The sequence below is a fragment of the Paeniglutamicibacter terrestris genome (assembly GCF_012271785.1).
Classification (GTDB): domain Bacteria; phylum Actinomycetota; class Actinomycetes; order Actinomycetales; family Micrococcaceae; genus Paeniglutamicibacter; species Paeniglutamicibacter terrestris.
In genome coordinates this window covers 226,101-338,794 of the sequence record NZ_JAAWVT010000004.1, presented here as the reverse complement: position 1 = coordinate 338,794, position 112,694 = coordinate 226,101, and the positions used below count along the sequence as shown (strand labels likewise).

The 112,694-nt window shown below is 60.6% G+C and carries 111 protein-coding genes, 4 tRNA genes and 2 pseudogenes (1 of these 117 only partly in view); 76 read left to right on the top strand and 41 right to left on the bottom strand.

Translation table 11 applies throughout. The annotated features are described in order from the left end of the window. Window positions 1-422 precede the first annotated feature (422 nt). Entirely contained in the window at window positions 423-2,426 is a 2,004-nt protein-coding gene (locus HED64_RS11400) for a M13 family metallopeptidase (protein ID WP_168152104.1), read from the top strand. Between the two features lie 61 nt (window positions 2,427-2,487). Here the strand turns inward: HED64_RS11400 and HED64_RS11395 are convergent, their stop codons facing one another. Then, a complete protein-coding gene (locus HED64_RS11395; protein ID WP_168152103.1) occupies window positions 2,488-3,366 on the bottom strand; it encodes an alpha/beta fold hydrolase in 879 nt (292 codons plus the stop codon). 23 nt (window positions 3,367-3,389) lie between these two features. Between HED64_RS11395 and lysS the strand changes: the two genes are divergently transcribed. From lysS to HED64_RS11375, 4 genes are all read left to right on the top strand, one after another. Continuing rightward, entirely contained in the window at window positions 3,390-4,979 is a 1,590-nt protein-coding gene (lysS, locus tag HED64_RS11390) for a lysine--tRNA ligase (RefSeq protein WP_168152102.1), read from the top strand. A gap of 311 nt (window positions 4,980-5,290) precedes the next feature. After that, complete coding sequence (locus tag HED64_RS11385) at window positions 5,291-5,611, top strand: histone-like nucleoid-structuring protein Lsr2 (RefSeq protein WP_132364040.1); 321 nt, start codon at window positions 5,291-5,293, stop codon at window positions 5,609-5,611. Window positions 5,612-5,838: 227 nt separating this feature from the next. Continuing rightward, entirely contained in the window at window positions 5,839-8,352 is a 2,514-nt protein-coding gene (locus tag HED64_RS11380; protein ID WP_132364042.1) for an ATP-dependent Clp protease ATP-binding subunit, read from the top strand. A gap of 133 nt (window positions 8,353-8,485) precedes the next feature. Continuing rightward, window positions 8,486-8,992 (top strand): amino-acid N-acetyltransferase, encoded by a 507-nt coding sequence (locus HED64_RS11375; RefSeq protein ID WP_168152101.1) that lies wholly within the window; start codon window positions 8,486-8,488, stop codon window positions 8,990-8,992. 84 nt (window positions 8,993-9,076) lie between these two features. On the opposite strand, the gene HED64_RS11370 is transcribed toward HED64_RS11375, so the two are convergent. After that, on the bottom strand, window positions 9,077-10,006 hold the full coding sequence (locus HED64_RS11370; RefSeq protein ID WP_168152100.1) for a LysR family transcriptional regulator: 930 nt from the start codon (window positions 10,004-10,006) through the stop codon (window positions 9,077-9,079). Window positions 10,007-10,077: 71 nt separating this feature from the next. Between HED64_RS11370 and HED64_RS11365 the strand changes: the two genes are divergently transcribed. Then, a complete protein-coding gene (locus HED64_RS11365; protein WP_168152099.1) occupies window positions 10,078-11,151 on the top strand; it encodes a YeiH family protein in 1,074 nt (357 codons plus the stop codon). A 377-nt stretch (window positions 11,152-11,528) separates the two neighbouring features. Here HED64_RS11365 and HED64_RS11360 read toward each other — a convergent pair whose 3' ends face one another. After that, a complete protein-coding gene (locus tag HED64_RS11360) occupies window positions 11,529-12,524 on the bottom strand; it encodes an HhH-GPD family protein (RefSeq protein ID WP_342590711.1) in 996 nt (331 codons plus the stop codon). A gap of 102 nt (window positions 12,525-12,626) precedes the next feature. Between HED64_RS11360 and HED64_RS11355 the strand changes: the two genes are divergently transcribed. Then, window positions 12,627-13,250, top strand: coding sequence for a hypothetical protein (locus HED64_RS11355; protein ID WP_168152098.1), 624 nt, complete (start codon window positions 12,627-12,629; stop codon window positions 13,248-13,250). A gap of 20 nt (window positions 13,251-13,270) precedes the next feature. Here HED64_RS11355 and disA read toward each other — a convergent pair whose 3' ends face one another. From disA to HED64_RS11340, 3 genes are all read right to left on the bottom strand, one after another. Then, window positions 13,271-14,347: a DNA integrity scanning diadenylate cyclase DisA gene (disA, locus tag HED64_RS11350; protein WP_168152097.1), complete on the bottom strand. Its 1,077-nt coding sequence runs from the start codon at window positions 14,345-14,347 to the stop codon at window positions 13,271-13,273. 116 nt (window positions 14,348-14,463) lie between these two features. Continuing rightward, entirely contained in the window at window positions 14,464-15,855 is a 1,392-nt protein-coding gene (gene radA, locus HED64_RS11345; protein WP_168152096.1) for a DNA repair protein RadA, read from the bottom strand. A gap of 55 nt (window positions 15,856-15,910) precedes the next feature. Then, window positions 15,911-17,038, bottom strand: a complete 1,128-nt coding sequence (locus HED64_RS11340) for an FUSC family protein (protein WP_168152095.1) — start codon at window positions 17,036-17,038, stop codon at window positions 15,911-15,913. A 226-nt stretch (window positions 17,039-17,264) separates the two neighbouring features. On the opposite strand from HED64_RS11340, the gene pstS reads away from it, so the two are divergent. From pstS to HED64_RS11315, 5 genes are all read left to right on the top strand, one after another. Next, complete coding sequence (gene pstS / locus HED64_RS11335; protein ID WP_168152094.1) at window positions 17,265-18,383, top strand: phosphate ABC transporter substrate-binding protein PstS; 1,119 nt, start codon at window positions 17,265-17,267, stop codon at window positions 18,381-18,383. A gap of 158 nt (window positions 18,384-18,541) precedes the next feature. Then, the gene (gene pstC, locus HED64_RS11330; RefSeq protein WP_168152093.1) at window positions 18,542-19,474 is read left to right on the top strand and encodes a phosphate ABC transporter permease subunit PstC; all 933 of its coding nucleotides are present in this window, start codon (window positions 18,542-18,544) and stop codon (window positions 19,472-19,474) included. Then, complete coding sequence (gene pstA, locus HED64_RS11325) at window positions 19,474-20,625, top strand: phosphate ABC transporter permease PstA (RefSeq protein WP_168152092.1); 1,152 nt, start codon at window positions 19,474-19,476, stop codon at window positions 20,623-20,625. The genes pstC and pstA overlap by 1 nt, the downstream gene beginning before the upstream one ends. 49 nt (window positions 20,626-20,674) lie before the next feature. Then, complete coding sequence (pstB, locus tag HED64_RS11320) at window positions 20,675-21,454, top strand: phosphate ABC transporter ATP-binding protein PstB (protein ID WP_132364060.1); 780 nt, start codon at window positions 20,675-20,677, stop codon at window positions 21,452-21,454. 280 nt (window positions 21,455-21,734) lie between these two features. Then, on the top strand, window positions 21,735-22,766 hold the full coding sequence (locus HED64_RS11315; RefSeq protein WP_168152091.1) for an Ldh family oxidoreductase: 1,032 nt from the start codon (window positions 21,735-21,737) through the stop codon (window positions 22,764-22,766). Here HED64_RS11315 and HED64_RS11310 read toward each other — a convergent pair. The 3 genes from HED64_RS11310 to HED64_RS11300 all read right to left on the bottom strand — a co-directional run bounded on the left by HED64_RS11310 (window position 22,763) and on the right by HED64_RS11300 (window position 25,362). Beyond that, window positions 22,763-23,788, bottom strand: a complete 1,026-nt coding sequence (locus HED64_RS11310; RefSeq protein ID WP_342590710.1) for an inorganic phosphate transporter — start codon at window positions 23,786-23,788, stop codon at window positions 22,763-22,765. The two genes, HED64_RS11315 and HED64_RS11310, sit on opposite strands and share 4 nt — an antisense overlap. Window positions 23,789-23,795: 7 nt before the next feature. Further along, window positions 23,796-24,410 (bottom strand): hypothetical protein, encoded by a 615-nt coding sequence (locus tag HED64_RS11305; protein WP_168152090.1) that lies wholly within the window; start codon window positions 24,408-24,410, stop codon window positions 23,796-23,798. Window positions 24,411-24,702: 292 nt separating this feature from the next. Next, complete coding sequence (locus HED64_RS11300; protein WP_168152089.1) at window positions 24,703-25,362, bottom strand: hypothetical protein; 660 nt, start codon at window positions 25,360-25,362, stop codon at window positions 24,703-24,705. 171 nt (window positions 25,363-25,533) lie between these two features. Here HED64_RS11300 and HED64_RS11295 point away from each other — a divergent pair. Then, window positions 25,534-25,606: transfer RNA gene (locus HED64_RS11295), tRNA-Lys, on the top strand. A 141-nt stretch (window positions 25,607-25,747) separates the two neighbouring features. Here the strand turns inward: HED64_RS11295 and HED64_RS11290 are convergent. After that, on the bottom strand, window positions 25,748-26,464 hold the full coding sequence (locus tag HED64_RS11290; protein ID WP_168152088.1) for a hypothetical protein: 717 nt from the start codon (window positions 26,462-26,464) through the stop codon (window positions 25,748-25,750). 25 nt (window positions 26,465-26,489) lie between these two features. Beyond that, window positions 26,490-26,843 carry a PadR family transcriptional regulator gene (locus tag HED64_RS11285; RefSeq protein WP_168152087.1) on the bottom strand — a complete coding sequence of 118 codons (354 nt, stop codon included), beginning with the start codon at window positions 26,841-26,843 and terminating at the stop codon, window positions 26,490-26,492. A 288-nt stretch (window positions 26,844-27,131) separates the two neighbouring features. Here HED64_RS11285 and HED64_RS11280 point away from each other — a divergent pair, with 288 nt between their 5' ends. Together HED64_RS11280 and HED64_RS11275 are read left to right on the top strand one after the other, a co-directional pair. After that, the gene (locus HED64_RS11280; protein ID WP_168152086.1) at window positions 27,132-28,793 is read left to right on the top strand and encodes a thiamine pyrophosphate-binding protein; all 1,662 of its coding nucleotides are present in this window, start codon (window positions 27,132-27,134) and stop codon (window positions 28,791-28,793) included. 99 nt (window positions 28,794-28,892) lie between these two features. Beyond that, window positions 28,893-30,152, top strand: coding sequence for an endonuclease/exonuclease/phosphatase family protein (locus HED64_RS11275; RefSeq protein WP_342590709.1), 1,260 nt, complete (start codon window positions 28,893-28,895; stop codon window positions 30,150-30,152). A 70-nt stretch (window positions 30,153-30,222) separates the two neighbouring features. Here the strand turns inward: HED64_RS11275 and HED64_RS11270 are convergent, their stop codons facing one another. From HED64_RS11270 to HED64_RS11260, 3 genes are all read right to left on the bottom strand, one after another. Continuing rightward, complete coding sequence (locus HED64_RS11270; RefSeq protein ID WP_168152085.1) at window positions 30,223-31,659, bottom strand: amino acid permease; 1,437 nt, start codon at window positions 31,657-31,659, stop codon at window positions 30,223-30,225. Next, complete coding sequence (gene hisC, locus HED64_RS11265; protein WP_168152084.1) at window positions 31,652-32,731, bottom strand: histidinol-phosphate transaminase; 1,080 nt, start codon at window positions 32,729-32,731, stop codon at window positions 31,652-31,654. The genes HED64_RS11270 and hisC overlap by 8 nt, the downstream gene beginning before the upstream one ends. Window positions 32,732-32,872: 141 nt before the next feature. Further along, the gene (locus HED64_RS11260) at window positions 32,873-33,448 is read right to left on the bottom strand and encodes an Lrp/AsnC family transcriptional regulator (RefSeq protein WP_168152083.1); all 576 of its coding nucleotides are present in this window, start codon (window positions 33,446-33,448) and stop codon (window positions 32,873-32,875) included. Window positions 33,449-33,541: 93 nt separating this feature from the next. Here HED64_RS11260 and HED64_RS11255 point away from each other — a divergent pair, with 93 nt between their 5' ends. Both HED64_RS11255 and HED64_RS11250 read left to right on the top strand, forming a co-directional pair. Next, window positions 33,542-34,180, top strand: a complete 639-nt coding sequence (locus HED64_RS11255) for an alpha/beta hydrolase (RefSeq protein WP_168152082.1) — start codon at window positions 33,542-33,544, stop codon at window positions 34,178-34,180. Window positions 34,181-34,336: 156 nt separating this feature from the next. Beyond that, window positions 34,337-34,795 (top strand): DUF2871 domain-containing protein, encoded by a 459-nt coding sequence (locus HED64_RS11250; protein WP_168152081.1) that lies wholly within the window; start codon window positions 34,337-34,339, stop codon window positions 34,793-34,795. Window positions 34,796-34,886: 91 nt separating this feature from the next. On the opposite strand, the gene HED64_RS11245 is transcribed toward HED64_RS11250, so the two are convergent. After that, window positions 34,887-35,237, bottom strand: coding sequence for a PLDc N-terminal domain-containing protein (locus tag HED64_RS11245; RefSeq protein WP_168152080.1), 351 nt, complete (start codon window positions 35,235-35,237; stop codon window positions 34,887-34,889). A gap of 221 nt (window positions 35,238-35,458) precedes the next feature. Here HED64_RS11245 and HED64_RS11240 point away from each other — a divergent pair, with 221 nt between their 5' ends. Next, window positions 35,459-36,280 (top strand): hypothetical protein, encoded by an 822-nt coding sequence (locus tag HED64_RS11240; protein ID WP_168152079.1) that lies wholly within the window; start codon window positions 35,459-35,461, stop codon window positions 36,278-36,280. On the opposite strand, the gene HED64_RS11235 is transcribed toward HED64_RS11240, so the two are convergent. Further along, complete coding sequence (locus HED64_RS11235; protein ID WP_168152078.1) at window positions 36,277-37,548, bottom strand: DUF445 domain-containing protein; 1,272 nt, start codon at window positions 37,546-37,548, stop codon at window positions 36,277-36,279. The two genes, HED64_RS11240 and HED64_RS11235, sit on opposite strands and share 4 nt — an antisense overlap. Before the next feature lie 116 nt (window positions 37,549-37,664). Here HED64_RS11235 and HED64_RS11230 point away from each other — a divergent pair, with 116 nt between their 5' ends. The 9 genes from HED64_RS11230 (at window position 37,665) to HED64_RS11190 (ending at window position 44,126) form a co-directional block, all read left to right on the top strand. Then, window positions 37,665-38,525 carry a glycerophosphodiester phosphodiesterase gene (locus HED64_RS11230; protein WP_168152077.1) on the top strand — a complete coding sequence of 287 codons (861 nt, stop codon included), beginning with the start codon at window positions 37,665-37,667 and terminating at the stop codon, window positions 38,523-38,525. 55 nt (window positions 38,526-38,580) lie between these two features. After that, window positions 38,581-39,252 carry an alanyl-tRNA editing protein gene (locus HED64_RS11225; protein ID WP_168152076.1) on the top strand — a complete coding sequence of 224 codons (672 nt, stop codon included), beginning with the start codon at window positions 38,581-38,583 and terminating at the stop codon, window positions 39,250-39,252. A gap of 75 nt (window positions 39,253-39,327) precedes the next feature. Next, window positions 39,328-40,053, top strand: a complete 726-nt coding sequence (locus HED64_RS11220) for an AzlC family ABC transporter permease (protein WP_425351796.1) — start codon at window positions 39,328-39,330, stop codon at window positions 40,051-40,053. Continuing rightward, window positions 40,050-40,364, top strand: a complete 315-nt coding sequence (locus tag HED64_RS11215) for an AzlD domain-containing protein (RefSeq protein WP_168152075.1) — start codon at window positions 40,050-40,052, stop codon at window positions 40,362-40,364. The genes HED64_RS11220 and HED64_RS11215 overlap by 4 nt, the downstream gene beginning before the upstream one ends. Window positions 40,365-40,470: 106 nt before the next feature. Then, window positions 40,471-40,776 (top strand): thiamine-binding protein, encoded by a 306-nt coding sequence (locus HED64_RS11210; RefSeq protein WP_168152074.1) that lies wholly within the window; start codon window positions 40,471-40,473, stop codon window positions 40,774-40,776. A gap of 5 nt (window positions 40,777-40,781) precedes the next feature. Further along, a complete protein-coding gene (locus tag HED64_RS11205) occupies window positions 40,782-41,471 on the top strand; it encodes an O-methyltransferase (RefSeq protein ID WP_168152127.1) in 690 nt (229 codons plus the stop codon). Window positions 41,472-41,543: 72 nt separating this feature from the next. Continuing rightward, a complete protein-coding gene (locus HED64_RS11200; protein WP_168152073.1) occupies window positions 41,544-42,065 on the top strand; it encodes a GNAT family N-acetyltransferase in 522 nt (173 codons plus the stop codon). Beyond that, window positions 42,007-42,936, top strand: a complete 930-nt coding sequence (locus tag HED64_RS11195) for a spermidine synthase (RefSeq protein WP_168152072.1) — start codon at window positions 42,007-42,009, stop codon at window positions 42,934-42,936. Before HED64_RS11200 ends, HED64_RS11195 begins: the two co-directional genes overlap by 59 nt. Before the next feature lie 56 nt (window positions 42,937-42,992). Further along, window positions 42,993-44,126, top strand: a complete 1,134-nt coding sequence (locus HED64_RS11190) for a methyltransferase (protein ID WP_168152071.1) — start codon at window positions 42,993-42,995, stop codon at window positions 44,124-44,126. Window positions 44,127-44,215: 89 nt separating this feature from the next. Here HED64_RS11190 and HED64_RS11185 read toward each other — a convergent pair whose 3' ends face one another. Further along, entirely contained in the window at window positions 44,216-45,682 is a 1,467-nt protein-coding gene (locus tag HED64_RS11185; protein WP_168152070.1) for an NCS2 family permease, read from the bottom strand. A 169-nt stretch (window positions 45,683-45,851) separates the two neighbouring features. On the opposite strand from HED64_RS11185, the gene HED64_RS11180 reads away from it, so the two are divergent. After that, the gene (locus HED64_RS11180; RefSeq protein WP_168152069.1) at window positions 45,852-46,823 is read left to right on the top strand and encodes a universal stress protein; all 972 of its coding nucleotides are present in this window, start codon (window positions 45,852-45,854) and stop codon (window positions 46,821-46,823) included. A gap of 82 nt (window positions 46,824-46,905) precedes the next feature. Here the strand turns inward: HED64_RS11180 and HED64_RS11175 are convergent, their stop codons facing one another. Both HED64_RS11175 and HED64_RS11170 read right to left on the bottom strand, forming a co-directional pair. Further along, window positions 46,906-48,609: an NlpC/P60 family protein gene (locus tag HED64_RS11175; protein ID WP_168152068.1), complete on the bottom strand. Its 1,704-nt coding sequence runs from the start codon at window positions 48,607-48,609 to the stop codon at window positions 46,906-46,908. 810 nt (window positions 48,610-49,419) lie between these two features. After that, window positions 49,420-49,779, bottom strand: a complete 360-nt coding sequence (locus HED64_RS11170; protein ID WP_245325912.1) for a metallopeptidase family protein — start codon at window positions 49,777-49,779, stop codon at window positions 49,420-49,422. A gap of 199 nt (window positions 49,780-49,978) precedes the next feature. Here HED64_RS11170 and HED64_RS11165 point away from each other — a divergent pair. From HED64_RS11165 to HED64_RS11130, 8 genes are all read left to right on the top strand, one after another. Beyond that, a tRNA-Glu gene (locus tag HED64_RS11165) sits at window positions 49,979-50,051 on the top strand. Window positions 50,052-50,131: 80 nt separating this feature from the next. Next, window positions 50,132-50,205, top strand: a tRNA-Asp gene (locus HED64_RS11160). Between the two features lie 55 nt (window positions 50,206-50,260). Beyond that, window positions 50,261-50,336 (top strand) — tRNA-Phe (locus HED64_RS11155). A gap of 240 nt (window positions 50,337-50,576) precedes the next feature. Beyond that, on the top strand, window positions 50,577-51,014 hold the full coding sequence (locus tag HED64_RS11150; RefSeq protein ID WP_168152066.1) for an Asp23/Gls24 family envelope stress response protein: 438 nt from the start codon (window positions 50,577-50,579) through the stop codon (window positions 51,012-51,014). Then, the gene (locus HED64_RS11145) at window positions 51,011-51,202 is read left to right on the top strand and encodes a hypothetical protein (RefSeq protein ID WP_168152065.1); all 192 of its coding nucleotides are present in this window, start codon (window positions 51,011-51,013) and stop codon (window positions 51,200-51,202) included. The genes HED64_RS11150 and HED64_RS11145 overlap by 4 nt, the downstream gene beginning before the upstream one ends. Next, window positions 51,199-51,558 carry a hypothetical protein gene (locus HED64_RS11140; RefSeq protein ID WP_168152064.1) on the top strand — a complete coding sequence of 120 codons (360 nt, stop codon included), beginning with the start codon at window positions 51,199-51,201 and terminating at the stop codon, window positions 51,556-51,558. Before HED64_RS11145 ends, HED64_RS11140 begins: the two co-directional genes overlap by 4 nt. Continuing rightward, window positions 51,558-52,133, top strand: coding sequence for a hypothetical protein (locus tag HED64_RS11135; protein ID WP_168152063.1), 576 nt, complete (start codon window positions 51,558-51,560; stop codon window positions 52,131-52,133). The genes HED64_RS11140 and HED64_RS11135 overlap by 1 nt, the downstream gene beginning before the upstream one ends. Further along, window positions 52,130-52,744, top strand: coding sequence for a hypothetical protein (locus HED64_RS11130; protein WP_168152062.1), 615 nt, complete (start codon window positions 52,130-52,132; stop codon window positions 52,742-52,744). The genes HED64_RS11135 and HED64_RS11130 overlap by 4 nt, the downstream gene beginning before the upstream one ends. An 18-nt stretch (window positions 52,745-52,762) precedes the next feature. Here HED64_RS11130 and HED64_RS11125 read toward each other — a convergent pair whose 3' ends face one another. Together HED64_RS11125 and HED64_RS11120 are read right to left on the bottom strand one after the other, a co-directional pair. Then, window positions 52,763-53,761 carry a YdcF family protein gene (locus HED64_RS11125; protein WP_342590707.1) on the bottom strand — a complete coding sequence of 333 codons (999 nt, stop codon included), beginning with the start codon at window positions 53,759-53,761 and terminating at the stop codon, window positions 52,763-52,765. Window positions 53,762-53,831: 70 nt separating this feature from the next. Then, window positions 53,832-54,338, bottom strand: coding sequence for a MarR family winged helix-turn-helix transcriptional regulator (locus HED64_RS11120; RefSeq protein WP_210149560.1), 507 nt, complete (start codon window positions 54,336-54,338; stop codon window positions 53,832-53,834). Window positions 54,339-54,426: 88 nt separating this feature from the next. Between HED64_RS11120 and HED64_RS11115 the strand changes: the two genes are divergently transcribed. Continuing rightward, window positions 54,427-55,347: an EamA family transporter gene (locus HED64_RS11115; RefSeq protein ID WP_342590706.1), complete on the top strand. Its 921-nt coding sequence runs from the start codon at window positions 54,427-54,429 to the stop codon at window positions 55,345-55,347. On the opposite strand, the gene HED64_RS11110 is transcribed toward HED64_RS11115, so the two are convergent. Together HED64_RS11110 and HED64_RS11105 are read right to left on the bottom strand one after the other, a co-directional pair. Then, window positions 55,344-56,195 (bottom strand): DUF8083 family protein, encoded by an 852-nt coding sequence (locus tag HED64_RS11110; protein ID WP_168152059.1) that lies wholly within the window; start codon window positions 56,193-56,195, stop codon window positions 55,344-55,346. The two genes, HED64_RS11115 and HED64_RS11110, sit on opposite strands and share 4 nt — an antisense overlap. 3 nt (window positions 56,196-56,198) lie before the next feature. Continuing rightward, window positions 56,199-57,002, bottom strand: a complete 804-nt coding sequence (locus HED64_RS11105; RefSeq protein WP_168152058.1) for an exodeoxyribonuclease III — start codon at window positions 57,000-57,002, stop codon at window positions 56,199-56,201. Between the two features lie 176 nt (window positions 57,003-57,178). Here HED64_RS11105 and HED64_RS11100 point away from each other — a divergent pair, with 176 nt between their 5' ends. The 5 genes from HED64_RS11100 to HED64_RS11080 all read left to right on the top strand — a co-directional run bounded on the left by HED64_RS11100 (window position 57,179) and on the right by HED64_RS11080 (window position 62,853). Beyond that, complete coding sequence (locus HED64_RS11100) at window positions 57,179-58,678, top strand: CoA-acylating methylmalonate-semialdehyde dehydrogenase (RefSeq protein WP_168152057.1); 1,500 nt, start codon at window positions 57,179-57,181, stop codon at window positions 58,676-58,678. A gap of 4 nt (window positions 58,679-58,682) precedes the next feature. Beyond that, window positions 58,683-59,756: an enoyl-CoA hydratase/isomerase family protein gene (locus HED64_RS11095; RefSeq protein ID WP_168152056.1), complete on the top strand. Its 1,074-nt coding sequence runs from the start codon at window positions 58,683-58,685 to the stop codon at window positions 59,754-59,756. Window positions 59,757-59,771: 15 nt separating this feature from the next. Continuing rightward, a complete protein-coding gene (gene mmsB, locus HED64_RS11090; RefSeq protein WP_168152055.1) occupies window positions 59,772-60,698 on the top strand; it encodes a 3-hydroxyisobutyrate dehydrogenase in 927 nt (308 codons plus the stop codon). 277 nt (window positions 60,699-60,975) lie between these two features. Beyond that, window positions 60,976-62,091, top strand: coding sequence for an ABC transporter permease (locus HED64_RS11085; protein WP_168152054.1), 1,116 nt, complete (start codon window positions 60,976-60,978; stop codon window positions 62,089-62,091). A gap of 54 nt (window positions 62,092-62,145) precedes the next feature. Beyond that, window positions 62,146-62,853 carry an ABC transporter ATP-binding protein gene (locus HED64_RS11080; protein ID WP_168152053.1) on the top strand — a complete coding sequence of 236 codons (708 nt, stop codon included), beginning with the start codon at window positions 62,146-62,148 and terminating at the stop codon, window positions 62,851-62,853. Window positions 62,854-62,856: 3 nt separating this feature from the next. Here the strand turns inward: HED64_RS11080 and HED64_RS11075 are convergent, their stop codons facing one another. Together HED64_RS11075 and HED64_RS11070 are read right to left on the bottom strand one after the other, a co-directional pair. After that, window positions 62,857-63,414: a MarR family winged helix-turn-helix transcriptional regulator gene (locus HED64_RS11075; protein WP_168152052.1), complete on the bottom strand. Its 558-nt coding sequence runs from the start codon at window positions 63,412-63,414 to the stop codon at window positions 62,857-62,859. Window positions 63,415-63,466: 52 nt separating this feature from the next. Further along, window positions 63,467-65,182, bottom strand: a complete 1,716-nt coding sequence (locus tag HED64_RS11070; RefSeq protein WP_168152051.1) for an AMP-binding protein — start codon at window positions 65,180-65,182, stop codon at window positions 63,467-63,469. A 144-nt stretch (window positions 65,183-65,326) separates the two neighbouring features. Between HED64_RS11070 and HED64_RS11065 the strand changes: the two genes are divergently transcribed. Next, entirely contained in the window at window positions 65,327-66,547 is a 1,221-nt protein-coding gene (locus HED64_RS11065; RefSeq protein ID WP_168152050.1) for an acyl-CoA dehydrogenase family protein, read from the top strand. On the opposite strand, the gene HED64_RS11060 is transcribed toward HED64_RS11065, so the two are convergent. The 3 genes from HED64_RS11060 to HED64_RS11050 are packed head-to-tail and all read right to left on the bottom strand — an operon-like array spanning window position 66,544 to window position 68,598. After that, complete coding sequence (locus tag HED64_RS11060; RefSeq protein ID WP_342590705.1) at window positions 66,544-67,242, bottom strand: peptidyl-tRNA hydrolase; 699 nt, start codon at window positions 67,240-67,242, stop codon at window positions 66,544-66,546. The two genes, HED64_RS11065 and HED64_RS11060, sit on opposite strands and share 4 nt — an antisense overlap. Window positions 67,243-67,272: 30 nt before the next feature. Further along, window positions 67,273-68,097, bottom strand: coding sequence for an ammonia-dependent NAD(+) synthetase (gene nadE, locus HED64_RS11055; protein ID WP_168152049.1), 825 nt, complete (start codon window positions 68,095-68,097; stop codon window positions 67,273-67,275). Between the two features lie 48 nt (window positions 68,098-68,145). Continuing rightward, the gene (locus HED64_RS11050) at window positions 68,146-68,598 is read right to left on the bottom strand and encodes a MarR family winged helix-turn-helix transcriptional regulator (protein ID WP_168152048.1); all 453 of its coding nucleotides are present in this window, start codon (window positions 68,596-68,598) and stop codon (window positions 68,146-68,148) included. A gap of 151 nt (window positions 68,599-68,749) precedes the next feature. On the opposite strand from HED64_RS11050, the gene pyrE reads away from it, so the two are divergent. From pyrE to HED64_RS11010, 8 genes and pseudogenes are all read left to right on the top strand, one after another. Continuing rightward, window positions 68,750-69,307, top strand: a complete 558-nt coding sequence (gene pyrE, locus HED64_RS11045) for an orotate phosphoribosyltransferase (protein ID WP_168152047.1) — start codon at window positions 68,750-68,752, stop codon at window positions 69,305-69,307. A 300-nt stretch (window positions 69,308-69,607) separates the two neighbouring features. Next, on the top strand, window positions 69,608-69,910 hold the full coding sequence (locus HED64_RS11040; RefSeq protein ID WP_168152046.1) for an urease subunit gamma: 303 nt from the start codon (window positions 69,608-69,610) through the stop codon (window positions 69,908-69,910). A 17-nt stretch (window positions 69,911-69,927) separates the two neighbouring features. Further along, a pseudogene (locus tag HED64_RS19870) lies at window positions 69,928-70,269 on the top strand (urease subunit beta); the annotation flags it as partial. A 215-nt stretch (window positions 70,270-70,484) separates the two neighbouring features. After that, window positions 70,485-72,197: an urease subunit alpha gene (gene ureC, locus HED64_RS11030; protein ID WP_168152044.1), complete on the top strand. Its 1,713-nt coding sequence runs from the start codon at window positions 70,485-70,487 to the stop codon at window positions 72,195-72,197. Window positions 72,198-72,225: 28 nt separating this feature from the next. Then, window positions 72,226-72,699 (top strand): urease accessory protein UreE, encoded by a 474-nt coding sequence (gene ureE / locus HED64_RS11025; protein WP_168152043.1) that lies wholly within the window; start codon window positions 72,226-72,228, stop codon window positions 72,697-72,699. Next, window positions 72,680-73,381: an urease accessory protein UreF gene (locus HED64_RS11020; RefSeq protein WP_168152042.1), complete on the top strand. Its 702-nt coding sequence runs from the start codon at window positions 72,680-72,682 to the stop codon at window positions 73,379-73,381. The genes ureE and HED64_RS11020 overlap by 20 nt, the downstream gene beginning before the upstream one ends. 46 nt (window positions 73,382-73,427) lie before the next feature. Continuing rightward, window positions 73,428-74,042 (top strand): urease accessory protein UreG, encoded by a 615-nt coding sequence (gene ureG, locus HED64_RS11015; RefSeq protein ID WP_132364158.1) that lies wholly within the window; start codon window positions 73,428-73,430, stop codon window positions 74,040-74,042. Window positions 74,043-74,048: 6 nt separating this feature from the next. Beyond that, a complete protein-coding gene (locus HED64_RS11010) occupies window positions 74,049-74,945 on the top strand; it encodes an urease accessory protein UreD (RefSeq protein ID WP_168152041.1) in 897 nt (298 codons plus the stop codon). 213 nt (window positions 74,946-75,158) lie between these two features. Here the strand turns inward: HED64_RS11010 and HED64_RS11005 are convergent, their stop codons facing one another. Next, window positions 75,159-76,226 (bottom strand): LLM class flavin-dependent oxidoreductase, encoded by a 1,068-nt coding sequence (locus tag HED64_RS11005; RefSeq protein WP_168152040.1) that lies wholly within the window; start codon window positions 76,224-76,226, stop codon window positions 75,159-75,161. 96 nt (window positions 76,227-76,322) lie between these two features. On the opposite strand from HED64_RS11005, the gene HED64_RS11000 reads away from it, so the two are divergent. Then, the gene (locus HED64_RS11000; protein WP_168152124.1) at window positions 76,323-76,913 is read left to right on the top strand and encodes a CGNR zinc finger domain-containing protein; all 591 of its coding nucleotides are present in this window, start codon (window positions 76,323-76,325) and stop codon (window positions 76,911-76,913) included. Window positions 76,914-76,966: 53 nt separating this feature from the next. Here the strand turns inward: HED64_RS11000 and HED64_RS20190 are convergent, their stop codons facing one another. Then, complete coding sequence (locus tag HED64_RS20190) at window positions 76,967-77,914, bottom strand: GlxA family transcriptional regulator (protein WP_168152039.1); 948 nt, start codon at window positions 77,912-77,914, stop codon at window positions 76,967-76,969. Window positions 77,915-78,022: 108 nt separating this feature from the next. Between HED64_RS20190 and HED64_RS10990 the strand changes: the two genes are divergently transcribed. Further along, complete coding sequence (locus tag HED64_RS10990; RefSeq protein ID WP_168152038.1) at window positions 78,023-78,670, top strand: isochorismatase family protein; 648 nt, start codon at window positions 78,023-78,025, stop codon at window positions 78,668-78,670. A 121-nt stretch (window positions 78,671-78,791) separates the two neighbouring features. Here HED64_RS10990 and HED64_RS10985 read toward each other — a convergent pair whose 3' ends face one another. From HED64_RS10985 to HED64_RS10970, 4 genes are read right to left on the bottom strand one after another with little or no spacing between them, the layout of a single operon-like run. Beyond that, a complete protein-coding gene (locus HED64_RS10985; protein ID WP_168152037.1) occupies window positions 78,792-79,484 on the bottom strand; it encodes an ABC transporter ATP-binding protein in 693 nt (230 codons plus the stop codon). Further along, window positions 79,481-81,133 carry an ABC transporter permease subunit gene (locus HED64_RS10980; protein ID WP_168152036.1) on the bottom strand — a complete coding sequence of 551 codons (1,653 nt, stop codon included), beginning with the start codon at window positions 81,131-81,133 and terminating at the stop codon, window positions 79,481-79,483. Before HED64_RS10980 ends, HED64_RS10985 begins: the two co-directional genes overlap by 4 nt. Then, the gene (locus HED64_RS10975) at window positions 81,126-82,139 is read right to left on the bottom strand and encodes an ABC transporter permease (protein WP_168152035.1); all 1,014 of its coding nucleotides are present in this window, start codon (window positions 82,137-82,139) and stop codon (window positions 81,126-81,128) included. Before HED64_RS10975 ends, HED64_RS10980 begins: the two co-directional genes overlap by 8 nt. Then, window positions 82,136-83,764 carry an ABC transporter substrate-binding protein gene (locus HED64_RS10970; protein WP_342590704.1) on the bottom strand — a complete coding sequence of 543 codons (1,629 nt, stop codon included), beginning with the start codon at window positions 83,762-83,764 and terminating at the stop codon, window positions 82,136-82,138. The genes HED64_RS10975 and HED64_RS10970 overlap by 4 nt, the downstream gene beginning before the upstream one ends. A gap of 158 nt (window positions 83,765-83,922) precedes the next feature. Here HED64_RS10970 and HED64_RS10965 point away from each other — a divergent pair, with 158 nt between their 5' ends. Then, the gene (locus tag HED64_RS10965) at window positions 83,923-84,276 is read left to right on the top strand and encodes an ArsR/SmtB family transcription factor (RefSeq protein WP_168152034.1); all 354 of its coding nucleotides are present in this window, start codon (window positions 83,923-83,925) and stop codon (window positions 84,274-84,276) included. A gap of 108 nt (window positions 84,277-84,384) precedes the next feature. On the opposite strand, the gene HED64_RS10960 is transcribed toward HED64_RS10965, so the two are convergent. After that, window positions 84,385-86,013 carry a BCCT family transporter gene (locus HED64_RS10960; RefSeq protein WP_168152033.1) on the bottom strand — a complete coding sequence of 543 codons (1,629 nt, stop codon included), beginning with the start codon at window positions 86,011-86,013 and terminating at the stop codon, window positions 84,385-84,387. Between the two features lie 73 nt (window positions 86,014-86,086). After that, window positions 86,087-87,043, bottom strand: a complete 957-nt coding sequence (locus HED64_RS10955) for a flavin reductase (RefSeq protein ID WP_168152032.1) — start codon at window positions 87,041-87,043, stop codon at window positions 86,087-86,089. A gap of 138 nt (window positions 87,044-87,181) precedes the next feature. On the opposite strand from HED64_RS10955, the gene HED64_RS10950 reads away from it, so the two are divergent. From HED64_RS10950 to HED64_RS10910, 9 genes are all read left to right on the top strand, one after another. Beyond that, entirely contained in the window at window positions 87,182-87,862 is a 681-nt protein-coding gene (locus tag HED64_RS10950; RefSeq protein ID WP_168152031.1) for a GntR family transcriptional regulator, read from the top strand. Between the two features lie 991 nt (window positions 87,863-88,853). Beyond that, window positions 88,854-89,522, top strand: a complete 669-nt coding sequence (locus tag HED64_RS10945) for an amino acid synthesis family protein (protein ID WP_168152030.1) — start codon at window positions 88,854-88,856, stop codon at window positions 89,520-89,522. Next, window positions 89,519-90,070, top strand: a complete 552-nt coding sequence (locus HED64_RS10940) for an amino acid synthesis family protein (RefSeq protein WP_168152029.1) — start codon at window positions 89,519-89,521, stop codon at window positions 90,068-90,070. Before HED64_RS10945 ends, HED64_RS10940 begins: the two co-directional genes overlap by 4 nt. A gap of 15 nt (window positions 90,071-90,085) precedes the next feature. Continuing rightward, a complete protein-coding gene (locus HED64_RS10935; RefSeq protein WP_168152028.1) occupies window positions 90,086-90,835 on the top strand; it encodes an alpha/beta fold hydrolase in 750 nt (249 codons plus the stop codon). Beyond that, a complete protein-coding gene (locus HED64_RS10930; protein ID WP_168152027.1) occupies window positions 90,828-92,312 on the top strand; it encodes an aldehyde dehydrogenase in 1,485 nt (494 codons plus the stop codon). The genes HED64_RS10935 and HED64_RS10930 overlap by 8 nt, the downstream gene beginning before the upstream one ends. A gap of 13 nt (window positions 92,313-92,325) precedes the next feature. Further along, window positions 92,326-92,532 carry a tautomerase family protein gene (locus tag HED64_RS10925; RefSeq protein ID WP_168152026.1) on the top strand — a complete coding sequence of 69 codons (207 nt, stop codon included), beginning with the start codon at window positions 92,326-92,328 and terminating at the stop codon, window positions 92,530-92,532. Window positions 92,533-92,550: 18 nt separating this feature from the next. Next, window positions 92,551-93,621, top strand: a complete 1,071-nt coding sequence (locus tag HED64_RS10920) for an LLM class flavin-dependent oxidoreductase (RefSeq protein WP_168152025.1) — start codon at window positions 92,551-92,553, stop codon at window positions 93,619-93,621. Between the two features lie 209 nt (window positions 93,622-93,830). Beyond that, window positions 93,831-95,069: an MFS transporter gene (locus tag HED64_RS10915; protein WP_210149556.1), complete on the top strand. Its 1,239-nt coding sequence runs from the start codon at window positions 93,831-93,833 to the stop codon at window positions 95,067-95,069. 104 nt (window positions 95,070-95,173) lie between these two features. Continuing rightward, a complete protein-coding gene (locus HED64_RS10910; RefSeq protein WP_168152024.1) occupies window positions 95,174-96,379 on the top strand; it encodes an amidohydrolase family protein in 1,206 nt (401 codons plus the stop codon). Window positions 96,380-96,456: 77 nt separating this feature from the next. Here HED64_RS10910 and HED64_RS10905 read toward each other — a convergent pair whose 3' ends face one another. Together HED64_RS10905 and corA are read right to left on the bottom strand one after the other, a co-directional pair. Beyond that, window positions 96,457-97,302 (bottom strand): HAD-IIA family hydrolase, encoded by an 846-nt coding sequence (locus HED64_RS10905; protein WP_168152023.1) that lies wholly within the window; start codon window positions 97,300-97,302, stop codon window positions 96,457-96,459. 84 nt (window positions 97,303-97,386) lie between these two features. Continuing rightward, window positions 97,387-98,394 carry a magnesium/cobalt transporter CorA gene (corA, locus tag HED64_RS10900; protein WP_168152022.1) on the bottom strand — a complete coding sequence of 336 codons (1,008 nt, stop codon included), beginning with the start codon at window positions 98,392-98,394 and terminating at the stop codon, window positions 97,387-97,389. A 163-nt stretch (window positions 98,395-98,557) separates the two neighbouring features. Here corA and HED64_RS10895 point away from each other — a divergent pair, with 163 nt between their 5' ends. From HED64_RS10895 to HED64_RS20270, 3 genes and pseudogenes are all read left to right on the top strand, one after another. Next, the gene (locus tag HED64_RS10895) at window positions 98,558-99,232 is read left to right on the top strand and encodes a TrmH family RNA methyltransferase (protein ID WP_425351795.1); all 675 of its coding nucleotides are present in this window, start codon (window positions 98,558-98,560) and stop codon (window positions 99,230-99,232) included. Window positions 99,233-99,435: 203 nt separating this feature from the next. After that, window positions 99,436-100,764, top strand: coding sequence for a peptidoglycan DD-metalloendopeptidase family protein (locus tag HED64_RS10890; RefSeq protein WP_168152021.1), 1,329 nt, complete (start codon window positions 99,436-99,438; stop codon window positions 100,762-100,764). Window positions 100,765-101,096: 332 nt separating this feature from the next. After that, a pseudogene (locus tag HED64_RS20270) lies at window positions 101,097-101,858 on the top strand (M23 family metallopeptidase); the annotation flags it as partial. A gap of 38 nt (window positions 101,859-101,896) precedes the next feature. Here the strand turns inward: HED64_RS20270 and HED64_RS19865 are convergent. Beyond that, window positions 101,897-102,412 carry a hypothetical protein gene (locus tag HED64_RS19865; protein ID WP_245325910.1) on the bottom strand — a complete coding sequence of 172 codons (516 nt, stop codon included), beginning with the start codon at window positions 102,410-102,412 and terminating at the stop codon, window positions 101,897-101,899. A 106-nt stretch (window positions 102,413-102,518) separates the two neighbouring features. On the opposite strand from HED64_RS19865, the gene HED64_RS19860 reads away from it, so the two are divergent. The 5 genes from HED64_RS19860 to HED64_RS10865 all read left to right on the top strand — a co-directional run bounded on the left by HED64_RS19860 (window position 102,519) and on the right by HED64_RS10865 (window position 106,620). After that, on the top strand, window positions 102,519-103,076 hold the full coding sequence (locus HED64_RS19860; RefSeq protein WP_245325943.1) for a hypothetical protein: 558 nt from the start codon (window positions 102,519-102,521) through the stop codon (window positions 103,074-103,076). 155 nt (window positions 103,077-103,231) lie between these two features. Beyond that, on the top strand, window positions 103,232-104,254 hold the full coding sequence (gene fbaA, locus HED64_RS10880; RefSeq protein WP_168152019.1) for a class II fructose-bisphosphate aldolase: 1,023 nt from the start codon (window positions 103,232-103,234) through the stop codon (window positions 104,252-104,254). Window positions 104,255-104,256: 2 nt separating this feature from the next. Continuing rightward, entirely contained in the window at window positions 104,257-104,676 is a 420-nt protein-coding gene (locus HED64_RS10875; protein ID WP_168152018.1) for a DUF3151 domain-containing protein, read from the top strand. Window positions 104,677-104,977: 301 nt separating this feature from the next. Continuing rightward, window positions 104,978-106,153, top strand: a complete 1,176-nt coding sequence (locus tag HED64_RS10870; protein ID WP_168152017.1) for an LPXTG cell wall anchor domain-containing protein — start codon at window positions 104,978-104,980, stop codon at window positions 106,151-106,153. Between the two features lie 38 nt (window positions 106,154-106,191). Further along, complete coding sequence (locus HED64_RS10865; protein WP_168152016.1) at window positions 106,192-106,620, top strand: SRPBCC family protein; 429 nt, start codon at window positions 106,192-106,194, stop codon at window positions 106,618-106,620. Here HED64_RS10865 and HED64_RS10860 read toward each other — a convergent pair. Further along, window positions 106,577-107,149: an Lrp/AsnC family transcriptional regulator gene (locus tag HED64_RS10860; RefSeq protein WP_342590703.1), complete on the bottom strand. Its 573-nt coding sequence runs from the start codon at window positions 107,147-107,149 to the stop codon at window positions 106,577-106,579. The genes HED64_RS10865 and HED64_RS10860 overlap by 44 nt on opposite strands. A 141-nt stretch (window positions 107,150-107,290) precedes the next feature. Between HED64_RS10860 and kynU the strand changes: the two genes are divergently transcribed. Then, a complete protein-coding gene (kynU, locus tag HED64_RS10855) occupies window positions 107,291-108,577 on the top strand; it encodes a kynureninase (protein ID WP_168152014.1) in 1,287 nt (428 codons plus the stop codon). A 178-nt stretch (window positions 108,578-108,755) separates the two neighbouring features. Beyond that, complete coding sequence (locus HED64_RS10850) at window positions 108,756-109,382, top strand: thymidine kinase (protein WP_168152013.1); 627 nt, start codon at window positions 108,756-108,758, stop codon at window positions 109,380-109,382. On the opposite strand, the gene HED64_RS10845 is transcribed toward HED64_RS10850, so the two are convergent. After that, window positions 109,379-109,948, bottom strand: a complete 570-nt coding sequence (locus HED64_RS10845; protein WP_168152012.1) for a TetR/AcrR family transcriptional regulator — start codon at window positions 109,946-109,948, stop codon at window positions 109,379-109,381. The two genes, HED64_RS10850 and HED64_RS10845, sit on opposite strands and share 4 nt — an antisense overlap. Window positions 109,949-110,190: 242 nt before the next feature. Here HED64_RS10845 and HED64_RS10840 point away from each other — a divergent pair, with 242 nt between their 5' ends. The 3 genes from HED64_RS10840 to HED64_RS10830 form a co-directional block, all read left to right on the top strand. Beyond that, a complete protein-coding gene (locus HED64_RS10840) occupies window positions 110,191-110,520 on the top strand; it encodes a hypothetical protein (protein WP_168152011.1) in 330 nt (109 codons plus the stop codon). 177 nt (window positions 110,521-110,697) lie between these two features. Further along, window positions 110,698-111,987 carry an adenylosuccinate synthase gene (locus tag HED64_RS10835; RefSeq protein WP_132364203.1) on the top strand — a complete coding sequence of 430 codons (1,290 nt, stop codon included), beginning with the start codon at window positions 110,698-110,700 and terminating at the stop codon, window positions 111,985-111,987. Between the two features lie 241 nt (window positions 111,988-112,228). After that, a protein-coding gene (locus tag HED64_RS10830; protein WP_168152010.1) for a carbon-nitrogen hydrolase family protein crosses the window boundary here: on the top strand, window positions 112,229-112,694 show its 5' portion. 314 nt of this gene lie beyond the right edge of the window; 466 of the gene's 780 nt are visible here — the first part of the coding sequence; it begins with the start codon at window positions 112,229-112,231; its stop codon lies off the right edge, out of view.

Here is a 112,694-nt window from a genome sequence, read left to right as displayed (position 1 = left end):
CCACCTGCCACTTGGTGGTCGTCACCTCTACGAACACACCAATACGCCCTTCCGAGGTGCTAACGCACCGCGGAAGGGCGTATTGCGTTAACTATCCACAGGCAATGTGGATAAGTTTGTGTTATCCACATTGCCTGTGGATAACTAAGTGAGCGTAGTCGCTGCATGAAAAGAGAAGTCCGTGCGTGCTTCTTAGCAATACTCCGGCCACTTGCGACAATGGGACGTCTATTGGGGTGCCTTTTCACCGCTGGAGTAAACAACGGCAATAATCTCAAATCCTTCTTTCAGACGCGTAAAGTGATTCGTTGAGACGTGTAACACCATGTGCATGCCCGAGCGTTCACCGCAGGGTCGGCGTCAGCCGCCCGCCAGAGTGAAGGATTCGCAGGTGTGAGCACCAAAGAATGGATAGGACAGATATGAGCACCGATTCGTCAATTGCCACAAACTCCGCAGAGCCAACCGCTGAAGTGAACCACCGCGACAATAATGTCCGCGCACAGGATGACTTGTACAGGCACGCCAACGGCGCCTGGCTCTCAACGGCACAGATCCCTGCCGATCAGGGGAGCTACGGTTCGTTTATGGCCCTGCGCGATGATTCCGAGGCAGCGGTCAAAGCGATCATTGAAGAAGCTCAAGCGAACAGCATGGCTGACGACGGATCTGTTGACGAACGCAAGAAGCGCATCGCAAATCTTTATTCGAGTTTCATGGATGAGGAGCGCATCGAGGCAAACGGGGTAGAGCCGATCCGCGAAGACCTTGCCGCTATCTACGCCACCGAGTCCATTACCGAGCTCATTAAGCTCAGCGGATCGTTTTACCGTCGCGGTGTTTCCGGCTTTATCCAGGCCGGAGCCAGTTCTGATGCTGGATCGCCAGAGCGCAACCTACTGACCCTCATGCAGGGCGGACTGGGCCTGCCCGACGAGTCCTACTATCGCGAAGAGCAGTTCGCCGAACTCCTTCGTGAGTACCAGGAGCATCTAGGCCGGCTGCTGGCGCTTGGCGAGCTCACCGATACCGAAGCTGCCGCGGCCGACGTCGTGGCCCTAGAAACCCTCCTGGCGTCCCATCACTGGGACCGTGTGAAGTGCCGCGATGCCCAGGCCCGCTACAACCTCTTGACCGCAGAGGGATTATTGGAAGATATTCCGTCCCTTGCCAGCTGGCTGGACGGCGCCGGCATCGAACCGAAGTACTTCGCCGAGGTCGACGTATGGCAGCCAAGTTACCTCAAGGGCCTCGAAGATGTGCTCAACGCCCAGCCGCTAGCTGCCTGGCAGCATTGGCTGGCCGTGCAGTTGATCCGTTCGAATGCTCCCTACCTGTCCAGCGCCTTTGTTAATGAGAACTTCTCGTTCTACTCGGCCAAGCTTTCCGGCGTTCAGGCCTTGCGCGAACGCTGGAAGCGAGGAGTGGCATTCACCGAGGGCGCCGTTGGCGAAGACATCGGTCAGTTGTACGTTGCTGCCCATTTCCCGCAACGCAGTAAGGACCTGATGGAAGCGTTGGTGACTAACCTCATTGATGCCTACCGACTTTCCATCGGCGAGCTGACGTGGATGAGTCCGGAAACGAAGAGCAAGGCCCTGGAGAAGCTCTCGATGTTCCGCTCGAAGATTGGCTACCCCAACGAGTGGATCGACTACTCGTCACTATCCACCGTTGATGGCAATGTCATTACCAACATTGCGGCTGCCAACGAATTCGAGTTCCTGCGCGAATTGAAGAAGATCGAAGATGGTGTGGACCGTGAGCTGTGGTTTATGTACCCACAGACGGTCAACGCCTATTACCACCCGCTGCTGAATGAAATCGCGTTCCCTGCGGCAATTCTTCGCACTCCCTTCTTTGGCGCGGATCGTGACGCGGCATCTAACTACGGTGCCATCGGCGCAGTGATTGGACACGAGATCGGGCACGGTTTTGACGATCAGGGTTCCCAGTTCGACGGCACCGGAGAGCTGAAGAACTGGTGGACCGATGAGGACCGCGAAGCATTTGAGTCGCTGACCGGAAAGCTTGTGGAGCAGTACGACGCCTTGGTCCCCTCCGAGGCCCCCGATCACCATGTCAACGGCAAGCTCACCCTCGGTGAGAACATCGGTGACCTAGGTGGGCTGAGTATCGCCTACACGGCATACAAACTGGATCTGGCCGCACGTGGCCTGGACTCCGACGATGTGATTGACGGACTCAACGGCGATCAGCGGTTCTTCTACGCGTGGGCGGAAGCCTGGCGCACGCTGACGCGACAGGAAACCATGATCACCCGCATCACCACCGATCCGCACTCACCCGGTGAATTCCGCTGTAACCAGGTGCCAAAGAACATGGACGCGTTCCACGAGGCATTTGGCACTAAGCCAGGGGACGGCATGTGGTTGGATCCGGAGGATCGCGTCAGGATCTGGTAGAAACGCTGCCGCAACTGCCGCCACCTTCTTTCCTCGGATGGAAGGGGGCGGCAGTTGCGTGTCAGGACCCCGACTGCGTGAAGTAATCTCCAATGTCATCAAGTAACGCGCCGAATGCGGCTGGCACGGACCCGTGTATGCCCTTCGGGGTTTCCAAGTAGGTGGATCCGGCAACGACCTCATGGAGCTTCAGCGCGGTGGAACGGAAGTATGCAGCGCTTTTAGAACCAGCCATAAAATGGGTGTTTTTCGGAAGAATGGCGAAGCTGTTTGCCGGCTGCGACTCCTCGAGTGCCGCCCGCAATTCGCCCACTCCGCTGGGCAGCAGCGTGCGTGCCAACTTTCCCGCTTTGGTTCGTGAGGTTCCGGCCAATAGCGCGGCCAGGATTGGCTCGGGGACGCGGCTGAGCGTCGCGGAAAACTTCATGCCCCTTTCCAGACGGGCCAGCGCCCGGCTATTGCGTCCGGCGGCAACGTCGTCGGAGAACGCCTTTAACCATTTCGTATCGATGGCGGTATCGAGGTTGATCGCAGGGTCGTAGACAGCGAGGCGTTTCGGGACCGGGCCGGTGGCGGTTTCCTGAGGATCTATGAAGCTTCGAACCGCGTTGAGCACCACCGCGCCACCGAGGGAATGACCGAACAGGGACTGGGCGCCTGTGTGATTGAGCATAAGAGCGACATCGGAGATCTCGGTATCCATGGAGTAATCGGAGGGCTGATCGGTGGAATTTCCGCGACCACGACGGTCATAAACATCTACGGTCCATTCATCACCCAGCCGCTTGCTCAGTGCGGCAGCGAACGGCCGGTAGATCATCGCGGTCAAGAAAGCGCCGCCAACCACTAGAATCCGGTGGTGTCCGGGTGCGTCGGAGGCTCCGTAGGAATAAAGTGCAAGGGATCCGCCGTCACTGGTCGGAAGAATGCGTTCGTTCATGATCCCTCCATTCTATTCTGGGAATGTTCTCGCCCGTGTTGGTGGTGCTGCACACCTCTCAGCGCGCGCACAGAGAATCCAGACTAGAATTGCCTATTGTGACTTCCGATAAAACTTCCCCCGCAGCCAACAACCCCAACGACCAGCGCCAGGTGCGTATGGATAAGCGCGCCGCATTGTTGGCTCGCGGAGCTGAAGCCTACCCGGTGGGCGTAGCGCGTACACACTCGCTGCACGAGATCCGAGAGCTATTCCCCGAGCTTGAGCCTGACTCCACCACGGGGCTCCAGGTAGGCGTCGTGGGGCGAATCGTGTTCCAGCGCAACACCGGAAAGCTGTGCTTCGCCACCCTGCAGGAAGGTGGCCCCGAAGGCGCCGGCACCCGGCTGCAGGCCATGCTATCGCTGGCCAACGTCGGCGAAGAGAAGCTCGCGGACTGGAAGGCCCTAGTCGACCTCGGTGACCACGTCCTGATCACGGGCGAAGTAATCGCCTCACGTCGTGGTGAACTGTCGATCATGGCGACCGACTGGCAGATGGCCTCGAAGGCGCTGCGCCCGTTGCCGGTGCTTCACGCCGAACTCAACGAGGAAACTCGCGTTCGCCAGCGCTACGCCGACTTGATTGTTCGCGACGAAGCCAGAGAAATGGTTTACAAGCGCGCAGCCATTATTCGTGCAGTGCGAGACACCTTGCACGCACACGACTACGTCGAAGTTGAAACCCCGATCCTGCAGCTGGTCCACGGTGGCGCTTCAGCCCGCCCGTTTGAGACCCATCTGAACGCATTTGACCAGCCGATGACGCTGCGCATTGCCCTAGAGCTATATCTCAAGCGCGCGGTCGTTGGCGGAATTGACCGGGTCTTTGAAGTCGGACGTATCTTCCGCAACGAAGGCGTGGACTCCACGCACTCCCCGGAATTCACAATGCTGGAATGCTACGAAGCCTATGCAGATCAATTTGTGATGGCGGACCGCATCAAGGAAGTCATTCTTAATGCAGCGGATGCTGTCGGTGCTGGGCGCCAGATTGAGACCGCCAAGGGCACCATCAATCTTGACGGAGATTGGGCATGGTTGGGTGTCTACCCGGGTCTTTCCGCAGGTGTTGGGCAGGAGATTACTCCCGATACAGATGCCGAAACTCTTCGTTCAATTGCTGCCAAACATGGTGTGAAAGTTGATCCAAAGTGGGATTCGCAAAAACTAGTCATTGAATTGTTTGGTGAAATTGTCGAACCGACACTTATTGATCCCACCTTCGTCTACGATTACCCACCCGCTGCTCAGCCGTTGGCCCGCCCGCACCGGAGCAAGCCTGGTGTCATTGAAGCCTGGGATCTGATCATTGGCGGCATGGAGCGAGGCACCGCATTCTCCGAGCTTATTGATCCTGTAATCCAGCGCGATCGACTCACCGCGCAATCCCTGATGGCAGCAGGTGGCGACGATGAAGCCATGCAATTGGATGAAGATTTCCTGCGGGCCCTGGAGTATGGTGCCCCGCCGATGGGTGGTATCGGATTGGGTATTGATCGTATCGTGATGCTCTTTTCTGACACTGGAATCCGCGAAACCATCCTCTTCCCATTGCTCAAGCCGGAGGCCTAAATTGCCGTACCTCGAAGCGATTCTGCCCACCATTGTTGTCGGCCTAATCTTCTGGTTCGCCATCCGTGCGGTGTCCAATGTTGACCGAAACGAACGTGCTGCAGAAGCCGAAGTTGACGCTCAAATTAAATTGGATGGTGAGGGCGCAGACAAATGAGCAGACAAATGAACGGCGAAAGCTGTTAATTGTCTGATGACCTGCATTCTCACTTGCGTAATGTCTCTTAGTTGTGTTTATGATGTGTGTGCGCGCTTGTTCCCAAACCGTTATATGGGTTCAAGTGAATTCCCACTGCAACTAGGAGTACCCAATGGCCCGTCAGGTCCAAATTGCTTTGATCGATGATATTGATGGATCGGAAGCGTCGGAATCCGTCGTCTTTGGTCTAGGTGGACAGCATTACGAAATTGACCTCAATGAAGAGCATGCTGCGGAATTCCGTGAAGCATTTAAGCCCTACATTAAGGTTGCTCGTACTTCGAAGCAGTTCACTCCGAAGGAGGCTCCGGCCATCCGCGCTTGGGCCAAGGACAATAACGTCAAGGTGAACGCCCGCGGGCGTTTGCAGGCCGACGTCATTGCTGCGTACCACGCTGCAATGGCCAAGAAGTCGCGCTCGAAGTCCAAGTAACGTTCTCGAGGCTTGATGGTTTAACCACACGTGGGGGTGCGGTGGCCGCGGCCGAGGAGCATTAGCGAAGGGTGTTCGGATCCAATTTATTGGAACCGAACACCCTTCGTTCTTTAACGCCTAATTGAACGCCGTGGGCGAACACTGTTATCCCTTGGGCGAACATCCAACATGAGCTCTTGATTGATGCGTAGCATCGAAATACGTGTTAGCTAGGAGTGTGCCGCATGTTTGAGAGATTTACCGACCGTGCCCGTCGCGTTGTCGTGCTTGCCCAAGAAGAGGCGCGCATGCTCAACCACAACTACATCGGAACCGAGCACGTATTGCTCGGCCTCATCCATGAGGGCGAGGGAGTAGCGGCCAAGGCCCTTGAGTCGCTGAATATTTCCCTTGGCGCCGTGCGTGAGCAGGTCCAAGAGATTATCGGACAGGGCCAGCAGGCCCCCTCCGGTCATATCCCCTTTACTCCGCGAGCCAAGAAGGTTTTGGAACTCTCGCTGCGTGAGGCGCTTCAACTGGGCCACAACTACATCGGTACCGAGCACATCCTGCTCGGCCTGATTCGCGAGGGCGAGGGCGTTGCCGCCCAGGTTCTGGTGAAGCTCGGAGCCGATCTGTCCCGTGTCCGCCAGCAAGTCATCCAGCTGCTCTCGGGCTACCAGGGCGGCAAGGAAACCGCAGGCGCTGGTGTCAGCTCCGGCGGCCAGACCGAAGGTACTCCCGCTGGTTCGGCAGTGCTGGACCAGTTTGGACGTAATCTCACCGCTGCTGCCCGCGAGGGCAAGTTGGACCCGGTTATTGGGCGCGAATTCGAAATGGAACGCGTTATGCAGATCCTTTCGCGACGCACCAAGAACAACCCGGTGCTCATCGGTGAGCCAGGCGTCGGCAAGACCGCCGTCGTCGAGGGCTTGGCCCAGGCCATCGTGCGTGGAGATGTCCCGGAAACCATCAAGGACAAGCAGCTCTACACCCTTGACCTTGGTTCCCTGGTGGCAGGTTCGCGCTACCGCGGTGACTTCGAGGAACGCCTGAAGAAGGTCCTCAAGGAAATCCGCACCCGCGGCGATATTATTCTTTTCATCGACGAGATCCACACCCTTGTGGGTGCCGGTGCTGCCGAGGGCGCTATCGACGCGGCCTCGATTCTGAAGCCGATGCTGGCTCGCGGTGAGCTCCAGACCATTGGTGCAACGACTCTGGACGAGTACCGAAAGCACATCGAAAAGGACGCGGCCCTCGAACGTCGTTTCCAGCCGATCCAGGTCAAGGAGCCTTCCGTCGAGCAGACCACGCAGATCCTGCGTGGATTGCGTGACCGCTACGAGGCGCACCACCGCGTGTCCATCACCGATGGCGCCCTGGCTGCTGCCGCGGAGCTGGCTCACCGCTACATCTCCGACCGCTTCCTGCCTGACAAGGCCATCGACTTGATCGATGAAGCCGGTGCTCGCCTGCGCATCCGCCGCATGACCGCCCCTCCGGCGCTCAAGTTGATGGATGAGGAAATCTCCACGGTTCGCCTGGAGAAGGAAGCCGCAATCGACGCACAAGACTTCGAGGGTGCTGCGTCGCTGCGCGACAAGGAGGGCAAGCTTCAGGAAGCCCGTGCCGAGAAGGAAAAGGCCTGGAAGAACGGTGAACTCGACGAAATTGCCGAGGTTGATGCCGATCTGATTGCCGAAGTCTTGGCCAACTCCACGGGTATCCCGGTCATCAAGCTGACCGAGGAAGAATCCACACGACTGCTGAACATGGAAGACGAGCTGCACAAGCGGGTCATCGGACAGGATCAGGCAATCAAGGCCATTTCCCAGGCCATCCGTCGTACCCGTGCCGGCCTGAAGGACCCGAACCGCCCGGGCGGTTCGTTCATCTTCGCCGGCCCGACCGGCGTCGGCAAGACCGAGCTGGCCAAGGCCTTGGCGGAGTTCCTCTTCGGTGAAGAGGACGCGCTGATCACCTTGGACATGTCCGAGTACTCGGAGAAGCACACGGTTTCGCGTCTGTTCGGTGCCCCTCCGGGCTACGTCGGATACGAAGAGGGCGGCCAGCTGACCGAGAAGGTACGTCGTCGTCCGTTCTCCGTGGTGCTTTTCGACGAGGTCGAGAAGGCTCACGCGGATCTGTTCAACTCGTTGCTGCAGATTCTGGAAGACGGCCGCTTGACCGACTCCCAGGGCCGCGTGGTCGACTTCAAGAACACCGTGATCATCATGACCACAAACCTTGGTACCCGCGACATCTCTAAGGGTGTGATGACTGGTTTCCAGTCGTCTTCCGATACCAAGACCGGTTACAACCGTATGCAGGCCAAGGTTCAGGAGGAATTGCGTCAGCACTTCCGCCCTGAATTCCTGAACCGTGTTGATGATGTTGTGGTCTTCCCGCAGCTGACTCAGGACGAGATCGTGGAGATCGTGGACCTGTTCCTCGGCCGCCTGCAGAAGCGACTCGATGGCCGCAACATGACCATCGAATTGTCGCCGGCAGCCCGCATTCTGTTGGCCACCCGCGGATACGACCCGGCCATGGGTGCTCGTCCGTTGCGCAGGACCATGCAGCGCGACATCGAAGACCAGCTCTCCGAGAAGATCCTCTTCGGCGAGTTGAGCTCGGGCCAGCACGTTAAGGTTGACGTCGAGGGCGAAGGTGACGAGGCGAAGTTCACCTTCCACGGTGAAGGTGGAACCCCGCAACTCGAGGGCGAACCCGCACCGGTAGCCATCGAAGGCTAAGCAAAAGTACACAAACGACGAGGGGCGACATCCGAAAGGATGCCGCCCCTCGTCGTTTGTGCTTGTCACACGGGCAGGTGGTGCTGTTCACGCAATGCGGCAGCGGTACCGCCGCCAGGCTTAGGATTGAAATATGGAACCCATTACCATCAGGCGTGCAAAGACCAGCGACGTGAAAAGCATCCGGGAGCTCGTCAAGCCACTGGCTGAGGAGCGCGTACTGCTGGAAAAGGAAGCTGTCGCCTATTACGAGAATTTGCAAGAATTCTTTATTGCCGACGACGCTGACGGCAACGTCATCGGCTGCGGTGGGCTGCACGTCATGTGGGAAGACATCGCCGAGGTTCGTACCCTAGCCTCCAACGAAGCCTGGCGCGGCCGCGGTGTGGGCCGCTTGCTACTGCAGCGATTGCTGCAAGAGGCACGCGAGCTGGGCGTATCTCGAGTCTTCTGCCTGACCTTCGAGGTCGACTTCTTTATCCGCAACGGATTTACCGTGATGGCTGAGCAAAGCGCCGTCGACCCAGAGGTCTATTCGGAACTATTGCGCTCCACCGATGAGGGTGTCGCCGAATTCCTGGACCTTGCGCGGGTGAAGCCCAATACGCTGGGCAATACCCGAATGATCGCTCACCTCTGAGTAGTCGATCCGGCCGCGGAAACGAGGACAGGGGCGCCCGTGCGGCTCCCCCGCAAATCGATGCCCCCGGAAACCTGCTGAAGTTCAGCGCCCGGACTGCGCCAGCGCGCAGATGTCCAGCAGCATAGCCGCCGGTCCCTGCGTCGGGGCGGATCCGCGCCAAATGGCCTGCAGGTTCCGCACGAGGTTTCCCTCGCGCAGGGGCACCTCGACAAAGCTGCCCATGCGCAGGGAGTTTTCCACGGCCAGCCGACTCAGCATCGCCGGGCCCATGCCGGCGGAGACTGCCTGGCAGATGGCCGAGTTGCTATTGAACTCCACGATGGGCGTGGCCCGTGCCGTGCCAACGCGTTCGTCGAGGAAGGCCCTGGTCCCTGAACCCGCCTCGCGTTCGACCAGGTGCGTCGCCGCAACTTGTTGGATAGTGATGGGTTCATTGCGGGTTGCCCAGGGGTGGCCGTGCGGGGCGATGAGTACTAGCTCGTCGCTCCATACTGTTTTGCAGGATAGCTGCGGGGGGACATCGGGGGTCTCGACGAATCCGAGAGCGACGTCCCGGTTTTGCACCACGGCAATGACCTCACTCGAGTTCATAACGCGCAGTCTGGTCTTGATGTGCGGGTCGGCCTCCTGCAGGCGCCCAATCCACGTCGGCGCCAAGTGTTCGGCCACCGTCATGCTGGCCGCGAAGGTGAATTCCCTGTCCGCAGGGGCGGCCAATGCTTGCGCTCCGGTCCAGAGAGTGTTCAGGCTCTGGAGCGATTCGCGCGCCCATTCGACGGTCAAGGCACCTTCCTGCGTGAGCTTCGAGCCGGTGGTGGCACGGGTCAGTAATGGGTATCCCAAGCGCCGTTCTAGGGTCTTTACTGCCCGCGTCGCGTTCGACTGGGCCATGCCCACGGAGCGCGCGCCGGCGCTGAGACTGCCGTGGTCGGCGATGCCGACGAGCAAGGCCAGCGAGGACATTTGTATCCAATGCTCTATCCCGGGTGCGGAGTCAACGATTCCATCCATATCAACATCATATGTCCGCGATGGTCAGGCTGTGTCTACCCGTGACGGACCGGGCGTGAAAACGTCGTAGTATGCGAAAAGAAGACATATCACTCGAATCCCGGAAGAATCTTCCGGCACCGAAAGCCGTGGGGCCGACTCAGGAACCGGGGCTCGAGTCGGGGTTCCGCCGCCTGCTGCCCGGCCTAGTTGCCTGCATCATCGGCGGGGCTATCGCACTGGTCGCAGCCAAGCTGCTGCCCGGGGCCAGCCCGCTGCTGATTGCCATCCTGCTCGGCGCGATATGGCGCAACACGATGAACGTGCCAGCGATCCTGATGCCCGGGGTGACGGTCTCTTCGAAGAAGCTGCTGCGCACCGGCATCGTGCTGCTGGGTCTGCAGCTTTCGCTCTCCCAGATCTTGGGCCTCGGCCCGGGGGTGTTGTTGGTGGTACTGCTCAGCGTCGGCGTGACCTTTGGCGCCACCATGCTCATCGGCAAGTGGCTGGGCATTGAGCTGGCGCAGCGCCTGCTGATTGCCGCTGGCTTCTCCATCTGCGGCGCGGCCGCGGTGGCGGCCGCCGAGGGTGCGACCAAGGCCAAGCAGGACCAGGTGGCCACGGCCATCGGCTTGGTGGTCCTCTTCGGCACCCTGATGATCCCGATCGTCCCCGCGCTCGGCGCGCTTATGGGCATGAACGATGAGGCCATTGGCATGTTCATTGGTGCATCGACGCACGAGGTGGCCCAAGTGGTCGCCGCCGGCGGCGCTGTCAGCTCCAGCGCCCTGGCCGTGGCCGTGACGGTCAAGCTCGCCCGCGTGGTCACCCTGGCCCCGATCGTGGCTGGCGTGAGCATCTACATGCGCAAGAAGCACGACGTGACGGATGCCAAGAAGCCGCCGCTGGTGCCGCTGTTTGTCCTCGGATTCATTGCCATGATGATGCTGCGCACCACCGGCTTCTTGTCGGAGGGGCTGCTCGACGCGGCCAAAGTGGCCCAGACCTTCCTACTTGCCGCCGCAATGTTCGGGCTCGGACTGGGCGTCCACCTCAAGAGCCTCATGCGTTCGGGCAGCCGCTCGCTGGTGCTCGCGGCCCTGGCAACGCTGGTGATCCTGGTGGTTTCGGCCGCCGGAACGATGCTCTTCCCGCCGCTGTCCTAATCGAGGGAGGCTGCTGGAAGCCATCCTCTGGGGCCCGATCCAACACGTGGATACGAATCCCGGCACACCTCCTGAAACGGGGCGTGTGCCGGGATTTTGCGTTGCCCAGGGAAGACCGGACGGGACCCCGGGCGCTCGGCATCTCTGCGCGCCGAGACCCGCGTCGCCTCGGAGCCGCAGGCGGCCGTCACGCTGTTTGTAGACAGCGCTGCGGACGTCTTGCGACTCCCCTAGGCCAAGGCCGCCACGTCATGTCCTACCCGAGGGCGCCGGGGCAGGCGATTAGGCACCCCTTCAACGGGCGCGGTGACCCGCGGAAGGTTCGGGAGCGCTTCAGCGCCAACGCGGAAACGGGCCGTTGCAGGCCACAAAACTGACTAGCGCGGCAGTTGAATGCCGGTCGCGCCTTGCTGGGCGAGCCCGTCTGCCAACAAGGAATCCAAGGCACGGACTCGCTGTTCGGCCGGTGCTTCCAGCGCGTGCAACTCAACCCACGCACGGTGGTCCGGGGAGGCTTCCCGGGCAGGGTTCAGCTCGATTGCGGCTTGCGAGGCTGCGGTCAAATCCACTGTGCCCAGCAAATCGGCGCGTTGAACCGGGGCTGGCGTGTGACGTAGTACCGCCATCATGGCTCCGCGTACCTGCCGGTCGGTGCCGTGCCAGGGCTGACCCTTGGGCTTGTAGTGAGGTTCGGGTCGCCCCGCGGCGATCCACGCACACTGATTGATGACCGGGCAATCCTCACAGCGCGGGGAGCGTGCCGTACAGACCAGGGCGCCGAGTTCCATCACCGCGATGTTCCACGCATTGGCCAGTTGTGCATCTGCGTTATCTGCGGATGAGACAGCGGGCATCAACCGAGCGGCAAGGGCCAGCTCACCGGCGGTCTGAGATTGCTCGGGTAACGCTTGCCCACTAACCAAACGTGCGTGAACCCGACGGATATTGGTATCCACCACCACTGCTGGCACATTAAAGGCAAAGCAGGCGATGGCCGCGGCTGTGTAGGTTCCGACTCCCGGCAGAGCCAGGAGCTGTTCCTGCGTTGCGGGAACCTCGCCATCGAACTCGTCGGTGATCACCGTTGCCGCAGCGTGTAGCCGCAGGGCCCTGCGCGGATAACCCAGCCGTCCCCAAGCCTTGAGTGCCTCGGACACTGGCTCGGCGGCCAGCGCCGCGGGGGTTGGCCACCGTTTCATCCAGGTTTCCCACACCGGAAGTACGCGGACGACGGGGGTTTGTTGCAGCATGAATTCGGAGACCATCACGGCCCACGGGCTTGCCGAGGAGCTGCGCCATGGCAAGGCACGTGCGTTCAGTGCGTACCAGTCGGTGATTTTGTGGTGGATGGTCTCCAACTCGGGGTGCGGCACGGCGGGGTAAATCCTTTGTGTGGCGGGTAAATGCTGGCGATATCACTCTAGCTGGCGGCGTGGGAGTCGACCTCAACCGCTTGAGCTTCGTAGCCTTGAGGTATGGCACAAAAGCAGGTCCGTTCAACCCAACCTTCCGCACGGGTTTTTCGGCGTCGTCGTCTCGCGGTTTTGATCAGCCTGCTCGTGGTGCTGGGCCTCTTGGCGTGGGCAGGATTTGGTATTGCGGCTTTGCTGCGCCCCGACTCGGCACCTGGATCTGTTACTGACCCATCGGCAGTCGGTGCCCCTGGCGCTACAACTGGCACTACAGAGGAGCAGCAGTCCTCGAGCGAACCCACCGGATGCCTTGAGGGGGACGTGGCAGTGATTGCCTCCACCGTCCAGAGCACGCACGGTCCGTCGGAGAACCCGGTGCTCGTGATGAGCATCAAGAATCAGGGAAAATTCGACTGCATGGTCGATGTGGGCACCAGCCAGCAGGAGTTCGCCGTGATGAGTGGCAAGGACCGAATCTTTGCCACCTCGGACTGCGTTCAGGACCCCACCGACACCAACATCGTGATCAAGTCTGGTGCCAGCGAAACAGCGCGTTTCACCTGGACCCGGGTGCGAAGCGCCCCGGGTTGCAAGGTGGTGAATTCCAAGCCGCGTCCGGGAACCTACGGCTTCACCGCGAAGCTGGGAGAGATCAGCAGTGAGACGGTAAAGTTCGAGCTGAAGTAGCTCCGGACAATAACCTCGGTTTAGAGGAAGCGGTCCAGAAGTGAGGACTCCGCGACACGAGAGAGACCCTCACGCACCGTACGTGCGCGCTGATCACCGATGCCGTCAACGGCCATCAGATCCTCGATGTTTGCCGCCATCAGACGTTGCAGGCCACCAAAGTTATTCACCAGCCGGTCGGCCACGGTGCGCGGCACCGAGGTGATGGCTGCCAACAGGCGGTGACCCTTGGGGGTCACGATGGCCTCGAGCGAGTCGATGCCGGGGGTGATGCCCAGAACGGCAGCGAATTTACTCAAATCGATCAGGTCGGTGGAATCCAGACTTTGGAGCTTTGCCAGCGCCGCGTCGATGTCCAATTCCTGAGTCCCGAGGTTCGAGTAGTCCTTCAGCAAAAGATCCGCGCCAGGACCAAGCCCGGCGGAGAGCTCATCAAGTTGCAGGGCCAACAATCGTCCGTCACTGCCCAATTCCAGCACGTACTGGGCGATCTCCTCGGAGATGCGCCTGACCATTTCTTGACGTTGCAGCACGGCTGCCACATCGCGCACCGTCACCACGGCTTCGATCTCCGCTGCGGAGAGAGCGCTGGTGACCTGGTCCAGGCGTGAGCGGTAACGTTCCAGTGTGGCCAGGGCCTGATTGCCGCGGGCCAATACCGGTTCTGAACCCTCCAAGAGGTAGCGGATGCCTTGGACGTAGAGGGCAATGATGTGCATCGATTGCGAAACCGAGACGACGGGGAACCCGGTCTGGATGGCAACTCGTTCGGCGGTGCGGTGTCGGGTGCCCGTCTCCTGGGTGGCAATGGAGTGGTCAGGAACCAGCTGCACCCCTGCGCGCAGGATATTGGAGCCATCCTTATCGCAGACGATGGCCCCGTCCATCTTGGCCAGCTCGCGCAGGCGGGTGGGGGAGAAGACGATGTTGATGTCGAAGCCTCCCGAACAGATCGAGTCAACGACCCTGTCGTGCCCCAGCACGATTAGCGCACCGGTGCGGCCGCGCAGGATACGTTCAAGACCGTCCCGCAGCTCCGTTCCGGGTGCAACACGGGCCAGAGTGGCGCGCAGCGCATCTTCGGGGCTCTTCGACATGGGGCCAGTTCCTTCCAAGGGGTAACTACTCTATGGTATGGCCAAGGAAGGGACTTCAAGCCCGAAAATGAGCTTCAGCGAATGACTTCGGTACTCCTTTGTAATGCAGAGAACATTCAGGACCCTGTTTTGACGCGCTGTTCGAAGGCGATGTCCAGAGCCTCGTGCACCGAGGAAACGGTAAAGACCCGAATCGAGTCGGGGATGTTCTTCGGAGGTTGTGGTGATGCGGGCACCATGGCATAGCGGAATCCCAGCCGCTCGGCCTCGATGATACGGCGCCCGATTTCGGGAACCGGACGCACCTCGCCGGCCAGCCCGACCTCACCGAAGGCCACAAAATGCGGCGGCAATGGGTGATTGTGCATCGAGGAGGCAAGAGCAAGTGCGGTGGCCAGATCCGTGGCGGGCTCGCTGAGCTTGACCCCGCCAACAGTAGCCACGTAGGAATCCAAGCCCCCGAGCTCCATCTTGGCCCGCGACTGGAGCACCGCCAAAATCATCTGGGTTCGGGCGGCATCCAAGCCGCTGGTGGCCCTGCGGGGGATAGCGCTGCTGGCCCGCGAGAGCAGTGTCTGTACCTCGGCCACCAGGGGGCGACGACCCTCGAGGGTGACGGTGATGCAGGTTCCGGGAACTGGATCCTTGGTGCGTGTGACAAAGAGCCCTGAGGGGTCCGCCAGGCCTTCGATACCTGCCTCGGTCAGATCAAAGCAGCCGACCTCGTCGGTGGGTCCGTAACGGTTTTTTAGCGCACGCAGGAGGCGCAGGCGGGAATGGCGCTCGCCGTCGAATTGGCAGACGACGTCCACCAGGTGCTCAAGCAGCCGCGGTCCGGCGATTGATCCGTCCTTGGTGACATGCCCAACCAGGATGGTGGTCATGTTCCGGCGTTTGGCCGCGTTGATCAGGGAGGCGGCGACCTCGCGCACCTGAGAAACGCCGCCGGCCGTCCCATCGACCTCGCTCGAGGCAAGTGTTTGCACCGAGTCAATGATCAGGAGGTCTGGGTCGATCTTTTCCACCTGGCCCAGTGCAATGCCCAGGTCGGTTTCGGCGGTGAGGTAGAGCGTGGCCGCCATGGCATCGATGCGTTCTGCGCGAACCTTCACCTGCGCGGCGGATTCTTCCCCGGTGATGTACAGGACAGTGCGGTCCTTACGGGCTGCACGTGCAGCAACATCGAGCAGCAGCGTGGATTTACCTACGCCGGGTTCTCCTGCCAGTAAAATCACGGCTCCGGGAACCAATCCTCCACCCAGTACCCGGTCCAATTCCTCCACGCCACTGGTGCGATAGGAAGCGACGGATGCATCAACGTCACCGATAGGCTGGGCCGGCACGGCAATGCTGGTGGCGGCGGTGGTCTTCGCGGTGACCGCACCCATTTCCTCCACGGTGCCCCAGGCTTGGCACTCACCGCAGCGTCCTACCCATTTCACGGTGCTCCACCCGCATTCCGCGCAGCGGTAAGCGGGGGAGGATTTGGTACGGGTGCTCTTTGCCATGTCTTTGATGCTAGCTGCCTGTACCCACGCTTTGGACGCGTATCCGTACGTTTCGCTACAGGCGCGGCAACAAGGCGACGGCTTCCTCATGGCTGGTGCCGGTGGCCTCCAGGAGGTCGATCACCAGGGGGCGTAGCAGCAACACCATGCCCTCGCCCTGCAGACCGCTGACCTGGAGGCTCGTGGGGTCCAGCTGTGCGGCACATTCGGCAAGCTCGCGTCGGGCCCGCCCCATCGCCTTGCGGTATCCGGAGTCTTTGGTCTCCAACACCGCATAGCCCAGGGCGTTGGTGGCCTCAGACAGTTCGGTCAACAGGCTTGAGACGGATTCGACCCCGTTGTCGGTCAGAGCTCCATGGGTGATCACTGTGGCTAGCCTCCGGGCCAAGACCCGGGAGTTACGTACCGCTAGGTCGGTCTTCTCCGCAGTTATCTTCAGCCGGTCCAGGTCCGAGCGGTGCCTGCGGTGCGCCGGGGCTAGTGTGGCCACCTCTCGGGCCATATTCAGGGCTGTTGGTAACGAGTCCATAAGCCGCTGGGTTCCGCGGGCGCGGACCAGTGCGTGGAATGCCAAGGTGGTGTCTGAGGCGCCCACCGCGCGTCCGCATTCGTGCAAGATGCCGGCGAGCTCGGCTAATAGTTTGCCCAGCTCGGCGGTGGGGGTGCGGCGCGGATCGCGGGGGAAAATCATCATGATTAACAGGCCGCACAGCGAACCGATCACCGCGTCGATGGAACGGCTAAACGGGCCAGCGGCCCCGATGGGCAGCAGAACCACGAGTACCGACTGTAGGCCGAGTTGGGTAGAGAAGATGGGGCCAGAATCCAGGAACCTGGCAATCGTCAGTGACAGGAAGAGAACTAGGGCTGCCTGCCATAGACCGCTCCCGAGCAGCGTGAGCAACAAATCACCTACCGCTACGCCCAGGGTGCAGCCAATGGCGACCTCCATGGAGCGGCGAACTGTGGTCGCCGTACCGAATCCCAAGACCAGCAGCCCACTAGTCGCGGCAAAGATCGGGTCGACGTGCCCCAGTAGCTCCTCGGCGATCCAGTAGGCCAATACCGCGGAGGCAGTCATTTGAATGATCTTGGGGAAAGAGGTTCCCACCCGGCGCACGCCAACGCGATTGCGGCGCATGATGAACGTCCACGCGCCGCCGGCTGATGATCCGATACTCATGGGCACCAGTCTTCCACGGCATGGGCGTAGCACCGGTAAGTGTTAATTGTGACGCGAAACACTGCCGCGAAACGTCCTTGTTCACCTTATGTTCACCTCCATCGGAGCCACTGGTTACCTGCAAGGAATAACTTCGTATTGAAGCGATGTGCCGGGGTGTGCATCGCAAGGGAGCGAACCATCATATTTCGTTCCATACACTCAGGCATTTGAAAGAGGATTACTCGTGAAGCTTCATCGCATCGGCAGCGCGGCTGCAGTTCTTACCGTCGCCGCACTGGCCCTGACTGCCTGTGGTTCTGATAGCCCGACCGCCACTGCCGGCACGGATGCCGCCACCAGCGGCTCCGCAGGTGGCGCAGTCACCGGCACGCTGACCGGTAGCGGCGCATCCTCGCAGAAGTCCGCCATGGAAGCCTGGAAGGCCGGCTTCGAAGCCGCCAACGCCGGCACCATGGTCCAGTACTCCCCGGATGGATCCGGCGCAGGCCGCAAGGCCTTCCTCGCAGGCGGTGCACAGTTCGCTGGCTCGGATGCGTACCTGAAGGACGAAGAGATCGAGTCCTCCAAGGAAGTTTGTGGTCCGGATGGGGCATTCAACGTTCCTGCCTATGTTTCCCCGATTGCGGTTGCTTTCAACCTGCCGGGCGTAGAGACCCTGAACCTTGATGCGGCTACCATCGCCAAGATCTTCAAGCTCGAAATCACCAAGTGGAATGATCCGGCCATCGCCGCAACCAACGAAGGCGTGAGCCTTCCGGACACCGCCATCACCGTGGTGCACCGCAATGACGAGTCGGGAACCACCGAGAACTTCGTTGAATACCTTGCCGCTACTGCCAAGGATGTCTGGGACTACGAGGTCTCCGGCGACTGGCCCAAGGATCTCGCCAGCGAAAACGCCAAGGGAACCTCCGGCGTTGTGGCAACCACCACCGCCACCGAGGGTGCAATCACCTACGCAGACTTCTCCGCAGTGGGCGATCTGGGTACCGTGAACGTCAAGGTCGGCGACGACTTCACCAAGATCTCCGCCGATGCGGCAGCCAAGGGCGTCGAGGCAGCCACCCCGGTCAAGGACCGCGGCGCACTGGACATGTCCCTGGATCTGAAGCGCGACACCACCGAGTCGGGTTCCTACCCGATCATCCTGGTTTCTTACCACGTGTTCTGCTCCACCTACAAGGATCAGGCCACCGCTGATTTGGTCAAGAGCTTCGGCGAGTACGTCCTCTCCGACGCCGGCCAGAAGGAAGCAGCAACCTCTGCAGGCAACGCTCCGCTCTCGGCCAAGATGAGCGCAGCGGCCATCAAGTCCGTCGAGCAGATCACTGTCGCCAAGTAATACAGCACTCACCGCCTTCCGGGCATTGGCAGCTCTAAGCATCGCCATTGCCCGGAAGGCGCAGTAACATCTGCATCACCCCCCCCTTCACCATCCCAGCGCAAACGGTCATCCGATCCCCCTTGTACCGTTTGCTCAACTCCTTAAGGCTCACCCATATGACAACCAACGCGCTACGGCGCAACGGCTCCAAGGGACAGGTCGGAGACAAGGTATTCTCCGGTGCAGCGCTTGGCGCTGGCATTCTGATCCTCGTCACGCTCTTAGCTGTGGCGGTCTTCCTGCTCATTCAGGCCCTGCCGATCTTCTCGGCAGACCCAGAACTAGTCTCTGGTGGCGAAGGCTTCGCCACCTACATCTTCCCGATCGTCATCGGCACTGTCATCGCAGCGGCCATCGCCCTGGTGATCGCCACTCCGGTGGGCATCGCCGTCGCCCTGTTCATCTCGCACTACGCACCACGCCGGTTGGCCGCGGGCCTGGGTTACGTCATTGACCTGCTGGCAGCGATTCCCTCGGTCATCTACGGCGCCTGGGGCTACCTCGTCCTGGCGCCGGCACTGGTTCCGATTTACGCATGGCTGGCCGAGAACCTTGGCTTCATCCCGATCTTTGAGGGTCCCGCCTCACAAACTGGCAAGACCATTTTTACCGCGGGCATCGTATTGGCAGTGATGGTCCTTCCGATCATCACCTCGCTGAGCCGCGAAATCTTCTTGCAAACCCCGAAGTTGCATGAAGAAGCGGCACTTGCCCTCGGAGCCACTCGCTGGGAAATGATCGTTATGTCGGTCATTCCCTTTGCTCGCCCCGGTATCATCTCTGCGGTCATGCTCGGCCTGGGCCGTGCGCTCGGCGAGACCATGGCAGTAGCCCTGGTGCTCTCCACCGGCGCGCTGATCCCGTCGCTGATCAAGTCCGGTAACCAGACAATCGCCGCGGAAATCGCCTTGAACTTCCCCGAGGCCTTCGGACTGCGCCTCTCCGAACTGATCGCCGCCGGCCTGGTGCTCTTCGTGATCACCCTGGTCGTCAACTTGATCGCCCGGGCCATCATCGCCCGCCACAAGGAATTCTCGGGAGCCAACTAATGAGTGCCGTAACCACCCGCAATCTCCCGAAGAATTCATCCCGGAAACCGGGGTTGACCCCGAACGGTCGCAAGCGTAACTCGCTGTCCAAGGGTCACCTGCCCCGCTGGGCCACTCCCGGAATCGCCGCCGGATCCCTGATTCTTGGTGCCGCAGCCTCCACCCTCGGTGGATTCTCGGTCGTCACCTTCGCGATCTTTACCGCAATTATCTTTGTGGTGGCCTCGGCCATCATCACCACCGTCGTCGAGGGCTCGCGCCGCGGCAAAAACGCACTGGCCACACATCTGGTTTACGCAGCGTTCCTGCTGGCGCTGATCCCGCTGGTCTCCGTGCTGTTCACCGTGCTCCAGAAGGGGCTGCCGGGCATCAACATGCACTTCCTGTTCCACTCCATGAATGGGGTTACCGGAGCGATTGACAACGCCAGCGTCGAGAACGGCACTCCGGTCCTCGGCGGTGCCTACCACGCTGTAGTCGGTACGCTGCTGATCACCATGTGGTCAACCCTGATCTCGGTTCCCGTGGGCATGCTGACGGCCATCTACCTGGTGGAATACGGCAAAAACGGTCCGCTGGCCCGCGCCATCACCTTCTTTGTTGACGTGATGACCGGCATTCCTTCCATCGTCGCCGGCCTTTTTGCCACCGCGCTCTTCGCGGTGATCATGGGCCCCACCGCACGTATGGGCATCGTTGCAGCCGTCGCCTTGAGCGTGCTGATGATCCCCACGGTGGTTCGCTCCACCGAGGAAATGCTCAAGATCGTCCCGAACGAACTACGCGAAGCCGCCTATGCGTTGGGCGTGCGCAAGTGGCGCACCATCGCCAAGGTCGTCATCCCCACGGCCATCTCCGGTATCGCCTCCGGCGTCACCCTGGCCATTGCCCGCGTCATCGGCGAAACCGCACCGATTCTTGTCACCGCCGGTCTGGCGAACAATATCAACGTGAACGTCTTTGGCAACTGGATGGCCACGCTGCCGACGTTCATCTACTACCAGATCCTCACCCCGACCTCGCCGACCAACGTGGACCCCTCGATCCAGCGCGCCTGGGCTGCCGCCCTGCTGCTGATTCTGATGGTCATGGTTCTGAACCTAGGCGCTCGCCTGGTTGCTAGCTTGTTCGCCCCCAAGAAGGGCCGTTGAGCCTTTAGGCTCCGGACTCTTCACACCCACACTCCTAAGGAACAATCACATGTCTAAGCGCATCGACGTCAAAGACCTCAATGTCTACTACACCAATTTCTTGGCCGTGGAAGACGTCAACATCGAAATAGAAGCCAAGTCGGTCACCGCGTTCATCGGTCCTTCCGGCTGCGGTAAGTCCACCTTCCTGCGCACGCTCAACCGCATGCACGAGGTCATTCCCGGCGGTCGTGTTGAGGGTGAAGTCTTGCTGGACGGAGACAACCTCTACGAGTCCGGTGTTGACCCGGTAACCGTTCGCTCGCAGATCGGCATGGTCTTCCAGCGCCCCAACCCGTTCCCGACGATGTCCATCCGGGACAACGTGCTCGCCGGAGTCAAGCTCAACAGCAAGAAGATCTCCCGTTCCGACGCCGAGGATCTGGTGGAGAAGTCCCTGCGTGGGGCCAACCTCTGGAACGAGGTCAAGGACCGTCTGGATAAGCCGGGCTCGGGACTTTCCGGTGGCCAGCAGCAGCGCCTGTGCATTGCACGCACCATCGCCGTCAAGCCTCAGGTGATCCTCATGGACGAGCCCTGTTCGGCACTGGACCCGATCTCCACGCTCGCGATCGAGGATTTGATCAACGAGCTCAAGAACGAATTCACCGTGGTGATCGTGACCCACAATATGCAGCAGGCAGCGCGTGTGAGTGACAAGACAGCGTTCTTCAACATTGCTGGCACCGGCAAGCCGGGCAAACTCATCGAGTACGCCGAAACTGCCACGATCTTCTCCAACCCCACCGTCAAGGCCACCGAGGACTACGTCTCGGGCCGCTTCGGATAACACCTGCCAGGTGCGCAGGGCACCACAAGAATTCGCCGACGGGACCTGATTGGTCGCGGCGGCGGTACCGGAAGGGGGATCTTCCGGGGATCCCTGGAGGGGGATCGCAACGGCGGAACCACACGCGAGTTATTCGCGACAGGTTCTGCCGTTGCTGCGTTTAAGCGCCTTGGGCTGATGGCCAGGCAGCGTGAGCGGGCACCTAACCTCGGAGCCGGCGGCCGGGGAGGCGCGGGTAGGCTGGGAAACCAGTTACAAATCCCAGAACGAAGGACGCCACGTGAACCGTCAATCTCCCGCGCTGCAATACACCAGCACCACGGCGGCGCTGCACGATTTGGTGCTCGAGGCCATGAGTGCGGTCGGTGCCTCCGCGCAGGACGCCGCCTACATGGCGGATCAGCTCATCGATTCCGAACTGGCCCAGCACCCCTCACACGGCATGCGTCGGCTTCCCGAGTATGTGGACCGCGCGCTGAGTGGCTATGCGAAGCCCGCGGCGCAGGCATCGATCGAGCTTGATACCGGCTCCCTACTGCGGATCAACGGAAACGGCACCTACGGGCACCTGGCGCTGCGTGACGCCACGGCGCTGGCCATCACCCGTGCCAAGGCCTACGGGATATCCGCGGTGGCGGTGCGCAACAGCGAGTACGCCGGACGGTTGGCTCCATTCTGCGAGGAAGCGGCCCAAGCCGGTGTGGCCACCCTCATCTTCGGAAACAACAATGGTGCCGGACAGGTGGTGGTGCCGCCCGGTGGTACCCGGGCCAGACTGTCCACCAACCCAATCGCCGCGGGAGTCCCACGCGCGCTTTCCCCGCACCTGGTAATCGACTTCGCCACCAGCTCCGTGGCCAGCGGCCGACTGGCCGAGGAGCGGGACCGTGGCACCGAGCTGCCAGACGAATGGGTGACCCCCGACGGGCTGTTGAAGCCCTTTGGGGGCTTTAAAGGATTTGGGCTTTCACTGCTCGTCGAGGCACTGGGCGGGGCACTTTCTGGCTCAGCGACGGTTTCGGAACGGCCATCGGCCGATGCCCAGGGAACCCTGATCATCGGAATCGATGTGGCACAGCTGCGTGAGCTTGACGATTTCACCGCGCAGGTGGAGGAGTTCATCGCCCATGTGAAGTCCGCGGAACCGGCCGAAGGCGGTGGGCCAATCCGGGTGCCCGGGGAAGGGCGCGTGCCGGAGGGCAACGATCCTCAGCAATCCTCGATCACCGTGAACGCGCGAACCTGGTCGGAACTGGAAAGGATCGCCACGGCGCTTCGCTTGCCGATGCCCGAAGCGCTCCGAGTTCCTTAGCTCAACAGTGGGTGCATGGCCAGGAACAGCGTTCCGCCGGCTAGGACACACACTACGGGGGTGGCCAGCCAGTGGCGCAGTACGCGGCGCACATGCAGCCACATGACCGATTCAAAGGGTTGGTTGGAACCTGCGCCCACAATCGAGCTGGTGACGGCCTGGGTGGTGGAGATGGGCAGGTGGATGAGCATGGCGCCGACGAAGAGCATGACCGCGGAGACGGATTGTGCCACCATTCCGCGCAGCGGGTCCATGCTCACCAGCCGGTAGGCGATGGTGTGGGCAATGCGCCAGCCGCCAAAGAGGACGCCGGCCGACAGGCAGAGGGCTCCGACCAATTGGGGGCCCAGCATGATGCCGTCCGGATGGGCGGCGCCGGCCGTGACCAGGGCCAAGGTCAGCATTGCGCCGGTGCGCTGCCCGTCCTGCATTCCGTGACCCAGCGCCACGGCGCATGCGGCAATTGACTGTCCGGCCCTGGAGATGCCGTTGACGTCCGAGGAACTCGAATGGCGCATCATCCAGGTTGCGGGTATCACCAAAAGGTAAGACAGCGCGAAGGCCAGTAGCGGAGTGATGAGCAGCGGCAAAAGGACGCCGCCAGCGAGCATCCGCCAGGCACCGTGCATCGTTTCGTCCCCCATCAAGGCCGAGGCGCCACTGGCCCCGGCCAGCCCGGCAACCAGGGAATGTGTTGAGGACATGGGTAATCCGCGCCACCAACACAGCAGCCCCCAAGCGCCGCCTGCAAGCAATCCGGAGAGTAACAGGGTCAGTCCGTGCGTTCCGTTGGGTAGGGCGAGCTCCACGGTGGAGATCAGGTACACACCAAAACTTGTCGAAAGCATGGTGCCAACAAAGGTGAAGAATGCGGCGACAAGGACAGCAATGCTCGGGGTCAGCGCCTTATTGCGGACAGCAACGGCCACAGAGTTCGAGGCATCTCGGAATCCGTTGAGGAAGGCGAAGGCGCAGATGCAAACGAGCACCACGACCATCAAAAAAGATTGGCCAGTAACCACGTGCGGCTCAGGATTCCTTGACTAGGACGCGACCCAGGTGGTCGGCGATGGCGCGCTGCGACTGCACCGAAGCCATGAACTGGTCGGCGATCGAACGGTGGCGGATGATGGCGCTCGCCTTGTTCAAATCGCTGATCTCGCCCAGCCAGGTGTTGTGTGTGCGGTGGGCCCGTTTAGAGACGCGCACCAGATCCAGCCAGAGATCTTCCAGATCATCAAGCTGCTGAAGATTGCACAGAGCGCTGGTGGTCAGTTCCGCTTGCCGTCCGATGAGCTCGAGCTGGTCGGCGGCGTGATGGGAAAGAACCAGATTCCCCAGGTGCGAAATCAGCCCTCCAGCGGCTACCAGCTGCTCGACGGCTTCGTTGAGGAGTCGAGAAAAGGTGTAGATGTCCTCGCGCGGCAGCGGGTTGACGTAACTGGTGCGCAGGTGAGTCAGCACCGCATAGTGCAGATCCGTGGTCCTGATTTCGGCGGCGCTCAGCGCCTCAAGGTGTTCGGTGCGATCCTCGCTGGAACCGAGCATTTCCGAGAGCACCTCAACGCAGATTTTGACCTCGGCGGCCAGCTTTTGCAGAAGCTCTAGCCCACGCGTGTCCGAAGGGAACAATCTTAACTTCACGTAGCAACCACCGGATGGAATTGGAAGAGCGGGACGGAGAACAGTTTACGCAATCAAGGTTAACAAGTTCGGCGCTCGGCGCTTCAGAGTTCTCCCCGTGTTCAGTTTGGGGGAGGGGAAAGTAGTTAGCCGATGCCGAACCGGGAGCGCCTCTCGGCGGAAGGCCGCTCGTAGCGGCTGAAAGTTGGAGCCCGGGGCTGCCGCGGTCCGGCATCGTGCCTCTAGTTTTCTAGAAGAGAGCTACCGCTGTCAACACCGGGGGCTCCTATTCGCCCTCGGCGTGAAGGAGATCTCAGTCCAGTTCTCCACGTCGCCACGATAGAGCCGATGCTTCTAGGTCCTCGGCCGTTTTGACCAGGGCGAGCGCACGCGACGTCATCAGTGTGGCCCTCTCGGTGTGGGAAAGTTCTGCGGCATCGGCCTGTTCCGCTTGGCCGAGCGCGATGACGCGGCAGTAGGCGGCAGTGCGCTCGAGCGCAACATCAAAAGCACCGTCAAAGGCTCCGGTAAGGATAGAACTGGTCATTTCGCACAGTTCCTCGGCACCCGGCGGCTCTGCAGCGCCGGCAACCACGCGCTCAGCCTGCGCCTGGAGCGCTCCCGAGGCAAAAAACGAGGCCATGGCGGCCGGATTGTTCATGGTGGCTGCGCGGATGGCGTAGAGGCGCCAGAGGGCTCCGGGAAGTGAACGTGCCGGGGCGTTGGCCCAAAGCTCGGCAATGACTTCTAGGCCTTCGTCCTCGGCTAGACGGACCAATCGTCCGCGCACCTCCGGGTCATCGTTGTTTTTTCCCGCCTGCACCAGGGCATGGGCGGAAAGGTGTGCGGCCTCGGAAATTCGTGCGGGATCCGCACCGCCCTCAAATGGATCGAAGTCCATGGGTGCAAAAGGTTTGGGTTTGTGGTGTCGGAATGTACTTGCCGGGGGAGTTGTAGCTGGATGGCCCTTCATGGGCTCGAGAATACTCCGCCGAGCTGGATACTTGCTCATCGTGGTGCCGTAGGCGAACTGCGAAGGTTGGAGACGGGATGGACGTCGATTGTTCAAATACCGGACATTTTCGGCGGGGTGTCAAGACGGGCTCCGATTTTCCGCTAATATTGGTGTTGGCCAAGTGCCGATGCGCCTTTAGCTCAGTTGGTAGAGCACTGGACTTTTAATCCATTGGTCGCGGGTTCGACCCCCGCAGGGCGCACAGAAAAGCGGTTCCGGACTGTAGAAATACAGTCCGGAACCGCTTTCTGTTTAATGGTTGAGTGCCTATCGTGTGGACGTGCCCGATATGCTTCGGGCTGATCGCCAGCTGAGCTGAGATTCCCGGTGTTACGCGGGATTTCTAGCGGATCAAGAGATCGAGGCCGAGGAAGATCAAGGCAAAGATCGGGAACATCCACGCGACAAGAACGCCGGTGATCCGCGAGGTCTTTTCGTTTTTTCGACTCGTCGCCGAAGCCTCCAAGGGTTCGCGAATCGTGTCATTTTTGATATTCATGGCGTCGATGGTTCCCGCGATGGAGACGGCTATCATCAGCACTGAGCTCACGATCAGCACCACTGCGGGATTTACCAACAGCCAGGCGTTGCCTTGATCTCTCGGGGCAGTGATGGCCGCAAAGATGCCGGAAGTAATGCAGACTCCGAAAAGTAGAGCTAGAAGCCAGAAGTTGCGGAGCAGTTTCTCCAAGAACAACGGCAGGCAAAGGACCGCGAGCACGGGCACCGATAGCAAGATGAGCTGCAGGACGCCTACGGCGAACTTTTCATCATCGAGCCATGGCACGATGGCTTGCGCGAAGGCAAGAAATGCCAGGACCCCAATGCTTGAACGCAAGATAGTCCCGCGAAGAGAGACGGTCTCAGCGACGGATGACAGGTCGAGACTCTGGGCATATTCGGCAGGTGTGCCGAATGCCAGCTGAGCCTCTTCGCCAGAGTCTGTGAGAAACTCCTTCACGCTGGCGATGGCATCGCCGATTCGCGCGCCGCTGACATCGCGCAGACGCAGCTCGAGAATAAGAGTGTCGATCCATTTCTGGTCTTTGGTGGTGATCATGGTTGCTCCCTTGTGCTTTTGCTGCTTACTTGGCGAGAAATGTAGTGGTGATGGATGTGAAGGCGTTCCAGGCTGTGCGTTGGCGGCCCAGTTCGGAGCGGCCGAGCTCGGTGAGTGCGAAGAACTTGCGCCCCGGTCCGCCCTCGCCCGGTCGCCATTCGACCTCGAGCCAGCCGGCGGTTTCGAAGCGAGTCAGTAGCGGGTAGAGCGTTCCGCCCTTCACTTTCCCCAGTCCCGCCTCGGCTAGTTCCGCGATGATGGCGTATCCGTAGGTGGGCCCGGCTTCAAGGGCTTGCAGGGTGCATAGCCCGAGTGCGGCGCGGAGCCAGTCGCTTGGCCAGTCGGCAACTTCGGTTGCTTGGGGAAGGTTGGTGGACATAACTAGACTGTATGTCTAACTAGTCGGTGTGTCAACGAGCTCGGGCGGGAAGGCTTGTGGGGGTGGCGAGGGCGCCTCCTCTAAGCGGCTCGCCGTGTCCTATGACCCTCTCCTGTACGCGTCTTGTTACAATTGGTGTTGCGCATCACACGGTGGCGCGGTTATTGTTGATGCGTCAGGCGGAACGTTTCTGAAGTTCTGGCCGTCGCTCTAAAAATGGGCGAAATCCGGGCGGATCGCCCGAAGACGAATATGGCCTTTTATTTGCTGCATTCGAAAGTCTCAAAAATGTCTTCAGTTTCTGCTGCCGTTTCCCGCGCCCTTTTAACCTGCACCTCCGAAATCTTCGGCGTCATGGGAAATGGCAATGCCCACTTCCTTGACGCCGCCGTGCGTTCGGGGTTCGGTTTCACCGCCGTTCGCCACGAATCCGCGGCCGTCAGCGCCGCGGATGCCTACTACCGGATCACCGGAAAGCTGGCGATCGCTACCACCACCTACGGTGCCGGGTTTAGCAACGCCATCACCCCACTGGCCGAAGCCGCCAAGGCGCGAGTTCCGCTGGTTCTCCTCACCGGGGACCAGCCCTCCACCGGCGCCAGAGGCTGGGATATTGACCAGACAGCCATCAACAACGCCGTCGGAGCGACAACCTTTGTCATTGACGCGCAATCCCCGATGGCCACCACCTTTGCCGCGGTTGCCTACGCGCTGCGGGAACGCACGGCTGTGGTCATCTCGATTCCCTATGACATCGTCGCCGACGAAGCTGCCGAGGAATCGCAGATTTCGCTGGCCGACTTCCAGCACGAACCCAGCTACCAGAGCGTCGATAATCAGCTAGTGACTCGAGCCGCCGCCGCGCTGAATGAGGCCAAGCGTCCACTGGTGATTTACGGCCGCGGTGCTCGCCTCTCGAACGCGGCCCAAGCCATCACCGCGCTCGCCGATTCACTCGGGGCGCTGAGCTCAAGCACCGCACTGGCGCCGAATCTGCTGACCAATCGCCGAGGGGACCTGGGTATTACCGGTGGATTCTCCTCGGCCGAAACCGCCGCCCTGATCCATGAGGCGGACGTGGTGCTGGTCCTCGGGGCATCACTGAATCAATTCACCATGCGATTCGGCGATCTGCTGAATGCATCAGCCCACATCCTTCAGGTTGATGTTGCCCCGGCTCCGACTAATCCTCGCGTTGATACCTTCGTGCGGGGCGATGTTTCTGCCGTTGTTCAGGGACTGCTCCAGCAGCTGACCGAACGCGCTCCCGGAAACCGGTGGGTGGATTCTGTGGCCCCGCGGCTCACGCGGATCAACGATCATGCTCCGGGTGACCCGATCGCCGCGGACGGCCTGCTGGATCCACGCGCGGTGGCTCGCATCCTGAACACCATTATCCCGGCGGACCGCGTGGTGGTGCAGGACGGTGGCCACTTCATCGGATGGGGTCCGATGTACTGGGATGTCCCGGGGCCACATGCCCTGAGCATGGTGGGAACCGCCTACCAGAGCATTGGGCTGGGTCTGGCCTCCGCGGTGGGTGCGGGTGTGGCTGCGCCGGATTCGACGGTCGTTCTGGCCAGCGGTGATGGCGGCTTCCTGATGGGCCTGGCCGACCTGGAATCTGTTATCCGCACCGTGCGCAGTGGCATCATCGTCATCTACAACGACGCTGCCTATGGGGCAGAAATTCACCAGTATGGATCCATCGGCTTGCACGAGGAGCCCATGCTGATCCCCGAGGTCGACTTTGCCGCGGTGGCTCGCGGGCTGGGTGCACGGGCAACTAAGGTGCGCGCCCTGGAGGATCTGGCAGAGCTGGATCGTTGGGTCACCGAGGGGGCGCGCGGAGTCTTCCTGGTGGATTGCCGCATTTCTGCGGACGTTCGAGCCCCCTACATGCAGGAAATTCTTGAGGCCAATCGCAAGGCAGCGCACGTGCGCAAATAGGTGCCGCAGCGGCTGAGGGTATTGCGCCGGAAGAAAAACCCACAGGTTGAGTAATCCCAAACCTACCGGAACGTAGCTTGAGCGCCTTAGTGTGGGAGCGTGCGATACTCGATCCTGAAGGCCCTGCTGGCCGTAAGCCTCACGGCGGCCGCGGTGAGCGGAGCCGTTCCGGCGCAAGCACAAACACTCAGCGCTGTGAAACCCTCCATCGTGCAACCACCGATGGTATCGACGCTGCCCTTCACGGATTCCCGAGAGTTAATGGCCCCCTCATCCCTGCGTATATCGACGTTTAACGCCTCGCTGAATCGCCCGAATGCCGGCCAACTGGCATTGGACTTGTCCACGCCCTTGGATGCTCAAGCCAAGGCCGTGGCCGAGATTATCCAGCGAAATGCGCCGGATGTGTTGTTGCTCAACGAGTTTGACTACGACGCAACCGGAGCTGCGGCCCAGAACTTTAATACCAATTACCTGAACCGTTCCCAACGCGGAGCGAACCCCATCGATTACCCGTACACCTACACCGCGCCCTCCAACACGGGCATCCCCAGCGGGGCAGACCTTGACGCCGATGGCGTCATTGGCGGACCCGGGGACGCGCTGGGCTTCGGTGACTTCGAGGGTCAGTACGCCATGGTGCTCTATTCCAAATACCCCATTGACACCGATCATGTTCGCACCTTCCAGAACTTCCTCTGGAAGGACATGCCAGATTCCTTGCTGCCCACCGACTACTACGGCGAGCTGATCCAATCGGTACTGCCCTTACCGAGTAAGTCCATGTGGGATGTGCCCATCTCCGTGGATGGCAAGCTAATCCACGTGATCGCCGCGCATCCCACCCCGCCGGTCTTTGACGGCAGTGAAAAACGCAACCAGCGCCGTAACCACGATGAGATCCGTCTGCTGAACGACTATCTCGGTGCCGACGGGGCCGGTGAATACATCTATGACGATGCCGGAGCGCGCGGCCCGCTGGCGAAGGGCAGCACATTTGTGGTGCTGGGCGACTTGAATTCCGACGCGGCATCCGGCGGCTCCAACCCGGCGGCCATTACCGCCTTGCAGGAAAATCCGTTGCTTGTTGATCCACTGCCCGCCAGCCAGGCTCAGGAGCTCAGTCCGGAGCTTCGCCGATTGGCCGCCGCCCACAATCCGCTGGGCACCGCCGACTTCGGCCCGAGTACCGGAGTGCTGCGCGTGGACTACGTTCTGCCCTCGGTGGGGCTGCCGGTGCGCGATGCCGGGGTCTATTGGCCGGCCGCGGGTCAGGTGGGAGCCGACCTGGTCTCTACATGGCCTCCGGCCAGCAGCGACCACCGGCTGGTCTGGGTGGATATCAAGCTCAAGAGCTAAATACCCGAACGTACAAAGATGGCTGCGTGCTCCGATTCTTTCGGAGCACGCAGCCATCTTTGTATTCGTCCTAGGAAACGCCGTGGTGTTCGGATTCCTCGGTTCGCTGGGCCGCGGAGTCATTCGGGGTGCTCCCCGCTGAGCCACGGCGCTGCGAGCGGCGCTGAGCCAGCGCATTGAGCACACCAATGACAACGGTCAGTCCCAGGGTCATCAGCAGCTGCGTCCGGCTGGCCGGATCGAAGAGAGCAAGAACCACGATGCCAGAGAGCATCAGCAGCGCCAGGATCGACAGATACGGGAACAGTGGCATGCGTACCGGCAGGTGGATCGAGGGATCTCGGTCGGCACGAATGCGCAGGATCAACTGCGAGAGGGCAATGAATCCCCAGGTGACCAACAGCGTGGAACCCACCGCGTTCAGTAGCATCGGCATCACCACATCGGGTGCCACATAGTTCATCACCACGGCACCGGAGCACAGAATGACCGACGCGGCCACGGCGACATAGGGGTTGTTGCTTCGGCTGCGTCGCTGGATCACGCGCGGGGCAATGCCCCGTTCGGACAGTGAAAGAAGCATGCGCGAGGCCGCATAGATGTTCGCGTTCATCGCCGAAAGCAGGGCAACGACCACCACCAGGGCCATGATCGAATCGATCCACGGGATGTTGGCAAAGGTGAGCACCGCGACGAACGGGGATGCGGCAAGCTCCGGCGACGCCCAGGGCAGTACCGAGACCATCACCAGAGCGGAGCCGACGTAGAAGACCAAAACTCGGAAGAGCACTCCGCGCACGGCCTTGCGGATGGAGGTGCGCGGGTCATCACTTTCCGCCGCGGCGATGGCCACGATCTCGATACCGCCAAAGGCGAAGATCACCATCAGTAGCCCGGCGCACAGGCCCACCACGCCGTTAGGCAGGAAGCCGCCGTTGGCCACCAGGTTGGAAATCCCCGTGGCTTCAACACCGGGTACTAATCCGAAGACCAGCGCGATGCCCACGGCCAAAAATGCCATGATGGCGGCAACCTTGAGGAAGGAGAACCAGTACTCGAATTGGCCGAAGCGCGCCACATTGGCCAGATTCACCGCGGTCAAAAGGGCAACAAAGATCAGTGACCACGTTCCTTGAGAAACATGGGGGAACCAGCTTCCGACGATGGCAGCGGCTCCGGTAGCTTCGGCCGCGATCACGATGACGCCCTGGATCCAGTACAGCCAGCCGATGATGGCCCCGGCATTGGGACCCATGGCCCGGGTGGCATATACGGAGAATGATCCCGAGGACGGGTTGGCGGCAGCCATCTCACCGAGCATGTTCATGATCAAAATGACCAGCAGTCCCGCCAAGGCGAAGGCCAGGATGATGCTGGGGCCGGCGACGGCTACGGCTTGCCCTGACCCGATAAACAGGCCGGCACCGATGGCGCCGCCGATGCCCATCATGGTGATTTGTCGGGTACTCAGACTGGTGGTCTTGGGCCGAGCGGTGGTGTTAAGCATGTGTGGACGCTTCCTGCAGTGCGCTGATCACGGCACTAGCGATGGCCTGGTTGGCCTCGGGGGAACCGATGGAAATGCGAATGCCTTCCCCGGCAAAAGCGCGTGCCCAGATCCCCGCGGCACGAAGTTGTGTATCAACGTCTTCGGTTGCTGCCCCGGTGGGTAGCCAGACGAAGTTGGCTTGTGAATCAATGACGTTGATATCGGCAGCGTGCAGTGCGTTCTGCAGAGTTTCGCGTGCCTGGATGAGCTCGTTGATGCGCAGCTGCAATTCATCTTCGTGCTCGAGGCTGAGGACGGCCGCGCGCTGGGCGAGCGCACTGACTCCGAACGGAACTGCTGTCTTGCGCAGGTTTGCTGCGACCTGAGGTGGTGCCACGGCATAGCCGATGCGCAGGCCGGCCAGCCCGTAGGCCTTGGAGAAAGTGTGCAGCACCGCGACGTTGGGGTAGCGACGGAAGAAGTCCAAGCCCACGGCCGAATCTGCATCGGTGTTGAAATGGACGTAGGCCTCGTCGATGACCACCAGCACGTGCGCTGGAACCTTGGCCATAAATGCGTCAACCGATGCGGTATCCACCACCGTCCCGGTGGGGTTGTTGGGGTTACAGATGAAGATCAGGGCGGTGCGTTCGGTGATGGCCTCGGCCATGGCCAACAGATCGTGGCCGCCGGCGGCATCCGAGGGAACCATCACCGGGGTGGCCCCAGCGACATGGGCGAGGATGGGGTACGCCTCAAAGGAGCGCCAGGCGAAGATCACTTCGTCGCCGGGATTTGCCGTCGCGTGGATCAATTGACCGGCGACCTCAACGGATCCCGCACCCAGCGCAATGCATTGGGCCTCGACGTTGAGGCGGCTGGCCAGGGCACCGATCAGTTCGGGGGCCGCCGCATTCGGGTACTGGTTGATGGTGCCCAGCTCGGCAGCAATCCCACTCATCACCGATTCGAGCGGAGGATAAGGGTTTTCGTTGGAGGAGAGCTTAAAGGCCTTCTCGCCCTGCCCCGGTGTTGCTCCCTGCTTGTATGCGGGGATAGCTTGCAGGGATGTGCGCTGGACAATGCTCATGGGTGGTGCCTCCAGAAGAATAAATCGCTTGCACGTCGCCGGTGACGTGACTCACATAAGCTAGGGAAATGTGTCCATTCGGGTCAACTGCACCGCAAAACGCCGCACAAGATGTACACAAGGCGCAGCTCGCGGCGCGGATTACTGGACATTCTGACCACTGGTCTTTCCGGCTGCATTCAGCCTACCGCCATTGCGCAGCGAGTCGATTCGCACTTCCTGCGCCTGCTCAGTTGCAGTTTCCGGGCCCTGTTGTGCGGCCTCCCTAGCCAAGGGGATGATCCTGTTCTCGAAGTGGGATGCCAGAACGATGGAGGAGGAGCTTCTGCCCATACCCTCGGTGGCGGAGATCGCATCCAGTACGCGCTGAAGATCGGCGGTGGATCGAGCAACAATCTTCACGAAGAAGTCACTGGACCCCGAAACCGTGTGCAGTTCGAGAATCTCCGGGATCTGAGCAAGCTTTTCGGCCATGCCTGAGTGCCCGAGATTTTGTTGGATCCGCAACGAGCAGAACGCCGTGACCGGGTATCCCATGGCGGCGGCATCGATGTGCGGGGCGATGCGAGTGATGACACCCGACTCGTGCAAGCGGTTTAGGCGATTTTGTACGGTTCCCCGGGCAACGCCCAGACGTTTGGAACACTCCATGACTCCAATGCCCGGAAAGTCGGTAAACAGCTCGATCAGTGACACATCCAACGAATCGATTCTCATGCGCCCAGTATGCGACGCATCGGATCACGAGCGCGAATCGATGCCAGATTCTCTGCGGAACTTTTGGCAGGTGCGAGCCGCTAGATTGGTTTTATGGATGAGGGAATCTACTCGCGGCCCGAAGACCAGCGCGCGGGCACCGACCTAGTGGTTGTTTTGCATGGTTATGGTTCAAACCCCGAACGCATGCTCGGCTGGTTTGATCAGCTGCCGGCCACCGCTACCGGTGTTGCGCTGCGCGGGCACATGGACGTCGGGGGCGATCACGGGTGGTTCTTGTTGGACTACTTCCTGACCAATGATTTTGCCCAGGTGGTTGCGGCCGCCCAGAAGGTCTTTGATTGGCAGGATAGGTACGCGCTGGGTTATCGCTCCATTAGCCTGCTGGGCCACTCCCAGGGCATGGCCATGGCCACCACCTTGCATCGATTGCGACCCGGAAGCTATGCCACGGTCGTGGGGCTCAGTGGCTTCGTGTTGTCCAACGAACTGCTCTCGCTCACAGATGTTTCACCGCAGGACGGGGCCGGTGTCCCGTTCTTCTGGGGACGGGATCCCTGTGATGTGGTGATCAATTCCGCTTCCGTCGCATATACGCGTGAGTGGCTGCAGGAAAACACAATACTGACGGCACGCACCTACCCGGAAATGGGTCATGGTTTCGGGGATGACGAACGCCGGGACGTACGAAGTTTCTACAGGCATTACTTGCCTGGAGACAGTGCTTCCTGACGTCGCGAGCGGGGCAGCAGGATCAACCGGATGGTTGATCCGGGAGAGGTCATCACCGGGCAAAGTGAGAGGTATAGAGCGGTTGGGCCCAAGCCCGAGGGGCCCTGGTCGCTGAAACCTCATCGCCCGGGCAGTACCGACAGGAATACACTCACCATGTTGAGATTGATGTATACGGCCTTTGCCTTTGGAATCAGCGGAGTCCTCTCCGGTCTCTACTACCGAGAGCTGACGAAGTTTAACGACTTTACAGACCGCTCGGCTTCCCAGCTGCCACTGGTCCATACCCACCTGCTGGTGCTGGGGTTCGTGTTCCTGCTCATCGTCTTGGCACTGGAGAAGCTCTTTTCCCTCTCCGCCGCCGCGCCGCGGGCCTTTTCCTGGTTCTACTGGATGTGGACGCTCGGTGTGGCCCTGACCGGCGCGATGATGCTGGTGAAAGGAACACTGGTGGTGCTGGATGTCGATGCTAGCTCGGCGGCCTTCGCTGGCATTGCCGGAATCGGGCACATCGCGCTGAGCGTGGGGGTGGTGCTACTTTTCGTTTCCTTGCGTGCGGCGCTGCGCAATACTCAAATTAGCGCGTTACCCACGACCGTGCGAGCAAGTCGCTAACAACCCATCTCGGACAGACTCAGGAAGACAGACAGTTGGCGCGGCAATATTCAAATGATATTGCCGCGCCATATCTGCCTGAGGGGTGGGACTAGGCGAGGGCCTTGGCCTTAAGAATGCCGAATTCGGCTTCCGTGATCGTTCCAGAATCTAGAAGTGACTTGGCCTCGAGGATCTGTTTGGCCGGATCGCTTGTTCCTGCGACCGAACGAAGGTATTCCGTGGTGCTGTTGGCGGCTTGCTCGGCACGGGATTGCTGACGCAGAGCCATCGAGCTACCGCGTAACACCAGATAGACGAGCGAGGTGAGAACCGGTAGGGCGATGAGTAAAAGAATCCACAGTGCCTTGATCCAACCGCTGAGATCCGAATCCCTCAAGAGGTCGCCGACAATTTGGAACATCACCACCAGGTAAGACAGGAAGAAAAAGATAACGATCATTGACCAAAGCGTTTCTGCGAAATTCACGGGGTGACCTTTTCGTGGGAGCGAAAAACCTGATGGCGTGGGGTGAGAATTCCAGCGTATCTATAAAACAGTAAACGGAAAGGTTTTTACGGTTTTAGTTTTGCTCAGCAAATCGTCAGCCAGGGATTGTTTACTTATGCCGAGCGAAAATTTCGTTTTCCGTAGCCACCCAGTGCCGATAGAGTCGGAGCAGGATGAAAAAGAACCCCATTACCTCCAGTGTCATTGGTCCCAACGGCAAACCTGCTCCGGGACTACAGGGTGCCATCATGAAGGCAGTCAGCGTGCAGCGGCCCCTGGTCCTGGCGTACTTGCGCCGCTTGCGCCGTAAGAACCCCTCCTTCACTGCTGCGGAACTCGCCAAGATTGTTGAACGGGACTACCTGCTCACCATCACCGGGTCCGGAGCTGCTGTGGGTGCCACGGCAGCTATCCCGGGTGTTGGAACCGTTGCTGCGTTGGGCTTCTCCGCCGCCGCAACCGTCGGTTTCCTCGAAGCGAGTGCACTCTATGCTCAAGCGCTCGCCGAGTTGCACGGGATTACGACCGAAGATCCAGATAAATCGCGGCTGCTGGTCATGGCCATTCTCATGGGTGATGAGGGAAGCTCGATGATTTCTGCGCTAACCCATCAGGTCGCGGGTCGTGGTTCGGGCCCCGTCAAGGGGTGGGCCGCGATGTTTGGGGCCAACAAACAGTCCAGCCTATGGACGACCATGCAAGGCACCATGCAGCGGACGTTCATGAAGAAGATGCTCGCCACGCAGGGGGCCTCGATGTTCGGTCGGATGGTTCCGTTCGGGATCGGAGCTGCGGTAGGTGGCTTCGGCAACCGATTCTTGGGCAAGAAGGTAGTTGAAGCTGCGGGGTTGGCCTTTGGCAGCATGCCCACCAGCATCCCCGGGCTATTGGCCGGAGAGTTGGAAGCAGGAACAGCGCTCGCCGAGGTTGAGGCAGACATCGAAGCAGAGCGCAGCCGCCGCGCGAGCAGCCTCGGGACCAGCGAAGAGCGCTAACGAAGTAGCGCGTTGGCCAGGCTGAAAATTACCAGCCCGGCCAGGGAGCCGACGACCGTACCGTTGATGCGGATGAACTGAAGGTCTCGGCCTACCTGCAACTCGATCTTTTCGCTGGTTTCTTTTCCGTCCCAGCGTGCAACGGTGTCGGTGATCAGCGACGTGATCTGCCCCCGGTAGTTCTCCACGACGTAGCCCACGGCGTTGAGCACCCAGGTATTAACCTTGAGAGCCAGGTGTTCATCGTCGTGCAAGCGCGAGCCAAAGTCGCGGATGGCGGCAATCAACGAACGGCGAAGCTCGGACTCGGGGTTCTCCATGGCGTCAACGAGTGCTGCCTTGATCGAGGACCAACTGGTCGCGGCCAACTCGCGCAATTGGGCGTCGCCCAACAATGAGTGTTTGAGTGCCTCGACCCGCTCGATCATTTCTTCATCCGATTGCATGTCCGAGGCGAACTTTTCCAGCCACGTATCGATGCTCAGGCGCAGAGAATGCTCGGGATCGTTGCGGACTCCCTGGGCGAACTTCTGGAATTCCCGATAAAGCTTTTCGCCCAACAAGGTATCAACCACGGAGGGAACCCACGAGGGGGAGCGCTCGGATACCAGGGAAACGATCATGGATCGGTTGGCGGTTACCCATTGCTCGGCCCGTTCGGCCAAAAGGTCCACCGCAGGTTTGTGATGCCCGTCGATGATGACCCGCTGCATGATCCGACCCAACGTTGATGACCACTCGGGTGCGAGCATGTGCTTTTTGGCCAGCGACTCCAGAAGGGCCAATACGTCACGATCATCGAGTACCTCAAGCACGGCTCCCACGGCTGTAGCAACCTCCTGGGCGACCCTGGTGGCTGATTCCTCCTTGGCTAGCCATCCTCCGGCGCTACGGGCGACATCAAATTGGTGAAGCTTCGTTTCGATCACGTCGCGGGAAAGGAAATTCTCCTGAACAAACTGGCCCAGGCTCTCGCCAATCTGGTCCTTTTTCCGCGGGATGATCGCGGTGTGAGGGATTTTTAGGCCCATCGGGTGCTTGAAAAGTGCCGTCACCGCGAACCAGTCGGCCAGTGCGCCCACCATGCCGCCCTCGGCCGCGGCACGCACATATTCCAGCCACGGATAACGCCCTTGCAGGGCGAAAGCCACAGCGAAGATCACGGCCATGATGATCAAAAGGCCCGTGGCAAGGCGTTTCATCTTTCGCAGGGCGACTGCTTTGGCTGCGTCGTTAACAGCGGCCAAGCCGAATCCGGATGACGTCATGGGTAGTGGCTCCCTCTGCCTGGACGGCGTGATCGGACAGGATTCAACGATAGTTCACCATCGAGTTGGCGCGGCACACGGCACGGGAGCTGGCGGCCAGCGGTAGCGTAAAAGGCATGCGAACCCTTGTTTACGCCCACCGCGGATCATCGAAGGCCTATGCAGAAAATACCCGTGCCGCCTACCAACAGGCACTTGCTGACGGCGCCGATGGCATCGAATGCGATATTCACCTGAGCGCCGATGGCTTTGTGGTGTGCCATCACGACCCGACGGTCGAACGGACCTCGAACTCCAGCGGAAAAGTCGGCGACAAGACTCTCGCGGAACTGCGAGCGATGGATTTCTCCTCGTGGAAGAACTCGGAGATTCCCGCCGCCTACGGTTCGATTCATGAGCAGTTGGTGACCCTCGGTGAACTCGTCGGGTTGTTGCGGGCAGCCGGGCGCTCGGTGGGCCTGGCGGTTGAGATTAAGCACCCGAGTCCCTTCGGACGCGCGCTGGAGGACGCCATGTTGGTGGAGCTTGAGGCACTGGGTTGGGATGCGAAGACCTCAATGGTGGGAGAGGTCTACATTTCATTTATGAGTTTTGACCCAGACTCGGTGCGATACCTGATGGAACGAATTTCTCCCCAACACCTTTGCCAGTTGGTTACCGAGGTTGATGAGGATTGGATCGGGGAGCTGATCAAGGTGGGGGACAAAGACAGGGCGGCGGTGGCCGCGGTGTTGGCACAGGCCATGACCGACGGCGTTGAACTTCTTAATTCCGGGGCCCCGCAACTGGCTGGCCCGGGAATTGCCTACGTGCGTAAATATCCGGAGGTGACCGGACAATGGCTGGAACGCGGCGCAACCTTCCGGGTGTGGACAGTGGATGAGCCCAGCGACGCCAGCTATCTTGTGGGGCTCGGAGTCACCCAGATCACCAGCAACGTTCCCGCACTCATCAAAAAACACCTCGGGCTCGCCTAGTCGCGATCCAACGGTGCGGGCGGCTGCGCCCAAACGAAAGGCATAGACTTTTCGCGTGAAACAACTGAACGCATACTTTTCCGACACGTACCTCTTCACAACAGAAGCCACGGTCATCGCCGCGGGTAAAGACGACGCCGGTGAATCTTGGATCGCCGTGAGTCCAAACATCTTCCACCCTCGTGGTGGCGGGCAGCTCGAAGACAGCGGAACCGTGGAGGATCGCGAGGTCACCGTGAGCCGCCAAGATTCAGGACTCATAGTGCTCAGCGGCGCCGGCACGTACGCCGTGGGAACCCTGGTGAATACCGCGATTGACCCCGAGAAGCGCCTACTGCACGCGGCCCTGCACACCGCAGGACACCTGATTGGATTCATTGGGGAGCAGCGCGGCTGGGAGCACAGCGGTCACAGCCACTTCCCGGGACAAGCTCGGCTGGATTTTGATCCCACCTCGGTGCCCGAGGACCTGAGTGTTCCCGAATCCCGCGGCAACCTCATCGCCGAGCTCCAAGACCGATTTGTCGCCTTGGTCGGTACCAGAGCAGCGGTGAGCAGCAGCCTTGATGAGGCGGGAATCCGCACGGTGGTCATCAACGGAGTTAATGCCGAGCCCTGTGGTGGTACCCACGTCAGCGATCTGGGGGTACTGCAGGACGTCCGGATCATGGAAGCCAAGATCAAGCGCGGCGCCCTCAAGGTTCGCTACGAGGCATCCCACGCATAAAATTGCCGAACCCGCTCGGGCCCGGGACCAGCGCTTGTCATGAGCCCGAGCGGATCAATGGCTAGGCTAGAGATCGTGCCATCAACATTTTTTACCCCCGCAACCAAGATCGGCCTCTCCATCTCGGTTGCCACCGGGCTGTACGCCATCTCCTATGGGGCGCTCGGTGTTGCCGCTGGCCTGAACATATGGCAGATCGCCGCGCTGAGTCTGCTGATGTTCACCGGTGGCTCTCAATTCGCTTTCATCGGAGTCATCGCGGGAGGCGGAAGCCCCGGGGCAGCCTTTGGCGCGGCAACTCTCTTGGGTGTTAGAAACGCCGTTTATGGCATGCAGGTCAAATCCATGATTAGGCCGCGAGGTTTAAAGAAACTACTGGCGGTTCAACTCACCATCGATGAATCCACCGCCACGGCCGCCGGACAAGGTGACCCCGCGGAGCAAAAGCGTGGTTTCTGGGTGGCTGGCATTGGTGTATACCTCTTGTGGAATATCTTCACCATCGTCGGCGCTCTCCTAGGTGACGCCATGGGTGACCCCAAAACATGGGGTCTTGACGGCGCTGCCGTCGCAGCATTCTTGGGCCTGCTGTGGCCCCGCCTAAAATCTTCGGAGCCAATCGCCGTCGCCTCGGTGTGTGCCTTGGTCACGGTCCTGGCTGTCCCATTGGTGCCTCCGGGCGTGCCGATCCTTGTGGCTGCGATCGTGGCGGGCGTGTGGGGGTACTTCGGGCGCGGTCCCTCCGACGAAGGACTCGAACCCGACATCAAACCGCGCGGCACCCGAGAGGAACTCGCATGAGTGGGCTCTGGTGGTGGATTCTTGCCGGGTGCGCCGTGGCGTACGGAACCAAACTTTTGGGCTATCTGGTTCCGGAACGGATTCTCGAGAACGAGCGAATGACCCGCGCTGCCGGAACCCTGACCATCGGGTTGCTGGCGTCATTGACCATCGTTAACACCGTGGCCACCGGGACCTCGGTGGTCTTCGACGCGCGGATCGCTGCGCTGGTTGCTGCGGGAGTCGCCCTGCTGCTGCGGGCTCCGTTCCTTGTGGTCGTCATGGCGGGTGCCGGAGCTGCTGCCCTGTCGCGCTACCTGGGGTGGGGCTAAAAACTTGGCTCTCGCGTGAGGTCGAGCGGGGGATTAATCGTAGTTCAATGACGTTTTGGTGACACGCGCGGGTGACATGTTGGTTCCACGGTGGCACAGTGGAACCATGATTGTTGCCTTTTCGCTAGCGCCCAGTACCGACAACACCGACGGGTCGGTCCACAACGCAGTGGCCGCCGCGGTCAAGGTGGTCAGGGACTCCGGACTACCCCATTCCACCTCGTCAATGTTCACCGAAATTGAGGGCGAATGGGATGAGGTTATGGATGTCGTCAAGCGCGCGACCGAGGCCGTATCCGCCTATGGATCCAGGGTTTCACTGGTTCTTAAGGCCGATATCCGCCCGGGCTACACCGGCGAATTACGCGGAAAAATTGATCGTCTAGAAAAGGCCATCAGCGAGCAGGAGTGATCATGATGGAGCCCCCAACCGAACCAGTAACCCCGACCGACATCGACACCTATTTAGTCGCAAAACTGCTTGAACCGGATCCCGCCATGGCAGCCGCCCGGGAACTGGCAGATGAAGAAGGTCTGCCACATATCGAAGTCAGCGAACTACAGGGTAAGTTCCTGATGCTTCTGGCGCAGATGTCTGGCGCGAAACGAGTGCTGGAAATCGGAACCTTGGGCGGGTACTCCACGACCTGGCTGGCGCGCGGTGTTGGCGTAGACGGGCACGTGACCACGTGCGAGTTCGAACCGCTACACGCGCGGGTGGCCGCGGATAATCTGAAAGCCTGTGGGGTGGGGGATCGCGTTGATATTCGTATCGGTGCGGCCCGGCAGACACTCGACGCGATGTTGGCCGAGGACTGCGAACCGTTCGACCTGATCTTCATCGACGCGGACAAGGAAAACAATCCGCACTACATAAACTCAGCCATTATGCTCGGTCGGCCTGGAACCGTGCTGGTGGTCGACAATGTGGTGCGGTCCGGCGCGGTGCTGCATGCTGGCGACGCGCTGAGCGATGCTGGACGATTGATCAACGGAGTTCGCGCCGGAATTGATCGCCTTGCGGCGGACCCGCGGGTGGACGCCACGGCGCTACAAACGGTGGGGGCCAAGGGCTGGGACGGGTTTGCCCTCGCTTTGGTGCGTTAAGACACGCGGATCTGGCGGGAGCTTCATCACCGTTTTCGTCCGCGGGGTACACCAGCACATAGGCTTGCCCCTGTGACTACAGAGCCCTACAGCATCCGCCTTGCTACGCCCGAAGACATCCCCGCAGCATTGGAGATGAAACTTCGCGCCTGGGAAGAGACGTATTCCGCCCAGCGTCCGGCCTCCTTCTTCGAGAATGCTCGTGCCTCGCTGGAGAAACAAGCCGACTGGTGGACCCGCGGTTTGGCCCAGGGCGCCGAACTGTGGATCGCTACCACGGCTGACGGTGAGGTTGTGGGTGTTGCAGGGGGCGGACCCGCCTCCGACGACGATGCAGATACAGGTATCAGCATTGAACTGCAGCTGCTCTACGTGCTGGCGCTAGCCCACGGCACGGGCCTCGGCGCACGACTTCTGGAAACGGTACTCGGCCAACGCGACGCTGTGCTCTGGGTATTGGAGAACAACCCGCGCGCCCAAGCTTTCTACGCCAAGCAGGGTTTCGTGGCCGACGGCCGCGTTGAGGCCCTGCTGGATGACTGGGCAGGACTCAACGAGGTCCGGATGGTTCGGCGCGGTGGCACTCGTGGCTAAGGGCAAGAACAAGCGGACCAAGAATAATGTCGCGGTTCTCTCTGATGCCCCCGCGGCACCTGAAGACGGCCCGCTCGAAGGTATTTACCCTATCGACACCGGCACAGCCGAACTGGAACGTGACCCCTATTCGCCCACCGGGTGGTTACTGCGCATCAACGACGTGCCCTCCTCCCATGTGGACCTGGCAGCGCCGGGACACCTCGACTTCGAGTACATGCGGTGGATCGCCGCACTCATCCGCTCCCGCTTCAACCCGGGGGAGATCGAATCCCAGGGCTATAAGCTCCGGGCCCTACATCTGGGCGGTGGGGCTTGCTCCATGGCTCGCTGGGCCGACGACACCTACCCCAACGCCCGCCAGTTGGTGGTGGAGCTCGACGGAAAGCTCGCCACCTTGGTAAGGGCCTGGTTTGATCTGCCACGTGCGCCATTGCTGCGGATCCGGGTGGGTGAAGCCGGCGAGGTATTGGGCACGCTCACCGAGGCCACCCGCGATCTGATCATCCGTGACGTTTTTGCCGGCGACCAGACACCCAAGGACCTGACCACGCTGGCCTTCACCGCGCAGGCAGCCCGAGTGCTGGATACAGATGGCCTGTACATCGTGAACTGCGGGGACACTCCCGCTCTGGAAAATGCCCGCCGCGAGGCAGCCACCATCGGTGCGGTCTTTAAATACGTGGCCATCGTCGCGGACCCGACCATGCTCAAGGGCAGGCGCCACGGCAACGTGATCATTGCCGGCTCCAATGCACCGATCCCGGCCGGCGCCGTATTCATCCGCGAACTGCTCGGTGGTGGGGTTCCGGCACAACACTGGGATGACACCACGGTGCGCTCCTTCTCGCGCCACACCGTAGCCAGCTAGCCAGCTACCCACCCCCGCATCTCACCACCACGTCGAGCAGGAGCCCCAGCGCCGTCATGAACACACCCGTCACCGTTTCCTGGAGCGTCGAGGGCCAGGAGCGCACCGCGCTTTGGTGCTCATCCAACAACGCGGCACCGCCCAAAAGCATCCTGCAGGTTGATGACACGTTGGGGGCCGACGACGCCTACAAGCTGGCCACCTCCGGCACCGGCATGCTGTTCACCGGGGATTACCACAATGCCCGACAACTGCTCAGCGCCATCGCACGCCGACTCCCGGACGGAGCCAAGGCCAAGCGCAATACCGCACCGCCGTCCACCGCTGAGCGCTTCTATAAGTACCGCCAGGCGCGCACACACCGGGCACGGATCCTTTCCATGCTGCTCGTGCCCCTCGGCGCCGGTCCAGTCGTGTCGCTGCGCCGGGCCCCGGATGTTACCGAGGCCTGGACCAACGCCTTCGGTCGCCTGGAGGCCGATGCAGTGGTGCCGTTGCAGGAATTGCTCGGTGCCATCGGCGCTCAGCAGTGGCGCTCCACCGGATTGCACATCGCGGCGCTGGATGCCAAGATCCACCCGCATTACGGCACCTTCGCCCCGGTCCGTGGGGAGTACCTGGATCTGGTCGCTCGGGCGGAGCTGCCCGGATTGCGGCGAGGCTTCGACATCGGCACCGGCACGGGCGTGCTGGCGGCGATTCTCGCCCAGCGTGGTGTGAAACAGGTGATCGGCACAGATTCGCAGGATCGCGCGATCGCCTGCGCCACACAGACGTTCCAAACGCTGGGCCTTGAGGACCGGGCCGTGGCCATCAAACAGGACATGTTCCCCGAAGGTCGGGCGGATGTTGTGGTGTGTAACCCACCGTGGTTGCCGGGCACCCCCGCCACACTCCTTGACTACGCGATCTATGACCCGAAGTCCGCGATGCTGCGCTCCTTCCTCAAATCCCTCCCCGAACATCTGGTGCCCGGTGGCGAGGGCTGGCTGGTCATTTCCGATCTAGCCGAACGGCTGGGACTGCGCAGTCGAGAAGAGCTGTTGGGGTGGATTCAAACCGCTGGACTGGTGGTGCTGGGACGCGATGACACCGTCCCATCCCATGGCCGTGCCATGGATACCTCCGACCCGTTCCATGCTCAGCGTTCCGCCGAAGTAACCTCGCTGTGGAGACTTGGCGTGAAGTAGCCAACGCATGTCACGAAAAATGCAGCGGGCCGTGGGGAACTTTTGTTCCCCACGGCCCGCTGCATTTGTCCTGCGTTTGAGTGCTCTAATTAGACGCCCATCGCCTGTTCGATGACTCCAATGCCGAAGAAGAGCGCGAAGGCTGCTGCAACTGCCCACATCAACGGGTGAACCTCGCGGGCGCGGCCCTGGATGGCGCGGATGAACACGAAGGATACAAAGCCCGCACCGATGCCGTTGGCAATCGAGTAGGTGAAAGGCATCAAGACGAAGGTCAGGAATGCGGGGATAGCCACGCCCAGGTCGTCCCATTCGATCTTCGAGACGTGGGAGATCATCATGAAGCCGACAACAACCAGGGCCGGAGCCACGGCCTCGAACGGAACCAGGTGGATCAACGGGGTCAGGAACATCGCGGCGATGAACAGCACGCCGGTGACAATCGAGGCCAGTCCCGTGCGGGCGCCCTCGCCGATCCCGGCACCGGATTCAACATAGATCTGGTTGGAGGAAGCCGAGGCGCCGCCGCCAACAACTGCACCCAGAGCGTCTACCAAGAGGACCTTGTCAACGTCCGGGATGTTGCCATCCTTATCGACGGTTCCGGCCTCGTTGGACAGGCCCACCATGGTGCCCATGGCGTCGAAGAAGATCGAGAGCAGAATGACGAAGGCCAGCAGCAATGCGGAGGTGGCGCCCAGTGTGCTGAAGGCGCCAAAGAGATTGGCCTGCCCCAGCAAGGAGAGATCCGGCAGCGCCCATTCGGGCAGTGCCGGGGCCACCAGCGACCAGCCCTGCGGGTTGGCGGTGGTTCCGTCGAAGGAGGGGCCGATCTTGAAAACTGCTTCAAGGATGTTGGCCAGGACAGCGGAGACCACAATGCCGATCAGGATGGCGCCACGTACCTTGCGCACCACCAGTGCCACGGTGAGCAGCAGTCCGATGACAAAGACCAGGATCGGCCAGCCGGTCAGCGCCCCGTCATAGCCCAAGCCGACGGGGACGGTGGTTCCTGCTGCATCGGGGATGCGGCGTACGAAGCCGGAGTTGACCAAGCCAATCAGGGCAATGAACATACCAATGCCCACCACGATGGCGGACTTCAGGCTCTGCGGTACCGCGTTAAACACCGCGGTACGGAAGCCGGTGAGGACCAGCACCAACATGGTGAGGCCGGAAATGACAACAAGACCCATGACATCTGGCCAGGTAAGGCCCGGGTTGGTGGCAACCGTGACGGCAATAAAGGCGTTGACGCCCAATCCCGCGGCCATGGCGAAGGGGTGCTTGGCCCACGCGCCCATCAGAATGGTCATCACGCCGGCGACCAATGCGGTGACGGCGGCTACGCGGGCGGATCCCAGAGAGTCACCATTTGAATCGGCTCCGGCCAGGATCAGGGGGTTGAGCACCACGATGTAGCTCATGGCGAAGAACGTGGCGAAGCCGCCGCGGATCTCACGCGAGTAGGTTGATCCACGTTCGGTGACCTTAAAATAGCGGTCCAGACGTGACACTTCAGACTTTGGGGGCAGGGTCTTTTGCTGAGAGGGCATAGGGGAATTGTAGTTCGGTCTTACGCCTCTAGGCGAAAATATCGCCGAGAAATGCGCCACGCTCGACGATAGATAGACCCACGTCACACAGTGGTGAACAATGGGGGTGTGGGGCCTCACATGAGGACGCCCGTGATGACTCAGTCCGTGACACGAAGGAGTGAAGACGATGAGTGAAAACAATAGGGCCCAGGGTGACGCCGAGGCTATCGAGGGAATTGTTGTCGGTGTTGATGGTTCCGACCAGGGCCTGTGCGCCCTGAAGTGGGCCGCTGAAGAGGCTAAGCGCCGCGGAAGTGTGCTGAACATCGTCACTGCCTATACGATCCCGGTTTTCGCTGCATCCTCAATGGATGCCGGCTATGCCACTCTTGACGATCAAATGATCCGTAACGGCGCCGAGGAGGTGGTTCGCCAGGCGCGGGCCACCATCACCGATGAGGGCCTCACGGTCCGCACCTACATCGAGTCTGGCGACCCGGCGGGCGTATTGCTTGATTTGAGCAGCACAGCTGAGCTCGTGGTGGTGGGTACCCGCGGCCGCGGAGGATTTGTCGGCAGGCTGCTCGGCTCGGTATCCAGTGCGCTTCCGGCCCATGCAAAGTGCCCCACCGTAGTGGTCCCGCTGTATGTCTCCAAGCGCGACGATAACGCCGTCCAGGTGCTGGATCGGATCGTCGTTGGTGTTGACGGATCAGACCGAGCACGATTGGCCGTGCTGGTCGCCGCCGAACTGGCCGCCACCCGGGGATTGGCACTGCGCGTGGTGTGCGCCTTGGCTCCCATCAGCGGAGCGCTGGCCTGGATGCCGGCAACGGTGGATCAGGAAGCCGTCACGGCCGATGTGCGCCACCAGATGGGCATCGGTAAGGCCTGGCTGCAGAGTTTGTTCCCAGGCCTTGAGATCGAGACAGACGTGATCGACGGATCCCCGGTGGAAATCCTGATCCGCGAATCCCAAACAGCCCAGCTCTTGGTGACGGGTTCCCGTGGCCGCGGTGGTTTTGCCGGAATGCTACTGGGCTCAACCAGCCAGGGCGTGCTGCACCACTCCAAGGGCCCCGTCATGGTGGTACCGGACGGGGAAGACCCGCGCTTGGCTACCCGTCAGGAGTTTGAGGACAAGGCTAACGGCGCCTAAATAAGACCGACTCAAAACCAATAAAGGAAGTCCTCGCAACCAATGGTTGCGAGGACTTCCTTTTGGGTAGGGAAGCTATCCCTTAGTACCGTGCCGCGTAGGAGTGCAGGTTGTTGACCCAGCTCAACGGCGTCACCGAAATGCCAGAGGCGGGGTTACGTGCATGGAGCACCTGACCGTTGCCGAGATAGATGGCCACGTGATAGAACGAGCTTCCGCCGTTGGATGACGAGAAGACCAGATCACCACGTTGCAACTGACTGAGCGGAATATGCTGCGGGGCCGAGGCATATTGCTGTGACGAGGTCCGCGGCAGGCTGATGCCCGACTTGGAGAATGCTGCCTGGGAGAAAGACGAGCAGTCGAAGTTGTTTGGGCCATTTGCACCAAAAATGTAGCCCTTGGAGCTGTCGTTGGCAATCATGGTGCCCCAAGAAATGGCGGCGTTGTAGTTGCCGGATGACGAAGGGGCTTCGGCCTCTTGAGTCGGCTCCGGCTTTGGCTCCGGCTTCGGAGTGGGCTTCGGGGTCGGCTTCGGCTCAGGCTTGGGCGTCGGCTTTGGAGTTGCCTTCGGCTTTGGAGTGGCCTTGGGCTTCGGCGTAGCTTTCGGCTTCGGCGTTGCCTTTGGCGTCGGGGTTGCCTCAGGAGTGGGGGTGGCCTTCGGCTTTGGTTTTGCCGTTACTTTTGGTTCTGGAGCCTTCGTTGGTTCCGGTGCCTTGGTTGGCTCTGGAGCTCTTGTCGGTTCTGGAACCACTGTCGGTTCCGGAGCCGGGGCAGGCTTGAGAGTTTGAGGCTTAGGGTCCGGTACGGACACCTGAGGCGCCTTCGGTACTGCGGCCTTGGGGATCAATGTTTGGTTCTGGTTGGTCTCGTCCGGAACGGCTGGCGGGGCAGCCAGGGGCACTACCTCGGTGGTGTCCTTTTCCTTGACCGTGAGCGGGGCCGCTTGTGGCATGTTGTCGATTAACGACTGCAGCCGTTCGGCCTCGGCGTCAGCTTCCTTTGCGGCAATCCGCTCGGCTTCCTTCTGAACATCAACCTCGTGGAGGAAGGCGAGCTGACCAATGATCTCTGCGCGCAGCTTTTCCTGTGGCTCAACGGAGCCCTGGTAGCTGGCGAGTGTCGTGGATGCTGTGTCGGCGGCCGTGCGCTGGGCTGCGGTAGCTTCGTCTGCGGCAGCGGCTGCTTCCGAGGCATAGTCCTGCCAGGCGGTCCACAGTGCTGCAGCGTCCTCGGCATTGCTGACGGTTTGCGTTCGGTTGGCGCTCAGCGCATCCATGGTGGAGGCCTTGTAGAGAACGTCGTTTTCTTTGCCGTCTTCCAACATGGTGGTCACGCCGGGGCTCACGCCACCATTGCGGTACACGTCCGAAGCCAGGGCGCCAACGTCCTTCTTGCTTGTGAGCAGGTACTCGGTGGCTTTGCTGGCTTCTGCTTTCGCGTCGGCTGCAATCTGGGTACGTTTCTCAACCAGTTCATCTGCGGCCAGCAAATTATCCTGAGCGTCTAGCGCCGCGGCTTCGGCAGTGATGATGTTTTGGCGTCCGGATTCAATTCCGGATTCAAGCTGTGCAACTAACGCTTTCAGTGCTTCGGGGTCGGATTTGGCGGCTTCGAGCTCTGCCTGCGAGGGCAACGACGAATCGTTGGTGCCTGGCGATGCCAATACGGTGACCGAACCGGGTGTGGTCAGCGGTGCTGCAGCTGCCGGGAGTACGCCCGTAAAGCAGGTGGCTGCCAGCGCGATTGCGCATGCAGCAACGCCAAGTGTTTCCCTGATTGCCATGCCGTGTAATTCCTTACCGCGGCGATCCGTTTGTAGTTCTCCAGAATGTGCGAGAAGTATGGCCAGAACGGTGTGGCCTGATCGCTGCTACCTATAGCACCCTATGGGATAACTATTCACACTGGCAACAGCAGTAACAACAAAAATTACAATAACAACCGTGTAATTATACCGAGATTTCCCGTATATATACGAGTGCAATGGACAGTAATGTGGCGGTCCTGCTCGGATCATTCATAGTCAGAGCGGAGTGTCGGGATCGTCGTCGCGAGGGCACGCATCAACTAAACAGCACGTTTCGCGACGGTCAGGTTGATTAAAGATGTTACGAATTGGTGCACTATTCATCTTAAGTAGTGAGATATTGGCCCGCTTGTTTGCGGGCAGAGGTTCTATTGGAGCTCGTGATGTACAGCGCAACGTGATAAAAAACCGTTCACGGGTTGATGTCTAGCTTGCTTGGGCCGAGTTCCCCTAGCACTGCGCCCTGACGTTTCACTGCAGACTTTTGCCACCCTTGACCAACACCTACCTGGAGTAACCCGGAGCAGTTGAAATAGGTCGGACTGCCGGGCTCAAAGGGGTATTCGTATCTGCAGTCCGCCGGGATATCCTGGGCCCACGTTGGCCCACGTTATTGAGCGGTTGAATTGAGTGGAGCGCACTGTAGAGTCGGCCCGGATGGTGACAGCGGAGGATGTCCTGCGGCTTCAGGAGCGGGGCGCTCAGCGGGTTAGAGCACGTCGCGGCTCTAGCGCCCTGCCGGTCGAGGGACTCTGCGTTTTTTGCCGGGAGGCGACCGGTAGTCTGCTAACCCCAGCCGAGTTGGTGCAGCCTGTCGTCGTCGATGCCGAAGTGGTGGGCGATTTCATGGACGATCGTTATGCCGACTTCTTCCTCGACCTGTTTCTCGGTTGAGCAAATTTCGAGAATCGCATCCTTGTAGATGGTGATTCGGTCAGGCATGGCTCCGGCGCCCCACCCCGAATCGCGATCCGTAAGGGCGGTGCCTTCATAAAGCCCTAGGAGTTTGGTGTTGGGATCTTCGCCCGGAAGCGGGGTGTAAGCGTCTTCTATGAAGATTGCGACGTTTTCCATCATGGACAGCAACGCTGCGGGTAATTGACCCAGAGCTCGTTCGGCCACCAGTTCAAACTCATCTTCGGTCATTGTGTACCCCATGTCGTGAACTCTACCCAGCATTTGTCGACTTTTCTCGCTGTTGCGCGAAGGGAGGCGTTGCCCCGAAAACCGGGGAAAAACCGACCGTGTCGAGCGTCACTGCCGTTTCGTTTTGCGCGCTGGGAAATTTACCCCTATAGTTATTTGAGTCCACTGCGGCGGAGTAATCCAACGCGGTGGTTCCTGAGCCCCCATCGTCTAGCGGCCTAGGACACCGCCCTTTCACGGCGGCGGCACGGGTTCGAATCCCGTTGGGGGTACGCATGAAACATGGATTATGCGAGAGCGAAAAGCTCTGGTAGAGTTCTTGTCTTGTGAGCGAGGGAGACTTCGCGAATAAGGCCCTGTAGCGCAGTTGGTTAGCGCGCCGCCCTGTCACGGCGGAGGTCGCGGGTTCAAGTCCCGTCAGGGTCGCTTTGGTTTTCTGGTTCGCCGGAAGATCGGGTGATCATCTAGCCTGATGATGCCAGGCTCTGTAGCTCAGTTGGTAGAGCGTTCGACTGAAAATCGAAAGGTCACCGGATCGACGCCGGTCGGAGCCACCATCTAAAACCCTCTTGGAAACAAGGGGGTTTTTGCTTTAACTATGCGGATGCCGAAAATAGCGCCTATATATAGGTATCGCGAGACGGCATCACTTTGAGTCCGATTTGCGCGTCGACTCTCGTTTTTCGCGGCGCTGACCACCGTTCCCGCGAATTAATTCTAGCGACGTCCGTCACGTTCGGTTGTAGGCTGGGATTAAAGCCGAGGAACGAGCGGCAAGCGCAAAGGGGGCCGTAGCCATGGACCGAACACAATTAGTGCACAACGTGCCCGAGACTGAAGTCAGTGGAACAACCAAAATCACCGATCTGGCCGTTGCGAAAGTTGCTGCAGCCGCCGCACGCGGAATTTCAGGCGTTCATGCAATGGGTTTGGGAACTTCTCGAGCTTTTGGTGCCTTGCGGGGCGCGGTTGGATCCTCCCAGGAGCCGGCTCATGGCGTCAGTGTTCAGGTGGGCACCCGGCAGGTGGCAATCGACGTAGTGCTCACCGCGCGTTACGGCGTCAAACTTCACGAGTTGGCCGCAGCCGTTCGCGAAGCAATCTTCACCGCAGTACAGGAACTGACCGATTTCGAAGTCATTGAGGTCAATATCGAAATCGGTGACGTGTACATCCCGTCGTCCCGCTCGGGGTCCGAGAAAATGCGCGAAACAACAGTGGAAGGTTCGGCATGAAACCAACACTTATCGGAGCACTCCTAGGAGCCATCTTGGCCTGGGCCGCGCTGAGCTATGGAGTAGGCGGGTTCCTGCTCATGGCGTTGTTCATGGCCCTTGGCGCCCTGTTGTCGCGGATTGCCGGTGGCAGGGTCGATTTTCGGGCCGTGCTCGACGCACTGACTGGCCGCCGATCCTCGTCATGAGCGAACAATCTTTGGCCCGGGTACCCGTATCGGTGCCACGCGCTGGATACACGAGGGTCAGCGCCCAGGCGCTGACCGGAACCGCTCGTGCCGTCGCGGCGGAAATCTTTGGCGTCGACCCGGTATTGGTACGAGCATTCTTGCGTGACGACGCCGGATATCTGGCACTGACCATCCATACGCCGCTCCCTGTAGGTGAAACCTCGGGTGGTGCTGGGCTCCCAGTGCTCGATCGAGTCCGTGCTTGGCGCGGCACCATCGGTGAGCAATTTAGCAACCTCACCGGCTCCCTCGTCAGCCAGGTTGATGTTCGAGTCACCGGGATTATCGCACCGGACACGGATCGGCGACGCTGATGGTCTCAAAACTAGACGAAATTCGTGAACGGGAGCTCACCAGCGGGCGGTCACCAGCTGTGCTCACCGGAGCCATAATTGTCATCCTAGTCTGCCTCTATGCCTTATTCGAGGCGGCGCTCAAAGCGCTCGGTCAGGAGCCGATGGTTGCCGCTCCCGAAACGTGGTGGAGCTGGATTTCGATCATGCCGGGCACCACGGAACCCGCGGCGCTCGCTCTCCTGGGACTGGGCATCGGGCTCATTGGCTTGGTCCTGCTGAGTCATGGTTTACGCCGAGGGCAACGCGCCAGGCACAGCCTGGCCTGTGAGGATGCGATATTGATCGTTGATGATCAGGTACTGGCCGCAGGTCTGGCGCGCCGTGCGAGATCCGCTGCCGGAGTAGGCCCGGGCCAGGCGCTGGTCACGGTGCACCGGGAACGAGTTGAGGTGCAGCTGAGTCCAACCTCGGGATCACCTATCGATCCGGCAAGCGTCGCGGCAGCCATCGAGGACGAGCTGCGTGCCAACCTGGTTGAACCGCAACCTCAGGTCCACATCCGAGTGTCCTCGAGCGGGGTGATTGGCCAATGAACCAGACACCGCGACTGGTGAACCGGATCCTCCTGATTCTGATCGGGTTCCTTCTGCTACTTTGCGGAGCACACCTGATGCTGACGGCATTTGCTGCCGATTATGCCCAACGTTGGCAGGTCATCGCCTCGGGAGCGGGCGCGTGGTTCGGCAATCTGCTGACGATTAACACGCTACCGGGGCAAAAGGACTCCTGGGTCTGGATTCTGATAGCCGCATTCCTCATCTGCATCATCCTGTTGATGTTGTGGTGGATAACCGTGCAGGGTCGGGGGCGCGGGGGCGACTATGTCTCAAAGTACTTTGCCGATGAGAATACTCCCGGTCGCATTGAGATTTCCCCCAACGCCGTGGATCAAATGCTCAGGCACTTTTTGGGCAGGCGCAGCGACATCATCTCGATCAACATTAGCGTGTGGAATCTGTTGCCGGAGGCGGGGCTGCGCGTGAAGGTGCAACCGCGCAAGGGTACAGCGCCGGGCCCGTTGGGTCGCGATGTCGCCCGCGCGGCCCGGCTTGCTCAGGAGGCGCTGGGTGTCAGCGGGCCGGTGTTGGTCTACGTGGTGGTCGGGACGCGCTCGCGCTTCGCGAGAACCGAACGGGTGATCTAGGACGGCAGGGGCGTCGCGCTACTGATTGTTGACGATCGCCATAACCAGAAGCGCTGTCATCGCCACAAACGGCAGGAAAAGCATGACGTGCAACCACTTGTGCTCAACCAGCACTGCCGCGTATTCGCGTAAGAAGGCACTGGGCAGGTAGTACTTAGCCGTGGGAGAGCCGACGACCTCTGCATCAATCTTCAGCCGGCGGGCCAACAGAGCTGCGCGCAGCACATGGTAATTATTGGTGACAGCCAGCAGGGGCCCGCTGCGTCCGGCCTGGGCAAAGAGCTTTGCGGAGAGTTGCAGGTTCTCTTCGGTGTTCACTGCTTGATCCTCCACCACAATATCCTGGCGGGCAGCCCCTGATTCGAGGAGGTATTCGGCCATGGCTGAGCCCTCGGCAGTAGATTCGTCGGGGCCCTGACCACCGGAAGGAATCAGCAGCGGGCGTGGTGTGGTGCTGTTGTAGATTTCCAACGCTTTGTCCAAGCGGCTGCGCAACAGCGGTGGAACCTTGCCATCGATGAGTCGAGAACCAAGCACCACGATCCCTTGCGGTGTTTTCGTGAAGCGCATGCGCCCGTAAGCGAGGGCATAGGCCAGAAAGACCACGAACACGACTCCGAAGTAGCTGCACAGGAAAAAGAGCAGGGCCGCAAACCCGACGGCCAACGGATTCAGCGTCAGGACCAGCAACAGGGCGAAGGCGGGCAGGAATACCAACAGCAGCCCCAGCAAAAGAGAGATCATGTTGCCCAACCGGCGCCCCTCCGACTTGAACATCACCACGCCGTTATGAATGAGGGCGGCAGAGAGGGCCAGAACTGCGACAGGTGCCAGCGCGAGCACGGCGAGGAAGAGGTATTCCGCACCCGGAACCCACTGGGAAAGCAACCGGCCAATTTCTATCAGCAGCAAATAGCAGGCGGCGACCAGTACCACTCCGTTGCGCAGCATCCGACGGTCCCGGTGGCGCAGATAGAAGTACAGGGCAAAGAGGAGTGCTGTTGGAATTAGTGACACATCATCGAGACTACCAAGGCAGGGAAGGTCGTCTTGATAGTTCGGCGTTGATGTCGCCAAGCCAAAACGATCAAGCTTGCGGGAGGCCCTCATGGTGCTCGAGCAGCACTCGGAGCAGGTCTTCGAGGTGAGAAAGCTGCTGGGAATCCATGACCGAAAGCATGGCTTTTTCGTTTGCAACGTGCTCTAGAAGTGCGGCGTCGATCAGTTCTAGGCCCTTTGCGGTCAACGCCACACGAATCGTGCGTCGGGAGTGCGGATCTGTCTCGCGGGTAATGAGCTTCTTGGCCAGGAGTCGGTCGAGCCTATTGGTGATCGCGCCCGAGGTGACCATGGCGCTCTCGGCGAGCTGGCCTGCGGTTAGCCCGATGGCTACGGTGTCGGCGCGCAGCAGTGTAGCGAGGATGTCAAACTCTCCCGGTTGCAGTCCATGACGGCTGAAGACGGTGTGCTGTTCCCGCTCGAGGAGCCGGGTCAAGCGGGAAAGTCGTCCCAGTATCCCCATGGGACTGACGTCAACCTCGGGTCGAGCCGTTGACCACTGATCCAAAATGCTGTCGACGCTATCTGCCACCATCTACCTTTCAGCGTTGAACTATTTGACGATGCAACTCTACCAGCGTAAGCTCCTTAACGCTAAACTGTTTAACGTTAAGGAGTTTTTTGTGAATCGGATCCAAACAACACTGATAACTGCCATCGCACCAGTGGTGTGGGGCACGACGTATTTGGTGACCTCGGAGCTTCTACCTACCGGGCACCCACTATTTGCCGCGTTGATGAGGGCTTTGCCTGCGGGAATCTTGGCCATCGCATGGACCCGCGCGCTGCCGCAGGGGTCCTGGTGGTGGCGCGCGGCGGTGCTTGGCATATTGAACATCGGAGCATTTTTTCCTCTGCTCTTTATCTCCGCCTATCGTCTGCCCGGTGGAATTGCCGCGACCCTCGGTGCTGCGCAGCCGCTCATTGTCGCCTTCCTTGTGGTGTGGGTGCTTCGTGAGCGGCTCTCCGCGTGGCGCCTGTTATGGGGCGCTGTCGGGATGGTCGGCGTTGCATTGGTGGTGCTTCGATCCACCGCCGTCCTCGATACGATTGGCCTGGTAGCCGGGTTGTTGGGCGCTGTATCCATGGCATGCGGTGTCACCCTCACCAAGAAGTGGGGTCGTCCGGCCGGGGTTCCAGCGCTGAGTTTGGCCGGCTGGCAACTTACCGCCGGCGGCTTATTCCTCTTGCCTATCACCCTGCTTTTTGAGGGCATTCCGAACCACCTAGGCCTCACTGCGTTGGCTGGGTACCTCTGGCTGGGGCTCGCTGGTGGACTGCTAAGTTACACGCTCTGGTTCACCGGAGTCGGCAAACTCCCTGTGGCCTCCGTCGCCGCCCTTGGTCTACTCTCACCACTGGTTGCCGCGAGCTTGGGCGCGTTGATCTTGGGTCAAGATCTTGAGGCTTGGCAGTGGGTAGGGTTCGGGCTTGCCCTCGTGGCGATCTTCGCCGGGCAGGTGGCACCACGAAGACGGACATCGGATGGACCGTGCGCCGACAACGACGACTCATCTCGTGCAGTGACCAAGGTCCTGAGCTAGTTTGCTCGTGCCAGTTGGCGCACGGCCAGCCAGCGGCTGGAGAGCCTGCGGTAGGAGGCCGCGGCTCCGGTCATATCCGATTCCGCCAGCGATTCGATGCCCAAGCGCAGGTCATGGGGCGAATCATCGGGCCATACCAAGGCCGCAATGCGCCCATAGTCCAGCTCGACCACCGATTCGGCGTCAAAGAGCTGAAGCCATTCGCTCAGTGCTGCGAGTTCGTCCAGCAGATCCATCTCCGGCGCGTGGATGGCAAGGGTTGCCGCCGCATAGCGAACCCGATCCAGGGCCTGATGCATGGGCGTGTAGATCCGGCTGGCGAGCAAGTCATCGCCGTCTTCAATGACGTCAACCTCATCGTCTTCGTGCACCAAGATTAGCCACCCAAAGGGCACGCCCCAGGTGGCCGTCCGGGTGTGCAGATGTGCCACGTCATCGGTGAATCGTTGCCTGTCCACGCGTAAAGCATTGGCTTCACGCGCGGCACTCGGAATCAATAGTTCTAGCAACTGCGGACGCATGGAGCCATCGAGCTGTTCGGAGGCCAGGATGGTCCTGGTGGCCAACTGGTCGGGGCAGTACAGCGTATTGACCGTGCCGTCCCAGGTTGTGGTGACCAGCTTCCGGAAAGACTCCAGATGCAGGTGAGGGAAGGGGTCTGAGAGTGGTCGGGTCAGCCGCTTCAGTGCGGCGGCAGCCGTCGCATCCTCCAGTACCTCGCGACTGATCCGACCAGTGGTCAACGCCACCGCCTGGTCTGCCTCCGAGAAGGCGCGCAATGGCTCAAAAATGCGCAGGTAAGAGGTCGGCGGGAGGGCTTTCCGATTGGTTCCGCTGACCTGAGCCATGACCTAGCTCAGCTCCACGATCACCGGGGTGTGGTCGGATGCGCCCTTGCCCTTACGCTCTTCGCGGTCAATGCTGGCGCCGATGACCCTGTCCGCTAGTGCGGGGGAAGCCAAGGTGAAGTCGATGCGCATGCCCTCGTTCTTCGGGAAGCGCAGCTGCGTGTAGTCCCAGTAGGTGTAGGTTTTGGGCGTATCGGTGTAGGGGCGCACCACGTCGCTAAAGCCAGTTTTCAGGAAGGCCTCGAAGGCTGCACGCTCGGGAGTAGAAACGTGGGTCATGTTGTTGTCTCGGAAGAAATCAATGTCCCAGACGTCCTCATCGCGTGGGGCAATATTCCAGTCGCCCATCAGGGCTACCTGCGCGCTGGGATCTTCTGCCAGCCAGCTTGCCGCCTGCTGATTGAGGTTCTCGAGCCACGAGAGCTTGTACGGCATGTGTTCGTCCTCCAGTGCACGACCGTTGGGTACGTACAGGCTCCAGATGCGTACGCCTCCGCAGGTGGCAGCGATCGCGCGTGCCTCTTGGACCGGGTCCTTGCCGCCCTTGCCGAATGCTGGTTGGTCAACAAAGGTGCGCTCCACGTTGTCCAGGCCCACGCGGGAGGCGATCGCCACGCCGTTCCACTGACTGATCCCGAAGTGGGCTACCTCGTAGTCGTTGTTCTCAAAGAGTTCCCATGGGAAGTTCTCGTCTTTGCACTTGGTTTCTTGAATGGCCAAGACGTCGACGTCGGAGCGTCGCAGCCAGTCCTCGACGCGGTCGGCACGGGCACGAAGGGAATTCACGTTCCAAGTAGCAATCTTCACCTTCCCAACCTATCAACTTCGGTGATCGGGTTCAGGTTTGCGGCAGAAAAGTCCGGGAAAAATAGTGCCCCTAGCAATTTAGTAGGAAGTCCGAGTATATTTTTGGATATCAGACGTGGCGCCCATCACATGAAGCTGCCGCGTGCTAGCGAATTCTGCTGAGGAGCAAGCATCACATGACCCGCGAACTGACCCATTATGTGGGTGGCGCCCACGTCGACGGCACCTCCGGCCGTTTCGCCGATGTCTACAACCCCTCCATTGGAGAGGTGCAGGCGCGGCTCCCGCTGGCCTCGGGAGACGAAGTCCGTCGGGCCATCACCGTCGCCGAAACAGCGCAGGTCCAGTGGGGTACGACAAATCCGCAGCGGCGCGCCAGAATTCTGAACAAGTTTGTCGAGCTCGTGTATGCAAATATGGACGAGCTAGCAGCCCTGCTGACCAGTGAACATGGCAAAACCTTCCCCGACGCCAAGGGCGACATCCAGCGCGGGCTCGAAGTCATCGAATTCTGCGTCGCCGCCCCACACTTGTTGAAGGGGGAATTCTCCGACAGCGCCGGAAGCGACATTGATGTCCACTCCATGCGCCAACCCCTCGGTGTGGTCGCAGGCATTACCCCGTTCAATTTTCCGGCCATGATCCCGCTGTGGAAGGCCGGCCCGGCGATCGCCTCGGGCAACGCCTTCATCCTCAAGCCCTCCGAACGCGACCCATCCGTCCCACTACGGCTGGCCGAACTCTTCACCGAAGCGGGCCTCCCCGACGGCATCTTCAACGTCATTAATGGGGACAAGGAGGCCGTTGATGTGCTGCTGGAGGACCCACGGGTCAAGGCCATCGGATTCGTGGGTTCCACACCGATCGCCCAAAGCATCTATGCAACGGCAGCAGCCAACGGCAAGCGGGCACAGTGCTTCGGTGGCGCAAAAAATCACATGGTCATCATGCCCGACGCTGATCTGGACATGGTCGCCGATGCGCTCATGGGTGCCGGATATGGTTCCGCGGGAGAACGCTGCATGGCGATCTCTGTGGCCATCCCCGTGGGTGAAAAAACTGCCGACGCGCTGGTGGCCAAGCTGGTTGAACGCATCGCTACCCTCAGGGTGGGTGACGGCATGGACGAGACATCAGATTTTGGCCCGGTGGTAGCTCAAAGCGCCAAGGAGCGCATCGAAGACTATGTCCAGATCGGTGTTGACGAAGGTGCATCACTGGTGGTCGACGGCCGCGGATTAACCGTGCCCGGCCACGAGAACGGCTTCTGGGTTGGTCCCACTCTCTTTGACAACGTCACCGAAACCATGCGGATCTACAAGGAAGAAATTTTCGGTCCCGTGCTTTGCATCATCCGAGCCAAGGACTACGAGGAAGCACTCCGCTTGCCCTCCGAGCACGAATTTGGCAACGGAGTTTCCATTTTCACCCGCGACGGGGACACCGCACGGAACTTCTCCTCACGCGTGCAGGTCGGCATGGTGGGAATCAACGTTCCCATCCCGGTGCCGATCGCCTATTACACCTTCGGCGGATGGAAGGCCTCTGGCTTTGGGGATTTGAACCAGCATGGAGCCGACGGATTCCGCTTCTACACCAAGACCAAGACCGTGACCACGCGCTGGCCATCGGGTATCCGTGAGGGTGCAAGCTTCATCATGCCGGAGGGCAGTTAATAATATGAGTGAACCCGAAGTACTTTTTGCTGTCCGCGGCACCCTGGGCGTCATCACGCTGAACCGCCCGCGTGCGGTGAATGCCCTGACTGCCACCATGGCCACTGCCATGCTCGAAACCCTGCTCCGCTGGGCCACCGATCCGGCGGTACATCAAGTGCTGGTGCGCGGCTCGGGGGAACGTGGACTCTGCGCCGGCGGAGACATCGTGGCGATCTACCGCGACATCACCTCCGGTGGTCAGGAAACCGAGGAGTTCTGGAGCACCGAATATTCACTGAACTCCCTGATCCAGTCGTATCCCAAGCCCTACATCGCCTACATGGACGGGTTGGTGCTCGGCGGGGGAGTGGGGATCTCGGCCCACGGCAGTCACCGGCTGGTTACCACCCGGACGCGCAGTGGTATGCCCGAGACAACCATCGGGTTTGTCCCCGATGTCGGCGGTACGTATCTGCTTTCACGCTCCCCGGGCGAAAGTGGCACTCACGCCGCACTCACCGGAGAACACCTGGGTGCTGCCGAGGTGCTCTATCTGGGACTGGCCGATCACCTCATCGATTTCGCCCGAGCCGAAGAGCTCTTCGTGGCGCTGGAAACGGCGCCGGTTGACGACATTCTTCCGGGATTCATCCTTCCGGTGCCCGCCTCAAATCTCGAATCCTGGCGTGCGTGGCTTGATGACGCTTACGCACACTCGAGCGTCGAAGAAATCATGGCGGACCTGAACGCGTTGGCAGCAGCGGGTAACGACGAAGCCCGTGCAGCGGTGGCGACGCTGGGCAAAAAATCGCCCAGCGCACTGAAGCTCACCCTTGCCTCGCTACGCCGAGCCAAAAACCTTACCGACCTCAAAGAAGTCCTTAAACAGGAATATCGAGTGGGGCTCCGTGCCCTGGAATCTAGTGACTTCCCAGAAGGCATCCGAGCCCAAGTTATCGACAAGGACTATGCGCCAATGTGGAACCCCGCCACGCTTCAAGCGGTGGATATGGAGTTGCTTGAGGCCAGCTTTGCTTCCCTGGGCAATCGAGAACTCAAACTCAACCCCCGCGCCCTCAGTGGCGCCGTCGAATAGCAATGGAGGACTGACATGACCGAAACGACACCCGCAGCGCCGGGCCGTATTGCCTTCTTGGGACTTGGACACATGGGGGAACCCATGGCCGTGAACCTCCTCAAGGCTGGATTTGATGTAGTGGGCTTTGATGTGGTCCCGGCCGCCGTGGCAGCGGCCACCGCCGCCGGTTTGCCATGTGCGACCACTGCGGCAGAGGCCGCCACCGGCGCGGCCATCGTGCTGACCATGTTCCCTTCGGGGGCGATCCTGCTTGACGCCTACCGCGGAGTTGATACACCGGGACTGCTGGAGGTGGCCCCGCCAAACACCCTCTTCCTCGATTGCTCCACCATCGATGTGGCTCAGGCCCGCGAGGCTGCTGAACTCGCCCTGGCCGCCGGACATCGATCCGCCGACGCACCGGTATCCGGTGGTGTTGTTGGCGCTGAAGCCGGGACACTAACGTTCATGATCGGTGCCGACGCCTCCGATATGGACCAGATCACCGTACTGCTGGAGGTCATGGGCAAAAAACTAGTCCATTGCGGTGAGCACGGCGCTGGGCAAGCCGCCAAGATTTGTAACAACATGCTGCTGGGTATCTCCATGATCGGGGCCGCCGAGGCCTTCGTCCTGGGGGAAAAATTGGGGTTGAGTCATCAGGCGCTGTACGACGTGATCTCCACGGCCTCGGGACAATGCTGGGCAGTCACTACCAACTGCCCAGTTCCCGGTCCCGTACCTACCTCTCCGGCGAATCGAGATTATGTTCCCGGATTCGCTGGGGCGCTCATGGCTAAGGATCTAGGTCTAGCGCTCAATGCACTAGAAAACACGGGAGTTAGCGCGCAACTGGGCCCCCTTGCAGCGCAGATCTACCGCCAATTTTCCGATGAGGGCGGGGCAGGACGCGACTTTTCCGGAATCATCACCGAGATCCGCAAAAACTCTGGAAACTAGCTACAGCGCAGCCTAGAGGCGGAGTGCCACGTCGTCCCGGAATGCCTGCGTCAATGACACGAGAGTTCCGGGACGACGCTCCCCAAGCAGCAGTTCAGGAATGTCGGCCAATGGTCATGATCGGAAGGCCACGAAAAAATTCCTGAATAATGCCATGCCCACAGCAATCGACCATATGGTCGATGTGCGAGCATCAGGAACGTCGGAGGATGGGAGATAAGAAGGGGAAAGGCCAACGGCAAATCCCCGAATCATCCACCGAAAGAGAACCCCGATCATGTTCCTCGCCATTCGAGATATTCGCTTCGCCAAGGGCCGCTTCGCCCTGATGGGCACGGTGGTGGCGCTCATTACGCTGCTACTGGTCATGCTCTCCGGACTCACCGCAGGTCTGGGCGATCAGTCAACCTCCGCCCTCAAGAATCTTGGATCGGCGGCCAAGCCCGTAGACAGCATTGTCTTCGGCGCCGCCAGCGGCAATGAACCCAAGGCCTCCTTCACCGAAAGCCAGGTCACGGCCGAGCAGGTAGCCACATGGGAGACTCGTGAAGGCGTCGCTTCGGCCCAGGCCATCGGCATCACCCAAACGCGTTTCCAGGGCTCGGCTGTTGGATCTGAAACCAGCACCGGAACCACGAACGTCGCGGTCTTCGGCCTTGAGCAGGACAGCGCCCTCGCACCATTGCCGATAGCCAAGGGAGAAGTCGTCATCGGTGAATCCGTGGCGGAAGACCTGTCGCTCAAAACTGGAGACATGATCTCCATGGCCGGGGTCGATTTACGTATTGGGGGAGTAACCGCAGATAACTGGTACTCCCACACTTCGGTTGCCTACACGGATCTAGATTCTTGGACCAAGCTCGCTCACCTAGGAGATCAGCATCAGGCCGGAACCGTCATCGCTGTGACCAATCAGGATGGGGCAACCGTTGATACAGAGGCGGCGAACGCTGCCGCATCCACGGTGAGCACTACCCGCACCGGGTCATACGCCGCGCTAGGTTCTTACAAGAGCGAAAACGGATCCCTGTTGATGATGCAAGGCTTCCTCTATGGCATATCTGCCCTAGTGATCCTTGCCTTCCTCACTGTATGGACGGTACAGCGTACCCGCGACATCGCCGTGCTCAAGGCGCTCGGCGGTTCCGGTAGCTACGTGCTGCGAGACGCCATCACCCAGGCGAGTATCGTGCTCCTGCTCGGTGCAGGAATCGGCGGAGGTGTGGGGATCCTCGGTGGTTCCCTCGCCGCGGCCGCGGCTCCCTTCCTACTGAGTCCGGCCACCACGCTGCTGCCCATTGTTGGGGTGGTAGTGCTGGGCCTTGCCGGAGCTGCGCTCGCCGTCTCACGCGTGACCAAGGTCGATCCACTGATCGCCCTTGGTGGCAACTAGTTCACCGAGTAGTTTTCGCAACAATTTCTCTCCCCACACGAGTGAAGGATTTCCATGAATACCCCCAACACCAACATGCCACTGCAACTGATCGACGTCACGCTTGAATACCCAGACGGAGACGGCACCATCAAAGCTCTGGACGCCGTGAACTTGAGCGTCGGTGCCGGGAAGATGCTCTCGCTCATCGGCCCCTCGGGCTCGGGCAAGTCCTCCCTGCTGGCCGCCGCGGCAACACTCATTCGCCCCACTAGTGGTCTGGTGATCATCGACGGAACCACCGCTAGTGACCTGAACGATGCCCAGCTGACCGCGTTACGTCGCGAAAAGATCGGCATCATCTTTCAGCAGCCCAATCTACTGGCCTCACTTACAGCGGTGGAACAACTCATGATCTCTGACCATCTGCGTGGCAAGTCGCTGAAGCCAGCCAAAAAACATGCCATGGAGTTGTTGGATATCGTGGGCTTGGCCGACAGTGCCAAGAAGCGCCCGCACCAACTCTCCGGTGGTCAACGTCAGCGTGTGAACATTGCCCGCGCCTTGATGGGCGAACCGAAGGTGTTGCTGGTCGACGAGCCGACGGCGGCGTTGGACAACGCACGTAGTGAATCAATCGTGCGTCTGTTGGCGCAGGTCACCAAGGAATTCTCGGTGGCCACCGTGATGGTTACCCACGATACCGAGTTCATTTCGTTCACCGACTCGGTTGCCGCCATGCGCGATGGAGTGTTGGGAATTTCGGAACTGGTCGGTAGTTAGGCCTCAGCTGCCACGCGGTGTATCTCGAATGTTTGCTGACTCCGAGGTAGATTCTTCCGCCGAGAAATCCCCAGCGTCACGGCGGAACTTACTAAAGATCCGGATCAGCGTGGAGATGTCTCGGTCGGAGAAGCCGGAGTCGGCAAAGACCTGAGCGTTTAGCTCGAGGGTGGCTGCTGCGGATAGTTCGCGGCCCTGCGGTGAGAGTGCGATGAGCGTGGTGCGTTTGTCGGTCGGGTGTTTGGTTCGGGCGACCAACCCTGCGCTCTCTAACCTGTCCACGGCATTGGTGACCGATGTGGCGTGAACCTGCAACAACGCGCTGGCTCGATTCATCGCCAGCTCACCATCGCGCGCAAAGCTGAGCAACGCCAACATTTCATAGCGTGCGAAGGTGAGACCGAATGGCTTGAGCACCGTTTCAGCGCGCTGCAAGAGAATCTGCTGCGTGCGCATCAGCGCGGTGATCGCGGCCATGGGTTCGGCAACGTCCTCCCATCCATGACGTTCCCAATTGCGTTGCGCTTCTAGGATCGGGTCGCGCGATAGTGGCTGGCTCAATTTTCCCTCCGGGTATAACGAATGCCCTAGCTTATCCAAACCCCGCTCGGGCTCAGGACTTCAGCGACGGAAAATCGTCGTCGCGGTACTCTACGCCGAGGGATTGGGTTCCCGCCGTTGTCTCGTGGCGCGCCACTTCGCTGTTACGCAGTTCCACCCGCCGGATCTTTCCGGAAATGGTTTTGGGAAGTTCGGCGAATTCGAGGCGACGGATCCGTTTGTACGGTGCCAGGTGTTCCCGGCAGAAGCCGAGGATGCTTTCGGCCAGCTCCGCAGAGGGTTCGTGGCCAGCGGTGGTGACCACGAAGGCCTTGGGAACCGAGAGCCTCAGTGCATCGGGGGAGGGGACAACGGCGGCCTCGGCCACTGCGGGGTGTTGGATCAGCACCGACTCCAGCTCAAAGGGGCTGAGTTTGTAGTCACTGGACTTGAAAACATCGTCCCCGCGCCCCACATAGGTAATGACTCCTCGCTCGTCCATCTCGGCCATATCGCCGGTGTGATAAAGACCGTCTCGGAAGGCTTCCGCGGTCTTTTCCGGATCTCCGTAGTACCCCTTCATGATCCCCAACGGTCTAGGATCTAAGCGCAGACAGATTTCCCCTTCGCTTCCTGCTTCTCCGGTGGCGGGGTCGATGAGCACAACATCGTAGCCGGGCATGGGGCGTCCCATGGCGCCGATGGTGATGGGCATTCCGGGCGGGTTGGCGATTTGCACGGTGGTTTCGGTCTGCCCGAAACCGTCACGAATGGTTTGGCCCCATGCGCGGTTGACCTGGTCGATTACCTCGGCGTTCAGGGGTTCCCCTGCCGACACCAGCTTGGCCGGGGGATTTTTTAGTGCCGTGAGGTCTGCTTGGATGAGTAGGCGCCACACCGTTGGCGGCGCGCAGAAGCTGGTGACAGACTCGGCGTCCATCTGAGCCATCAGGGCCTTGGCATCGAAGCGTTCGTAGTTGTAGAGGAACACCGTGGCTTCGGCGATCCACGGGGTGAAGAAATTACTCCACGCGTGTTTGGCCCAGCCCGGGGAAGCGACATTGAGGTGCACATCGCCGGGCTCCAGCCCGATCCAAAACATGGTGCTCAGGTGTCCGGCTGGGTAGGAGGTATGAGTGTGTTCCACCAGTTTGGCCTTTGACGTGGTGCCGGAGGTGAAATACAGCAGTAGGGTCTCATCGGCCTTGGTGGGGACCTCCGGAACAAATTCCGTGGATTGCTCGGCGCTTTCGGTGTAGTCAAGTGCGGTTGACGAGGCATCTTTGTCCACATTTATCAGGCTGAATTTGCCCTCAACCTTGTCGAACTTGTGGATATCACTCCTGCCAGCCAGGGCCCAGCTGGCTTCTCCGCGCTCCACCCGGTCCTGCAAGTCCACGTGTGTCATCTGTGTCGTCGTGGGGATCATGACCATGCCCAGCTTGATGCCGGCGAGCAAGATCTCCCAGAGTTCGACGCGGTTGCCCAGCATCACAATCATTTTTTCACCGCGCTTCATTCCAACCGAGCGCATCCAATTGGCAACCTGGTTGGAGCGTTCCGCGAGCTCAGCCCAGGTGCGACGCGTGGAGCTGCCGTCCATTTCCACGATGACCAAGGCGTTGGTTGCGGCGCGGGAGGGATCCTTGGCGACCTGATCAAACCAGTCGAGACCGAAGTTGAACTCGGTGAAGGCCGGCCAACGGAACTCTTCGAGGGCGCCGGTGTAATTGGTGCGCAATTCCATGAGTCGATCGCGTGCCGCACGGAATTCTTCGGTAACGGTCATTGTCATCCTTTCGACCGGACACCTAATTAGTAGGAAGCCCTAGTGATTTGAGTCACTGGCAAATATACTTTGATATCCAAGGGTTTGGAAGGGTTTACCGCCCGAGAGCCAAATAATTCACCGGACAAGGAGCTATCCCCTCTCATGCCACTCAGCGAGAACCACCCAACTCTCACTAAAGCGCACTCGAAGCACATCGGAAAGCAACCACCATTTCCGGATGCCGACCTCATGCATATCTGGGCGCAACTGGACCCCGCCGAGCGCCACCGTCTGGAAGGGATCCGAACATTCTTCCAAGAGAACGTGCGCCACGACAGCATCGAGTATTGGAACCGTGAGGAATTCCCGCACCATGTGCTGCCAGCGTTAGCCGCTCACGGACTGGGCGGAATTCAGCTCGACGGCAGTAGCGAACTCTTTAAGGGGCTGGTCTACGTTGAAGCGGCACGCGCCGATGTTTCTCTGTCGGCACTGATTGGCATCCACAATGAACTTATCGTCGGCATGATCCATGAATTGGGATCGGTCGAACAGCAACAGAAATGGTTACCGGACCTGACCCAATTCACTGCCGTTGGCGCTTTTGCGCTCACCGAGCCCGATCACGGATCCGACATCGCTGGCGGTTTGTCCACCACCGCCACACGCGAAGGTGACGAATGGGTCATCAACGGGGCTAAGCGCTGGATCGGAGCCGCCACCATGGCCGACTTCTCCTTGGTGTGGGCCAGAGATACCGCGGACAACGCCATCAAGGCCTTTATTGTCGAATCGGATCGCCCGGGATTTAGTACCTCTAAGATCTCCAACAAGATCGGCTTGCGCATCATGCAAAACGCGGACATCATCCTAGATGAGGTGCGCGTTCCAGAGGCCAATAGGCTCCCCGGAGCCAAGAACTTTGCTGCAGCGAACGAGCTTTTGATGCACTCCCGGGCCTGGGTGGGATGGCAGGCCGCGGGGGTGCAGTTGGGGATCTTTGATGTTGCGCGCGACTACTCGTTGGCCCGAAAACAATTCGGTCAGCCCATTGCCGGGTTCCAGCTTGTGCAGCTGCCCTTGGCCGAAATCCTCGGTAACGCCATGGCGAGCCTCTCGCTCATGTCTGACCTTGCTCGAATCCAGGGCAAGGGGGAACTGCAGATGGTGCAAGCAGCCATGGCTAAATCGACGACAACTCGTTTGGCGCGTGATTCAGCGGCCAAGGGGCGTGCCCTGATGGGCGGAAATGGCATTACCAGTGACCATGAGATGGCTAAACTGTTTGCCGACGTCGAAATTCTCTACACCTACGAGGGCACCTATGAAATTAATTCCCTCATTGTCGGTCGAGCCGTCACCGGGATCTCGGCTTTCGTTTAACCGACGCGAACAAAGGCGGTGGCCGAACCGGGGACAATTTCGGTGCGACCGGCATCGTGGATCAGCGGGCCCTGAGCCGAGCGGGATAGCTTTTTGAACGCCTTGGAGTCGAGTCGTTGAACCGAGAGCTGGCAGCCGGCCGCACGCCAAGCAGCAAGATCTGCGGGTTTTCCCTCCAACACCCACGCGAACAGGGCATGGGCGCCCTGGGCTGCAGCCTTGCCGGTGCTCATCCCGAGTCCATCATTCAACGCGATGTGCACCGGTGTAAGTTCCATCGGTTTTCCGGGCGGAAGTGTAGTTCCGGAGACCTGCAACTTCGCCAATCGTTTGGGAAGCGAATCGGCAGGCATCGGCGCGAAGGCCAGGGCACGCGCGCTCCCCAGTTCGGCAACGGAATGATCCGGGAACTCTGCTGCGACCTTGGCAAACATCTTTGCATCCGCCCGTCGGACGCTCTTGGCAAAGGCGCCTTCGGCCCATGGGCGCCAATAGGGGTGCCCGGGATTGGCCAATAACGCATTAACCGATGCCAGCGCCGCGACGGCTATCCCCGAATCCTCGTCACACGGTTCCTCGCGGTCCACCAACAAGATAATGGGCTGGACCAATTCGCCCGTTGGCTCCGGGAGATCCGCATAGGGGTTCTCTGAAACTTCGGGCGCGGCTGTTGGTTCGTTTAAGGTGCTATCCACAAGAACCAGCCTATGTCGTTTCGGCCTCGGTTACTTTTTCCACCAGGTGTCAAAGATCGTGACGGGGGTGGTGCGCTTATGCCGTGAACGCAGGTACTTGGTCTCTAGGGCTATCGCTGCGTCCTCGGGAATCGTGCGGCCCTCGAGGTAATCGTCGATGTTGTTATAACTGATGCCCAATTCGTCCTCATCGGTGCGAAGCGGTTTGCCGTCCAAGAGGTCCGCAGTGGGCACCTTTTCCCACAACTGCGCGGCCGCACCCAAGTGACGCAGTAGTTCGCGATTCTGTCGCTTGTTCAGTCCAAAGAGCGGGAGGAGGTCGGCTCCACCATCACCGAATTTCGTGAAGAATCCCGTAACGGATTCGGCGCCGTGGTCGGTTCCGATCACCAAAAGATTTTCTTCACCGGCCAGAGCGTATTGGGCGATCATGCGCATGCGAGCCTTGATGTTGCCCTTGTTGAAATCCGAGATCGGAGTTCCTGCAGCCTCTTGGAATGCGGATTCGAGTCCGTCGACACCCGCCCGCACATTAAACGTCCGCTCCACATCGGCCGCCACAAAATTCAGCGCCGCCTGGGCATCCGCCTCATCTTGTTGGGTGCCGTAGGGAAGCCGAACGGCAACGAACTGCGCCTCGGTTCCCTGGGCACGAAGTTCTTCGGTGGCAAGCTGCGCCAAACGTCCGGCGAGCGTTGAGTCCAAGCCACCGGAAATGCCCAGGACAAAACCTTTGGTGCCCGTGGTGAGGAGGTATTCCTTGAGGAAGTTAATACGGGCGCGCACCTCCGCAGCGGGATCGATCTGCGGCTTGACGCCCATTTCTTCGATGATGACGGCCTGTAATTCGCGCATGTTCAATAGCCTATCCCGAGTCGGGGAGCACGTGGCGAAGAACCGCCTTTATGCGTCGGCAGGTGGATTCTGCGGATCCCAGCCGAGGTTGACGGCCATCTTGCGCAGTGACGCTACGGTGGTGGAATACTCCACCGGGGTGATCCCGGCACTGGATTCCTCACGCATGGCATCAACGATCTCGGTCAGTCGTTCGAGGGACACCATGCCTCGCTCGGTGAGCGTGAAGGTATGGCCTTCCTCGGCGACCCAGCCCGATTCAACAAGTTCGGCCAGATGTTCCGAGGGACTGGTTGGTTCGTCTTGTGCTTGGGCCTGCCCAAAGAAGGGAGCCAGCGCCGCGGTGAGCTCACCTCCGGTGGCTGAGCCCTTCGTCAGGACATTGAGCAATTGCCATTGGCGACGGGTGACGCCATGCTCTTCGAGGGAGTCGGCGAACTGCTCCGAAATGAGCGAGTCAACCAATTTGAGCCAGTAACCCAGAGGGCGAGAATCGGTCATGTCCTCAGCCTAACCCCGCAACCACCTGCCTGTCTGTAGCAAATGTGGCAGCGACATCTTTCGCCCGCCAGCGGCGGGGTTTCGAGGAAGAGTTGTGACACAAAGGCGCGATGATCACCGGCACGGCAATCACCAAACTAGAATTGAGACCATGACCAATACTGCCGCGCGCGCCCGCTTGCTCGAACTCATCAAGGAACTTGCCGTGGTCCACGGCAAAGTCATCCTTTCCTCCGGTAAGGAGGCCGACTATTACATCGACCTTCGCCGCATCACTTTGCACCATGAAGCAGCGCCGCTGGTCGGTTCCGTCATGCTGGAAATGCTTGACGAAGCCGGCATCGAATTCACCAATGCCGGCGGGTTGACCATGGGGGCCGACCCGGTGGGCACCGCGCTCATGCACGCGGCCGGTAGCGCAGGACGTTCGATCGACGCTTTTGTGGTGCGCAAGGCGCAGAAGTCCTACGGCATGGGCCGTCAGGTCGAAGGCCCCTCGGTGGAGGGACGCAATGTTGTTGTCCTCGAAGACACATCCACCACCGGCGGCTCCGCCTTGACCGCCGTCGAAGGTGTGCGCAAGGCCGGCGGCAACGTCGTGGCAGTTGCAGTGATCGTTGACCGCGACACCGGATCCAAGGAACGCATCGAGGCCGAGGCCGGAGTGCCGTACCTCTACGCCTTCGGCAAGGACGAACTGGGCCTCTAGAAAGAATCGACTCCGCACGCCCCAACAAAGACGTTCCGCCGATTTCACCAACAGTGGAATCTGCGGAACGTCTTCGTGTTCCAGAAGCCAGTTGGGCCTTGGCAGGCCCATGAGCGCACCAAGCACGGCCGTGAAATCAGCTTGGGAGCACGGTGCAGCACTGCCGTCGAAACTCGCCGGTGCGGGACTTCTGCTTCTGCTATTCTTGCCATATCCACGGACCTCCCGGCGCATCTTCCCGCCGGTTGCAGATAACGGGTGGCGCAATGTTTTTACCACTGTTGAGAACTGGAGCCCTAGATGCATTTAACCCCGCGTGAGCACGAAAAGCTCATGATTGTCGTGGCCGCCGATCTGGCACGTAGACGCCAAGCCCGTGGACTGCTGCTCAACCACCCCGAGTCCGTGGCAATCCTTACCTACGAACTCATCGAGGGGGCCCGCGACGGGCGCACCGTGGCGGATTTGATGAGCTACGGAACCACGATCCTGGCACGCGAACAGGTCATGGAGGGCGTCGCCGAGATGATCTCCGACGTGCAAGTCGAAGCGACCTTCCCCGACGGAACCAAGCTCGTCACCGTCCACAACCCGATTCGCTAGGCAAGGGAGAGAACAGCATGAAACCGGGAGAATACATCCTTCGCGACGAGGCCGTGCTCTGCAACGCGGAACTCGAAACCCGAATCCTAAACCTGGTCAACCACGGGGACCGCCCCATTCAGGTTGGATCCCACTACCACTTTGCCGAGGTCAACCCGCAACTGGACCTGGACCGGGTTGCCGCCCGAGGCTTCCGCCTGGATATCCCCGCTGGCACCGCCGTGCGCTTCGAGCCGGGGGACGCACGCACCGTGCACCTCGTCGAATTTGCCGGTCGCCGGCATGTCTACGGATTCCAGGACCGCGTGAACGGGCCGGTCGGTGAGACCATCCCCGCGAAGGAAACCGAGGCCATCGGCGGTTCCGCCGGCATCAACCCGGTCACCGAGGCCGAGCTGGTCGCCGACTACGACATCGACCTGCCCAACCTCGGCCGCGAGACCAAGGGCTTCCACACTGATTACGGTGTGGACCCGGTTGATGAAACCCTGCCGCCACACCCCGACGAGGCCAGACGCGCCACCGAGGAAAGCGAAGACACCGTGAACGAGGATCCTGAAGCAGAGGGCGCCAAATGAGCTTCGAGATGAGCCGCAAGCACTACACGGAGATGTACGGGCCCACCACCGGAGACGCCATTCGTTTGGCCGACACCGAGTTACTGGCCGAGATCGAGTATGACTACACCAACTATGGCGACGAAGTCGTCTTTGGTGGTGGCAAGGTCATCCGCGACGGCATGGGCCAAAACGGTCAAATGACCCGCGACCAGGACATCCCCGATACCGTCATCACCAATGTGGTGGTGCTTGACTACACCGGGATCTACAAGGCCGACGTCGCATTGCGCGACGGCCACATCTTCAAGATCGGCAAGGCAGGAAACCCGGATATCACCAACGGGGTGAACATCACCATCGGCGCGGCCACCGACATCATCGCCGGTGAGCACAAAATCCTCACGGCGGGCGCCATCGACACCCACGTGCACTTCGTGAGCCCCGACCAGATCCCGGTGGCACTGGCCTCCGGGGTCACCACCATGATCGGCGGCGGCGCCGGACCTTCCGACGCTTCCAAGGCCACCACCGTGACCCCCGGTCCCTGGCACATCTCCCGGATGCTGCAGGCCGTAGAAAACCTGCCGATGAACATCGGCTTCCTGGGCAAGGGCCACGCCAGTGCGCGCGGCCCGCTCGCCGAGCAGATCCGTGCCGGTGCCATTGGCCTGAAGATCCACGAGGACTGGGGCGCAACCCACTCCTCCATCAACGAGTCGCTGAAGATCGCCGACGAATTCGACGTGCAGGTCGCCATCCACGCCGACACCCTGAACGAGTGCGGCTTCGTGGAGGACACGATTGCGGCCATCGCCGGCCGCGTCATCCACACCTTCCATACCGAAGGCGCCGGTGGCGGGCACGCCCCGGACATCATCCGCATGGCGGGGCTGCCCAACGTGTTGCCGGCCTCCACCAACCCCACCCTGCCGTACACGATCAACACCGTGGACGAGCACCTGGACATGCTCATGGTGGCCCACCACCTCAACGCGGACATCCCCGAGGACGTGGCCTTCGCCGACTCGCGGATCCGCGCCGAGACCATTGCGGCCGAGGACGTCCTACACGACATGGGTGTGTTCTCCATGACCTCCTCCGATTCCCAGGCCATGGGACGAGTCGGGGAGACGGTGCTGCGCACCTGGCAGGTCGCCGACGCCATGAAGCGCCAACGTGGCAAGCTGCCCGAAGATCTAGAGGTTGGTGACAACTTCCGGATCAAGCGCTTCGTCTCGAAGTACACCATCAATCCGGCTATCGCCCACGGCATTGCCGATACCATCGGCAGCATTGAGGAAGGCAAGTTCGCTGACCTGGTGCTCTGGGACCCGGCGTTCTTCGGAGTTAAACCGGACATGATCATCAAGGGCGGGCTGATCGTTCAGTCACTCATGGGAGATTCCAACGGATCGATCCCCACCCCGCAACCGCGCACCCTGCGTGCCAACTTCGGAGCCCTAGGTACCGCGGTACACGCCTCCTCCATTACCTTCCTGTCCCAGGCGGCCATCGAGGAGGGCGTGCCCGAACGCCTGCGGCTGCGCAAGGTCATTCGGCCGGTTCATGGCATTAGGACACTGACAAAGGCTGACCTGAAGTTCAACGGGGAAACCCCGGACATCCAGGTTGACCCGCAGACCTACCAGGTCACCGTCGACGGGGTGCTGGCCAGCTGCGAGCCCTCCAGCGTGCTACCCATGGCCCAGCGCTACTTCCTCTTCTAAACCGACGTCGAGCATGACAAGGAGTTTCATGATTATCGAGCAGCTCATGGGGAACAGGCGTGATGTTCCCGCGGCCGAGCTGGCACAGCTGCATGAGGAAAAGGTTGTGCTGCCTTCCTCGGCACTGGTCAAGCGGATCCAGCGCGTCACCACCGACCACGGGCGGGAGTTGGGCATCCGCTTGGCACCCGGCGCCGACTTGGTAGATGGGGATATCCTGCTGCGCAATGAGAAGGAAATCATCACGATCTCGGTCCTGCCCACCGACGTGTTGGTCATTGCCCCGGGCTCCATCTTCGAGATGGGGCAGGTGGCGCACGCGCTGGGCAACCGCCACCTCCAAGCCCAGTTCTTCGACACCGCCTCGGACTATGCCACGGAGGTCATGGTGGTGCAATACGACCACACCGTGGAGGACTTCCTGAAGCACCACAACACGCCCTATCAGCGCCAGGAACGTGTGATGCCGGTGCCGTTCCGCCATGCCGAACACACCCACTAGCCCCACAGCGGGGCACCTGCTCACGCTGCTGCAACTCTCCGACTCGGCGCTGCCCACCGGTGCCTTCAGCCATTCGCTGGGATTGGAAAGCTACCTGGATACCCGGGCGGTGCACGACGAAGCCAGCTTCACGCTGTGGCTGGAACGTTTCCTGACCCAGTCTCTGGCCTACACCGACGGACTGGCGGTCCGGCTGGCTCACGAGGCCGCCGGCGGAGCGGAGCTGGCGCGCATCGACGCGCTGGTGACGGCCGCAGCGGTGCCACGGCAGATCCGCGAGGCCGGGGTGAAGATGGGTGCACGCATGCTGCACGTGGCCACCAGCGTCTTTCCGACCCCAGAGCTGGAAGCCTACCGACTGCAGGTTCAATCCGGGGCATGCTCCGGACATCCGGGCATCGCCTTTGCGCTGGGCGCGCGAGGTGCCGGTGCCCCGTGCGCCGACACCGTGGCGGCCTACCTGTTCTCCACGGTGACATCGTTAACGCAGAACGCCATCCGGGGAATCCCCATCGGGCAGAACGCTGGGCAGCGGGTGCTACGGGCCATGCATGCCCAGGTCCTGCAAACGGTAGAAATGATCTTCGGGCTGGATCTTGATGATTTGGGGGCGGCGGCTCCGGGTCTGGAAATAGCGCAGATGCGCCACGAACACTTGCGTGCCCGCATGTTCATGTCCTAGGTGGACGGAACGTGCGGCGCGAGAAATTTACGACAGAAGGAAGTGCATGATGGAACCGATTTGTATTGGCATCGGAGGACCCGTGGGAGCGGGCAAGACCCAGCTCATCGAGCGGATCACCCGGAGGCTGAACGATGAGGTGTCGATGGCCGCAATCACCAACGACATCTACACCATCGAGGACGCCAAGATCCTTGCAGCCAACGGTGTGCTGCCGCTGGATCGGATCGTGGGCATTGAAACCGGCGGCTGCCCGCACACCGCGATCCGCGAGGACACCTCGATGAACTCCGCGGCGATTGAGGAACTCAAGGCCAAGCACCCAGATCTTCAGATCATCTTCGTCGAATCTGGGGGAGATAACCTCTCCGCCACGTTCTCCCCGGAGCTGGTGGACTTCTCCATCTACATCATCGATGTGGCGCAGGGCGAGAAGATCCCGCGCAAGGCCGGCCAGGGCATGATCAAGTCCGACCTTTTCATCATCAACAAGACCGACCTGGCCCCGTATGTGGGGGCGGATCTCTCGGTGATGGAGCGGGACTCCAAGGAGTTCCGCGGCACCAAGCCCTTCTGCTTCACCAACCTCAAGACCGATGACGGACTGGACACGGTCATTGATTGGCTTAAGCACGAGGTGCTGATGCTGGATCTGGGCTAGACGGGCATGAAGACAACGACGAGCGAACCCCCGGCGATCCGGGAACTGGGTCCCTCGCCCTTCGCGGGCACAAAACTCGTTGGCGAGCTGCGCCTGCGGGTGGGCAACCGTGCCGGTAAGGCCATTGCCACCCGGCAGTATCACCAGGGGGCACTGCGGATCCTGCGCCCGCACTACCTCGATGACACCGCCCAGGTCTGTTACACCATCGTGAACCCCGGTGGCGGGTACCTAGGCGGGGATAACTACGGCATCGAGGTTGCGGTCGACGAGGATGCCTCGTTGTTGCTGACCACCCAGTCGGCCACCAAGGTCTACAAGACTCCCGGCAGCATCGCCCGCCAGGACATGGTGGTTCGGCTGGGACCTGGTGCGGTACTCGAATACGTGCCAGATCAGCTTATTGCCTATCGCGGGGCCAGCTACCGGCAGTTCACGCGCGTGGATATGCACCAGGATTCCAGTCTGCTGTTCTGCGAGGTACTGACCCCCGGATGGAGCCCCGATGGGAAGCTCTTTCGCTACGACGAGGTACGGCTGCGCACCGAGGTATCTCTCGACGGACGCATCGTGGTGCTCGACAACCTGCTGGTGCGCCCCGGGGCGGATTCGTTGGACTCGCTGCTCTTCCTGCAGGACTACACGCACGTGGGTATGTTGCTGGCCGTGGATGCAAACATTGGCCCCGGCGACGTGGAGCGGATTCGAGATTTGGCCTACGCGATTGGCGCCGCCCAGGGTATTGATGTGCACCTGGGTATTAGTCAGGTGTCGGGTCCCGGTGTCGCGGTGCGGGCGCTGTCGAACTCCACCGAGGCCATCAATGCGGTCCTAATGGGCGTGATTAACGATCTGCGCCACCACTTGCGGGGTCAAAAGCCGCTAAACCTGCGCAAATACTAGGCTCTGCTCTCCACCGTGTTTCAGGCGCGCTGACCACACAGTTGCCGAGAAAGCCTCCCATGTTGCGGCCCAAGGTCGGCCGGCCTTGGGTCGCAAGCCATACGGCACTCTTGCCTACGGCTACCAACTTTCGGTCGGAGCTGAGTCCGGCCAGGACCGTGGACACCGCAACGATGCCGACTGCAACGATCAGAAAATCTTTTAGATATTGATTCAGTTAGCTGTCATGCCGTAGTGGTCGGCGATTAGTTCCACGGTTTGTGCTTGTGAGCGACGCGAATGTCCCTGAACAACCAGCATCACCTCGTCGACATCGGTTTGGGCATGAAGCTCCTCCAGGCCCTCTGCCACCTCGGCGGCAGTTCCGTGAATGGCGCGATCGGTGTATTCCTCAATGATGGCTCGCTCTTGCTCATTGGCCCGGTAGGCTTCCACTTCCTCGGGAGCAAGCAGTGCGAAGGACTTGCGCTGGAACATTCTCAGCATCGCCATGGCAGCGGACGTAGCCTGGCGCCGTGCCTCGGCGGGATTCTCATCGGCAATCGCCCCGATGCTGACCAAGCTGTATGGCTCCGCGAGGTACTGGGACGGGCGGAAGTTCTCGCGGTAGATTCGCAGGGCGGTCAGCACGTCGGCAGCACCAAATTGCAGTGCAAAGGCATACGGACGACCCAGTCGGGCCGCAACTTGTGCCGAGTAGGGCGATGATCCCAAGATCCAGATATCGGCGCTGGTCGCGGAGCGGGCAACCCGGTTCTCATCGGCCTGCCATGGCCCCGGAACGGCGGGAACATCCTTGTAGGGGTGATCGTGCGGGAAGTTGTTTTCCATAAATCCCAGCAGCTCGGCGATTTGTTCCGGAAACTCTTCGTTAGCCGTCTGGTTGCGGCGCAGCGCGGCGGCGGTGGCGCCGTCGGTGCCAGGTGCGCGACCGAGTCCTAGATCGATCCGTCCAGGGGCAAGTGCATCGAGCATGCCCATTTGTTCGGCGACAACTAGGGGGACGTGGTTGGGCAGCATGATCCCGCCCGCTCCGAGCCTGATGCGCTCCGTCTCGCCGGTTAGCCGAGCCACCATGAGCTGTGGGGACGGGATGGCGGCACCGGGCATTGCGTGATGTTCGGACATCCAGAACCGCTGAAAACCGCGGCGGTCGGCCAGCTTCGCGAGGGAAATCATCTCTTCGAAGGTTTCCTCAATCGAGTGGCCTACGCCGGTAAAGGCGTTGTCGAGTATCGATAGAGCGAAGGGTGCTGTGCCGGAAGTGTGCTGATTGGTCATGGACTACCTCACTTATTACGGTAAAACGATTGTTTTGGCGTGATATTTAACAGTAGGGGTTTATCACGCCAAAGCGCAACTGATACCGTGAGTATTATGATTAAGGTCCCACTACCTCACGCTCCCGGAACCGATGAGCATTCGTGCCTAGCGTTGGCTAACAGCAGCGTCACGCTCCCGGGCGGGCAACGTATTGATGAACTCAACAGCCCGGAAAGTGCCACGGCATGGCTCGTCGCGTACGAACTTGTGCCAGTTGGAACCGGGCTGCTGGCCTATTGTCAGCTTCGACTCACGGATCTGCGGCAGAGCCTCCGGCGGGTTTTGGCGTCGCATGCAGCAGGTGTCGAAATCGACCCCGGGGCGCTGGGGGCCATTAACCGTGCGCTGACGGCGGTGCCCAGCGCAGCATTGCTGCAATACGACCCCGACAAGGGGCTGCTCCGCGTTCCGAGCCATCCGGTCACCCAGCTTGTTGATCATGCCATGGCTCAAATCGCCGAGGATGCCGCCGCGTTGTTGACCGGCCCGGACGCAGATCGCATCGCGCAGTGCGCCTCCGCGCCGTGTGACAGGTTCATGGTTCGCACTCACGCGCGGCGACAGTGGTGCTCAGAACGCTGTGGTGCCAGGCAGCGGGCCAACCGCGCCTATGCCCGAAAAATGGACCAGTCACTCGCCGGATGACCGGCACTGATTCAACGTGCATGCGGCCGTAGGCCAAGCTGGCATGTAGGCACCTAGCCTCGGGTGAAGCGGGCCCGGTACGAGGTTGGGGTTGTGGCATAGGCCGCGATGAAGTTCTGACGGAAGGTCACCGCGCTGCCGAAACCGCAGGACTCCGCAATGCGGGAAACGCTCCAGCTGGTAGTTTCCAGTAGTTGGCGGGCGTCGTCGAGTCGCTGCCCGAGTACCCAGCGCGCCGGCGAGAGGCCGGTGACTTCCTTGAATCTGCGGGTGAAATTGCGCTTACTCATCGTGGCGTGAGCCGCCATGGCCTCCACCTCTAAGTCCTGATCCAGGTTTGCCTGCGCCCATTGAATGGTCCTGCCCAGTGGCCCGTCCAGCTCGGGGTCCGGCAATGGGCGGGCGATGTATTGCGCCTGCCCTCCTTCGCGGTGCGGGGCGATGACGATTCGTCGTGCCACTGCTGCCGCGGCCGCCGCGCCCAGGTGGGTGCGCACGATGTGCAGACAGGCGTCCAAAGAGGAAGCGGTACCGGCTGAGGTGAGCACGTCGCCGTGGTCGATGTAAAGTGCGGAACTATCGAAATCCACGGCATGCGGCTTGGCGGCCATGTCCTTGATCGCCTCCCAATGCGTCACTGCTGTGCGCCCGTCAAGCACGCCGCTGCACGCCACCGGATAGGCACCCAAACACAGCCCGGCGATGGCGGCTCCCCGTTCATGGGAATCTCGTACCAAGCGAAGCAGATTCTCGGACGGTTCCGGCAGGTGCGACAGCCAGGATGGGAGCACTACGAGGTCGGCATCGCGAACGATCTCGGGACCGTAGACATCCCCGATCACGTACCCTTCGGCACTACGCACCGGCTGACCTGCCTCGCTGAAAACCCTCGCCTCCCAGTCCTCGGCCAGGCCAAGTCGGGACACCTCGCCGAAAACGAGCAGCGGAGCTGCCAGATGGAACATGGTCATTCCATCGAAGGCATGGATGGATATTTTCACGTTGGCCCATTTCCATCGAAAGTGTGCATATACGCCACTCACTGTAGCGCTCCGAAGGCTGGCAGGCTGGAATCCTCAACCAAAACCACCAAGGAAACGGGGCCCACCATGGCTGAAACGCGCCGCGCACTGATCGTCATCGACGTACAAAATGACTACTTTGCCGAAGAAGGACCTCTGGCCATCCAGTACCCGGATCGCTTCGAATCCCTGGCAAACATCACTCGCGCCATCGACCTTGCGCACAAGCAGGGGATGCCGATCGTCTCCGTTCAGCACGAATACCCGGCTGGAGCGCCGGTGTTTGCGCAAGGCTCTGAGGGATGGAAGCTGCACCCGGAGATTGCCTCGCGCCGCACCGATTCGTGGAAGCACCTGGTGAAGAGCTATTCCAGCGTGTTCGCCGGCACCGACTTCGAGGCTTGGCTGCGGGAGAACAAGATCGAGACCATCACCATCGTCGGCTACATGACCAACAACTGCGACCTCGCCACCGCGGTGGAGGCCGAACCGCGGGGCATCGCGGTGGAGCTGCTCTCCGATGCCAGCGGCGCGATCCACCTGGCCAACGAGGCCGGTACGGCCAGCGCACAGCAGGTGCACGAGACGCTGATGGTGCTATTGCAGTCCAGCATGGCCGCCGTGGCCAGCACCGATGACTGGGCGCAGGCCGTTGCGGCAGGCACCGCACTTCCCAAGAGTGACCTGGGTACCTCCGCAGTCCAGGGCCGGGCGGCCTTCGCACCCGTCGCCTGATCATTTTCGGGATTTTTGTCTGGGGGGTCGTATCCGGATACGACCCCCCAGGTGTCCCTGCGTGTGCTTTCAAGAGGGCAGTAAACCAACGCTAAAACGAAGTCATCAATCGGCCCGATGCTCAGCCGGGGTTTGGCTGATTGATCTGCGTCAGTTCCAGCATGGTGTGGGCAACCGTAGCCAGTGCGGCACCATCGTGCGATGCGATCAGCACCGCGGCGCCACTGGCTGCGCGGTCAGCTAGCAGTCCCATGATGGATGACGTGGTCCCGGGGTCCAGTTGGGCCGTGGGCTCGTCGCAGATCAAAACGTCCGGTTCCAGCGCTAGGGCTCGGGCCAGCATGGCGCGCTGCAATTGACCGTCGGAAACCTGATGCGGATAACGCCACAGAAGTGCCGGGTCCAGCTGCACCCATTCGGCCAGCTCAGCCAACTCCCGCTCATAACGTTGCGGTCGTGGGCGCAGCGAGCCATCGCGGAAGGACAGCGGCGCGCAGATCAGGGCACCAAGGCGCAGCCGTGGATCGGCCGCGGCCCTGGGGGACTGCAGAACCACACCCATGGACCGGCGGATGTGGCGCCCAACCGGTGACCCAGGTCCATACTCCTGCCCCTGGATGATCACCGAGCCAGCATCCGCGGGGGTCATCAAGGCGGCTATGCGCAGCAACGTAGACTTGCCCGCGCCCGAAGGAGCGCCGAGCCCAACAATTTCCCCCGGAGCGACGCTCAGCGACAGCCCGTCAAACAGCCTCCCGGAGTCAGGGCCGGCGCTCGGATGGTTGAAGGAAATTCCTCGCAATTCAAGGCTCATGCCGGTACTCCCAGCAGTGAACCGGTGGCGGGATGCTGGGGATGACCCAACACCTCCGCGGCGGTGCCCGATTCAACAACCTCGCCGTCGTTCAGAACCGCCACATAATCGGCGATACGCCGAGCCAGAGCCAGATCGTGGGTGACCATGATGATTGTTATCCCGGCCGCGGCCTGTGCCCGCAGGAGTTGTTCCATGAGTTCCACCGTGCGGGCATCCAGGGCGCTGGTGGGCTCATCCACCAGCAGGATCCGCGCCCCAACGGCGCAACCCAACCCGAGAGCGACCCGTTGGGCCTGCCCGCCGGAAAGCTCGTGGGGGTAGCGCCCGGCCAACGATTCCTCCACGGCCGCGGCGCCCAGCGCATTAAGGACATCGGTTCGGGAGGAAGACCGCTTGGCCGCCTTGAGCGTTTGCCGCATCTGCGTGGCAATGCTTCGCACCGGGTTCAGCGAGGTGGTCGCCGAACCAGGAACTAAGACCGTTTCTGTGCCGCGCGCCCGCGAAAGCCCCGCTGCATCGCGGGGAGAACCATGAACGCTGATGTTTCCCGAGAAATGGGCGCCCACCGGGAGCAACCCGGTCAGGGTGCGCAGCAGCAGCGACTTTCCGGCTCCCGAAGCCCCGAGGATCACGTTGATCGCCCCGGCTTCGGCCCGGTAATTGATCCCGCGCAGGACCCTCGAAGTGGTGCCCGGATCCATGCTCGAGGGGAGAAAAACGTCCAGTGAGCTGGTCTGGATCGCCGCGCCGACCTGCAGCTCGCCAACCGGCAACTCGGCGGTGGCGGAACCGGCCGCCGACAGCGTAGCGCGGTCCCTGGCGAAGAGCCGCGCGAAGAGCTTGGGGAATGCACGACGGCCGCGCCGCCGTCCCGCGGTATCCACCAGTGCCGCCGTGGACCAACTGACCAACACCAGCAGCCCGGCGGGGAAGACCAACAACCACCAGGCGCCGGCCAGCAAACCGCCGCGCGCATCCTCCAGCAACAGGCCCAGCGAGGCGGATTCGGGCGGTAACCCGACGCCCAAAAAAGAGAGTGAGCTTTCGTGCCAGATGGCGTGGGGCAGTTGCAGTACTAGGGCGATGGCTGCCTGTGGTGCCACGGCCGGAATCAGGTGCGTGCACCAGATGGCCGCACTCGATGCCCCGGAGGCACGAGCCAGTAGGACATAGTCAGCGGTGCGCTCGGCCAGCAACCTCGAGCGCACAATCCGGGCCACCTGCGTCCAGTGCGTTAACGCTATGGACAATACAATCGCCCACCACTGCCCGCGCCACAGAGCCACGATCACCACCGCCAGCAGGAGGTGCGGCAGGGCGTTGGTGACATCCACCAAGCGCATGGCTATTCTGTCCACGACTCCGCCGCGCCAGGCGGCCAGCAATCCGACCCCGAGACCCAGGACGGTAGCGACGACCGAGGCGAACAACGCCAGCAGTAGGGACATGCGCAGTCCCTGGGCGGAGCGGATCCACACGTCCCTACCCAAGAGGTCGGTGCCAAAGAAATGCTGGAGCGAGGGGGCTTGAAGCACCGCGGACAGATCCACGGCACGCGGATCCAGAGGTTGAAGCCACGGAACCAGTAGGGCGTAGGCAAGAATCAGCCCCAGCAGAACCAGGGGTAATGGGCGGGGCCTAGACATCGCTGACCCGCGGGTCAAAGACAAGGTAACAGGCGTCGGCCAACGCCGAGCCGGCAAAAACGACCGCGCACGAAAGCGCGGTCACCGCGGCAAGTAGCGGAAAATCCCCGGCGATGGCCGAGGACACCGTTGCCGAAGCCAAGCCGGGCCAGGAGAACACCGCCTCGATGAGCAATGCCCCGGTGACCAACTCACCCAAGCGCGAACCCACCACCGTGATGAACGGCAGCAGCGCCACCGGAAGTACCTGGGTGCGTAGCACCGTGAATTCGCTCAGTCCGCGTCCGCGCGCGGCCAGCACCGCGTCGGATTCCAGCGCCTCGAGCACCGAGGCCCGAAGGTTTAATACCAGCCACGGCAGCAGGGTCACCGCCAGCACGCCCACGGGCAGCACCAGGTGCAGGGCGATGCCTGCCGGTGTAGGATCCAGACCGCCCGACGCTGAGCCTCCGGCCGGTAGACCCAGCCCAATCGCGAAGATGGCAATGGCCACTAGCCCCAGAACAAACGGCGGGATTGCTTGGGCCAGATGCACCAGTCCCAGAGCGACGGTATCTAGAGGCGAACCGGGGCGCCGCGCCGCGCTAACCGCCAGCAGGACCGAGAGCACCATCGCCACCAGCAGTCCGAGCCCCACCAATAATGCCGTGTAGGGCAGGCGCTCGGAAATCACCTGGGTCACCGGTTGGCCGAAAACCCGTGAGGTACCCGCCTCACCACGCACCACCCCGGTCATCCAGCGTCCCCAGATCGCGTACCAGGCGTCGTTGAGCCCCAGCTGCTCGGTCAACGTCGCGCGTTGCTCAGGGGTTGAATGTTCGTATTGCGTGCCCAGATATTGGGCCAGTGGATTGAAGGGAGCCAGGGAGGCAAGCCAGAAAACAGCGGCGGTGATCCCGACGGTGGCCGGAACACCCACCAACGCCCGGCGTCCGAGCAGGCTCAGCACTTCGCGTGCGCGCGAGCGCCGCCGTGCGAGGCCCAGCGTAGCGTCGTGCGTTCTCATGGTTTCGGGACCCATTGGCCGAGCTTCACCCACGGGCCCCACGTGGTGCCGTGGTCGTGCGGCTCAAGTAGCGTCCCGGTTCCCTGCCAGGCAGTAGAAACGGAGGTGCGCTGGATATAGGTGTGGTCGATGAACGCGAGCAGCACCATGGAGGGGTTCTCGACGTAGCGGCGCTGAACCTCGCGGTAGGCGGCGGCCCGTTTGGTCTCATCAAGGGTGGTGCGCCCGGCTTCTAGCGCCTTGTCCATGGCGGAATCCGCGAACTTGCTCGGATTGTCGTAGTACGCGCCCGCGGAGGGATAGGAGGAATGCAGCATCTTGTACAGCTGAGTGTCCACGTCATACGGGGTGTCACCCCCGCCGAGCATGATCGCGTCGGTTCCCGCCCGCGGCTCGGCCATTTCGAAGGTCGCCGCCTCGACCGGTACATCGATGCCCAGCAGCTTCATCTGTGCGGAGAAGGCCAGCGACAGGTCCCGGCGCAGCGAATCGCCGGGGTTGTACATCAGCGTGAACGCGGCCGGTCTCCCGTTTTTCGAGCGCATGGAATCGTCCCCGATCAGCCAGCCTGCCTCATCGAGCAGCCCCGCGGCGCGCTGCGGATCGTGGGCAAAAACGGCGGAGGGGTCAAACGCGTCGCCATATTCGGCTGGAACAAAGGTGTTTGCCGCACGCCCGGCACCCGCCAGCACACCGTCAATCAATGACTGCCTGTCCACCGCAAGGTTCAGGGCCAGACGCACCCTCGGGTCGGATGTCAGCGGGTTATCCGCGGGCAGGGAGAGCCCGCGCCAGTCCGCGGAGGTGGCCGTCACCAGCTCGAACTCGGGGTTGGTGCCGAAGGTGGCAGCGAGCCGCGGGGGTAGCACGGTGCCGTCAAATTCCCCGGCCAGCATGCGCTGGGCCCGAGCGTTATCATCGGGAGCGGCCTCGTAGATAACGCGCTTCAGCGCGACCTCACCGTCGCGGTATCTCGGGTTTGCCTTCAGCACTAGGCGCGCGGGATCCAGCGAATCCACCAGGTAGGGGCCGGTGCCGATCGGGGCTCGGTTTAGCACCGAGTTCTCCACGCGCTGCCCGGGCACAATGGATTCGGACGGGGCGATACCGATGAGCATCGCCGTCTTGAAGGAGACCTGGGCTTCGCGCAAGGTGAATTCGACGGTGTGTGAGTCCATGGACTTGACGTCCACGACGTTTGAGAGCGTGCCGAGGATGGGGGAGGCGCTCGCCGGATCCATGATGGCCTGGTAACTTGCCACGACATCCGTGGCGTCAAGGGCGGTTCCGTCGCTGAACCGGACATCGCTGCGCAACTTGACCGTCCAGGTGCGTGCATCGGGGGAAACTGTGGGCTCCGCCGCCGCCAACAGTGGCGTGATCTGCGGCAAGCTTTCCGCGGTGCCGGTAAGCGTGTAGAGGGATTCGTTGATTTTTCCCGTGCCGTTGTTGTCGAATCCGGCCAGCGGGTTAAGTGTCTCGGGAAGAGCAGCGGTGAGCAGTGCCAGCGAGGGCTCGGCGGACTTGGCGCCGCCGATGCCCGACCCCACGGGCGCGCATCCGGTGCCGACCAATAGGATGGAGGCAAGAACTGCCAGCGTTCTCAGGTGTTGTGGGTTGCGCACGGTAGAGGTTTCGACCTTTCATCCTGGTTGCCGGCGGGCATATGGGATAGGGCAACGCCCCTACTGTACATCTGTCCAGCCAGACAGATATGGGAACCGGGCAATGATTCCGGTGAGTTTACGCACCAGCCCGGAACAGCGGAAGGAATGAGGACGACATGTCGGAAACGGAACACGGCAAGATCGGAGCGGACGCTGTAGCCGCGACCGAGCCGAGCATGCCCGACTGGATCGACGTCTTTGCCTTGGTTGCCGATGCCACGCGGATGAAAATCCTCATCGCCATGCATGCCGCCCCAGATTCCTCGGTCAGCCAGTTGGCGGCCGCCACGGCGCTGGGCGCCAATACCGTCACCCAGGCGCTGGCCACCTTGCATAAGGCCGGCGTTGTGAGCGTGCGTGCCGACGGCCGCTACCGCCGCTGGACCCTGACCGATCCCGAGGTTCACCAACTGCTGCACCAGATGCGGGCGCCGCATTCAGAGCTGCACCCCGAACACCCGGCGCACTGAGGCCCGATATGAAATGCCAGTAGCCAGTAGCCTGAGCAACAACGAAAGCCGCCCCGGTGACAGCTTTCGCTGCTACCGGGGCGGTCACATATTTAGGTCGGGAGGCGTCTACAGATCCGTCCTTTTCCCTGATCCATAGACGGTCTTGCGCAGATCGAACCTAGACTTGCGCAACACGTCGAACTCTGGATCCGTGCGCAGCTCCATGACCAGAGATATGCCCAGGAGTGCCACGATGATGGTGAAGGGCAACGCCGAAAGCATTGCAGCCTGTTGCAAGGCAGTCAGCCCGCCGACCAACAGCAGGAGCACTGCACTTACGCCGGTCAAAACGCCCCAAATGGTCAACACCGGCCGGGTAGGCGACAGATGCCCCTTGCTGGACATCATGCTCAAAACATAGGTGTTCGCATCGGCTCCAGAGATGAAGAACAAGGCAACAAGGATCATGGTGACCACAGATGTGATTTGAACTAGAGGCAGCTCGTTGAGCATCGCGAAGAACGCAGAGTTCAGGTTCTCCGCAGTTTGCGCAGCGATGGGGGCGCCGTCCATCTCGAATTTGATGGCGCTTCCGCCGAAGATGGTGAACCACGCGAAGAACACCAAACTGGGGACACCCAGGACGCCCGCCACGAACTGACGGATAGTTCGGCCCTTGGAGATCTTCGCCAAGAAGACTCCGACGAATGCGCCCCAGCTGAGCCACCACGCCATCATGAAGTAGGTCCACCACTGCATCCATTGCAGGTCATCGGGGGTGGACGGGGTAATCAGGGAAACTTGGAAGAAATCGTTGACGTACTGCCCGATAGAGCGAAAGAAGATATTGCTGATGAAACTAGTCGGCCCCATCAGCAGCACGAAAAGGGCGAGGCCGGCCGAAAGGGCCATGGTGATCTGGCTGATGTACTTGATGCCGCGATTGACCCCGGAAAGTGCCGAAAGGGTGAATAAGACGGTAATGATGGCGATGATTACGACTTGGACACTAAGTCCGGTTGGTAGCCCGAATACCCGGTTCAGTCCTTCCTCGATCTGAGCGGCGCCTAGGCCAAGGGACGTTGTGGTTCCGAACAGCGTTGCCAGGATGGCAAATACATCGACGAGTTTTCCGAACCAGCCATCCACCAGTCGTCCCAACACAGGACGCAGCATGGGGGAGACCAGCCCGGGACGCCCCTTGCGGTGGGTTGAGTAGCCGATGGACAGACCAAAGACGCCGAATACCGCCCAGGCATGTGGGCCCCAGTCGAAGAAGCTGAATTGCAACGCTCGCACGGCGGCATCCATGGTCCCGGGCTCTGCCAACGCATGCGGGGGAGCCATAAAGTGGGAGATCGGTTCGGCGACGCCGTAGCTGATCAGACCGATTCCCATTACGGCCGAGAGGATCATCGCAAGCCATGCCCACGTGGAGAATTCCGGCCTGTCTTCATTTGAGCCGAGGCGGATGCTGCCATAGCGGCTCGCTCCCAAGTAGACCATCAGGCCGATGCATCCCAGCGTTACCAGCAGATAGCTCCAACCGACGGATCGTGCAATCCAATCCATGCTGCTGGTCATGACGTTGCCGAGGCCCTCTGGCGAAATGCTGGCCCAGAGCAAGAACCCAGCCAGAAGTACCAGGGAGGCCCAGAACACGGCACCTACCCGGGGTTTGTCGGGACGCTGCGACGCTGGGTTCGGTTGAACCGAACCCGGACTGGACTTTTTGACCAGTGTCTTCTCGACCATGATGGTCTCCTACTTATCTCTTCTGGTCCGCCGGAACGCGCGGTCCGTTTAGTTAGTGTTGCTCTGGCTTGGGCTAAAGTGAAGCCAAGTTTGCGCCGTCGTAGAAACGCCCCGCCTTGTAGACCATGGGTTCGATGTCGGTTCCTTCTGCATGGCGAACGCGGCATACGAAGATCGTGTGTGTCTTGGCCTGGAAGCGCTCACGGATTTCCGCTTCGATCATGGCGGATGAGGAGTCGATTAACGGGCTGCCTTCCGGGCCTTGATGCCATTCGATGTCAGCGAACTTGTCGCTCGACTTCGAAGCAAAAGTGGATACGGTGTCCTTCTGTTCGCGGGAAAGGATATTGATTCCGAGGTGGGTGGAGCCGAACAGCGCCGGGTACGTCGACGATGTCTTCTGCACGCACACCATGACCAGCGGCGGTTCTAGGGAGATTGAGGAGTAGGCGTTGACTGCAAGCCCTCGGGGTTTTCCGTCTTCCATCGTTGTCACAACGGTCACGCCGGTGACAAACTGGCGGTTAAACGCCTTCATAGCCTCAAGATCGGGTTCCCCCGACAGATCTGCCATCACAACTTCCGTTTCCGGCGACTTCTCTGCAGCGATCGCATCGGATAGCGAGCGAATTCCGAGTGCATTGAGTAGTTCGGTTCCATCCCACGTGACCGTTTCACGGTGAATCAGACCCTCGCGCAGATCGATTTGATTCGACCCTTGGGTCACCACCGACTTGCCGGTAGCGGGCACACTGAGGAACGTTTCCGTGTGAGTGCCCGTGGTTTTCCAGAAGATGGCCGCCCGCTCTCCATCGACCAAGATCGAATCAATGGTGGTGGTAAGGTCCGGGAATCCCTGACGAATGGCGCGAATCTCCGCTTGGTATTGGTGCAGATTCATCGATGATCCGCCTGATTTGCCATGACGGGTGTAATTGGAGGTGGAGATGGCGTTGAGAGCTTCAACTTCACCGCGATCCCAAGCAGCGGTCCATGCTTCCTTCAGTGTGTCCTCAAATTTCTGTTGCATGCTACAGACTGTAATGCCCGTCACCATTGCCGTCAACCAGTTCGCGAATATTCCTCTAAATCCATGTAATCTCTGGAGTTTTGCAAGAACAATTTAATACAGATTGACTTGATCTTGCATGCATCGTAGTGTTCTTGTATGCAAGGAATAGCGGAAGTTAGCAATCTCGGGGCGCCACCTCCATCGGACGATTCATTGCTCGCTCGGATACGGGATTTGGTGCTGGGGGGAACGTATCCTCCGGGCGAGCCGCTCTCCGAGATTTTCTTGGCGCAGCAGTTTGACGTCAGTCGAACTCCGGTGCGCGAGGCCCTGAAGCAGCTCGAGCGAGAGAGCCTGATTGAAATCAGGCCCAAGGTTGGGACCTACGTCCGTGAACCCACCAAGCGGGAAATCGTAGAACTCTTCCAGCTCAAGGAGGGCCTAGAGGGCATGGCTGCCGGCCTGATGGCCCGGCGCGGCAGGACACCCAGTCTTGAATTCTTGGAGAAAAACGTCAAGGCATCGGAAGCCGCCTCTGTCGCACACGATTCGGAACGCTACGCCCAGCTGGTCCATGAGTTTCACTGGGCGCTGGTCAATGGTTCTGATAACACTAAATTGGTCGAGCACTACAGGTTGCTCATGAATCAGCTGGCCTTCCATCGGCTGGTGCTGAAGACGGTCGAGAATCCCCGGCGGATTTCGGCATCCAGCGGCGAGCATCGACTGGTGCTGCAGATGATCCAGGACAAGGACCATTTCGGCGCCGAGGCCGCGATGAGAAATCACGTCTACGCGTCTGCCCGCGAATTGCTGGGTGGAGGCCGCAACTCGTAGTACCTGGGTCCATCGCACGGTATCGGATACGGCGCCCTGAAGCGCCACTGATACAGGGAAACGACCGCTAGAACTCGCCTTGATTCAGTCCGGCCCGGCCTTTTTGTTTGTTTTGGACTCAGGTTAGGGTCCCGACGGAGGAATCGGGGGTCTAGAGTCTTTCTGCTGTGACGCCGTGGCCTTCCTGAGTTGCGAGTGAACGCGAAATGGTCACGTGTCGTTTCGGGGTTCGTTACCGTTGGAAATGGTTTGCCTAAATGCGTTCCATGACGGCTGGCTAGGTATTACAGGCAAGCCGCCGCGGTGGACTTCTTCCGGTGTACGCATGTGGATCCGGTGACGGTTGATTGCCCACGGCACGGGTCTCGATCGAGTGGTGCGGAGTCCCCGGAATCGGATCTGGAGCGCTTCCACGGTTGGCATCCGACGAAGCCGACCGCCTGCCAACAATGCCCTAGATTCACGGTAACGGCCGACGAAGCCCCCAGAAGCGCATGGTGACCGGATTACTGGATCCACCTGGAAAGTCGGTCGCGAGTCCCCATTCCGCAGGAAAACCCAAGCAATGATGCATGCATCAAATGCCAGTACTGCCTGTGCAATGTCGAACAGTTTGCGGATATTTCGCTGAATGAAGACACTTTTGCAGTGACCTGTTGCACACTGGTGCTGAAAGTACTACAGTTCTTGTATGCAACAGGTTGAGGTGCGGCAGCATTGGTCCTGAGACGCGGTGATGGAATCCACTGAGCCGCAGATGCTTGCTCGCCGGGCAGGGAATGATCTCTCAGGATGCGGTGTGAACATTGGAATCAGTAGGGGTCCGGATCGAAGGTGCACCGGATGCTGCGGCGCACGCCAGAGAAGTCAGCCGCTCGGAGCCGGGGAGGTCAGGCAACCTATCGGGCGCAACGAATCGCGATCGATCACGCATATCCCTCCAAGCCACAAGAGCGAACCAACGACGCCATAGACCAGAAAGCTCCAAAACATGACAACAACTCCACTTGAGGCGAAGCGAGTAGTCGATCTCAGCGCGCGTTCGACCCTGGGTAGCTATGACGACATTGCTGCTGCCATTGGACTTCGCAAGATTTCGACGTTCAGCGAAGAAATTCCCCATACCGATGGGCGCTCGATCCTGCGGGCCACCTCCACCGCGGTGATAGCCAATCCCTGGAAGGGGACCAGCACCGATTTCGAGCTCGCCCCAGAAGCCGAGCGCATCGCCCCGCTGCTGTCAAAGCTCTTGACCGACCGGCTACTTGAGGTGCTCGGCGGCGCCGAGAAGGTCGAAGCCTTCGGCAAGGCAGCCCTCGTCGGTGCCGGCGGGGAAATCGAACATGCCGGAGCGCTGATCCACACCCCGTACTACGGGAACCTGATGCGAGAGGCGCTGGAAGGAACGTCCATTTTGTGCTTCGCAGACGGATTCGGCCAACCGGGTGAAATGCTGCGGATTCCGATGTGGCACAAGACCGCACCGGCAACGCGAAGCCACTACCAGACCATCGAAATCTTCTTGTCCGATGCGCCGAACGCGACGGAAATCGCCGTTGTTGCCGCGGCATCCACCGGGCCCCGCCCGCACGCGCGGATCGGGGACCGTAACACCGACATTCCCGTCACCTCCGAGATCCTGAAGGAAATTACCCTGTGAAATACCGCAAGCTTGTGACCATCGTTGAGGAAACCACCCGCGAGGGAGGGCGCGACGTAGCCCCCGTCGCACGAGTCGCCATCGTAGCGGCGATCATTGATAACCCGTGGGCAGGTCAGGGCTTCGTCGAAGACCTGAACGCCGGCATCGATGCCGTCGCCTCCGATCTCGGTGCGTTGCTAGCACCCAAGGTCATGGAGGCACTGGGCGCGCCGTTGGAGGCTTACGGCAAAGCGGCCATCGTGGGATTGGACGGGGAAATCGAGCACGGTTCCGCGCTGATCCACACCCTGAAATTCGGCAACCACTTCCGCGACGCCGCTCAGGCAACCACCTTGTTGCCGGCCGTAGAGAAGCGCGGCCCGGCTGGGGTGCACTTCGATATCCCGCTGAAGCACTTCACCGATGCCACCATCCGCTCGCACCACCAGAGCGTGGAAGTCAGCATCGCCGATGCCCCGCATCCCGGGGAGATCATCATCGCCCTGGCTGCTGCTACGGGTGGACGTCCGCAACAGCGCCTAGCAGCGCTCTCGACCGAGCTCTAGGAGCCACTGGTAGCAATGAGTGCCCTCGAACCGCAGACCGTGCTCCTGCACGGGGTCGGCCTGGATTTGAGCATGTGGGAGACGTTCCAGGAAATCTGCGACCGGCCGACCGTGGCATTGGACCTGCCGGGCCACGGAGCGCAGCCGCCGCTGAGAGAACCACAGACGCTGGAAACCCTGGCCCGTCACGTGATCTCACGGCTTCCCGAAGGACCGATTCACCTCGTCGGCTTTTCTCTGGGGGCACTCATCGCCCAATACATTGCACGCTTCGCACCAACCAAGGTCCTTTCGTTGACCTCCGTTAACTCGGTGTGCCGACGCACTGCGGAGGAATCCGCGGCGGTGGCGCGCCGGTTGGACACCGCGGGAACGGAATTCGCCGCCGGGGTGGACCTGGCCATCGAACGCTGGTTCCCCCACGCCACGACCACCGTGCCTGCCCAGAGCATCGCAACAGTCCGTCACGTCCTGGCCGCAAACGACATTCAGTCGTACCTGCACGCCTACCGGGTGTTCGCGCAGGGGGACCAAGAGATCGGACCCGAATTGGGAGCCATCACTCAACCCGCCCTGGCCATCACTGGCAGCGACGACCCGGGATCGACCCCGGAGATGTCGCAGCGTCTGGGGCAAGCGATGCCCGACTGCCGCGTTGTCGTCGTCCCGAAAACCCGACATATGCTGCCCATCGAGAACGCACTGGCCCTAGCCGAGGCGCTTTCCACTTTGATCGATAACCCGAAAAGGATGAACCGTGACTGAACGCCTCAACCACTTCATCGGTGGCGAGCACGTGGCCCCGTCCGAGGGGACCTATTTCACCAGCACCAACCCGTCCACCCTGGTTGTCCTCTACGAGGCCGCCCGAGGCAACGCCGAGGACGTGGACCGGGCCGTCAGCTCCGCCCGACACACCTTCGAGTCCGCTGCCTGGAAGCGGATCGGGGCCACCGCGCGCGGGCACCTGCTGCGCCGCCTCGGCGACCTAGTCGGCGAGAATGCCGAGCAGCTGGCAATGTGCGAAAGCCTAGACAACGGCAAACTATTACGCGAAATGCGCGGCCAGATGCGCATGCTGCCCGAGTACTTCTACTACTACGCCGGGCTGGCCGACAAGATCCAAGGCTCACAGATTCCAAGCACCAACCCGGACATCCTGAACTACACCCAGCGTGAGGCGCTCGGGGTGGTCGGGGCGATCACCCCGTGGAACTCGCCGCTGACGCTGACCACCTCGAAGATCGCCCCGGCACTGGCAGCCGGCAACACCGTGGTCATCAAGCCCAGCGAATACACCTCGCGCACTGTGCTGCTACTGGCCGAGCTAGCGGACAAGGCAGGGTTCCCGCCCGGCGCCATTAACGTGGTGACCGGGCTGGGAGCCGAGGCCGGTGCGGCGCTGGTGAGCCATCCGAAGATCGCCAAGATCTCCTTCACCGGCTCCACCGGCACCGGATCGCATATCGCCGCCCAGACAGCGGCCCGATTCATCGGATGCACCCTGGAACTCGGCGGGAAGAGCCCGAACATCGTCTTCGGGGACGCCAACGTGGCCAACGCCGCGATGGGCGTCGTCGCGGGCATCTACGCTGCCGCCGGGCAGACCTGCATCGCCGGCAGCCGCGTCTTCGCGCACAAGTCGGTGTACGAGGAACTGCTCGAACGCGTCACCGAACGCGCCCGCTCGATCCGGATCGGCGACCCGCTGCTTGATGAGACGGAGCTTGGCCCGCTGGCCTTCAAGGACCAGCTGGAGAAGGTCGAATCCTACGTGAAGATCGGCGCCGCGGAGGGCGCGACGGTGCACAGCGGCGGCGGACGCCCGACGGGTCTGGAGTTGCCCGGATACTTCTACGAGCCGACCGTGCTGACCGACGTGGACAACAACATGCGCGTGGTCCGCGAGGAGATCTTCGGCCCGGTAGCTGCCATCATGCCCTTTGAGCGCGAAGACGAGTTGCTCGCCCTGGCCAACGACACCGAGTACGGCTTGGCCGCCGGGGTGTGGACGCAGAACCTGGCCACCGCGCACCGCGTCGCCCGGAAGCTCGACGCCGGCACCGTGTGGGTCAACACCTATCGGGCCATGTCCCCGATGTCGCCGCGCCAGGGTTTCAAAAACTCCGGCGTGGGCATCGAACACGGCATCGAGTCGATGTACGAGTACACCCGGCTCAAGAGCATCTGGATCAACACCGACGAGGGTCCCGTGGCAGACCCCTTCGTCATGCGCGGATAAGGACGGATGCCCCATGCCACTGATTGATGTTTCCATTGCCCGAGGCCGCAGCCCGGAACAGCTACGGGCCCTCATAGACGCGCTGCACCAGGCAGCGGTCACCACCGTCGACGCAGCACCCGAAAATATCACCATCATCGTCAGGGAAGTCGAACGCGCTCATTGGTCACGCCACAACGTGACCATCGCCGAGCGCGACGCTTCTTCTGCAAGCCAGTAATTTCTGAAAGGACGCCAGATGCGTTTTTCGCTGTTTGTTCACATGGAGCGCTACGACGATTCCATTTCCTACGAGGACCACTGGGCGAACCTCGTCGAACTGGCCCTGCTGGCCGAGGAGGGTGGCTTCGGTACGATCTGGATCGGTGAGCACCACTCGATGGAGTACACCGTCTCGCCAAATCCGTTGCCGCAGCTGGCCTACCTGGCGGCCAAGACTTCGAAGATCCGGCTCGGCTCCGGCACCATCATCGCCCCGTTCTGGAACCCGATCCGGGCCGCCGGAGAACTGGCCCTGCTCGATGTCATCAGCGGCGGACGCGCCGAGGTGGGCGTGGCGCGCGGGGCCTACCAGTTCGAGTTCGACCGCATGCTCGGAGGCCTGCCCGTGGCAGATGGCGGTGACCACCTGCGTGAGATCATCCCTGCCATGAAGGCATTGTGGGCCGGCGACTACGCCCATGATGGAAAGGTGTGGCAGTTCCCTACCTCCACCAGCGTGCCGAAGCCGGTGCAGAAGGAGCTTCCGGTTTGGGTGGCCGCCCGCAGCCCAGAATCCCACGACTTCGCCGTCGCCACCGGCTGCAACGTCATGGTCACTCCGCTGATGAAGGGCGACGAGGAAGTCGCATCTTTGGTGGAGAAATACGAAACCGCCATCGCCAACCACCCGGAAATTGAACGCCGCCCGGACATCATGGTGCTGCGCCACACCCACGTGCATTCAGAAGCAGACACCGAGGGGTGGCGTCCGGCCGCCGAAGGAATCCAGAAGTTCTACCGTTCTTTCGACGCGTGGTTTGGCAACAAGAGTGTCCCGGAAAATGGTTTCCTAGACCCCAGCCCGGTCGAGAAGTTCGAGGCACGCCCCGAATTCTCGGTGGAGTCCCTGCACCAGACCGCCATGATCGGTACTCCCTCCGAGGTGGTCGAGCGCCTGCGCCGCTACGAGGAGCTGGGGGTCACCGAGTACAGCTTCTGGGCCGACAATACCCTCAGCCATGAGGAAAAGAAGCGCTCGCTGGAACTGTTCATTGAGCAGGTCATGCCGGCTTTTAGCGAGCAGGCAGCGCCCGCACTCAACAAGTAGAAGAACCGCACTAACACGAGCTCTTCTCGGAGCCCCTGCCCGAACTGATTCAGCTCGGGCAGGGGTCATTTAAGCCCCCACGAGCAACCGCCCGGGCACCGCATTCACCGCTGTTCCCCGAACACCCGGAGCACTGACCGGGTCTCTGCCGGACGACAACCGAGCGAGCCACACCGCCCGGAACGGGATAGCCCACGTACGCTGGAGCCGTGAACACCGCAAAATCCGGGGGACAGCTACCGGGGCCTTTCCGCTGGCTGTGGGCCGGTGCAGCGATGAGCAACCTCGGGGACGGGATGCTGCTGGCTGCCGGACCGCTACTGGTCACCACCATCACCCGCGACCCGTTGGCCGTGGCCCTGGCGCCCTTCGCCCAACAGATCCCCTGGGTACTTTTCGGTCTGCTCGCCGGTGCCGTTGTGGACCGTGTGAACCGGCGCCAGCTGATGATCATGGTCAACCTTCTGCGGATGCTGGTAATCATGGCCCTGGCCGTCGTCATCTTCTCCGGGGCCCTTGGCTTGCCGGTGCTCTATGGATGCTTGTTCTTACTGGGCACCGCGGAGGCCTTTGCCGACAACGCTGCCACTTCGCTGATCCCCACTCTGGTGCCCAGCGCTCAGTTGGGGCTGGCCAACTCGCGGCTCTTCGGGACCATTACCGTGACCAACCAACTGGCCGGCCCGCCGCTGGGGGCCATGCTCTTTGCCTTGTCCCATGCACTTCCCTACGCGGGGTTTGCCGCGCTGCTGGCCCTGGCCGTGGTGCTCTACTCGAAGGTCGCGCTCCCGTTACCGGCAGCTGGCAGCGCGAGACCGCCGGGGACCTCCATGCTCCGTGAAGTCAGGGAGGGGATCGGCTGGATGCGCAGGCACTTCGCCGTGCGTACCCTGGCCATCCTCATCACCTCCTTCAACGTCACCTTTGGGGCTACGTTCGCGATGCTGGTGCTTTACGCGACCGACCAGTTGGCGCTCGGGAACATTGGGTACGGCCTGCTGATGAGCGCCAGTGCGGTGGGCGGAATTATCGGATCGCTGCTCTTCCCCTGGCTGGAGAGCAAGTTCAACTACGCCGTCTTGTTGCGCACCGGTCTGGTCTTGGAAACCCTCACGCACCTAGCTCTGGTGCTCACCCACCAGGCGTGGGTGGCCATGGCCATCTTGTTCCTCTTCGGCATCCATGCTCTGGTCTGGAGCTCGGTTTCCTCCACGGTGCGCCAGCGCGCGGTGCCCGATCGGCTGCGCGGCCGGGTGAACTCGGTTTACATGCTGGGGAGCGTTGGCGGCATCGCCGCCGGTTCTCTGCTCGGCGGTGTGCTGGGCCAAGTCTTCAGCTACCGGGCGCCGTTCTGGCTTGGATTCGTGGGTTCGTTCATCATCCTGCTGCTGGTCTGGAAGTCGATGACTCACATCGCGGCCGCTGGCAGCCATGGGGACGAAGAATAGGCAACGGCATCCCAAATGCTCGCCCCTGCCACCGCCGCGTGGAAGAGTTGTTCCGCATAACACCAAAGTTATGCGGCAGGTCACCGGCAAAGGGGAGAAACGCTGTGCTTATCAGTAACGTGAGGCCTTGGGGTCAGACACCCATTGACTTCGAAATCACCGACGGGAAGATCAGCTCCGTTTCCCCGCACGACGCAGCGCTCCCGACGGCCGGGGCAATCGATGGGGGCGGGCGGCTGGCGCTTCCGTCATTCTCAGATGTCCACGTGCACCTAGATTCAACCCGGATCGGGCTCCCGTTCCGTGAACACACTGGGGCACCGGGTGTCTGGGGCATGATGCTCAATGATCGCAACAACTGGCGCGATGCCGAGGTTTCGTTGCCTCAGCGGGTCGCCGAAACCCTGGGACGCATGATTGCCCACGGCACCACCCGGGTGCGTAGTTACGCGCAGATTGATATCGACTGCAAGCTAGAAAAATTCGAAGCAGTACTGTCCGCCAAGGAAAAGTTCGCGGAGCATGCCGACGTGCAGATCATGGCCTTTCCACAGGCCGGGCTATTGCTTGAACCTGGAACTGTGGCTTACCTCGAAGAATCCTTAAAACTCGGTGCCACGGTGATGGGCGGCATTGATCCCTGCCAGCTGGATCGGGATCCGGTACGGCACCTAGACATCGTGTTCGAGCTGGCCGAAAAATACCAAGTGGATGTCGATATTCATCTGCACGAGCCGGGGCATCTGGCACATTTCAGCACCGAGCTCATCATGGAACGCACCCGCGCCCTTGGCATGGAGGGACGGGTGACACTCTCGCACGCCTACGAACTGGGCAACGTTTCCGCCGCCGCCACGCAACGGGTGATGGAGGGCATGCGTGAGCTAGATATTTCTTGGGCCACGGTGGCGCCAGCTGTCAGCGGCAAACAGTTTAATCTTGCCGCAATGACCGAGGCCGGGATCCGGGTTGGCCTCGGCGAGGATGGCCAGCGCGACTACTGGAGTCCCTATGGGGATTGTGATCTGCTCTCGCGCACCTGGCAGTTGGCCTTCACCCACGGGCTGCGCCAGGATGAGCTGATTGAGCATGCGGCAGCGATCGCCACCTGGGGTGGAGCCAGCATCATGGACCGCAACCTCACCCGGCTGCGATCAACTAGCGACCGCCCGGGGCTGGCCGTGGGGGATAGGGCGGAGCTTGTCCTATTGGGCGCCGAAACTGTCACCAGCGCCGTCATGGACCGCGGATCAGACCGTACCGTCATTCATGATGGCCGCGTTGTTGCCGATCAGTTGAAGCTGCTTTAGCGGCCCAGCCGCACTAAAGGTGCTGGCCGCGTCCTCGTGAACGGGAGCGGCCAACACCAACATGCAAAAGCTGTGCCTTAGTCTTCGTGCGGACCGGACGCCTTGCCCGGTGCGGCCTCCGGCCCCTGAAGCAGCTCGTTGAAGATGTCGGCGACCGAGCTACGTTCCAGATCGGGGCGGAACGGGAAGGACGCCACATCACCGGGCTTGGTGATGCCGGTATGCACCAACAGCGTCAGCAGCCCGGCTTCCATTCCGGCAATGATGTCGGTGTCCATGCGGTCACCAATCATTGCCGTGGTCTCCGAATGCGCGTCGATTCGGTTCAGGGCGGAGCGGAACATCATCGGGTTCGGCTTGCCCACCACGTACGGTTCGCGACGGGTGGCCTGAGTGATCAGCGCGGCCACGGATCCGGTGGCGGGCAGCAGTCCCTCGGGGGAGGGTCCGGTGGCATCCGGATTGGTGGTGATGAACCGAGCGCCGGCGGCGATCAGACGAATGGCCCGGGTGATGGCCTCAAAGGAGTAGGTGCGGGTTTCGCCCAACACCACATAATCGGGGTCCTGATCGGTCAGGATGAAACCTGCATCGTGCAGTGCGGTGGTCAATCCGGCCTCGCCAATCACAAACGCGCGTCCGCCCGGACGCTGACGGCGCAAAAATTCGGCGGTGGCCATGGCCGAGGTCCAGATGTTCTCTTCCGGGACGTCCAGTCCGGAGGACAGCAGGCGTGCCCGCAGATCCCTCGGGGTGTAGATCGAATTGTTGGTCAGCACCAGGAAGCGTTTGCCCGTGCTCACCCAGTGCGCGATCATCTCGGCAGCGCCGGGGATGGCCTGATTTTCGTGAACCAGCACCCCGTCCATGTCCGTGAGCCAGCATTCGATGTCGTGAACGCTGCGTGGTTCATGAATCGCCATGAGTGGGAGTTCCTTTCAAGAGGTAAGAACCTTCGGGTAACAGTCTTTCAGGTTCCGGTGCATCGAGTGCTGCGCCACCGCGGGCTAGAGCCAATTGTTCTTCTTGAAGATGACGAAGAGGCCCCCTGCGAGCACCAGCATCAAGCCGAGCGCGGCCGGATAGCCGAAACGCCAGTCAAGTTCGGGCATATGGCTGAAGTTCATCCCGTAGATGCCGGTGACAAGGCTCGGTGCAAAAATGATCGCCGCCCAAGAGGAAATCTTTTTCATCTGCTCGTTTTGGGCCAGACCAGCCTCAGTCGCCGCCTGGGAGGCCAACGTTGAGGACAGCGACAGGGCATTGGTCAGCAACGCCCGGAAGGATGCGATGCGCTCCGTCATTCGGATCGCGTGGTCGTGGACGTCGATGAGCTTTCGATCCAATTCTAGGGCGTCGGACTCTTGGACGTTGCTCAGCCGTACGTCTCGGCGCAGTCCGGAAATGACCTCCTCCAGTGGGGCCAGAGCGCGCTGGAAATCAATGACTTCCCGGGACAGTTCGTAGATGCGCCGCGAAACGTTGGTGGTCCCGGAGAACAGCTCGTCCTCGATCTCATCGATGTCATTTTCTAAGCCGACGAACACCGGTTCATATTCGTCAACGACCTGGTCAATAACGGCGTAGAGAATTGCCAAGGGGCCGATGGCCAGAAGGTCTGGATCAAGTTCGAGCCGATGGCGAACCTGAGCCAACTTGGGGGATTCGGCATGCCTGACCGTGACGACAAAATCGGTACCTGCATAGACATGAAGCTCGCCGAACTCAACTTTTTCTTCCTCGTCGAGATAACGGGCGGGTCGGAGCACGGCAAAAAGATGATCTCCGTAGTGCTCCAATTTGGGTCGCTGATGCCCAGCGAGCGTGTCCTCAACGGCAAGTTCGTGGAGTCCGAGTTCGTCGGCAACCTCGTTCATTTCCGCTTGGTCGGGACGGTAGAGCCCCAGCCACGACATGCCTCCGGTTTCTTTCATCGACTCAAAGGTGGAGGAGAGATCCGGTGGATGGATCACGCACTTTCCGTTGACGTAGATGGCATTGTCGATGATGGGCATGGGTGCCGTCCTTGCATGAAGACCGAAGTGTTTCCCGGTTGGGCAATGTACTGCACTGGATAGTTTGTCATCATCCGTCCTTCTCGTGTGCCGTTTTGTCTGCCCAAGCCCGGTGCCGGGGCGCTATTCCGGGGGATTGTGGAGCAGCGACTACCCTTGAGGAGTGACTTTCGACGTTGAGCCCCCAGCCCCAGAACCCACCGAGTACGATCCCATCCACGAAGAACGCCCAGAAGTTGGTGTCGGTCCGTGGGAGGGTGAGCTGCCGAGTGAGGGGCACTACGACCCCGAGTTGCTCAGCAACGGGGACCGACGCAACGTTGCTGACAAGTACCGCTACTGGTCCATGGAAGCGATTGTTGCCGATCTAGATGAGCGTCGGCACGACTTTCACATTGCCATTGAGAACTGGCAGCACGACATGAATATTGGCACGGTGGTGCGCACCGCGAACGCCTTCTTGGCCAAGGAAGTGCACATCATTGGCCGCCGTCGCTGGAACAAGCGTGGCGCCATGGTCACCGATCGATACCAGCACGTGCGTCACCACCCCACGGTGGAGGACTTCGTGGTCTGGGCCAAGGGCGAAGGGCTAGCGATCATCGGCATCGATATCTTCCCCGATTCCGAAAAACTGGAGACCTATGAACTGCCGCGTAACTGCGTGCTGGTCTTCGGGCAGGAAGGCCCGGGGCTCAGTGAAGAGGTCCATCAGAATGCCGAGGCAACGTTGTCCATCGAGCAATTTGGTTCCACCCGATCAATCAATGCCGCATCGGCCGCCGGAATCGCCATGCACGCGTGGATTCGTCGACACGTCTTTGACCAGTCGGTCTAAGGCCGCCCGTAACTTTGAGTAGAAAGCCCAACGTTTAGCGAATTACCCTTTTCTCTTCGCGCATCGTGAGTTAGCGTGAGTTTCGGACGTTCCATCCCGTGCACAGTTTCGGTGTCGTCACCGGCCGCATTGTTCGGGGAATGCCCGATGGTCCGCGCCGGCAACGGCCATGGTCACGCGACGCGAAACGGAGCTAATCACAGGTGAAGAAGCACCAGGTTAATCACTCAATGCCGGTGCCCAAGAGGCGCGATTTACGTCGCACATCCAAGGGCTCAAAGAGCGCAGTACTGGGGATCGCGATCATCACCACACTTGCTCTTGCTCCTTCGCCAACTCCCGATGGGCGCCTCATTGACGTAGCTCCTGTTGCCTTTTCGCCGCTGAGTGTTGAGGCAGCCTCCTTTAACCAACCGGTCGAGGTATCGCTACTTAGCGGCGCCGATGCGATCCGCTGGGAATCTGAAAATATCACCAGCGCCGCCGCAGGCGATCAAGTCTCCGATGCCTCCGACCCCGCTTCGGTGCTCAGCAGTGGCGGTTCAACCACCCAGCTGGTGGGACAAAGCGTTGGTCCGCTGGGGGTTTTGCCAGCAGGAATCCAGCTGATCCACCCAGTTTTTTCTAGGCACATCACTAGCCCGTACGGGTGGAGGAATAACCCGACAGGTGCTGGCACCCAGATCCATATTGGACAGGACTATGCCATCCCGTGTGGATCGCCGGTCTATGCCACTGCCGATGGAACGGTGATCCAGTCGGCTTGGGCGGGGCACTCCGGAATGCGTGTGACAGTTGACCATGGGTCATCGGTACGCACCGGCTATAGTCACAACTCCTCGTTGATTGCCAAGGTTGGTGAGCGCGTTAAGCAAGGGCAGTTGATCGCCCTGAGCGGGACAACCGGTAACTCCACCGGCTGCCACGTACACTTCGAAGTCATCATCAACGGCCGCTGGAACGACCCCCGAAACTTCCTGCCCGCCATCCCGGGCCAGCCAAATCCGATGATTGATTCGCGCCGCACAACGATTGCAGCCGAACCAATTCGCAACACCGGTGAACCTCAAGCGAACAACGATAATGGGCACGATATTGAGGTGAATCGGCCCGAGCCGAGCAAGCCCGCACCGTCACCAACGGGACCGCAAAAGGAAACCACTGCTCCAAAGCCCACGCACGAAACCAAGCCGAGCAGAACTCCGAAGCCCACCCAAGAGACAAAACCCAGCGCAACGCCGAAGCCAACACCAACGCGGAAACCATCTCCTGCCCCTTCGGACTCGACGAAGCCCGATGAAACTCCGACGGTCACTCCTCCGACGGACGCGAGCTCCCCGACTCCTCCAAGCACTGTGCCCTCCGCTCCAGGAAGTACAGCACCGGGTAGTACCGCGCCGACAAAACCACCGACGGAGGTCTCCGAATCGACGTTCGTCGAATCGCCGAGCGGCACGTCGGGCCAAAGCGATGGAACCTCAACGCGAATGCCATCTTCTGAAGGCTCAGCCTCCAGCTCGCTCGCGGAGTAGTTTCTACCTGAGAAGAGCGCAAAGCGTGCCGCTTAAAGTCTGATGCACCTAGTCGTTGCTTGTTTTCTACGTCATTTGGACTTGTGAAACACAAGCTGGGGATCCGGGGGATCATCCATCCGCGGTAGTCGCCGGAGAGTGAAAGCAAATAACACTTTGTGATGGCGGCAAATAGCCCTTTATTACTCACCGTCGGTGAGCTACGGTGAAGCCTAAGTGTTCAGTTACTTGGGGTGACACGGACAACTCGTTGGCTTTAGCCAGCCCGCCATCCTCTTTTGGCTGTGCAAAGAATTCATGGTGACTCAATCAGGGGGTTGTTGCCGTTGAAAATGCATCAGGTCAATAGGGGTCCGCTGCCGGAAAATAAAGGCAGATTTAGGAAAAAGATTCCACCTATGTCAGCGTTTGGTCTTGCTGTGGCTGCTGCCGTCGCAATATCGGGTACGCCGGGGCTCGGGGTGGCCTCTGACGAGATCGCACCACACAGAGCCCATGCGCCGAGTTACCAGGTTGCCAGCTATGTTCAGCCGGTCAGGGTGGCTCTTCTCGGTGGCTTGGACGCCATTAGGTGGCAATCGTCCAACATAACCAGTTCGCCCGCCGGATCCGACGGCGACGGGGCGCCCGCGCTACAGGCGTTCACCGGTGCCTGGCGAGCAACATCTACTCAGCCCAATGCCGCGGGCATCTTGGTTGGACAGAATGTGGGAGCGCTTGGGGCGCTTCCCGGTAAGATCCAACTCATGCATCCGGTGGCGTCTTTGCACATCACTAGCCCCTACGGTTGGCGCCACAACCCCACCGGGCCGGGCACCCAGATCCACGTTGGGCAAGACTATGCGATTCCTTGCGGTTCTCCGGTTTATGCATCGGCAGATGGAGTTGTCATCCAGTCTGCTTGGGCCGGACACTCGGGCATGCGTGTCACGATCGACCATGGCTCCTCAATCCAGACCGGATACAGCCACAATTCCCAGCTCATTGCGAAAGTTGGAGATACTGTCAAACAGTGGCAAGTCATAGCGCTTAGTGGAACAACGGGAAATTCCACGGGATGCCACGTGCATTTTGAAGTCATTATCAATGGACGCTGGAACGACCCGAGAAACTTCCTCCCGGGCGTGTTTGGTCAGCCTAATCCCATGATCGATTCGCGAAACACCACCATCGCTGCCGAACCAATCCGCAACAGTGGCGCACCTCGGTCCTCGGTGGAAGAAACCATTAATTCCTCGATACGGTGGGTCACCGCCCCCAGGGTAAGAACCTCGTCGCCCACGCCTAACAAGAGCAAGTCACCGGCAGTTGCACCCAAGGCCGATCCGAAACCGGCCAAGAAGCCGACGGCAACCGCCAAGCCATCCACACCGACGAAACCTAGGACCGAACCTAAACCTGCCCCAACTAAGCCGTCTCCAACGAAGTCGACGACGAAGCCGGCTCCGACCTCTGCGGCGCCAAAGCCGGCTCCGACCTCTGCGGCGCCAAAGCCGGCTCCGACGAAGCCGGCTCCAACCTCTGCGGTGCCATCGACAGCTCCTCCGACTAGTGCAGCACCTACGTCGGCAGCACCCACATCGGCGGCTCCGACTAAGGCAGCTCCGACTAAGGCAGCACCGACAACTGCGGCAGCACCGACAACCACTCCCGCGCCGACTACTGCTGCACCGACTTCGGTAGCACCAACGACAGCTGCTCCGACAAGTGAGGCACCGGCACCAAGCAGTGAAGCTCCACCGCAAGAAAATCAGGTGCCTGATGTCAACGAGCTTCCGGACCTTCAAGTGACACTTCCGGAAAGCGGCGCAGCAGATCCATCTGGCGATACAACGAAGGAGTCTACGGAACCTGACGCCCCAAAGGCGGATGTTAAACCAGAAGTTGACGCCCCTCAGGACGGCGATTCCACCAGCAAATTGGTCGTTGGTAAACCGGCGAAAAAGGACTCCAAACAAGAAGCGGTGGTTGCTAAGAAGGTGCCGGCCGTGAAACAGCCACCCGCCAAGCAAGCGCCGGCTCCTGCCGCGAAACCTGAGCTCAAGAAGGTAAAGGCCCTCAAGAAGGTGGCCACACCTGTGAAGGCTAAGCCGAAGAAAATCGCGGTTGTTGCAGCGGCTAAACCCAAAGCAGCCGCCACTCAGAAGGCCGTAGCCAAGGTCGTCACCGTGACAAGACCGAAACCGCTCGCGCCGAAGGCTCCCGTGCCCCAGATGAAAATGGCTGCGGTGCCACCCAAACAAGAAACCGTTAAGCCGATAGCCCAGAAGTCACTGGCCGAAACCGGAGGTGAAGCGGGTACAGACAAGTAAATGACAGGCAAAGGGCGCCGGATTCGGCGCCCTTTGCCTGTCATTCACAAACGTGGCGCGTCATCCCGTAAGCGATCCAGCACACATTGTAGATAGGATGTGAAGCAGCCAACGAGGTCTACTCCCCACAATTCCTTATCTACACAGGAGTCAGTATGCCCATCGCAACACCGGAACAGTACAACGCAATGATTGATTCTGCGAAGGCCGGCGGATACGCCTTCCCCGCAGTGAACGTAACGTCATCGCAAACCCTGAACGCCGCCATTCGCGGCTTCGCCGAAGCAGAATCCGACGGAATCATCCAGGTGTCCACCGGCGGTGCAGCATATTGGTCGGGTTCCTCCATCAAGAACATGGTCACCGGTTCGCTGGCCTTCGCCGCTTTCGCGCGCGAAGTTGCCAAGAGCTACGGTGTGACCATCGCCCTGCACACCGACCACTGCCCGGCAGATAAGCTCAACGATTTTGTGCTTCCCCTGCTTGCCGCCTCCGAGGCAGAAGTTGCAGCTGGTCGTAATCCCTTCTTCAACTCCCACATGTGGGACGGTTCGGCCGAGACGCTCGAAGAGAACTTGCGTATCGCCGCCGAGTTGCTTCCGCGCACCGCAGCCGCCAAGCAGATCCTCGAGGTCGAAATTGGTGCCGTCGGTGGCGAGGAAGATGGCGTCGAAAACGCCATCAACGACAAGCTGTACTCGACTGTCGAGGACGCGCTGGCTACCGTTGCCGCGCTGGGCTCCGGCGAAAACGGCCGTTACATCACCGCATTGACCTTCGGTAACGTGCACGGTGTGTACAAGCCGGGCAACGTGAAGCTGCGTCCGGAGATCCTCAAGGACATCCAGGAACAGGTTGGTACCAAGCTTGGTAAGGCCAACCCGTTCGACCTGGTCTTCCACGGCGGCTCGGGTTCTTCCGACAAGGAAATTGCTGATGCAGTGGCCTACGGCGTCATCAAGATGAACATCGACACCGACACTCAGTACGCCTTCACCCGCCCGGTGGCGGGCCACATGCTCTCGAACTACGACGGTGTCCTGAAGATTGATGGTGAGGTCGGAAACAAGAAGACGTACGACCCGCGCGTCTGGGGTGCCGCAGCCGAAGCATCAATGGCTGCACGCATCGTTGAGGCTGCACACCAGCTCGGATCTGCCGGAAAGTCGTTGAAGTAACCATGGCTGAACTTGGAGCAAACCTGCTCGGTATCCCGGCAACACTTTTGCCGGAAGAAACCGAGGTTACCGCCCGGTTTGACGCTGGCGATGAAGCAGTAGACGTGGCCGCGACCTTCCCGTCCTCATCGCTAGCGTGGGCCCTGTTGGCCAACGAAGCGCACGCCGAGGGTCACATCGTTGAGTCCTACGCCTACGCCCGTGTTGGTTACCACCGCGGTCTTGACGCGCTGCGTAAGGCAGGCTGGCGCGGACAGGGACCTGTGCCGTGGGCACACGTGCCCAACCGTGGCTTTCTGCGTGCTCTGTACGCGTTGCAGCGTGCCGCAGCCGCGATCGGCGAAGCCGAAGAGGTGGACCGCATCGGCCGTTTCCTTAACGATTCGGATCCACTGGCTGCTGCCGCTCTCGAAGCCGAGTAACTGAGCAATAGACACTTCGCTCGTGAATGACGATTGTTCGTACCGAAATTATTCGGTACGAACAATCGCTGTTTAAGCGATATTTGGCCGCCTGGTGAGCCACAAATCTGAGCCAAAAGATGTTCGAGATGCTGTTCTGACTCCGTGTCCGAACTGTGACTAGGCAAAAGCGATCAACCGAAATATATTGGTTTGACCTGCGGATATCTTCGCGCAGAGCAGGTGGGTAGCCAGCCGAGGGGACATCGGGCCGGCGTCACTTGCCGCATTCATCGCACCGAGACCTTGGGACAGGACCGACATGGCATCCAGAATACGTACGGCACTTCTGACGACGGCAGTGGCTTCGGGACTGTTGCTCACGAATGCACCTGCGCAGGCCCAAGAAATCGACGCAGCCCTTGCAACGCAACGTTCCGAGACGACCCCGTCCGAGACTTGGACCCCTACCCCGAGTGATCTCGGTGAGGGCGTCGATACCGAAAGCAGTTTTGTTCAGGACGGCCCTTCCTCAAATGATGTTGACGTACCGGCCATGGAGCCAAAAACAGGTGACACCACCAAAAATGACATTGATGAGGCTGCAGCTTCGGGGGCCGGCGATGAAACCGAGGATCTCGCCGTGCCACCGGAATCAACGCTGCCCGCCGGTATTTCGCCGGTGCCATTCGATGGGCTGGACGAATCGGATGAAACAGATGTTCAAGGATCGTCGGAAGAGAGCACACAGTCGATTTCCACGCCCGATGAGACCTTAACCATTCCCGGAGAGAGCGAAGAAACCGAGAAGGAAGAAGTGCCCGTCACCGAATCGGGGAAAGCTTCAATCGAGAGCGCCGAGAGCACCGAGCCAACGATTGAGGAATCTGACGAGCCAACATCGTTCTGGGAGCTCGTTGAGGACATAGAAGCTCCTGAAGGCTCTGAATCCTGGAGCGAAGAAGAGTGGATCGATTTCTTGGAGACTCCTGAAGGAATGGATTTTACCGATCAGATGCTCGACGGGTTGGTGGGGACCGAGGAATTCGACACCATCGTGGACATCGTTGTGGACTTCATGGAATCGGGCGACGAGGCTTACCTCGATGAGCTGATGGATTACTTCCTGTTCCTCTTAGACGGTAACGAAGAATGGGCGATGGAAGCCTACAACGGAGTCATTCAAGAGCTGATCAATGGGGGATTCTTGGATGAAGAGGAAGCACCCCCTGCCGATGAAGGTGCAAGCACTGAATCCCCGGAGGCAGCACCGTCGGTGGAAAAGCCGGTGGTTAAACCGGCCGGAAATATCACGAAGCCGGTGGTGGATAAGAAAGCCGTCGCTGAGTCGGTAATCAAGCCCCTTGCTGCGACCGCCAACCCGCAGCTGGCCGAGACGGGTTCGAACTCCGTGGTGGTCTTCGGTGGCGCGGGCTTGCTGTTGGTGATGATCGGCGCGCTCACCTTGCGGCTTCGCCGCAAACCACGGGCTCACTAACCGTTTCATTTTTGTCCGCGGCGTGGCACGATTCGGCTATGACACAGTTTCAGGTTTTGGATATTCAGGAGCTGATTCACCTCGCGCCGGATCGAGTTTGGGAGCTGCTGACCGATTGGGTTGCTGCCCCGCAATGGATGCCCGGTGTTGATTCAATGGAGCCCGAGCAGCTCACCAGCCCTGGTGCGCTGCTCGACTACCGGTCCGGTGCCCACGAACGCCAATTGCTCATTAAAGAGCTGCGTGAAGGGCATGCCGTTACCTTGTCATCCGGCGGTGGAGACATCAATGTGCTGTATGGCTACGAACTCTTGGCGGAATCTGGTCAAACGCGCGTTCGATTAACCATCAGTGTGGAAGCTGCCGAAGAACTCCGTGAAGAAGTGGGCGAACTGGTAGCCGCCATTGCCGATTCAGAGGCGGCTACCTTAAAGTCGTTGCGCTCTTACGCCGAGTCTGCGCCGTAGCGGCAACTCGTGATTGGGGGAGCGAGTTCGATTCCTTGCTGACCGGTGATAAATGCTCAAAAATGATGTTTGTTTGCGTGGATGAAAATGCCGGGTTGCCGCCGAGATGTTCGGCGACAAAGTCCCGAAGCGATTCGACCGAATCGCTGATGACGTGGACCAGGATGTCCGGTGTCCCGCCGAGAACGAAGACGTCCTGAACTTGCGCCAGCTCCCGCAGGATGCGAGCAGACTCGAGCATCGCATTGCGCGCTTCGGAACGCACCACCACCGAAACCATGGCGGAGATGCGAAGGCCCAGTTTTGCCGGGTCGATATCGGTGTAGAAGCCGCGAATCACGCCCGTTTCCTGCAGTGCGCGTACGCGACCCAGACACGTTGAGGGCGCTATCCCGGCGCGTGAGGCCAAGACGTTGTTGGGGATACGGGCATCAAGACTCAGCTCGCGCAATATCGTTAGATCAACGTCGTCGAGCCGAACCGTATTCTGCTGGCTGTCGTATTTTCTGATGGAATCTGAACTTAACACGGATTTTATCCTTGTTCCTGTGCACTTATTCAGTGACCTATCTTGGCCACCGTGAATAATTCTATGATGGGTATACCTTTCCGCAGGGTACAACGGCGTAAAGGTGCCGGTAATCATTCGAGAAAGGTCATCACACAGACCATGAGCACATCCATCCAGACGGACCGCACCAGTCTTCAGGCCGCAGATGCAGCAGACCCATTGTCCGCGTTCCGAGACCGTTTCTCTCTGCCGGAAGGCGTGATCTATCTTGATGGAAACTCCCTGGGCCCGCTTCCGCGCGGTGCCGCTGAACGTGCGGCAGAGGTCATTAACAACGAATGGGGCCAAGGCCTGATTCGTTCGTGGAACACCTCCGGTTGGTTCGAGTTACCCAGTCGGCTGGGGGACAAGCTGTCCAAAATTATTGGCGGAAACGATGGCGAAACCGTTGTCACTGACACCACCAGCCTGAACTTGTTCAAGGCTCTTGCCTCGGCGGTGCGCATTCAGCAGCAGGATGCACCGACCAAACGGGTCATCCTGACCGAGCGCGACAACTTCCCCACCGACATCTACATTGCTGAGGGCATCAGCGACTTCCTGAACTCGGTCAACGCCGAGACCAATGAACACTACGAAGTTCGCCTCATCGACGAGAACCTGCCGCTGGAGAAGGCGCTGGATGATTCAGTCGCGGTCGTCGCGCTGTCCCACGTCAACTACCGCACCGGAGCCATGTGGGACATGGACGCGGTGACGGCCGCCGCGCACCAGGCGGGGGCTCTCATCGTCTGGGATCTTGCGCATGCTGCAGGGGCGGTGCCAGTGGACCTCAATGGGGCCAATGCCGACTACGCGGTCGGTTGCACGTACAAGTACCTCAATGGTGGTCCCGGATCCCCGGCATTCATTTGGGTCAATGGTCGTCATCAGGGCCGTTTCTGGCAGCCGCTGACGGGGTGGTGGTCGCATGCGGCCCCGTTCGCCATGTCTGACAGCTACACGGCGGCCAATGATGTGCGCCGCTTCTTGTGTGGAACCCAGCCCATCACGTCCATGGCCATGATCGAATGTGGACTGGATGTTTCCTTGGAGGCAGACATGGATCTGGTCCGTGTCAAGTCGCTCGCATTGGCGGACTTGTTCATCGCATTGGTGCGGGAGCGCTGCGGAGAGTTCGGTCTAGAGCTGGTGACGCCCGAGAGCCACGCGGAGCGCGGTAGCCACGTAAGTTTCCGCCACCCCGAGGGTTACGCCATCATCCAGGCGTTGATCGACCGTGGCGTCATTGGAGACTACCGCGAGCCCGAGGTGCTTCGCTTCGGCCTGACGCCGCTCTACCTTTCCTACACTGACATCTGGGATGCGGTAGAGATCCTGCGGGACATCCTGGAATCGAAGTCCTGGGATGCCCCCGCATATCGCGCTCGTCACGCTGTGACCTAAGCTCAGGGGTCGGGTGGCACCGGAGCCACGGACGCTCGTGACGTATTTTTAGCACCCCGGCGCGAGATCCACGCGGATCAGAGCGCCGGGGCTTTTCTCGTTTCGGATGCGGCTCGTTCTCCGCTGAATTGTTTCAGCACATAGAATCGTCCACTGGGTCTAATGCGAAAGGAACGATGTGGCGAAGCTGTATTTCCGGTATGGGGCAATGAACTCCGGCAAGTCCACGGGACTGCTTCAAGCAGCGTTCAACTACGAAGAGCGTGGTCAACGCATTCTCTTAGCGAAGCCCGGGATCGATACCAAGGGTGATTCCCGCGTCATCTCGCGCTTAGGCATGAGCCGGGATGTAGATTTCCTCATCCCGCCTGCAGCCGGTGCTCGAGAGCTGTTTGCTCGGAAAGCAGCGGGCGACGATCCCGATGCGTTGGTTCAGCACATTGACGCACCTCCCGTGGCGTGCCTGCTGGTGGACGAGGCTCAGTTCCTGACGACGGAGCAGGTGGATGACCTATTCCGTATTGCCGTCTTGGACAACGTCCCGGTGATCGCCTATGGCATCCGCTCGGATTTCCGCACTCATGCTTTCCCTGGATCGCGGAGACTACTAGAAATCGCGCACAGCCTAGAGGAACTTAAGACCATCTGCCGTTGCGGTCGAAAAGCTGTTTTTAACACGCGGCGCGTCGGCACCGAGATCATCTTCGACGGCGATCAAGTTGCTATCGACGGTGATGATGTCTGGTACGAATCGCTCTGTGGAAATTGCTACCTTGAGGCCTCCGACGGACGACTCGGCTCCTAGTTTTTCGGATACTCCGCGATGATCCCGCGCAGGATGACTCGAACTCCGTAATCAAAGGATTCTTGACCCCAGGTATCGGAGCCAGCCGTCGGCTCCGTTCCGGCAGCCAGGGCAAGGGATTCCTGTTGCGCGCTGATGGATCCCAGCAAGTGGTTCACCAACACGTGTCGAGCCATCGGCGCATCACTTTCCGGGACGCCGCAGATCTCCAAGAACTCCAAAAGCCAACCCAGCGGATCCAACGAGTCGGGTCGCATGGACTGTGCCAGCTGCATGACCTCTGCCGAGTCTGGAATGGTGATCAGCGCCGTGCGCAGTTGGCTCAGCAGTGCAGCGATCGCCATCGGAGCAAGATTCACGGCCGGGGAGTCCGGCTTTGGAACCGAATCGAGCAACTTCGCCGCTACCTCGACCAGTAATTCTTGTTTTGATTTAACATGCCAATATAGGGCGCCGACCTGGACATCGAGTTCTCGGGCCAAGCGCCGCATGGACAAATCGGCAAGGCCGAATTCGGAAAGAATGCCCACTGCTGCGTCGATGAGCTGTTCGCGGGTCAGGGCCATACCGCCAAGTCTAAACGGCCACCGGCGTTACGCCCGTCCGTGACGTCACGCTGCCATTCATGCACACGTCGTGTTGTGCCATCGACCTCCGAACGCTTTGGGTCAGCGAAACCAGAAAATCCGCATGCCGCTATCGCATTTTTGTGTCCCGGCGAAAAAGACATTGACTCCAGCTCTCGACGCGGGGGCTGGTCGAGAGGTTTGATTGGGGCATGAGTATGCAATTTCCTAGACCAGAGGCAATGACCGAGTTTCAGCGGCTCACCCGTGCCCTGCTCGGTGAGGGAGTTACTGCCGGAAAGATGTTTGGCAAGGACGCGCTGAAGTTCGAGTCCAAGGCCATCGCCTGCCTGCTTGAGGACACCATGGGGTTTAAGGTCGGGCGTTCGAGCGAAATCATGCGCACGGCGCTAACCTATCCAGGCGCAAGCCTTTTTGACCCATCGGGGCAGGGGCGACCGTTCCGAGACTGGGTGTCGGTTCCGGATACAGCAATAGGGCAGTGGGAAAACCTGCTGCGCGCTGCGTTGGCGGCGGCGATCGAGCCCGATGGCGAGCCTAAAGTCGCATAATCCAACCTATTGTTGATCGATCGGGTAAACTTGTGACGTAAGAGCCCCTTACTGTTCTTTTCTGATCCATGCTTGGGCCAGACGAAGAGCGAGGGGCATTTCTGCGCCCGGCACCGCCGGGACCCGGCATTTATGTATTTTGCCGGCCGCGCTGAATCGAGCAAGGGGGAGGATCCCATGCCAGCAATCGTGATCGTCGGAGCCCAGTGGGGCGACGAAGGCAAGGGTAAGGCCACAGACCTATTGGGTGGCAAGGTTGACTTCGTGGTCAAGCCAAACGGCGGCAATAACGCCGGACATACGGTCGTAGTTGGCGGTGAAAAGTATGAGCTCAAGCTCCTGCCCGCCGGTATTCTTTCGCCCAACGCCACACCCATCATCGGCAACGGCTGCGTTGTGAACCTCGAAGCGCTCTTCGAAGAAATTGATGGCTTGGAAGCTCGCGGCGCCGATACCTCGAAGCTGCGCGTTTCGGCCAACGCGCACCTGGTTGCCCCGTACCACCAGACCATGGACAAGGTCACCGAACGCTTCCTGGGCAAGCGCGCCATCGGCACCACCGGGCGCGGCATTGGCCCGGCGTACATGGACAAGATCGGACGCCTGGGCATCCGCGTGCAGGACGTCTTTGACGAGTCCATCCTGCGCCAGAAGGTTGAAGGTGCGCTGCGCCAGAAGAACGAACTTCTGGTCAAGGTCTACAACCGCCGCAGCGTTGAGGTTGAAGAGATCGTTGAATACTTCCTCTCCTACGCCGAGCGTCTGCGCCCGCTCATCATCGATGCGACGCTAGTGCTGAACAACGCCCTAGATGAGGGCAAGGTTGTCCTCATGGAGGGTGGTCAGGCTACGTTCCTGGACGTTGACCACGGCACCTATCCGTTCGTGACTTCATCGAACCCGACCGCAGGCGGCGCCTCGGTAGGTTCGGGAATTGGCCCGACCCGCATCAGCCGTTCGATCGGCATCATCAAGGCCTACACCACCCGCGTGGGTGCAGGACCGTTCCCCACCGAGCTCTTTGACGACATGGGCGAATACCTGCAGAAGACCGGCGGCGAGTTCGGTGTCAATACCGGTCGTCCGCGCCGCTGCGGTTGGTACGACGCGGTTCTGGCCCGCCACGCTTCGCGCGTGAACGGCTTCACCGACTACTTCGTGACCAAGTTGGATGTGCTCACCAACATTGAGAAGATCCCGGTGTGCGTGGCCTACGACGTTGACGGGGTGCGCCACGACGAAATGCCGATGACGCAGACCGAATTCCACCACGCCAAGCCGATCTTCGAATACTTCGATGGCTGGACCGAGGACATCACGGGGGCACGTACGCTCGATGACCTGCCCAAGAATGCCCGCGACTACGTGCTGGCCCTTGAAGGTATGAGCGGTACGCGCTTCTCGGCCATCGGTGTTGGCCCGGATCGTGAGCAGACGATTGTCTGCCACGACCTGATCAACGACTGATAACTAAAACACCACGCGAGGGCGTGGCACTGAGCTTGGTGAAGACATTTTCACCAGCCGGTGCCACGCCCTCGCTGCGTTTTCCGGCGGTCGTGCGTTGAGCCGGCACGGAAAGGGGTCCGGAACAGAAAACCCTCCGTCATATTTGCGCCGTCGCCGGTTTCGGAGGGCAACGCGCGAGTGCTATTTTGAGGTTTGTCGCTAGGCTGGTTGGAAGTATTCAGCGACGAAGGGAATCGCCATGAAGGTCAGCGTTGGTCAGTTCGCCCCTACGGGGTCACTCGAGGACAACTTGGAAACCATCGCGCGCTTGGTAGCCAAGGCGAAGGCCGAATCCGCGGATCTGGTGCTGTTTCCAGAGGAAGCCATGCTCGCGGTTTCCCAGGTCAGTGGCCCACTGAACGCTGCGATTGAAGGCAACTGGAGCACCTTCGTCCAGAAGCTCTCGTTTATGGCAGCGGAGAATAACATCGCCATCGTTGCCGGTGGGTACGAAAGCAGTGGCGAGGAACGCCCCTACAACACCCTCGCGGTGTTGGACGCCACCGGGGAGATCCTTGGTACGTACCGCAAGATTCACCTCTACGACGCGTTTTCCTATCAGGAATCCAAATCCATTAAGGCCGGGGACGTCGCCGAGGTGCCGGTCTTTGAGATCGCCGGGCTAAAAGTCGGCGTGCTGACCTGTTATGACCTGCGCTTCCCCG

Bases quoted from the DNA above. Each gene is read 5' to 3' on its own strand.
- HED64_RS11280 (WP_168152086.1), top strand. From the start codon at position 27,132: ATGTCTTCAGTTTCTGCTGCCGTTTCCCGCGCCCTTTTAACCTGCACC.
- HED64_RS11245 (WP_168152080.1), bottom strand. From the start codon at position 35,237: ATGATCGTTATCTTTTTCTTCCTGTCTTACCTGGTGGTGATGTTCCAA.
- HED64_RS11195 (WP_168152072.1), top strand. From the start codon at position 42,007: ATGACTGGGCAGGACTCAACGAGGTCCGGATGGTTCGGCGCGGTGGCA.
- HED64_RS10980 (WP_168152036.1), bottom strand. From the start codon at position 81,133: ATGTCTAGGCCCCGCCCATTACCCCTGGTTCTGCTGGGGCTGATTCTT.
- HED64_RS11040 (WP_168152046.1), top strand. From the start codon at position 69,608: ATGCATTTAACCCCGCGTGAGCACGAAAAGCTCATGATTGTCGTGGCC.
- HED64_RS11080 (WP_168152053.1), top strand. From the start codon at position 62,146: ATGAATACCCCCAACACCAACATGCCACTGCAACTGATCGACGTCACG.
- HED64_RS10950 (WP_168152031.1), top strand. From the start codon at position 87,182: ATGCAAGGAATAGCGGAAGTTAGCAATCTCGGGGCGCCACCTCCATCG.
- HED64_RS11210 (WP_168152074.1), top strand. From the start codon at position 40,471: ATGATTGTTGCCTTTTCGCTAGCGCCCAGTACCGACAACACCGACGGG.
- HED64_RS11100 (WP_168152057.1), top strand. From the start codon at position 57,179: ATGACCCGCGAACTGACCCATTATGTGGGTGGCGCCCACGTCGACGGC.
- nadE (WP_168152049.1), bottom strand. From the start codon at position 68,097: ATGCGCGAATTACAGGCCGTCATCATCGAAGAAATGGGCGTCAAGCCG.
- HED64_RS10985 (WP_168152037.1), bottom strand. From the start codon at position 79,484: ATGAGCCTTGAATTGCGAGGAATTTCCTTCAACCATCCGAGCGCCGGC.
- HED64_RS11270 (WP_168152085.1), bottom strand. From the start codon at position 31,659: ATGCTTAACACCACCGCTCGGCCCAAGACCACCAGTCTGAGTACCCGA.
- HED64_RS11190 (WP_168152071.1), top strand. From the start codon at position 42,993: ATGAACACACCCGTCACCGTTTCCTGGAGCGTCGAGGGCCAGGAGCGC.
- HED64_RS11250 (WP_168152081.1), top strand. From the start codon at position 34,337: ATGTTGAGATTGATGTATACGGCCTTTGCCTTTGGAATCAGCGGAGTC.
- HED64_RS10840 (WP_168152011.1), top strand. From the start codon at position 110,191: ATGACCGAGTTTCAGCGGCTCACCCGTGCCCTGCTCGGTGAGGGAGTT.
- HED64_RS10960 (WP_168152033.1), bottom strand. From the start codon at position 86,013: ATGGTCGAGAAGACACTGGTCAAAAAGTCCAGTCCGGGTTCGGTTCAA.
- HED64_RS11340 (WP_168152095.1), bottom strand. From the start codon at position 17,038: ATGAGTATCGGATCATCAGCCGGCGGCGCGTGGACGTTCATCATGCGC.
- HED64_RS11150 (WP_168152066.1), top strand. From the start codon at position 50,577: ATGGACCGAACACAATTAGTGCACAACGTGCCCGAGACTGAAGTCAGT.
- HED64_RS11355 (WP_168152098.1), top strand. From the start codon at position 12,627: ATGGCACAAAAGCAGGTCCGTTCAACCCAACCTTCCGCACGGGTTTTT.
- HED64_RS10925 (WP_168152026.1), top strand. From the start codon at position 92,326: ATGCCACTGATTGATGTTTCCATTGCCCGAGGCCGCAGCCCGGAACAG.
- ureG (WP_132364158.1), top strand. From the start codon at position 73,428: ATGATGGAACCGATTTGTATTGGCATCGGAGGACCCGTGGGAGCGGGC.
- pyrE (WP_168152047.1), top strand. From the start codon at position 68,750: ATGACCAATACTGCCGCGCGCGCCCGCTTGCTCGAACTCATCAAGGAA.
- pstA (WP_168152092.1), top strand. From the start codon at position 19,474: ATGAGTGCCGTAACCACCCGCAATCTCCCGAAGAATTCATCCCGGAAA.
- HED64_RS10835 (WP_132364203.1), top strand. From the start codon at position 110,698: ATGCCAGCAATCGTGATCGTCGGAGCCCAGTGGGGCGACGAAGGCAAG.
- HED64_RS11370 (WP_168152100.1), bottom strand. From the start codon at position 10,006: ATGGATGGAATCGTTGACTCCGCACCCGGGATAGAGCATTGGATACAA.
- HED64_RS11185 (WP_168152070.1), bottom strand. From the start codon at position 45,682: ATGCCCTCTCAGCAAAAGACCCTGCCCCCAAAGTCTGAAGTGTCACGT.
- kynU (WP_168152014.1), top strand. From the start codon at position 107,291: ATGAGCACATCCATCCAGACGGACCGCACCAGTCTTCAGGCCGCAGAT.
- HED64_RS10870 (WP_168152017.1), top strand. From the start codon at position 104,978: ATGGCATCCAGAATACGTACGGCACTTCTGACGACGGCAGTGGCTTCG.
- HED64_RS10955 (WP_168152032.1), bottom strand. From the start codon at position 87,043: ATGCAACAGAAATTTGAGGACACACTGAAGGAAGCATGGACCGCTGCT.
- HED64_RS10975 (WP_168152035.1), bottom strand. From the start codon at position 82,139: ATGAGAACGCACGACGCTACGCTGGGCCTCGCACGGCGGCGCTCGCGC.
- disA (WP_168152097.1), bottom strand. From the start codon at position 14,347: ATGTCGAAGAGCCCCGAAGATGCGCTGCGCGCCACTCTGGCCCGTGTT.
- HED64_RS10905 (WP_168152023.1), bottom strand. From the start codon at position 97,302: ATGGCGATTCATGAACCACGCAGCGTTCACGACATCGAATGCTGGCTC.
- HED64_RS11130 (WP_168152062.1), top strand. From the start codon at position 52,130: ATGAACCAGACACCGCGACTGGTGAACCGGATCCTCCTGATTCTGATC.
- HED64_RS11385 (WP_132364040.1), top strand. From the start codon at position 5,291: ATGGCCCGTCAGGTCCAAATTGCTTTGATCGATGATATTGATGGATCG.
- HED64_RS11140 (WP_168152064.1), top strand. From the start codon at position 51,199: ATGAGCGAACAATCTTTGGCCCGGGTACCCGTATCGGTGCCACGCGCT.
- HED64_RS11380 (WP_132364042.1), top strand. From the start codon at position 5,839: ATGTTTGAGAGATTTACCGACCGTGCCCGTCGCGTTGTCGTGCTTGCC.
- pstB (WP_132364060.1), top strand. From the start codon at position 20,675: ATGTCTAAGCGCATCGACGTCAAAGACCTCAATGTCTACTACACCAAT.
- HED64_RS11085 (WP_168152054.1), top strand. From the start codon at position 60,976: ATGTTCCTCGCCATTCGAGATATTCGCTTCGCCAAGGGCCGCTTCGCC.
- ureE (WP_168152043.1), top strand. From the start codon at position 72,226: ATGATTATCGAGCAGCTCATGGGGAACAGGCGTGATGTTCCCGCGGCC.
- HED64_RS11290 (WP_168152088.1), bottom strand. From the start codon at position 26,464: ATGATCACCACCAAAGACCAGAAATGGATCGACACTCTTATTCTCGAG.
- HED64_RS11230 (WP_168152077.1), top strand. From the start codon at position 37,665: ATGCGAACCCTTGTTTACGCCCACCGCGGATCATCGAAGGCCTATGCA.
- HED64_RS10865 (WP_168152016.1), top strand. From the start codon at position 106,192: ATGACACAGTTTCAGGTTTTGGATATTCAGGAGCTGATTCACCTCGCG.
- HED64_RS11050 (WP_168152048.1), bottom strand. From the start codon at position 68,598: ATGACCGATTCTCGCCCTCTGGGTTACTGGCTCAAATTGGTTGACTCG.
- hisC (WP_168152084.1), bottom strand. From the start codon at position 32,731: ATGAGCATTGTCCAGCGCACATCCCTGCAAGCTATCCCCGCATACAAG.
- HED64_RS10965 (WP_168152034.1), top strand. From the start codon at position 83,923: ATGTCGGAAACGGAACACGGCAAGATCGGAGCGGACGCTGTAGCCGCG.
- HED64_RS10845 (WP_168152012.1), bottom strand. From the start codon at position 109,948: ATGGCCCTGACCCGCGAACAGCTCATCGACGCAGCAGTGGGCATTCTT.
- HED64_RS10920 (WP_168152025.1), top strand. From the start codon at position 92,551: ATGCGTTTTTCGCTGTTTGTTCACATGGAGCGCTACGACGATTCCATT.
- HED64_RS11000 (WP_168152124.1), top strand. From the start codon at position 76,323: ATGATTAAGGTCCCACTACCTCACGCTCCCGGAACCGATGAGCATTCG.
- ureC (WP_168152044.1), top strand. From the start codon at position 70,485: ATGAGCTTCGAGATGAGCCGCAAGCACTACACGGAGATGTACGGGCCC.
- HED64_RS11300 (WP_168152089.1), bottom strand. From the start codon at position 25,362: ATGAAGGGCCATCCAGCTACAACTCCCCCGGCAAGTACATTCCGACAC.
- HED64_RS10990 (WP_168152038.1), top strand. From the start codon at position 78,023: ATGGCTGAAACGCGCCGCGCACTGATCGTCATCGACGTACAAAATGAC.
- HED64_RS11110 (WP_168152059.1), bottom strand. From the start codon at position 56,195: ATGGCTCAGGTCAGCGGAACCAATCGGAAAGCCCTCCCGCCGACCTCT.
- HED64_RS11070 (WP_168152051.1), bottom strand. From the start codon at position 65,182: ATGACCGTTACCGAAGAATTCCGTGCGGCACGCGATCGACTCATGGAA.
- HED64_RS11240 (WP_168152079.1), top strand. From the start codon at position 35,459: ATGAAAAAGAACCCCATTACCTCCAGTGTCATTGGTCCCAACGGCAAA.
- HED64_RS11205 (WP_168152127.1), top strand. From the start codon at position 40,782: ATGGAGCCCCCAACCGAACCAGTAACCCCGACCGACATCGACACCTAT.
- HED64_RS11395 (WP_168152103.1), bottom strand. From the start codon at position 3,366: ATGAACGAACGCATTCTTCCGACCAGTGACGGCGGATCCCTTGCACTT.
- HED64_RS10935 (WP_168152028.1), top strand. From the start codon at position 90,086: ATGAGTGCCCTCGAACCGCAGACCGTGCTCCTGCACGGGGTCGGCCTG.
- HED64_RS11365 (WP_168152099.1), top strand. From the start codon at position 10,078: ATGCGAAAAGAAGACATATCACTCGAATCCCGGAAGAATCTTCCGGCA.
- mmsB (WP_168152055.1), top strand. From the start codon at position 59,772: ATGACCGAAACGACACCCGCAGCGCCGGGCCGTATTGCCTTCTTGGGA.
- HED64_RS11175 (WP_168152068.1), bottom strand. From the start codon at position 48,609: ATGGCAATCAGGGAAACACTTGGCGTTGCTGCATGCGCAATCGCGCTG.
- HED64_RS11145 (WP_168152065.1), top strand. From the start codon at position 51,011: ATGAAACCAACACTTATCGGAGCACTCCTAGGAGCCATCTTGGCCTGG.
- HED64_RS11260 (WP_168152083.1), bottom strand. From the start codon at position 33,448: ATGAGAATCGATTCGTTGGATGTGTCACTGATCGAGCTGTTTACCGAC.
- HED64_RS10945 (WP_168152030.1), top strand. From the start codon at position 88,854: ATGACAACAACTCCACTTGAGGCGAAGCGAGTAGTCGATCTCAGCGCG.
- HED64_RS11065 (WP_168152050.1), top strand. From the start codon at position 65,327: ATGCCACTCAGCGAGAACCACCCAACTCTCACTAAAGCGCACTCGAAG.
- HED64_RS11400 (WP_168152104.1), top strand. From the start codon at position 423: ATGAGCACCGATTCGTCAATTGCCACAAACTCCGCAGAGCCAACCGCT.
- HED64_RS11005 (WP_168152040.1), bottom strand. From the start codon at position 76,226: ATGACCAATCAGCACACTTCCGGCACAGCACCCTTCGCTCTATCGATA.
- HED64_RS11170 (WP_245325912.1), bottom strand. From the start codon at position 49,779: ATGACCGAAGATGAGTTTGAACTGGTGGCCGAACGAGCTCTGGGTCAA.
- HED64_RS11120 (WP_210149560.1), bottom strand. From the start codon at position 54,338: ATGGTGGCAGATAGCGTCGACAGCATTTTGGATCAGTGGTCAACGGCT.
- HED64_RS11285 (WP_168152087.1), bottom strand. From the start codon at position 26,843: ATGTCCACCAACCTTCCCCAAGCAACCGAAGTTGCCGACTGGCCAAGC.
- HED64_RS11135 (WP_168152063.1), top strand. From the start codon at position 51,558: ATGGTCTCAAAACTAGACGAAATTCGTGAACGGGAGCTCACCAGCGGG.
- HED64_RS11255 (WP_168152082.1), top strand. From the start codon at position 33,542: ATGGATGAGGGAATCTACTCGCGGCCCGAAGACCAGCGCGCGGGCACC.
- fbaA (WP_168152019.1), top strand. From the start codon at position 103,232: ATGCCCATCGCAACACCGGAACAGTACAACGCAATGATTGATTCTGCG.
- HED64_RS11215 (WP_168152075.1), top strand. From the start codon at position 40,050: ATGAGTGGGCTCTGGTGGTGGATTCTTGCCGGGTGCGCCGTGGCGTAC.
- HED64_RS11010 (WP_168152041.1), top strand. From the start codon at position 74,049: ATGAAGACAACGACGAGCGAACCCCCGGCGATCCGGGAACTGGGTCCC.
- HED64_RS10875 (WP_168152018.1), top strand. From the start codon at position 104,257: ATGGCTGAACTTGGAGCAAACCTGCTCGGTATCCCGGCAACACTTTTG.
- corA (WP_168152022.1), bottom strand. From the start codon at position 98,394: ATGCCCATCATCGACAATGCCATCTACGTCAACGGAAAGTGCGTGATC.
- pstC (WP_168152093.1), top strand. From the start codon at position 18,542: ATGACAACCAACGCGCTACGGCGCAACGGCTCCAAGGGACAGGTCGGA.
- HED64_RS11020 (WP_168152042.1), top strand. From the start codon at position 72,680: ATGCCGAACACACCCACTAGCCCCACAGCGGGGCACCTGCTCACGCTG.
- radA (WP_168152096.1), bottom strand. From the start codon at position 15,855: ATGGCAAAGAGCACCCGTACCAAATCCTCCCCCGCTTACCGCTGCGCG.
- HED64_RS11180 (WP_168152069.1), top strand. From the start codon at position 45,852: ATGAGTGAAAACAATAGGGCCCAGGGTGACGCCGAGGCTATCGAGGGA.
- HED64_RS11375 (WP_168152101.1), top strand. From the start codon at position 8,486: ATGGAACCCATTACCATCAGGCGTGCAAAGACCAGCGACGTGAAAAGC.
- lysS (WP_168152102.1), top strand. From the start codon at position 3,390: ATGTTCTCGCCCGTGTTGGTGGTGCTGCACACCTCTCAGCGCGCGCAC.
- HED64_RS11095 (WP_168152056.1), top strand. From the start codon at position 58,683: ATGAGTGAACCCGAAGTACTTTTTGCTGTCCGCGGCACCCTGGGCGTC.
- HED64_RS11235 (WP_168152078.1), bottom strand. From the start codon at position 37,548: ATGACGTCATCCGGATTCGGCTTGGCCGCTGTTAACGACGCAGCCAAA.